Genomic DNA, 114054 nt, shown 5'->3' on the forward strand with positions numbered 1-114054 from the left:
CGCGTTACCTACTGGTCGCGGTCCCGGCAATCCTTTTGGATCAAGGGCGAAACCTCGGGCCACACGCAAGAACTTATTGAAATGCGGGTCGATTGCGACCGTGACTGCCTTTTGTTGATCGTGCGGCAGACGGGTCCGGCATGTCACACAAATCGGCGCAGTTGTTTCTACACGGCCATTCGCGGCGGCGAAGAAGTCGAGCTGATGAAGCCGGAAAGTTAAAGCCCGATCATTTCGCGTATGTCTGTTGGCGTCACGCCTTCTGACCGGTATTTTGAAAGCGCACGCGCATCATCGCGTTTGGCCAGACGTTTGCCGTTCTCGTCGCGGATCAGCGAATGGTGGTGGTAGACGGGCGTCGGCAAACCCATGAGGTGCTGTAGTAATACATGGATTTTTGTGGCCTCGAAGAGGTCGAGGCCACGGGTCACATGAGTGATCCCCTGTGCAGCGTCGTCGATGGTCACAGCAAGGTGGTAGGAGGTCTGCATGTCGCGGCGCGCCACCACGATATCGCCAACTTCGGTCACAAGTTCGGCCCCGGTAAGTTGTATCGTTCCCAAATGCGTTGGGCCGGTCTCTTCGAACTCGAACGTTGTTGGATGCGAGAGAGCCTGCAGGGCCAGCCGCATGTTCAACCGAAGATTTGCATCCTTTGGCCTTGGTCCGGCTGTCGCATGAACCGGACGGCAGGTGCCGGGATAAACGGGACCGTCCGGGCCAATAGATAAAATACCTTCCTGCGGCGCGGATATTGCATCCTGAATGTCACGACGGCTACAGGTGCAGGGATAAAGCAGTCCTCTGTCCCAGAGATCATCGAGGGCTTTGTCATAGGCGGCGAGCCGGTCGGACTGTCGCAAGACGGGCAGGGGCCATTCGAGCCCCAGCCAGTGCAGGTCGTCATAGATTTGTTGTTCCCATTCTGAACGGGCGCGCGACCTGTCAATGTCTTCGATGCGCATAAGGAACGTGCCGGAAAGTTCCTTTGCGAGGTCATAAGCAATAATTGCAGAATAGGCATGACCCAAATGAAGCGGGCCGGTCGGCGAAGGCGCAAAACGGCACCGCATGAACGTCAGTCGCGGCGGGAAAAGTTGCGCAGCTTCCGATCCTGCCGGGCCTGATAGATCAAAATCCACGCGAGAACGATAAACATCGGATGGGTCAAGCCGCCCGAAAAGATAATCGCCGGGATCCAGATGATGAAAACGATTATCGCAACGAACAGGCGTCCGGTCAGAAGGATCGACAGGGGCGGGAGGAAGAGTGCGAGAACATAGTTCATGAAGTTGCCGTCATTTCTGCATTTTCGAATTGGGAGAGCCAGTTCTGCCAGTCGGTCTTGGCCCGGTCCGTGTATGCCTTGTATCGGTCCTTGCGCCCGCGACGCCCGCCCCTGAGTCCATCGACTGGGGGGAACAGGCCAAAGTTGACGTTCATCGGTTGAAAGGTTTTTGCATCCGCACCGCCGGTGATGTGTGTAATCAAGGCGCCCATGGCGGTTGTGGGAGCCGGTGTTTCGACAGGACGTCCAAGGATCTCGCCTGCAGCCATACGGCCTGCAAGCAGACCCATCGCAGCGCTTTCGACGTAACCTTCGACGCCCGTGATCTGACCGGCAAAGCGAAGATTGGGCTTTGACTTCAGGCGCATCTGGGAATCGAGGAGGGTCGGCGAGTTCAGGAAAGTGTTCCGGTGGATGCCGCCAAGTCGCGCGAAGCGTGCATTCTCTAACCCCGGAATCATCCGGAAGACATCGGTTTGCGCGCCATACTTCATCTTAGTCTGGAAACCGACGATATTGTAAAGCGTGCCGAGCGCATTGTCGCGACGAAGCTGCACCACCGCGTAGGCTTTGACGTCCGGCTGATGCGGGTTGGTGAGGCCTACGGGTTTCATCGGCCCGTGGCGCAGCGTTTCGCGGCCGCGTTCGGCCATCACCTCGATTGGCAGGCAACCATCGAAATAGCCGGCTGTTTCGCCTTCGTGGAATTCGGCCTTGTCCGCCGCCAACAAGGCGTCAATGAACGCCTCATACTGCTGGCGGTCCATGGGGCAGTTCAGGTAGGCGGTACGTTCTTCTTCGGTTTCGCCCTTGTCATAGCGCGACTGCATCCATGCGCGGGACATATCGATGCTTTCGAAATAGACGATAGGGGCGATGGCGTCGAAAAATGCCAGCGCCTCGGACCCTGTTTCGGACTGGATCGCTCGGCCAAGCGCCGTGGATGTCAGCGGGCCGGTTGCAAAAATCCAGTTGCCGCTATCGGGCAGGGAAGCGATTTCTTCGTAGCTGACGGAAATGCGCGGATGTGACAGCAGGGTTTGAGTGACTGTCTCGGAAAAGGGTTCGCGGTCAACCGCCAAGGCGCCACCGGCGGGCAGACGGTGTTTGTCAGCGGTTGTCATGATCAGGCCGTTCGCCGCGCGCATTTCCCAATGGAGCAGGCCGACCGCATTTTGTTCGCTGTCATCCGAGCGGAAGGAATTGGAGCATACCATTTCCCCCAGGTTGCCGGTCTTGTGCGCAAAGGTTTCGACTTTGGGTCGCATTTCGTGGATGACGACATCAACGCCCATTTCGGCCGCCTGCCATGCAGCTTCGGACCCGGCCATGCCGCCGCCAACGATATGTAAGATCTTGCTCATGCGATGCCATGTAAGGCAGCAGGTACGTCAGAGCAATGGGGATGGCAAAAAGGTTATCCTTGGGGTCGCCGTGTCAGAACTGTCAACCGGAAGGATCCGGCCTGGAGGGACCGTCTGACGGTGGCGACCCGTAAAGGAATAAACAATTAACTTGTTCTCTTTTGCCACAAACCTTCCGAAATGGAAAGTTTATAGATGGAAACAATTGCCTGAAATGGCAGAAACTATTGGTTCCAAGAGGGGGGGCGCTTTTCCAGAAACGCAGCAATACCTTGTTCCGTGTCGGGATTGAGCATGTTTTCCACCATGACATTGCCTGTGAATTCATAGGCCTGCGATACAGGCATCTGGATTTGCTCGTAGAAAGCTCTTTTCCCGATTTTGACGGCTGTTCCCAGTTTGGACGCAATTATCCGGGCCAGTTCATCTGTTGCATCGGCCAGTCGATCAACAGGCACGGATCTATTGATCAGCCCTGCAGATTCTGCCGCATCAGCATCAAGGAAAGTGCCTGTGCTCAGCATCTCGAAAGCTTTCTTTCGCGATATATTGCGTGACAGCGCAACCATCGGTGTCGAGCAGAAAAGCCCTATATTCACGCCATTTACGCCGAACTTTGTATCTTGTGCTGCAATTGCCATGTCGCAGGTCGCAACAAGCTGGCATCCCGCCGCAGTCGCAATTCCATGAACCTGTGCGATGACTGGCTGGGGTAGGGTCTGTATTGTTTGCATGACCCGAGAGCAGCGTTCAAATAGATCCTGGAAATAGGCCGCACCGCCGTCCTCGGGCTGACGGCCTGCGGTCATTTCCTTGAGGTCGTGACCCGCGCAAAAGGCCTTGCCCGCGCCCGACAGAATGACAGCTCGAATGGAGTTGTCTTCTCTCAACTCGTCGAGCGTATCCTGAAGCGCTGCGAGCATTTCATCCGACAATGCGTTCAGACGCTCGGGCGCGTTCATGCTCAGGTGCGCGACCGCATCGATATCGTTACGTTCAAGAATTGCCATCTTGCCCTCTCCCCTTGTTCTGGCCAACTCTAGCCCGAAGCGAGGGAGAGGAAAAGAATGGCGCTGATCTTGAACAAGACGGAAGTGATGGAATTTCTGGATGAGGTCTTCCCTCAGGTCCGGAACAGTTTTTTTATCGATGAGCTCGAAGAGAAATCGATCAAGATGCGTCTTCTGGTGAATGACTCTCACCTTCGGCCCGGCGGTACAGTTTCGGGGCCGTCCATGTTCAGCCTTGCGGACGTATCGGTCTATGCAATGCTGCTTGGCATGATCGGGCGGCAGGCGCTGACCGTCACAACCAGCTGCTCTATCGATTTCATGCGGAAACCTAAGGCGGTAAAGGATCTGATCGCCACGGGAAAGTTGCTCAAACTCGGCAGGTTGCTGGCGGTAGGCGATGTATTGCTACAATCGGACGGTGAAGAGGAAATCGTTGCGCGGGCTACGCTGACCTACGCTATTCCGTTGAAATAAAAAAGGGCCGGGAGCATGTCCCGGCCAGTTCCGTTTTGAGCCAAAACGGGGAGATCATATCTGGTAGAAGCGCTTTCGCTGTTCTTTCAAGGCTTGGGACTCGGTGATGCCGATATCCTCCAGAAGATGTTTGTCCAAATGTTTGAGTTGCTGTCGGGTTCGGCTGCGGCGGTCCCATTCAGTAACGACACTGGCTGCACGAATGAACATTGCTGCGATCAGCGGAAGGCGGTCCGCCGTGCTGAGCATGTACAGGTTATCTGCCGGTATCGTTCGTGCCATGGGATATTCCTTTCGAATTGTATTGACACAATATAGATTGTAAGTAGTAATATTGGTACAAACGGATCTCATCTCTGTCCAAGGAAGAATTGTATTGAGTACAATTAAAGCCCAAAAGCTGCCGGCTAAGGGTCCGAAATATCTGTCCGTCGCAGATACAATCGCTGAATCGATACGGTCTGGGGATCTGGCCGCTGATAGCAAACTGCCGCCTGTGCGCGATCTCGCCTATCAGCTAGGCATCACGCCCGGGACAGTTGCGAGGGCATACACGGTACTGACGAATAAGGGACTTTTGCGGGCCGAAGTCGGACGCGGTACATTTGTTGCGCGCAACGATCAACGTGAAATGGCTGACGATGACGTTCCATTCGGACAAAACAGTCGTGTCTCGCCTATTGAGATTGATGTCGTGCCTCACGGCAATCATGGTACAATTGCTGAAAGCTGGCCCGTCAGCCTGTTTTCTCCGGGGCTTCCTAATCTGGGGCAGGCCGGGATCATTCGGAAACTTTTGGCCGAAGTGGCGCAGGATCCACCCTCTGGCCTGATGCACTACCCTTCCCACGCGTCTTCCGAGCAGGCCCGGATTGCTGTTTTGAACTGGCTGGATAATGTCAGGCTGGGACGTGTCGATGAGAATGACATCGTCCTGGCAAACGGCGGACAGAACGCAATTCTGATCATCCTGCAGTCGATCCTGCGTGGGCCTCGGCCAAGTGTTCTTGTCGAAGAGCTGTCTTATCCCGGGTTTCGGCGAGCGGCTGATCTCTTGCGAGCACCCGTGGTTCCGGTGGCAATGGACAAGGACGGATTGATCCCCGAGGCTTTGGAGGAAGCGGCCAGAACGCATGGCGCGCAGGTTATTTGCACCTCGCCAGACGTACAGAACCCCACCGGTATATTCACGCCGATTAAACGACGCGAAGCGATTGTTGACGTCGCGCGCAGGTTGGATCTCCAGATTGTGGAGGATGCGTGCTATCAATCGTCGGGCATACCCGTACCAAGCTATCGCATGTTGGCGCCTGAACGCGGGTGGTATTTGTCGTCACTATCAAAAACTATCACGCCTGGGTTGCGAGTGGGTTATGCTGTAGCGCCCGAGGCTCAGTCGGCCAACCTGCGCCGTGCTGCGGACCACAGCTTTTTTGGACTTTCCGCTCCGCTCGTAGATCTGACCGCCAAACTTCTCGTGCATCCCGAAACGATTGCCCTTGAAGGCAAGGTTCGCAATGCTTTCGATCAGTACATTCGCTCAGCAGTCAACCATCTTGGCATTTACGAGCTTACATGGCGAGAGTCGGTCCCTTTCCTGTGGTTGGGGCTGCCAAAAGGATGGCGCGCTGCCGCGTTCTGTCAGGCTGCCGAAGCGCAAGGGGTTCAGATAAGGTCGGCTGAGGAATTCGTTGCACGTGAAGCGCGGGCACCGCATGCAGTTCGAATTGCCGTGAACGCGATGATCCCGCTAGATATCTTTGATGAAGCGATGTTACGGCTGCGTCGGCTGCTGGATAATCCACCGGAGCGGATCAGCGTGTGATTTTTTGGGGTATATTGATACCTATTTTTTAAGCTTCTGATTTTCCTACATTTTATGGTGATAGCTATGCTTGACTGACGTGCAATAGCTTATTAAACCCCGTCCATCGAATTCAGGCGCACGCCCCGGGTGTGCGCCCTTCATGTCAAACGGGACAAAGCTGATGAAAACTTTTTCTGCCACCCCAGCAGAGATCGACAAGAAGTGGATCCTTATCGATGCCGAAGGCGTCGTTCTGGGCCGTCTTGCATCGATCGTCGCCTCGCGTCTGCGCGGCAAGCACAAGGCAACCTTCACGCCGCATATGGACATGGGTGACAATGTCATCGTGATCAACGCGGACAAGATCCAGATGACCGGCAAGAAGCGCGAAGAGCACTTCTATTGGCACACCGGCCACCCCGGTGGGATCAAATCGCGTACCAAGCAGCAGATTCTCGACGGTGCTCACCCCGAGCGTGTCGTGTTCCAGGCTGTAAAGCGCATGCTTCCCGGCAACCGTCTGTCGCGTCAGCAAATGACCAACCTGCGCATCTACGCAGGTGGCGATCACCCTCACGGGGCGCAAAGCCCCGAAGTTCTGGATGTCAAATCCATGAACAAGAAAAACACCCGGAGCTGAATGAATGGCTGACCAGATCAATTCCCTCGAAGACCTCAAGGACGTCGTGACCGAAAATGTCGGTGCCGTTCAGGGGACCGAAACTGACCTTGCGCCGCGCGAACCCGTTCGTGACGAGTTGGGCCGTGCGTATGCCACCGGCAAACGTAAAGACGCCGTTGCGCGCGTCTGGATCAAGCCGGGCTCGGGCAAGGTGACCGTCAACGGTAAAGCGATTAACGAATATTTCGCTCGACCCGTTCTGCAGATGATCCTTCGCCAGCCCTTCACCGTTTCGGGCACCGAAGATCAGTTCGACGTTGTTGCGACGGTAAAAGGCGGTGGTCTTTCGGGTCAGGCGGGCGCGGTCAAGCACGGTGTTTCCAAAGCACTGCAGCTGTACGATCCCTCGCTGCGTGGCGCACTGAAAGCCGCTGGCTTCCTGACCCGCGACAGCCGTGTCGTCGAGCGTAAGAAGTACGGTAAGGCCAAAGCGCGTAAGAGCTTCCAGTTCTCCAAGCGCTAATACGAACCTACAAGAACTGAGAAAGGCCGCTCGTTGGAGCGGCCTTTTTTGCGTTTGTAAGGAGCATCTCTGATAGCGGCGAAATGGTGTTAGCTCCTTATCTGAATTGAGTTTTTTTCTTGTCTGATTGGTGTCGAAATTGCCGAAATCGGGTGGACTGTCACATCGAAAAAGCTATATATTTCGCGTGTATAGAGTGCACAGGGTGCTCAGTGACAACTTAGGGTGTAAACATGTTAAGAATTCTATCGACCGCTGGCGTGATTGCTTTGCTTGCGGTTTCCGCCAGTGCTGCGACGCTGAAATATGAAACCAAACTGAGAGGGGTGAGCGTTGCGCCCGAAGCGGTTTCTACAGATGCACGCGGCAAGGCAAAGCTCAAGCTCAAGACCAAGAAGGAAATGATCAAGTTGAAGGTTCGTGTCCGGAATCTTGACTTGGATGATCTGCTTGACGATCCAGACCTTGGGCCAATTCAATTGTACGCAGGTGAGGCGGGCGAAGTCGGCGAAGTGATTGCACCGTTCTCGCTTGACGACTTCCGTTACAAAGAGACCAAGAAGGGTTTCAAACTTAAGGTCAAAAAGATCGCTTTCGATGATATCAGCGTGGCTAGCGGGATGAGCTTTGACGATTTCGCGACGCTCGCGGCCAGTGGCGGTGTCTATGTTGATGTCGATACAAACGCGCATGAGAGTGGCGAATTGCGCGGGCAGTTCAACGGCAGCTCTAAGCCGATTTCGGCGGACCGGGTTCAGCCTGCGCCTGTGCCGCTGCCGGCGACCGGTTTGATGTTGATTGGGGGCCTCGGACTCTTGGTCGCTCGCCGTCAAACCAAAACAGCCTGAGCTGTCTCTTCTCGAAATCTGACGAAAGTGGCCGTGTTCGCAAGACATGGCCATTTTTTGATGTGTCGTAGCAGCATTGCTTGTGACGTAGAGACCAAGCGTGTAACTCCATAGCAGATCGAAATATTCTGGCAGGTTTTTGGTGAAAACAGTAATTCTAGCCGGGGGGTTCGGGACGCGAATTAGCGAAGAATCCCATTTGCGGCCTAAACCCATGATTGAAGTCGGCGGCCGTCCGATGCTTTGGCATATCATGAAGCTGTACGGGGTTCACGGCATCACGGAATTCGTCGTGTGCTGCGGCTATAAGGGCTATATGATCAAGGAGTATTTTGCCAATTACTTCCTGCACATGTCCGATGTGACCTTCGATCTGTCCAATAACAGCATGGAAGTGCACAATCAGAGCGCCGAGCCGTGGAAGATTACTCTGGTAGATACAGGGGAAGCGACAATGACCGGCGGGCGTATCAAGCGCATTCGCGACTATGTCGATGGCACATTCTGTCTGACGTATGGGGACGGGGTGAGCGATGTCGACATAACCGGGCTTGTTGATTTCCATAAATCCGAAGGCTGCGAAGCGACGTTGACCGCAATTCTTCCCGCCGGGCGCTTTGGCGCACTGGGAATTGAAGGTAATCGCGTGACCCGCTTTCAGGAAAAGCCGAAAGGTGACAACCGCTGGGTGAACGGCGGTTTCATGGTTTGCGAGCCGTCGGTATTTGATCGGATCGAAGGGGATGATACGGTTTTCGAAACGGGGCCGTTGGAGGAGTTGGCGGATGACCGCCAGCTCGGTCTATGGAAACACGATGGGTTTTGGATGGCGATGGACACGATGCGTGACAAGGCCATGCTTGAGGAGATGTGGGCCTCCGGTTCTGCTCCGTGGCACACGTGGAAGTAAAATCGATGGCAGGATTCTGGCAGGGTAAATCGGTGCTGATAACCGGTCATACTGGTTTCAAGGGAAGCTGGTTATCCCTTTGGTTGTCGGAGCTTGGCGCCAAGGTTTCAGGTATCGCTTTAGAACCTGAAACGGATCCGTCACTATTTGAACAATTGCATCTGGCCGACCGCGTGAACCACAAAATAGGCGATATTCGCAGTTATGAAACGGTTCGCCAGTCGGTCATTGAGGCTGAGCCGGACCTTCTCTTTCATCTGGCTGCCCAGCCGCTAGTTCTTGCGTCCTACGAAGACCCCCTGATCAATTGGGACACGAATGTGATGGGGACAGCTCATGTTTTGCAAGCGCTGCGTGAGGTTGCAAAACCCTGCGCCGCAGTAATGATCACCACCGATAAAGTGTATGAAAATCGCGAATGGATCTATCCGTATCGCGAAGAAGATCGGCTTGGTGGCCACGATCCTTACAGTGCCAGTAAAGCGGCTTGTGAGTTGCTGATTGCAAGTTGGCGGAAATCCTTCTTTGGGGATCTAAAAGTACGTGTCGCTACGGCTCGGGCTGGTAATGTGATTGGCGGGGGGGATTGGGCCGCGAACAGAATTCTGCCCGACCTTGCTCGGGCGCTGTCTGAGGGGAAAACCCTAACGGTTCGAAACCCAGGATCATCCAGACCTTGGCAACACGTTCTGGAGCCGCTGTCCGGGTACATGCTGCTTGCCGAAGCGTTGTATGAAGGTGTCAAACTCTCCGACAGCTATAATTTCGGGCCGGAGTCGAGCGATGTACGCCCGGTGAGGGAATTGGTGAATACGGCTCTCGGTTCGTGGCCTGGAAAGTGGGAAGATGCATCCCAATCAGGAGCCCCTCACGAAGCCGGACTGTTGAGCCTTAGAATTGAAAGAGCGCGCAACGAACTTAGTTATGCGCCACGCTGGGATTTCGAGAGAAGTGTTCGGGAAACCATGCTATGGTACAAAGCCGCTTCTGAGGGTCGCGATGTTCTACCGGTAACCTTAGCGCAAATCCGTGACTTCGAGATGTCAGGATGAAGTTCATTCCTCTCTCATTGTCAGGCGCTTATGAGGTGCAGTTAGAACCGCGATTGGACGAGCGAGGGTTTTTTGCCCGCATGTATTGCGAAGACGAGTTTGCTGCAAATGGTCTCAACACGAACTGGGCGCAGATCAACATGTCGCATAGCGTCGAGGTGGGAACTTTGCGGGGGATGCACTTTCAGCGGTCTCCGCATCGAGAAGTGAAGCTGGTACGATGCCTGCGTGGATCTGTTTTGGACATTGTGGTGGATTTGCGTTCAGAATCAGATACTTTCGGCAAGCATTTAACAATCGAGTTGAACGGTGATCTGCGAAATGCAATTTATGTTCCCGAAGGTTTCGCCCACGGTTTCCAAACATTGAAGTCGAATTCAGAGCTCCAGTATTTTCATTCCTCGCCTTACACTCCTTCATCGGAAGGTGGGGTTAACCCTCTAGATCCTGCGCTTGCAATTGACTGGCCGCTAGAGCCGCGCAATCTGTCTGAGCGCGATACCACGCTTCCTCGATTAAAGGACGTTCCTCCGCTGTGACCAATGAATGCCGCCACTGTAAGAGAGAGCTTACGCTCAAGTTTCTTGATCTCGGTCACGCACCGCCGTCGAACGCTTATTTGACCGATGAGGATTTATCCCGACCGGAGGTGACCTTTCCGTTGCGGCTCTGGGTTTGCTCATCGTGCCGCCTTGTACAGACGGAAGATTTTGCTGAAGCAGATCAATTGTTTACTGAGGACTACGCATATTTTTCCTCGACCTCGAAGAGCTGGCTGGCGCATGCGGCGGAATATGTCGACATGATAGTGGAACGTCTGTCCTTGAATTCCGAAAGTCATGTCATCGAGGTTGCGTCAAATGATGGCTACCTCCTGAAGAATTTCCTGGAAAAAGACATTCCCTGTCTCGGTGTTGAGCCGACAAAAAGCACAGCTGAAGCTGCCGAAGCGCTCGGGATTTCTGTGCTTCAAGAATTCTTTGGCGAGGAAATGGCAAAGGCACTGCCGCAAGCGGACTTGATCCTTGGTAATAATGTCTACGCGCATGTGCCTGATATTAATGACTTTACCTTGGGTTTTTCTGCTGCCTTGAAACCGCAAGGCGTGGTCACGCTGGAGTTTCCGCATCTGATGCGATTGGTTGAATTCAACCAGTTCGACACAGTTTATCACGAACACTTTTCCTATCTGTCGCTGCTCAGCGTAACCAAGATCATGGCTTCTGCCGGCCTGAGAGTTTTCGACGTCGAAGAGCTGCCGACCCATGGGGGATCGCTGAGAGTTTACGCTTGCCTCGAGCAAGCCGATCATGCGTCCCGGTCGAGTGTCGCAGAACTACTGGCAGAGGAGCGTCGGCGCGGTATGGAGGAAGATAATTTTTATTCCGCATTTCAGTCGAAGGCCGAAAGCGTCCGAAATGAGTTTCTGCGGTTCTTGCTAGACGCGCGGCGCGATGGGAAATCTGTGGCAGCATATGGCGCGGCGGCAAAAGGCAATACCTTGGCAAATTTCGCGGGGATAAAGCCCGATCTTATCCCCTTTGTGTGTGACGCAGCAGCGTCGAAGCAGGGCAAGTACTTGCCTGGAAGCCACATTCCAATTCGACCGCCTTCCGTGCTTGACTTGGAGTGGCCAGACTATCTTGTCGTCTTTCCTTGGAACATCATGCCCGAAGTCAGAGCCCAGCTTACTGAACTCTCGGGACTTGGCACGAAATTTGTCACTGCTGTACCGAGGCTGAAAATCTCATGAGCCGCATTGCCTATACGCGTCCTTCCATAACCGATCTCGAAGTTGAATATGCGACGGACGCGGCCCGAAATGGGTGGGGGGCAAAGTGCTACGACTATATTCACCGGTTCGAGGCGGGGTTTCGCGAGTATCTGGGAGTAGATTACGCGATTGCCACCTCCAGCTGCACGGGCGCCATGCATATGGGGCTTGCGGCGCTTGGCGTCTCCAGCGGTGACGAAGTCATCCTTGCCGACACGAACTGGATCGCCACTGCTGCGCCTATTGTGCATTTGGGTGCCACTCCGGTCTTTGTGGATGTGGATCCCGTATCCTGGTGCATCGATCCGGATAAAGTGGTCGCCGCCATCACGCCGAAAACGAAGGCAATTGTGGCTACTCATATCTACGGTAACCTTTGCGATATGGCAGCGTTACAGGATATTGCGGAACGCCATGGACTAACGTTGATCGAGGACGCTGCGGAGGCATTGGGATCGCAATATCGGGGTCAGAGAGCAGGCTCCATGGGAAGATTTGGTACGTTTTCCTTCCACGGTACCAAGACGATGACTACGGGCGAAGGCGGGATGTTCGTTACCAGCGACCCAGGTCTATACGAAACAGTCCTTACGCTAAGCAACCACGGGCGGTCGCGGCAGCAGACGCGACAGTTCTGGCCGGACATGGTTGGGTTCAAATACAAGATTTCGAACCTTCAGGCGGCCATTGGCTGTGCTCAGGTGGAACGGGCGGAAGAGCTTACCTCGCGCAAGCGGGAGATTCTTGCCGCCTACAAGCATCGTCTCTTGCCAAGCAATAGTATCGCGATGAACCCCGAACCGGACCACGTGGTTAACGGAGCCTGGATGCCGACAGTTGTCTTCGACAAGAAGACCGGCGTCACCAGAGACAAGGCAATTGCAGCTTTTCAATTGGCGGATATCGACGCACGCGTGTTCTTTAGCCCATTGTCCGAATTGGATTTTTTCGAAAACCGCTTTGCGACCCCAGTAGCCGAAGACATTGCAGAACGTGCGCTCAACCTGCCAAGCTATCATGATATGACCGATGACGACATTGACCGGGTGTGCGCGGTTATCCGAGGTCTTTTGGATGGATGAACGCCGTTTCGTTGTCTGGGGCAGCTCGGGACACGCCCGCGTTCTGCGAGATATGCTTGGACCAAACGACAGAATCGTTGGGTTGATCGATAATGATCGAAATGCTCGGACGATTCAGAACGGCGTTTCTCTTGTAGTTGGCATCAAAGGTTTCAGAGCTTTAATTGAGGAGTTTCGGGCAGAAAATCTTAGCGGTCTGGTCGCGATCGGTGGAGGACGCGGCGCTGATCGGTTGGAAATCCTTGATCTTTTCGTGGCAAGCGGGCTCGAGACGCCCGAACTGATCCATCCCTTGGCATATTGTGCACCGTCTTCGACCGTCGGCAAAGGATCGCATGTAATGGCGCAGTCTGTGCTGGCCGCTAACGCACGGATCGGTCGTGGCGCAATTATCAATCACGGTGCAGTTGTCGACCACGAATGCATCCTTGCTGATGGCGTACATATTGCGCCCGGAGCAACGCTATGTGGTTGCGTGCATGTCGGTGAAAATGCGTTCATCGGGGCGGGAGCAACAGTGCTGCCGCGGCTTCACATCGGGGCTGGCTCTGTGGTAGGCGCAGGGGCGACAGTTACCTGCGACGTTCCAGAAAATACCGTCGTTGCAGGCATCCCGGCACGACCGGTTTCAACGTGAAAAGAGAGAATTGACATGGATCCGATCAAGGAATTCGAGCAGGAACGGCAAGAGATCATCCGCGAGCTTGGTAAGGATCAGGATATCGCCGCCGCTTCCAATGAATGGATGCGGCTGGTTAATGCCAAGAAATATTCTTACACCTTCACCTCGCTTGGTCGTCCGATCATCCAGTACCCACAGGACATGGTCGCGATGCAGGAACTGATCTGGCAGATAAAGCCCGATCTCATCATCGAAACCGGTATTGCCCATGGGGGCTCTCTTATCATGTCTGCGGCCGCTCTTGCGATGCTTGACATGTGTGAAGCAATTGAAGCCGGTAAGAATATCGATCCATCGAAATCCGAACGGAAAGTTTTGGGAGTCGATATCGATATCCGAGCGCATAACAAGGCCGCTATCGAAGCGCATCCGATGGCCAGTCGTATTGAGATGATCCAGGGATCAAGCGTCGACAGCGAGATCATCGAAAAAGTCAAAATGATCGCAGGCAGGTATAGGCGTGTTCTAGTCTGCCTTGATAGCAATCACACGCATGAACATGTCCTTGCGGAGCTTGAGGCTTATGCGCCACTCGTGAGCAAAGACAGCTATTGCGTTGTCTTCGATACGGTCATCGAAGATCTTCCCGCAGATATGTTCGGTGATCGCCCCTGGGGCCCCGGGGATAATCCCAAGACGGCGCTACACGCATATCTCAAATCGCACCCTGAATTCGAAATCGACAAAAGCATCGACCATAAGTTGCTGGTCTCCGTGGCGCCGGATGGTTTTCTGAAACGCATCGGATGAAAGATATGCGCGTAAGCATCATTATCCCTACGCGTGAGCGTGCATTCTACCTCCGCCATTGCCTGCAGACAGTGCTGGACATTGATGATGACGATATCGAGATCATCGTCAGCAATAATGCGAGTACTGACAACACAGAAGAAGTTCTGGCCGAGATAAACGATCCGCGTCTCAAGGTTATCAACACCGGCACGCGTATCTCGATGCGGCAGAATTTCGAATTTTCACTATCACATGCGACGGGCGATTACGTTATCTATATTGGAGACGATGACGCATTTATTCCCCAACAGTTCTCGGTATTCAGGGAAGTTGTTGAACATTTTCAACCGGATTCGCTGAGCTGGTCTATCCCTACATTCGGTTGGGTGACCGACAACTACTCGGGCAAGAACGGCGGCGTTCGGTTTGAAAAGAAGTTCCTTTTCGGTGCGCTCGAGCAGATTGATATGAAGTTGATGAAATCCAAACTGCTGCAGGCGGATTACGAGGGTTTCCGTGCGCCGACGATTTACCACGGAGCGGCGTCCCGTGCTTTCATGGAAAAAAATCGCGCGCCCAACGGCGTTTTCTTCAACGGGACCAGTCCGGATCTTTATTTTACTGATCTTGCAATATTTCAGAATGCCAGGCACTTTGACCTGCGACATCCGATTACGATAAGCGGTAAGAGCGCCGCCAGTACCGGCGCGGCCCACAATTCAAAGTCCATAAAGAAAGATGCCAGCAATCCGGCTGCAAGATTTGCCGCCGAAAATAATGCTGACCAGATGCGCGATGTAGCTGACTTCGGAACCAGCGTACGGGGTGCATTCTTTCAGGTCATGGAAACGGTTCGGCACATTCTGGAAGTCGAGGAGAAGCCCGACTATGCGGCCTGGTTTCGATTTGTACTGGCCGACCATAAAGGTCATGGGGTTGACGAACAGCAGGATGTTATTCGGCGTCTTCGTGAATATGCGGCCTTGAAGGGCGAAAGCGAAACCCTCGAGAAATTGATTTCCGAAGGTGTTTCCGATGTCAGCCGAAAGCGTCTGGCTGCCCGCTGGGAAAAGGCGAAATCAAAGCTGCGAAGCTTTCGGATCAAAACCGAGTTGGAGGGTGAAAACACCGTACTGACTGCGGCGAGAGTCGCCGATATTGTGCTTGGGAATGACTATTCCGCGACGGCTCAGAATGATCGGGATCGCTTGTGGAAAGAGGCCGTGAAACGGTCGAAACCGTTTCCGCGACAATTCTAGGTTCTCAGATACCAATCGTCGAAACGGGACACTTCGGGATAAACGTGGGTGTATCCCTTGGACTTGAGCAACTCCTGAATTTGTTCCCGCTGTGGTTCGAAGTTGTGTTCAACCGTCATGACGCGAAACGACCACCGGTCGAAATCAAGGGCATTCAGAATGTCGAATTCACTGCCTTCGGTGTCGATCGAGATGTAGTCAATTTCTCCCGGTGCGTTGTGGCTTTCCAGAAGGTCGTTCAATGAGACCGTTTCGACCGTATAACTCTGTCCGCGCATCTTGCGGGAGGTTTTAACAAAGGTCGATATGGATGAATTGATTGCGCTGGCGGTCTCGGTAAACTGAACTTCGTGCCCGCTTTCCTTCCAGACACAGCGTGTGTCTATCTCAGCTTTGCGGTTTTGCCTCAGTGCGCTGTGCCAACCCTGCGCAGGTTCTGCAAGAATGCCGGACCAGCCAAACTCCTGCTCCATCAAAAGGGAATTCGAGAGCTCGACACCATTAGTCGCTCCGAATTCGACAAAGAAGCCGTTCTTTTTGAAATCGAGCGCTGAAAGCGCGAATAGGTCCTGGCGCACTTGAGAATGCGATCGGTCCAGCATGTCGAGGCAGGCGCTGCGTGCAGTGTCGGGCAGGCATTTCAGGAATTGCAGGTCGTGATAGGCTCGCTCGCGATCCTTGAGCTCCCTCAGTCTGGAGCGGCGGATTAGGGTCGTGTCAGATAGTATTGGAGACAATGCAGCGGGCCTTCAAAAATACTGGGTGTTTCGTTGGATTTTATGATTTGCGCTGATACGGCGCAAGGCGGTTCAACCGTCTGGGTCGATCAAACCAAGACCTCGGAGGTAAACACCAATACCGGTTTCAAGGAGCTCATCAGCTGGAAACGGGCTTTGAGTACCCGGAGAGTTGCGTGCAAAGAGTTCGACGACGCCGTGGCTCAACGCCCAGATATGGGCCGAAAACATTGCCGGAGGAGGGCGTTTTTCCGGCGGGATCTTTTTGCTGAGATCGGTCGCGGCCCGTTCCAACACTGATCGCGCTTTTTGCGAAATGGCTGCGAGTTCCGGTGTCCGGTTCACCGAGATGCCGCTTTCGAACATCGCGATGTAATGCCCGGGGTATTTTCGAGCAAATGCCAGATAGGCACGCCCAGTGGCTTCGAACGCGGACAATGCCGAAGGCTGGCCCTTGTCATAGGCATATTGCATTAGTTCAGCGAAGATTTCGTATCCCTGTCGCGCCGCTTCTGCGATGAGATCTTCGCGCCCCTCGAAATGGCGATAGACGGCTGCAGGTGTTACGCCAGCCTGTTTGGCCGCTTCGGAAAGGGTGAATCCGGTCGGGCCTTTCTCCCGGATCAACTCAAGTGCGGAGTCAACGAGAGCCTGGCGCAGATTGCCGTGATGGTATCCGCGTTTAGGCATCCCAGATTTCCGGTGAACTGCAGATGTTATCGTCGATCTTTCCGATGGCTTTTTTGTCCTTGCCTGCATAGTCCACGCCATGCAGGACCGTACGAATTGCATTTAACCGGGCACGGCGCTTGTCGTCGGAACGGATGATTGTCCACGGGGTTATTTGGTTATGTGTGCGGTCAAGGGTTTCAGCAATCGCAGCTGAATACTCGTCCCATTTCCGAAGCCCTTCGACATCGATCTTGCTGAGTTTCCATTGCTTTAATGGATCCGATTCACGTTTCAGGAACCGCCGCAATTGCTCGGCTCGACCCACGTTCAGCCAGAATTTGAAAAGGTGAATGCCATCGCCGGCCAAAGCCGCTTCCAAGGGAGTTACCTGACGAAAAAACCGTTCCCGTTCTTCGTCTGTACAAAAGCCAAATACCTTTTCAACGACGCCGCGGTTGTACCAGCTTCTGTCGTAGAAACACATTTCACCGCTGGTTGGCAGATGAGAGATGTATCGCTGAAAATACCATTGGCCTTGTTCCGCTTCACTCGGTTTCGGCAGGGCAATGACACGAGCGGTGCGGGGGTTCAGGTTTTCGCGAAACCTTTTGATCGTACCACCTTTACCAGCCGCATCGCGACCCTCGAAAAGAATGGCGATGCGTTGCCCGCTGCTTTGCATCGAAGCCTGCATCTTAGCGAGTTCGATTTGAAGTTTATCAAGATCTTTCTCGTAAGTCTTTCGGGACATCCGCTCGGAATGGGGATAGGCGGGATTGAGGATCTCATCCTTGTCGGCGCGTTTGATAGCCTTCCGAACCTCGTCGGGGGCTTCGTCGCTCAGGAATGCGCTGATCGCACCGTCAAAAGGCAGATCCATGATGGAGAATCCTTCTCGCTGTGGTCCGTGCAATATGGAATGTTAAAGGGCTTAACGCAAACCCGTGTAAGACTTGCGGCAGCTTTCCGGGCCGGGAGCGAAGTACCTCAGGAATTCCCTATGTCGCTGATGTCGAACGGCGTCGACTGGTAGATCTGGTTGATCCAGTTCCCGTAAAGCAGATGCGCGTGACTGCGCCATCTGTTTTTAGGCGGCTGAGATGGATCATCGTCCGGGTAATAGTTAACGGGAACGTTGATCGCCGTGCCGGTTTCTACATCGCGGTCGTATTCCTGTTTCAAAGTGTCCCGATCATATTCGAAATGATTGAATATATAGATCGCGCGATGGGCAGGATCCTCGACAAGACAGGGTCCGACTTCGTCGCTGCCCAAGAGCGTCCTCAGACCATCGACGGCAGCGATTTCATCCTGTTTCATCTCTGTCCAACGGCTGACAGGAATGACGAAATCGTCCGAGAAACCGCGCAGGTAGGGAGAGGCAGGTGCGAGGTTCCTATGCCGAAAACAGCCAAATGCCTTGTGCTCGAGGATGTGTTTTTTGACGCCGTGCATATAGTTGATCATCGCCATTCCACCCCAGCAGACGCCAAAGGTTGAATGCACGTTCGTCTGCGTCCAGTCAAAAACCTGCGTGATCTCGTCCCAATAGGTGACGTCCCCGAAATCAAGGTGTTCGATCGGCGCGCCTGTGATGATCAAGCCATCGAACTTTTCGTCTCGGACATCGCTGAACGGGCGATAAAAACTCTCCATATGCTCGGCCGCCGTGTTCCTAGTCTGATGTTCGCTCATCCGGATCAGGGACAGTTCGATCTGAAGCGGCGTGGCACCGATCAACCGGGCGAACTGGTTTTCCGTTTGGATCTTTTTGGGCATCAGGTTCAGGAGGCCGATCCGAAGTGGTCGAATGTCCTGACGGGCCGCCTGATCTTCGTCCATCACCATGACGCCCTCGCGGGTAAGTACGTCATAGGCGGGCAGACTGGCCGGGATTTTAATAGGCATATCGAAACTTTCGGATTTGGTGCGGCGACTAGATATGGGAGGGTTTTGCAATTGCCAAGACGCTAGCAAAACAGCTTTGCCCGGATATTAATCCTTCGCCTCTATGGATGCGGCGATCAGGTCCTCAAAATCCTGCTCGGTTTTGACCTGAGACACCTGATCGGCAGTCACAGTTACACCCCATTTTGCCATCGCTTCATAGCGGGGCTGCCGGTGTGCCAAGGCCTTGGAATATGTCCACCTGATGAATGCATCGGGGTCGACCTCGTCAGGTGCGGCACTCTTTTCCCGTAGGTACTCTTCCCAAACCGACGCCAGAAACTCGGGTTGATAAGCCATCGGCTTGGGCGCTTTGTCGAAACGACGTATCAGCTCTTGGGTGTGAGCCTCGTCGCCTTTGATCCAGATCATCAGTGTCTGGCGGTTGAGTTCCTTGAGAATCAGATCGTTCGGGTCTTCGGCATCGACCCACTCGCAGATCGACCCGCCCGTATCGCAGATGAAATGCGGGTAGTTGTAAAGCCGACCGGCGCGTTCGATAAAATATTGGGTATCCATGAGCGCATGGATTTCCGACTGCCTGAACTGTTCCTGCCTTCTGCGATATTCATCCATCTCGAGCCCGCCCTTTGATGGATCGCCTGGCTTGCCAAGATAGGCGGAGACTGGTTTGAGATTTTCAAAGGTCAGGTTCGAACCGATGTAGATCGAATCCGAGAGCAGCATTTCCTTCAGGAAAGGCACCTTCATCGCTTCGGCTTTGGCGTTGTCTGCTATGTATTCGCCCATATAGCGCGTACCGATGCGGTAATCGATGGAGTAGTGAAACCAGTCTCCGGCGCTGCGCAGCATGTTCGACAGGAATGTCTTGCCGAGACCAGACATTCCGAAGAACAAGACACGTTTATGCGCCGCCGCGCGCCATTCGCTGGCTGTTGAGTACAGCATGGGTGACCCGATCCATTGTTTTGCCCTAGCTACTTAGGCGGGCTGGTGGGGTCAATCTTGAGCATGCGGGGAATTTTCAATGTCTTGTTTAGGATAAGAAGGCCAAGCGCCAGAATCGCAAAACCGACATAGGCGCTGGGGCGCAGCTCTTCGCCAAGGACGACCGCACCCAGAACGATTGCGATGGGCGGCACGATCAGGGTGACTAGCATAAGGTTGCCGCTACCCGCCATCCCAAGGATGCGATAGTAGAGGAGGAACGCCCCGGCGGTGCCAAGAAGTGAGTAATAGGCGATGGCACCCCATGTGATGGGCATCAGCGAGAACTGAATCCGGCCATCGAAAATCAAGGCAAGAGGCAGCAGCACCACCGTGGAACCCGTCAACATCCCGGCGGCGGCTATTTGAGGGGGCAGGTGGCTTAGCCTTGCACGCGCCCAGCAGCTTGCCAGACCGTAGCTGAGCGTTGCGCCGAGTACGGCCAACTGTGCGATGGAACGCAGATCAAAGCTTGCCAGAGACTCGATCCCGAGGGCAAAGGCGACCCCGATGAATCCGAGTAGCACGCCGATCACCCGATTTGCCGTAAGCCTTTCGTCCGCGAAGAAGATCGCCGCCAGAATGATGCCAAAGATAGCGGTGGTACCATTAAGGATCGATGCTAGGCCGGTCTCGATATGCAACTGACCCCAGGCCAAAAGCGCGAATGGGATGACGTTATTCACTACGCCCATGACTAGGAAGGCCCACCACGTTCGAAGGTCACGCGGTAATGGCAAGCGCATGAGAAAGACGACGCCCCAAAGCACAAGCATTGCCCAGCCTACGCGGTGAAGCACAAGCGTAAAGACCGGAATTTCGTTGAGGGCGAGGCGTATGGAGAGGAAACTTGCGCCCCAGATCAGCCCGAGAAGGGCCATTTCCGCCCACGCACGTCCGGATATGTTCTTTTGCTCTATCATGCCCGTATCTGGCAGCAGAGCGACATATCAGGCGACCCGATTCCTGCGGGTTTCGTTCAGGATGTTCATGTAATTGGCGCCAAAGATCATTGCTGCACCGACAAGAACCCAGATATCGAGCGCCTCATTGTAGATAACCATTCCGACGATCGCGATCGTCGGCAGTCGCGCAAAGTCGAAAGGAATCACAACCGACGCCGGCGCGATGGAAAGCGCATTTGTCAGGCAGAAATGCGCTGTGAGGCCACCGATTGCGATAACGATGACCATGGGAAGTTCGGCAAGGCCCGGTAGAGCAATGTCGCCATCATAGCCTGCCGCGACCAGTCCCATCACTAATTGCATCGCGGTCAGCCAAAGCATGATGCTTCCGGTTGTTTCGGTTCGGGTCAGACGCTTTGTCACGATGTTTGTTGTCGCGAAGAAAAGTGCGGCGGCGGCGGCGGCCAGAACACCTGGGTTAATCGTTTCTGGGCTGGGCCGCGCGACGACAAGAATTCCGAGAAACCCTACGAGGGCACACAGGCTGCGCATGCGTGTCAGTCTCTCGGCAAGCACCAGCGGCGACAAGACCAAGACCCAGAGCGGTGATGTGAACTCGAGTGCGAAAACCTGTGCAAGCGGAATGGCTGTTACCGCGAATAGCCACAGGTTCTGACCGGAAAAATGAGCGAGGTTCCGGATAAGGTGAGTTCCAAGCTTTTCCCGCTTGACCACGTGCCAGTTGGAAGTTGCTGTTAATACTAGGCAAACGACGATTAGGCCAATTAGGCTGCGATACATCATGATCTCGAATGTATCGAGCGCGTAAGCCACTTCGCGACCGGCCACCGCCATTGAGGAAAAAGATACGATGGCGCCGATCATCCAAAGAGCGGCTTTGGTGGTACTGCTCATCGTATCTTTCCGGTCATTTCCTGTTTTGGTTGATCTAGATGGAGCGGCTCACTCCCACTCGATCGTTCCGGGCGGCTTCGAGGTGATATCGTAGGTGCAGCGGTTTATACCCTTTACCTCGTTGATGATACGAGTGGCCGTTTCACCAAGAAATTCATGACTGAAGGGATAATAATCCGCTGTCATGCCATCGACAGAAGTCACGGCTCGCAGTGCGCAAGCGTAATCATAGGTTCGCCCGTCTCCCATGACGCCGACGGTACGTACAGGCAGAATCGCTACGAACGCCTGCCAAATTTCGTCATACAGACCATGCTTGCGGATCTGGTCGATATAGACAGCGTCCGCCTTGCGCAGAATTTCCAACTTGTCGCGCGTGATTTCTCCGGGGCAACGGATCGCGAGACCGGGACCGGGGAAGGGATGGCGGCCGATAAAGCTGGTGGGGAGCCCCAACTCGCGGCCCAGTTCGCGAACTTCGTCCTTGAAGAGTTCCCGCAGCGGTTCGACCAGTTTGAGCCCCATCTTTTCGGGCAGGCCGCCCACGTTGTGATGGCTTTTGATCGTAACCGAGGGGCCGCCAGAGAATGAAACGGATTCAATGACATCAGGATAAAGGGTACCCTGAGCCAGGTAACCCGCGCCTTCGATCTGGTCCGCGTATTTCTGGAAAACATCGATAAAGAGTTTGCCGATGATCTTGCGCTTGGTTTCCGGGTCAGACACGCCCTCCAGTTCACCTAGGAAAAGATCCTGCTCCTGGGCGTGTATCACCTTGAGGTTCATGTGATCGCGGAACATGCCGACAACCTCGTCGGCTTCGTTCAGACGCAGCAACCCATGGTCGACAAAAACGCAGGTCAACTGCTCGCCAATGGCTTCGTGGATCAGAGCTGCAGCCACAGAGCTGTCTACGCCCCCCGACAAGGCGCAAATAACGTGTGAATCACCGACCTGCGCCCTGATCTTCTTGACCATTTCTTCGCGATAGGCGTCCATCGTCCAGTCACCTGAGAATCCAGCGTCGCGGACGAAGTTTTCGTAGATCGTCTTGCCGTTCGGCGTGTGGTGAACTTCGGGGTGGAATTGCACCGCGTAGAAGCGTCTTTCGAGATCGGCGGTAATTGCAAATGGGGCGCCGGGAGAGGTGCCATAAACCGCGAAGCCAGGAGCGATTTCACTCACATGGTCGCCATGGCTCATCCAGACCTGTTCGCGTTCTTCCAAGAACCACCCAGCAAGAAGATCGATTCTCTCTTCTGTAGGTTTTACGTAGGCGCGTCCGAACTCTGCGGTGTGACTTTCACCGGCTTCGACCCTGCCGCCAAGATCCTGCATCATGACTTGCTGACCGTAACAGATCCCAAGGATCGGCACCCCAAGATCGTAGACCGATTTCGGGGGGCGTGGCGAACCTTCGCGAACCACCGAGTCGGGACCCCCGGAAAAAATCACGGCTTTAGGTGCGAGTTCCTTGAGGAAGGCATCCGTGACGTTCTGATATGGATGAATTTCGCAATAGACATTCAATTCGCGCAGACGTCGCGCGATCAGCTGCGTCACCTGGCTGCCAAAGTCGATGATGAGAAGGCGTTCATGGGAAATCTGGCTCATGTTTGCTGATTAGGCGGCGCGGGGAGGAGAGGCAAGAGGCTTGCATAACCAATCCGGATTTCCTGTGCAGTCAGACCTTCGCAATGAAAGCCCTGCTTTACGATCATTTTGACTTGCTTCCGAATGCGAATGTCGCTTTTTCACTTCAAGCGACGCAATTCTGATCAGTTCTCTTGGTGGGCTACGGTATGGAAGCGTTCAAATTTCTTCATGGCGGAGGCCCGGCAAATGACAGAAGCAAGCGCAAGACGCAGAGGACGCGGCGGTGGCGGCGCGGCGCGCCGGGCAGAAAGAACTGCTGTCGTGATCGAAACCGCGAAGTACATCGAGCGGAATATTCCTAACTTCGAGATACTGTCCGAGGAAGCCCTTGAGGTGATCGAGACCAACGCTGAGACCGTTTTGGCGGAAATCGGCGTAAATTTTGTGAATAACTCGGCGGCTTTGGATCGTTGGCGCGATGCCGGTGCCGAAGTTGAAGGCGAAAGGGTGCGTATCCCGCGTGGTTTGGCGCGCAAACTGATATCGACCGCACCGTCCCAATTCACGCAACATGCGCGCAACAGCGAGAAAAGCGTTGTGATCGGCGGCAAGAATCTGGTGTGCGCGCCGGTCTACGGTCCTCCTTTTGTACGCGATGCCAACGGTGGGCGCCGGTATGCGACGATGGATGATTTCCGGAAATTCGTGAAGCTTGGACACATGTCTAAATGGCTGCACCATTCCGGCGGTACGGTTTGCGAGCCTACCGACGTACCTGTGAACAAACGCCATCTGGATATGATCCATGCGCATATGACCCTGACGGACAAGCCGTTTATGGGCTCTGTGACCGATCCCAGCAGAGCGCAGGATTCCGTGGACATGTGCGGTATTCTGTTCGGTCAGGATTTCGTCCAAAAAAACACTGTGATGACTTCCTTGATCAACGTGAACTCTCCGTTGACCTTCGATGACGTCATGATGGGGGCGATGGAAGTCTACGCGGCCAATAACCAAGCCTGCATCCTGTCGCCATTCATCGTAGGCGGTGCCATGGCGCCAGTTTCGGTCGCCGGGACCCTGACGCAGGTTCTGGCCGAGGTTCTGGCGGGGGTTGCCTATAACCAGTTAGTTCGCCCGGGGGCTCCGGTCATTTTTGGCGCATTCGTGACCTCGATCGATATGAATTCCGGTGCGCCGACCTTTGGAACACCCGAAGCTTCGCAGATTCTGTATGGCGCTGGCCAGCTTGCGCGGCGTCTCAACCTCCCGTTCCGTTCGGGTGGCGGTCTTTGCGCATCCAAGCTGCCAGATGCTCAGGCTGCATATGAAACCGCGCATACGCTTAACGCGGCGTTGCTTGGCGGCGTCAACTTCATGCTCCATGCCTGTGGATGGCTCGAAGGTGGTCTGGTATCCAGCTACGAAAAGTTCGTCATGGATGCCGATCAATTGGGCGTACTTCATAAGCTGGCTCAGGGTGTTAATGTAACTGAGGACGATCAGGCAATGGGGGCCATTGCAGAAGTCGGACCCGGCGGTCATTACCTCGGATGTGCTCATACACAGGCCAACTTCAAGACGGCGTTCTGGCGGACGAACCTGCTGGACTACAGGCCATTCGAAACTTGGCAGGAACAAGGCGCTCCGGATACGCAGGCACTCGCAACCGCTCGAGTTGCGCACCTTTTGGATACCTATCAGCAACCGTCTCTGGACCCTGCGATTGAAGAAGCATTGAACAGTTACATCGCTGAAAAGAAAAGCAGTATGCCCGACGCATTCATGTAACCGTCAGTTTGGTTTGGATTTCGGCCCCGTTAGCAGCCGGGCCGAAATCATTCCTGAGAAGCGTCGCTTCGGCTGCACGACATCAAACGCGCTTCTCCCATTATCGCGATCAGAAAATCGATATGTTTCGGCAGCGAATAACCTGCGTCCTCCGACCGCCGCTGGTCATCGAGGATCCTTTCCGCCTCAATCAACTGTATCAACACTGACGAGGCACGCGGTAAGGTATGATATCTCAATAATCGTTTGAGGTGACGATCGCGATTGTATTCCTGTGCCCCCAGACGAGCGGCACGGACAAGTAGTCGCGGCCGGTGAAGCTGCTTTAGCATGCTTAGAATGTCTTGCATTCAAGTTCCTCTTGAATTGATCGCGTACTTTGCGAGGAACCATTTCTTGCATGAGTTCAGTTGGTGTTGCTGAAAAGGTCAGTTGTGCGCACGGAGGTTTCACCGTTGTTTATGAAACAGTTACTCTAATGAGGTCATCCAACGTATTAACTAACATGTAACCATTTCCACCCAGAGTTGTGGTTAACAATCCGTGAAAATTCGCGAGCAATTACCATGATCTCAGGAACCGGGATATGACTAAGGACTTTCCCGAATTATCGCTCCCGCGATGGGTTCCGGATTATGCGGCACGATATCTCCAACATACAGAGAATGGGAAATCGATCCGGGATATTGCACGAGAGGAAGGCTGCCATGCTTCGACAATTCTCCGCCAGATACGGAGAACGGAGAGTCGCAGAGATGATCCTCTTGTGGATTCAGCCCTGTCAATGCTTGCGAGCACATACTGTTGCTCGGCGCCGGTCGCATCGACCGCTGGTGAATGGTGCGGATCAAGAACGAGGAATACGATCAAAATGCAAGCCAATCCAGTCAGTGCCACGAGTTTGCCAGATACGCGCAAACTACAAACAGAAGCGGTTCGTATCTTGCGTCGCCTATGCGAAAGCGGTGCCGTTCTTGCGGTGGCCGAGAATATGGAAAAAGCGGTTGTCGTCCGAGATGATGACAGCGGCTCAAGTACGCGGACAGCTGTGGTGGATAATGGAATTGCTCAGGCCATGGCACTCAAGGACTGGATTGCGTGCACTGCCCCGGGTCGGATCAGCCGATACTATATCACCGCCACAGGAAGAACAGCATTAAGCCAGATGTTGGCAGAGCAGGAAAACAGGGTACGGAGTGCGAGGGAACTCGGTTTCCAGGACGAGCAACGACCATTTTCATATCGCGGGAGCCAATGGGACGAAACAGACGAAGAGGACGGCACCGGCCAACGACACAAACGGGTTCGATACAATATGACGGAAAGCCCGCTTGTGGCGCTTGCGAGACGGCGGGACAGGAATGGAAAGCCATTCTTGAACGACAGTTTAGTGCGGGCAGGGGAAAGACTTCGTGAAGATTTTGAACTGGCTCAGATGGGACCAAAGCTGGGGCAGAACTGGGATAGTTTTCTTACCGGTGGCGCCAAGTCAGAGCTGATGGATAGTGGCGAGAGCTCAATGAGTACTGCATTGGCGCGCGAGCGCGTGGTTAAGGCGCTTTCCGATCTGGGTCCTGGACTGAGCGACGTCGCACTGCGTTGCTGCTGCTATCTGGAAGGCTTGGAAACAGCGGAGAAACGGCTTGGTTGGTCGGCAAGGTCGGGGAAGATCGTGCTACGGATCGCATTACAGAGACTACGTCGGCATTATGAAACGCAAAGCGGTCCGGATCAGATGATTGGGTAAGGCTATAAGGCAATCTTGCGCTCCTTTCTCATATCGATTAGGTGAGATTATGGCTTTTACCATTCGTCAACTTACCTATTTCAAGGCACTGGCCGAGCAGCGCAACTTTGGTCGGGCTGCCGAGGCGTGCAATATTTCACAACCTGCGCTCTCGGTTCAGATCAAAACGCTCGAAAGCGAAATGGGCGGGGAGCTGGTCGAAAGGCGGGCTCGCGATGTTTTGTTGACACCTCTGGGCCGCGAAGTTCTCGCGTTAAGTCTGGAAGTTCTCGGAGCTACCGAGCAGTTGGAACGTTTGTCCCGGGAGCGGAGCGGAAGCCGCCGATCCTTGTCGCTCGGTCTAATACCGACCATCGCGCCTTATTTGCTGCCAGGCGTGCTCGCCGCCTTGCGGGCAGGAGATCTGTCTTTGGCAGTTCAGGTTCGCGAAGCTCGTACAGAACAACTTCTGGCGTCTTTGGTTGCGGGGGAACTCGACGTTGCCGTTGTCGCTTTGCCGGTTGATACGAGTGGGTTGATCGAAACGCCGCTGTTCCAAGACAGGTTCTTGCTGGCCGGTTCCGAGGCGCGGCTCACACGTTTTGAAACAGACAGCCCTATGCTTAAACCGGAAACACTGGAGCCTTCTCAGCTGATGTTGTTGGAAGACGGTCATTGTCTGACGGATCAAGCGCTCGAAGTTTGTGGTAAGGATCGAAATAGCGCCGGGATCAACATGGGTGCTTCCTCCCTTGGCACCTTGTCCCGACTGGTCGCGGCAGGGTTTGGTTACACGTTAATGCCGGAACTTGCAGCGCGGGATGAATGTATCGCTGCGCCCGGCCTTTGCCTGCGGCGTTTCCCCGAAGATGAACCTTCGCGCACGATAGGACTCGTGCGCAGGGATTCGATGCCGGTAGACAGCTGGTTCGATGAACTCGCGGAACTTATTCGAGCCGAAGGGAACAAAATTGTCAACTCAAGCCGGCAATCGGAAAACCCGAGAATTGCAGTTTAGCCCTTTTCTGCTGCTTTGACTGCGGCAGTCGCCTTTTTCTTTATTTTCTCGACTTCAAGCTTGAAAGCGTTGATCGAATTTATCGTGTCTTCGATGTCTTTTTTATTGGGAGACTTGCCAATTTCCTTAAACTGCTTTTTCTGCGCGCTTTGGAAATCGTCGTTAAGTTTTGACAGGCTCACCAGCATGGCTTCACCTTTGTCCATGTCAGTTCTCGCGAACTCCACGTTAATCTTCGAGTCTTTGATCGCTTCTTCAAATGCGTTCATGGCGCTTTTATGAAGCGCGTTGGCGTTCTTTTCACCTTTTTTTCGGCCCGCATCTTCAAGAATTTTAGGAAGCGCAGCAGGCGCGTTTTTCCCTGCTTCCTTCTTGATGATGACTTCCATGGTCTTTTCCTCTTTCGAGGCATAGAATAGTTCAGGCATCTTTAGGGTGCCGTAAATCGCATTGATCTGCTCGAGCATCTTCATGTGGTCCTGAGCATCCTTCATTGTCGCCTTGATATTCTTTTTGGCGGCTTCGGGTTCTTTGCTCTGTTTGACGCTTTTCGCAACGGCACCATACTGCTTTGTCAGATCGTCATAATGTTTCTTGGCAGCATCGGAATAACTTTTCAGCGTTTTGACCTGGTCTTTGTGCGCCGTCGTTGCTTTGACCCAACTTTTGTAAGCGGATGAGAAATCTGGATCTTTCAACAGACTAGACAGTTTGTCGGCCTTGGCGCCGTTCTGTTGAGCTTTCTTGATGGCCTTGCGAACCAGTGTTTCCTCATCCCAAGCCTTGTTGAGATCCGCGATTAACTGTTTCTTTAGCTTTTGGCCCTCGGAAGGCTTAAGGGATTTCGTGCTTTGCTGGATTTTCTTGAAGCTCTTCTGGAAATCATCCCATTCCTTCACCATAAGTCGCCCTTCCATACAAAAATCGTCGCGCCCCGGCGACCAGATTACAGAAATTCAGCCATGCTCCTAGCATCTTTGTCTTAAAGTGACTGTGAAACAGGTCACTTATCGATTGTTGACCGCCGCGGGCACTGGCACTTCAAGCGATGGGGGACTATGTTGCAGTGAGATATTGGACTGAAACCCGAAGGAATTCGTTCCGTGCGCGATCTCAAGATACCTGCCCAGCGTCACCCGGAAAAAGCGCGTCGTCCCGATAACGCTCAGCCAAAGAAACCCAGCTGGATTCGTGTGAAGGCACCCGGCGGGAAGGGCTATGCCGATACCGCTCGAATCATGCGTGAAAACAAGCTGGTAACGGTTTGCGAAGAAGCGGGTTGCCCGAATGTCGGCGAATGCTGGTCGCAGGGCCATGCCACGATGATGATTATGGGCGAGGTGTGCACAAGGGCTTGTACCTTCTGCAACATTGCCACAGGCAAGCCCCCGGAAGATCTTGATGCGTTCGAGCCGGGTAGGGTAGCTCATGCCGTTGAGAAACTTGGGTTAAACCACGTCGTGATAACCTCGGTTGACCGTGACGACATCGAGGACGGCGGGGCAGAGCATTTTGCCCAAACGATTCGCGCTGTACGTCACCGCAGCCCGTCAACCACGATAGAAATTTTGACGCCTGACTTCATTCGTTGCGATGCGTCCGCGCTTGAAAAGGTCGTCGAAGCCCGACCAGATGTGTTCAATCACAATCTGGAAACTGTGCCGGGCCTGTACCCAGAGGTGCGGCCAGGCGCCCGCTACTTTCATTCACTGCGTTTGTTGCAGCGGGTGAAAGAACTGGACCCATCAATGTTTACCAAATCTGGTATCATGGTCGGCTTGGGAGAAGAAAAACAGGCTGTCATGCAGGTCATGGACGATATGCGCGCCGCGGATATCGATTTCTTGACGATCGGTCAGTACCTTCAACCTACGCCCAAACACCATGGCATTGATCGTTTCGTGACACCTGAAGAGTTCTCCGCGTATGAAAAGGCGGCGATCGGCAAAGGCTTTCTCATGGTGTCTGCGACGCCGCTGACGCGATCCAGCTACCATGCCGGCGAGGACTTTGCGCGACTGCGCGCGGCCCGAGAGGTTAAACTCGGACTAGCCTGAGGCCCGTTCGATGTTTCAGGGGATGGCCTTTATGTAAGCCGCAATCGCGGCGCGGTCCTCTTCTGACAGTTGAGAGGTGTTCGCAATTACAGCCGCCATTTCGCCGCCGGCGCTGTCGTAGTCCGGGGTGAAACCGGTTTCGAGGTAATAGGCGATGTCATCCGCTTCCCAATTTAGCTGGCCGGGCGCGAGACCGGGTATGCGTCCTTCGCCGGATGGATTTTCCGCGCCCTCGAGCCAGCGCGTATCATCCAACGCGCCGAAAACATTCCGTGGGGTGTGACACTCTCCGCAATGGCCAAGCGCCTCGACCAAATAACGGCCTCGCTCCAACTGCGCGCCTTCGACCGAGACAATCCAGTCATCCGTCAAAAACAGGCGTTTCCATAAACCAACAGAGCGACGTATCGTGACTGGAAACGGCAATTCATGCGGCTGGCTCTGGGTTTCAGATGAGGGCAGTGTGTCCAGGAAGGCCTTCAGGTCAACTACATCCTGCAGGGAAATCCTCGTGTAAGTCCCATAAGGAAACGACGGGTAATAATGGCTGCCAACCGGCGACAGTCCCCGTATAAGTGCATTGGCCAGATCCAGATCCGACCAGCCGCCGATGCCATTCGCCGATGGTGAAATGTTCGGAGAGATAAAGGTCCCGAACGGGCTGTTGATACGGTAGCCGCCTGCGAGCACCAGCTTTTCTTCGCCTTCGCTGTTTGGCGCCGCATGGCATGAAGAACACCCTCCGGCCCAGAATACATTCTCTCCTCGTGCCGGATCGCCGGTAAGTCCCGCGACGGCGTCTGCATTCAAGGGTTCAGGTCGGGATAGGAACCATGCGACTGCAGCAGCGATAACTGCAAAAAATACGAAGAAACGAAGCAATTTTCGCATGGTAACCTCTTACAGGAATGCCCGGGCAATCTGATTGCTGCTCGGGCAAAGTTTTTATTGATGCGGGTGTTCAGTCTTTCTGGCGATATAATTCATGGCAGCCGCCGCACGCTTTACCTACAGGTTGCATAGCTCCGCGCAATTCTTCGATTCCCGAGCCAGCGGCCGATTCCATTGCAGCAGTCGCGTCCACCAGTTCCTTGGCATGATCCATGACCTTACTGTCAGCTTCCCAAATTGCGGGCAGGGCATCTGTTTCATCTCCAAGCGCATCGAGTCCGCTGCCCGGAATCCACATAGCCATCTGGTTCATCGAAGCGAGTGTGTGGAGATTCGTTGCTGCAGCTTGCGCAGATTCCGCATCATATTCGACTGCGCCTTTGGCCATCCCGCCAAGCAGACCAAGGTTGAAAGCGTATAGTTCCATAAGAGATTGACGGGCTTCAGCGGCTTTTTCTGCTACTTCGTCAGCGTGAAGGACGCTTGAGGAAGCAATCATCGTTGCACCTGCAATACCGGCAATAAGAAAGTTTTTAAAAGTCATTCGGGGTCTCCTAAGCTTGATCACCTTGCGGGAGTATACACGCTTGTTACGACGTTGAAATTGCACAGTCCTGTTAACGGGGTGCATTAACAACGGCCACTTAGTAAACCGACGTTATATGCGTTTTCTGAAATGTGACGGTAATCTTGAGCTGCTTCCGGTATGGCCAACCAAACAGGCGTTTGATTGCGAAACTTGAGTGGCAAGTCGCTGAATAGTGGGGCTTTCCCGAAAGTTAAGGTCACAAGTTCTCGCGAAAGTGTGAAGGGAGCGCCAAAAGCGAGTTGGTCCTCACGACAATCATATCCTGGCGTAAAGCTACTCGGTGAAGCGGACTTTACCGATATAAGGCAAATTCCTGTTCCGTTGAGCAAAGTCGATACCGTATCCTACGACGAACTCATCCGGTATTTCGAATCCGATCCAGTCGGCACGAAAATCAACCTCCCGACGGCTGGGCTTATCCAAGAGTGCGATAGATCTCAAATGCGCCGGTTTGCGGCTTTTGAGCAGGGCGATCACATGGTTGAGCGTGTGGCCGGTGTCAACGATATCCTCGACCACGAGTACATCGCGTCCTTCGATCGCGGCTCGCAAGTCTTTCAGGATGCGAACTTCCCGACTCGATTCCATCCCATCGCCATATGAAGAGGCTTCGAGAAAGTCGACTTCAATGGGCAGATCGAGTTCCCGAACAAGGTCAGCAATAAAGATGAAGCTGCCGCGTAAGAGGCCGACAACAACAAGCTTATCCGTATTTCGGAACTCCCGGCGGATATCCCGGCAGAGGGATTCGATTCGAGCGGCGATGGCCTTGGCAGAGATCAACTCGTCGATGACATATGTCTTGTCCGGCATCGGTTTTTCCTTCGTGGTTCTGAACAATCTGCCAAAATGGTCCAGACTGTCATGCCAAATGAATTGGTTGCCGGCAACGTCGATTGAAAATTTGCAATTGTTACGGAATTGTGGCGTTGTTGCTGTATAAATGCCGTAATTGAACTAACTTTTTAACGCTATCCTTCAAAAGGTCAGATTCGTGACGCAAATCGCTGCAAACAATCTTGGTATCGATCCTTGGCGAGCCGTCCTAGCCAGCGCTCCGGTACATGGTGCTGTACTTCAGCATGGCTCAGCTGAGATCACTGAACGGGCTTCGCGCGTAGCAGCACCTTCGGAAACTTCGCCAGATCATTCGGCTACCAAAAAGGTGTTAGCGATATCTCGGCCCACTCCCTTGGAGCGCACCGAAAACAACCGGCAAGCGCTTCGGGAAGCAGCCCGTGAAGAAGATGGTTACACGTTCAGCGACAAAGCTCTGGCACGTGACCTTGCGCTTTCCATTGACGGCCATATGCCGCTGCTGATGTTGCTTAGCGGAATGCGCGATTTTGCCGTCAGGCCACTTCTTCCGACGCCCACGGCCAGTCAGTGGCAAACAAAAGACAATGGCACCGAAGGCACTGTTTCGCCTGTTGGTCGTTTGGATCTACTCACCTGATTTACCGCGACTGACTGATGCTTGGGTTGATCTTGGGCCTGTTTCATAGGAGAGACGGGAAAGTTCCGGAATCCAGATCAAAGATAACATGCCCAGCCACGCCGAGACACGATTTCTCCCTTATTCCAGCCAGCAGATGTACGATCTGGTCGCTGATGTGGGCCAATACCCCGAGTTTCTACCTTGGTGCGCGGCTGCGCGTATCCGCGAAACGATACCAAAAGAGGAAGCCACGATTCTTGAGGCCGACCTTGTTATCAGCTTCAAGGTCTTCCGCGAGAAGTTCGGAAGCCGCGTGACCCTGTGGCACGACAAGCGAAAGATCGATACGGAATATTTGGACGGGCCTTTTCGGTATCTCAAATCCGAATGGCGGTTTGAAGACGTCGAGGGCGGTTGCAACGTTCACTTCAACGTGGATTTCGAGTTCAAGAACGCGATCCTGCAACGCGTCATTGGGCTCGTTTTCAACGAAGCCATGCAACGCATCGTGCGCGCTTTCGAAAATCGCGCCGACGCCTTGTATGGGTGATATCGGCAGCTATTGGCGTGTAAACCTTTAGCAATATCTGTGGTTCTAACGCTTCTTCGCTAGAGCGAGTTCTGTAAGTCGAGAAGAGCTTTTTGCAGAAGTTCCAACGCATGATCTCGGGCTGCTTCTCTTACATTCGTTCGCCCCAATGCGCCAAACTCGACCGTTTCTGTGGAAGTCGTGTGGCCATCGACGGCCAGCCCGAAACAGACGCGGCCCTCTGGTTTGTGCTCGGAGCCTCCAGGCCCAGCGATACCTGTGATTGATACGGATAGTTGTGCTTGAGACGCTCTCAAAGCGCCGTCTGCCAATTCCCGTGCGACTTCTTCCGAGACCGCGCCGAATTGTTCGATTGTGTTACCGCTAACTTGGAGCATATCCGCTTTGGCAGCATTCGAATACGTCACATAACCCCGATCGAATACGTCCGAAGATCCGGGAAGATCGGTCAAGGCGGACGCAACCATACCGCCGGTACAGCTTTCCGCAGTAGCGATCATGATGTTTGACCGCCTCGCCAGTTCTAAAACCTCCTCTGCGCTCATACACCGATCACTCCGTGTGCCAGACCAGCCAAAATTACAACACCTATGGCAGCGAGGATCCCGGCGATGACATCATCAAGCATGACGCCAAAAGGGTCGTGGCGACGGTCCGCCCAGCCAACCGGGCCCGGCTTCCAAATGTCGAAGAGACGGAACAACAGAAACGCGGCGATCCAGCCGGGCCAAAAGGCCATGATCGGCATACCAATGGAACTGGCCGAGTAGGACAGCGGCAGCAGCGCGATCGCCTGTCCAACGAGTTCGTCAATCACAACCTCTGAAGGGTCTGAATTGTTCTGCGCCTCTGTGATCTGACGGGTCGCCCATAGTCCAATAACAAAAGATATGAGAATGCAGGCCAAGACGAGCGGAAAGCCACCAATCATGTGAAGAAGCCAGACCAACAAGAGAGTGAAAGCCGAGCCCCAAGTGCCGGGTGCGGGTTTCAGGTATCCAACACCAAAGACGGTGCCTATTGTTTGCGCAAGCTTGTTCATTTTGCCACCAGTGTTGCCGTTGCCATCGCGGCGATGCCTTCACCTCGACCTGTAAAGCCAAGCTGTTCCGACGTTGTCGCCTTGACCGACACGACATCTAGCGAAGTGTCCATGATCCGCGCCAGCGCGTTGCGCATATCTTCTGCATGCGGGCCGATCTTTGGCTGCTCGCAGATAAGCGTGCAGTCAACGTTTCCTATTGCCCAGCCCAATTTGCCAGCAAGCTCAACCGCATGGCGAAGGAAAATGTCGCTGGAGGCACCTTTCCATTGCGGGTCACTTGGCGGGAAATGTTGCCCGATGTCGCCTTTCGCGAGCGCGCCGTAGATCGCATCGGTAATGGCATGCATGCCAACATCAGCGTCCGAATGGCCCTGCAAGGAACGGTCGTGAGGAACACGCACACCACACAAGGTCACATGATCGCCGGGACCGAACCTATGAACGTCAAATCCGTTTCCCAACCTGACCATCCGCTGTGCTCCTAATATTTTTGCCGCTTTTTCAAAGTCCTGCGGCATTGTCACTTTCAGATTTTCATCGTCGCCAGCAACTATCGCCACGTCAATATTTGCTGCCCGCGCCACGGTGACGTCATCCGGTGCCGTGCCATCGCCATGTGACTTATGCGCTTCGAGAATTCGGCAAAAGGAAAATCCCTGCGGCGTTTGCGCGCGATAAAGATCAGTTCGGTCTCGGGTCCCAGACACCAAACCTTCTTGCCCCGTCCAGAGGGCGTCAATGACTGGCAGGGCAGGCGCAGCACCTTCGTGCGTTTCGAGCGCATAGATAACACGCTCTATCAGCGCGGATGACACACAAGGCCGGGCGGCATCATGGATAAGAACCTTGTCAGGTTCAAAGGAGGCCAGTGCCTCAAGCCCGTTCCTGACCGAGATCGAGCGCTCCGAACCACCCATTGCGACGATATATCCGGCATTCCTGTACCGATCTGCCTTTTCGGTCTCCCCAGGGCTCAAGACCAATGCAATTCGGTCAATTTTAGGGTTCGCGTCAAACGCCTTTAATGTGTGATCCAAAACCGATATCCCGGCGATCGTTTGCCACTGCTTTGCGACTGAACCACCAGCTCGCGTTCCGCGACCAGCGGCGACGATAAGAGCGGCAATGCGCATGAGATAACTCCGGATTTCCAAGAATATTGGTCAGACTATATGGTGTTTATGTTGGGATGCGACACGGCGCAATTGCCCGACGTCTTTTGATTAAAAAATAGGCGAACACGGAGCCAATCTCACTAAGATCGAGCGGTTTCGTTGTTCAATTGCAGCGATCTCGATAGAAACGGTTCAAGTGCACAAGGTTTAGGCATGTGACGTTCAAACTCGCAAATAAAACGCTTTCTTCTCCGGTCCTTCTGGCGCCTATGGCTGGAATCACCGACCGACCGTTCCGTGATTTGGTTGCGAAATTCGGGGCCGGGATGGTGGTCAGTGAAATGGTGGCAAGCCAGGAAATGGTTCAATCCAAACCCGGTGTTCGCGAACGCGCCGAGCTGAGCGCGGACATCGAAAACACCGCTGTGCAACTTGCAGGTCGTGAGACCTATTGGATGGCAGAAGCTGCTCGGCAGGTGGCTGGTTTCGGCGCTAAAGTGATCGATATCAATATGGGCTGTCCCGCCAAGAAGGTTACCAGCGGTGAATCCGGTTCGGCATTGATGAAAACCCCGGACCATGCATTGCGATTGATCGAAGCCGTCGTCGAAGCGGTGGATGTACCCGTGACTTTAAAGACCCGACTTGGTTGGGATTCAAGTTCCCTGAACGCGGCGCATATTGCCAAACGGGCGCAGGATGCCGGCGTTGCCATGATCACGATACATGGCAGAACGAGGTGCCAGTTCTACAAGGGTACAGCCGACTGGACCGCTATACGTGACGTTGTGAATGCAGTGGATGTGCCTGTTGTTGCGAATGGAGATATCGTCGATTTCGGTTCAGCCAGAACGGCCTTGGCGAAATCCGGCGCGGATGGTGTGATGATCGGGAGGGGGGCGCAGGGCCGACCTTGGGTTCTGGCCGAAGTTACACATTCGCTTGGTGGGACCGCCGGCCCCGTGATTCCGACGGGAACCGATTTGGTCGATCTCGTTTCGGATCACTACCAATCCATGATTGGTTTCTACGGTCGCACCCTCGGTGTTCGCGTGGCAAGAAAGCATCTCGGCTGGTATATGGACCACGCTGGAACACGCACCGATCTGCGGCGAATGGTTCTGACCGAGCAGGATCCCGAGAGTGTCGTGAACTTGCTAGGCGATGCTCTGACAACACCAGCCAAGGTAGCTGCATGATACCGGAAAATGCGATCTGGGCTTCCTTGCCGGTGCCTGCCTTTGTTATCGATCAGAACAACAATATCCAGGATGTAAACAGCGCCGGAGAGGGGTTTCTTAACGCCTCGTCCAAGACCGTGACGGGGCAGTCGGTTTGGAGCCAGATAAGGGTTGATACCCCGATTGAAGAGGCGTTTGACAAGGCGCGTGACAAGAGCACCGCTCTATTCGTCAATGATGTCGATGTAGGCTGCGGAAGCCGGGCGCCACTTCAATGTGCGCTGCAAATTGCGCCGCTGATCGGGCAAGAAGGGTGTATGATACTAATGATCACCCCGCGGGAACTTGCAGGACGGATGACACAAAGCCATTCGGTCAAGTCCGCCGCGCAATCGGCAATCGGGATGGCTGAGATGCTCGCGCATGAAATAAAGAACCCCTTGGCAGGCATTACCGGAGCGGCGCAGCTGCTCAGCATGAATTTGTCTTCGGAAGATCTTGAACTCACAGATCTTATCGTCGCAGAAAGCCGCAGGATCGTGAAACTGCTCGAGCAAGTGGAGCAGTTCGGCAATCTAAGCGAACCTGACCGAAAGCCGGTCAATATCCACGACGTTCTGGACCGGGCACGACGTTCCGCATTGCTCGGGTTCGGTGCGCATATGAAGATCATAGAAGATTACGATCCGTCCTTGCCGCTGGCCTATGGCGATCCGGATCAATTGCTGCAGGTTGTTCTGAACCTCCTGAAAAACGCGTCGGAAGCCGCCGATCCCAAAGGTGGAACCATCAGGATCCACTCGTATTTCGAGCACTCCTTTCGATTGCGGCGTAGCGATGGAAGCGGACAGTCGCTGCCGCTTCAGGTGGAAATTATCGATGATGGGCCCGGATTGCCGGAAAAGATCAAAGACGACGTCTTCGATCCTTTCGTATCCGGGCGCGAAAACGGCACCGGGCTCGGTCTGGCGCTCGTCAGCAAAATCATATCGGACCACGATGGCTGGATCTCGGTGACGTCAGTCCCGGGACGCACTGTGTTCCGTCTTTCTCTTCCGCGCGTGCCGCGGGGAGCGTCAAACTAGGAGAGTAACCAATGGATGGCACAGTACTGGTAGCCGACGATGACCGCACGATCCGTACGGTTCTTACGCAGGCACTGACGCGGGCGGGATGCAAGGTCCACGCCACCAGTTCACTGACGACGCTTATGCGTTGGGTAGGCGAAGGCAAAGGCGACGTTGTTATTTCCGATGTGGTCATGCCCGATGGCAACGGTTTAGAAATGCTCCCCAAGATCGCGATAGACCGTCCCGGTCTGCCGGTAATTGTCATCTCCGCGCAGAATACGATTATGACAGCGATTCAGGCTGCCGAAGCGGAAGCCTACGATTACCTGCCAAAGCCTTTTGATCTTCCTGACCTGATGAAACGGACGGCGCGCGCGCTTGAGCTCAAGAGGCATTCGGGTAGCAGCGCCATTCAAGCGCCGGAAGATGATCGGCCGGACGACCTGCCGCTGGTGGGACGTACAAAGGTAATGCAAGCCTTGTACCGGCTGGTCGCGCGCGTAATGAATACGGATCTACCGGTTCTCATCTCTGGTGAAAGCGGCACCGGAAAATCGCTGATCGCGCGGGCGATACATGATTTCTCGGATCGTCGCACTCTGCCGTTCATCACGATAACAGGCGCGGACCTGCAGGATATCGAGGGGCCGGCCCGTGTGCTCGCACGGGTCAAGGGCGGGACACTTCTGATCGACGAGATCGCCGATATAGACGATGAAATTCAGGCTCGGATCGTTCGGATGATGGATGCGCCAGGTGATCACCTTCCAAGGTTCATGGCAACCAGTCAGAACAACCTGAATTCCGCGATGGAAGCCGGTCAGGTCCGTCAGGATCTTTACTACCGGTTGAGTGGCGCGACGATTCACGTGCCAAGTCTTCGCGAACGTGTCGATGACGTTCCGTTGCTCGCTCAACATTTTCTCGCGCGCGCCGAACGGGAAGGTTCGCAGAAACGTTGGCTCTCGGCCGAATCCGAAGAATTGTTCCGCGCGTACAGCTGGCCGGGTAACGTGCGACAGCTTGAGAATGCGATTCGCCGACTGGTTCTGACGAGCCGCTCTGATGAGATTGCCCGGCAGGAGGTTGAACAGGTTCTCGGAAGCCAACCGGAAATGGAACCTGTGCTTGGTGGAGGGGATACCGAAAAACTGGCTTCCTCTGTTGCACGGCACCTCCGTCGTTATTTTGACCTGCACGGGAATATGCTCCCACCTCCGGGGCTTTACACGCGGATCTTAAAGGAAGTTGAGACGCCTCTGATCGAGATTGCTCTTGAAGCGACTGGCGGAAATCAGGCGAAATGTGCCGATTTGCTTGGCATCAACCGCAATACCCTGCGCAAGAAAATATCTGACTTAGATATACAGGTGACACGGCGCCGCAAATTGATGTAAAATCGTCACAGAAGCGTGGCATCCCGGTATATGCGCCGGGCGAGACTACGACATTTGGCGGTTCGTTGCGAAAGCGACACATCAGGTGAGGGCAGCGGGTGGTATCCCGGTCACAAAGATCTCCTTTAATGGCGCTCAACAGATGGCGTCGGACCAAGCGTGCCCAGAACATTGCCACGCTGGGCCTTGTTGTTCTTGGCCCGCTTCTTGCATTTGTAACTTCGCTATCATTGGGGTCGATCGATCGCGGGCCGACGAATGATGCGCTGCGCGCGATTCTGCTGGCGGACCTCATCTATATTCTGGTGGTGGCCGCGCTTGTCCTTGGCCAGGTTGGGCGCATCATCGCAGCCCGTCGGGCAAAATCCGCGGGATCGCGCCTTCATCTGAGATTGATCGGGGTGTTTGCGCTTCTCGCTCTTATTCCCACGGTGACTGTTGCTGTCTTTGCCGCGTTGACGATCAACATGGGGCTGGAAGGCTGGTTTTCCGACCGCGTGAGTCGCGTTGTCGGTTCGTCGCTTGCTGCGGCCCAAGCCTACGAGGAAGAGCAACGCGAGGATCTTCAGCAGGACGCGCAGGCCTTGGGGCGCTTCCTGGATAACAGCCGCCGTCTGACAGTTTTCATGAGCGACGCGGAACTGCGGCAGGTCCTAAGTCAGGCGCAGCCGCAGATTCAAAGGGGCCTGAAAGAGGCCTATGTCGTCGACGGAACCGGCGAAATACGTTCCCGGGGCGAAGGTTCGTATCTATTCAATTTCGAACAACCGACGGAAGAAGACATTCAGCAGGCGCGGGATACCGGGCTCAAGATTATTCAGGACTGGGACAACAACGAATTCCGGGCGCTCGTACGGTTGAACGGCTTTGTCGACCGGTTCCTCTATGTGAGCAGAGACGTCGATGGGCAGATTCTTAATCTGCTGGACGAGACCAAGGAAACGATCAGGCTATATCAGCAACTCGAAAGCGAACGCGGCCGTGTGGTCTTCGAGTTCGGCGTCCTTTACCTTGGTTTTGCGGTCATCCTTATCCTTGCGGCCATTTGGCTTGGCCTATGGTTCGCGGAACGGCTTTCTCGCCCGGTCGGTCGTCTTACAATGGCAGCTCAACAGGTCGGGGCAGGGGATCTCGATATTCGTGTGATCGAAGACGAAAGCGATGACGAGATTGGAATGCTTGGCCGCTACTTCAATCAGATGACACGGCAGTTGAAAGGTCAGCGCGATACGCTTCTCGATAACAACCGGCAGATCGAACGGCGCAGAAGGCTGTTCGATTCAGTCCTATCCTCGGTGACTTCCGGTGTCGTTGGCCTCGACCCTGAGGGCCGCGTTACTTTTGTGAACCGATCAGCAGAAAGGCTGCTGGCATGGTCCGGTGAAGAACAGCTTGTCGCTCTCTCGGTCGGTGTGCCCGAATTTGGCGAGCTCTTTGAGACCCTCATCCAAAGCGGCCAGGAGGTCGTTCAGGGCGAGGTCAAAGTTTCGCGCGGCGGCCGCCTTGAAAACCTGCTTGTTCGCATGTCTACGCGGCGCAAGGATGATGGCAGCCTTGAAGGCTACGTGGTCGCGTTTGACGATGTAACGGATCTGGTGAGCGCCCAAAGGATGGCAGCCTGGGGCGACGTTGCACGACGCATTGCACACGAAATCAAAAATCCGCTTACGCCCATCCAACTTTCTGCCGAGCGCATTAAACGCAAGTTCTCGCCGCTGGTAGGGGACGATAGTGATCGGCTCGAAGCGATGACGGACGTTATCGTTCGGCAGACTGGCGATTTGCGCCGCATCGTCGATGAATTCTCAAAATTCGCAAGGATGCCCGAACCGGAACGCAGGGCCGAGGATTTAACCGCCCTCGTCAGAGATGCAGTCTTGCTTCAGCACACAGGGCAACCAGACGTCAAGATTGACGCTGATCTTCCGTCGCAGCCTATGATGGCGGAGATAGATTCTACGATGCTGTCGCAGGCGTTGACTAATCTTATCAAGAACGCGGGCGAAGCTATTGAAACCCGTATCGAAAAAATGGGTTCAGAAGGCATCGAGCCTGAGATACGGGTTGCGTTGTCTCAGGATGACCGCGGGATAGAAATTTCAGTGGCTGACAATGGTATTGGCTTGCCGGAGGACCGGGCCAAGCTCTTCGAACCCTACGTGACGACCCGGGATGCCGGGACCGGCCTTGGGTTGCCAATCGTCAAGAAGATCATCGAGGAACACGGCGGCACACTTGCCTTGCAAGATGCCCCGGTTTTCGCGGGCCAGAACCATTACGGAGCAATGGCCGTTATCAGGCTGCCCAAGGGGGTAGTTGGAAATGAGGCGAATTCACCCGGTGCGCCGGGTGGGGCGGTAAATTAGAAAAAGAAGCAGGAATGACATGACAGATATTCTGATTGTTGACGACGAGCGCGATATTCGCGAACTGGTGTCGGATATTCTAGAAGACGAAGGATACGCAACGCGTCTGGCAGGCAACTCGGACGACTGTATGAACGCGATCAATACAGAACCGCCCGCACTTCTCATCCTCGATATCTGGCTGAAAGACAGCCGCATGGATGGGATCGATATACTCAAGACCGTCAAACGGGACAATCCGGACGTGCCCGTGGTAATCATCTCCGGGCACGGTAATATCGAAATTGCGGTCGCCGCCATCAAGCAGGGCGCTTACGACTTTATCGAAAAGCCTTTCAACATCGATCAGTTGATGGTCGTCATCCGTCGGGCAATGGAAGCCTCGCGTCTCCGGCGTGAAAACAGTTCGCTGAAACGTCGCGAAGTGACCAACGCCGAAATGATCGGTCAAAGCGCGGCTTTCCGGACATTGATCAGCCAGTTGGACAAGGTCACAAAATCGAACGGGCGGGTGATGTTGACCGGTCCTGCCGGGGCGGGCAAGGAAATCGCCGCACGGTACGTTCACGCGCAATCGAACCGCGCGAACGGCCCGTTTGTCACGGTTAACTGTGCAGGCGTTGAACCTGATCGCGTCGAGGAAGTTCTTTTCGGTCGCGAGACGCCCGAGCGCGGCATCGAACCCGGCTTGCTCGAGGAAGCGCACGGCGGGGTGGTTTATTTCGACGAAGTTAGCGACATGCCTGTTGGAACTCAGTCAAAGATCCTTCGGGTTCTGGTAGAACAACAGTTTCAGCGCGTGGGCGGCTCGGACAAGGTGCGCGTAGACCTTCGCGTGATTTCGAGCACGAACAAGGATCTGGAAGCCGAAATTCAGGCGGGCCGGTTCCGGCAGGAATTGTATCACCGTCTGAATGTCGTTCCGATTGCTGTCCCGTCGCTGGCAGAACGTCGCGAAGATATTCCTGTATTGGCAGAGCACTTTATTGCAAATTGCAACGCGACACAGGGCTTGCCGTTACGACCTCTGACTGAAGAGTCGGTTGCGCTAATGCAGACGATGACGTGGCCGGGCAATGTGCGCCAGCTCAAAAACCTGATTGAACGCGTCTTGATCCTCGGCGAAGGCAGTGGTCCGATCGAAGCGCGCGAGTTGCCTAGCGAAGAGGAAAAAGGTGATGACGAAGGGCGCGTCGTGCTTTCAGGCTCTCTCGCCACCCTGCCATTGCGTGAAGCGAGGGAAGCTTTCGAACGTGAATATCTACTGACTCAGATTAACCGGTTCGGTGGAAACATCAGTCGAACCGCGTCGTTCGTTGGCATGGAACGGAGTGCGTTACACAGAAAACTGAAGTCGCTGGGCGTGGTCACGTCGAACAAGTCCGGGGCGCGTTTCGCTCACGTCGATGAAAACAGTGTTGAGGCTGCTGAATAGCAGCCTCACCTATTCCTGCGGAGAGGATATGGGCGTGACGATCTGAAACTGATCGTCATTGTACCGGATCATGCAACTGGCCTCGGTCAAGGCGGGCAGGCTCTTTGTGGCAGCCGGAGGTGTAGCATTCTGAACCGCCTGCGAACAGCGAGGAATGCTGACCTGCTGGTAGCCCTTTCTTTGCATACATTGATCCAGAACTCGTTGCCGAAGTCCCGCGTTCACATCGACTGTATAGATATCACCACGCACCCAATAGCCAGGCCGTGTGTAGCAACTGCCTGCCGAGTTGCAGTAACTTCTGGACGGAATGAATATCGGCGGATCACGCCGGATCTGATTGGCAACCGGGGCATCGCGAAGGGCGGAAACCTCGCAATTCGTGTGATCCGTATCCAACCGTGAAACGGCCACGCCCGGTTGGTAATACATTGAAACAGGACCGCATCCCGATAACACTGCACAGGCAGCTACCACTTTGAGCACTTTCTTCATGTGTCTATAATGCCTCTCAAATTCATGTGTGACAATTGAATTGACCGTGTTTGGACCTTCTGTCATGCAAAGGTTTCTGTGACTGACCGGGCCAAAGGGCGATAGGGTATGAAAGTCATCATATGCGGGGCAGGACAGGTTGGCTGGCAGATTGCGCGCCACCTCTCGGGCGAGCGCAACGATGTTACCGTCGTAGACAATAACCCGGATCTGGTCCGAAGGGCGACCGACACGCTTGATGTTCAGGGCATCGCAGGCTTTGCTAGCTATCCGGATGTCCTTGAACGGGCAGGGGCTCGGGATGCTGACATGATCATTGCGGCAACTCACTCTGACGAAGTCAACATGGTGACCTGCCAAGTTGCTCATTCGGTGTTTTCGATAAACCGAAAAATCGCTCGGCTTCGGGCGCAGTCCTATCTCACAGCCATCTATTCCGATCTATACCGTCGGGACCACCTGCCCATTGATGTCGTGATTTCACCGGAACGAGAAGTCGCGGCCGCCGCGATGCAACGACTTTCAGCACCGGCTGCGTTTGATACCGAAACCTTTATGGACGGAAAGGCGCAGCTTCTCGGGATTTCGATTCAGGAGGATTGCCCGGTCGTCAACACACCGCTGCGTCAATTAACCGACCTTTTCTCAACCCTGCGCGCCATTGTCGTCGGCATTCGCCGTGACAAGCGGCTCTTTGCACCCGAGCCGAATGATCAGCTTTTTGTCGGGGATGAATGCTATGTCTTCGCTCAGGTCGACGATGTCTCTCGTACTCTGGAAGTGTTCGGCAAAAGTCAGAAGAAACAAGATCGTATCGTGATTGTAGGAGGCGGGAACGTCGGGCTTACTGTCGCGCGTGCGATGGAGGACAGACAGGGTCGCGTGCGCGCCAAGATGATTGAGAAGAACCGCGCAAATGCTGAACGCGCGGCCGAATCCTTGGAAAGGACTATCGTTCTGCACGGCGATGGCATGGACCGGGCATTGCTAAGCGAAGCCGGGATTTCGAGGGCCGATGCTATGTTGGCCATTACCGACGACGACCGAACCAACATGCTTGCTGCTGTGCGCGCCAAGGCCGAAGGGTGTCCGTTCGTAATCGCATTGATCAACGACCCAACTCTTGTGCCATTGATGGGACCATTGGGTATTGATGCGTATATCAACCCGCGGGCCACGACGGTTAGCTCAATCCTCAGACATATCCGGCATGGCCGCGTGCGACAGGTTTATTCCATCGGAGATGCCGAAGCCGAGGTCATCGAAGCCGAGGTCATGTCAACCTCTCCCATGGCTGGTCAGGCGATCCGGGACATCGATTTCCCGGAGGGCGTTCTATTGGGGGCCGTTTTGCGTGACGGCGAGTTGCGTCGCCCGACTGGCAATCTCCGCATCGAGGCGGGAGATGTCGTCTCGATTTTCGCCATGACCGCGGACGTGCCCGAAGTCGAGAGACTGCTTCAGGTCTCAATCGACTTCTTCTAGACGATGCGCACCCAGGCCGCCCCGAACTTTCTGTTGCGTCTGCCTCTGTTCCTGCTGATCTGGGGAATCGCAGCCATTGCAATGTTCATCCCTGCCTCGCACGCGGTCGTGCTGGACAATCACCCTGCATCGCGATCCTTCTTTTACGCGGGGTTACTTGGTCTGATTGCAGTCACGTTGATAGGTCTGGCCGTAGGCGGGAAAGAATCCCGTCACAGCCCGATCAGCCAGTTGTTGTCCTTGCTTGCGACTTTTGTACTGCTCCCGATCTATCTGGCCGTTCCGATGCATGACGCGCTCGGAACGGTAAGTTTCCTCGACGCCTACATGGACATGGTCAGTGCGCTGACGACGACGGGTGCGGAAATGTTCAACAGCCCGTTTGACCGGCTACCATCTTCCGTTCATCTCTGGCGTGCCGAAGTCGGCTGGCTCGGGGGGCTACTTATGTGGATCGCGGCATCGGCGATCCTTGCTCCGCTCAGCCTTGGCGGATTCGAAGTGACTGCCCAAGGGGAGCCCGGCCGAGGTATCGGCCAGCGCGAGGTTTTAAGAGCGGAGCCCCGGCAACGTCTCGTAAGGGTGACACTGACCCTCGCACCGATTTACGCTGGTTTGACGGCAGCCATATGGATTTTGTTGCTCACCTTGGGGGAAAGGTCACTGCCAGCCCTGTGTCACGCCATGTCCATCATGGCGACGTCGGGTATTTCGCCGGTCGGTGGCATGGAAGGCGCACAGGCTGGCATCGCGGGCGAAATGATCCTTTTTCTGTTCATGTTCTTTGCTCTATCGCGATTGACCTTTTCGGCTGATACGGTGCTTCGAGGATATGCCCGTCTCGACCGTGACCCGGAATTTCGTGTTGGCATGTTGATCGTGTTGGTCGTGCCGGTTCTGCTGTTTCTGCGTCACTGGTGGGGGGCGCTCGACAGCAACGCGGGGGAAGATACGGTTTCGGCTCTCGCAGCGTTCTGGGGCGCAATGTTCACCGTCATGAGCTACCTCACGACGACAGGGTTTGAATCGGCGAACTGGGAAGGCGCAAGAGCGTGGTCCGGACTTCCGACCCCGGGCTTGATTCTCATGGGGCTAGCCCTAGTCGGTGGCGGTGTCGCCACGACGGCTGGCGGCGTCAAATTGCTTAGAGTTTATGCACTCTATCTCAACGGTCTTCGCGAAATGGAACGTCTCGTTCACCCCCATTCAATCAGTCGCGAAAGGGGAAGTAGCAAGCGCATCCAGAAGGACGGCGCCTTCATCGCGTGGATTTTCTTCATGCTCTTTGCTTTGTCCTTTTCACTGATTCTCGTGATTCTGGCGGGGCTTGGGGTCGAATTTGAACAGGCTTTGGTGCTCAGCATCGCAGCGCTTTCGACCACAGGTCCCTTGATTCAAAGTGCATCAGACGTGCCGATCAGCCTTATCGACTTGAATAACGGTGCAAAAGGCGTGCTTTGTGCGGCGATGGTCCTTGGCCGATTGGAAACGCTGGCAATCGTGGCGCTCCTGACCCCTGATTTGTGGCGCCGCTGAGCGCGACTTCGTAAGCAACTGACTTTTTGGGTGGAAACTCCCTTCGGCACCCTTCATAATTGAGCGAACGACGGGCGGGCCGATACGCAGCGCGCGATAAGAACAAGGGCGAGATTAACTTAATGGCTTCGGACAGACAGAACCTTCAGGATGCATTTCTGAACCACGTTCGCAAAACCAAGGTGCCAGTGACGATTTTTCTGATCAATGGCGTAAAACTTCAGGGAGTTATCACTTGGTTTGACAACTTCTGTGTCCTGCTGCGCCGGGATGGACAGTCGCAACTTGTCTATAAACACGCGATTTCAACCATCATGCCGGCTCAGCCGATCAGTCTTTACGAGGGCGAAGACGCCTCTTGATGGAGCTTGATCGTGTCAGTACCCGTGCGTGGGTATTGCACCCGGATATAAAATCCGATCCCGATCGCAGAGAGGCTCAACCTGCTCTCGACGAAGCCGTAGGTTTGGCCGTTGCATTGCCCGATCTCGAAGTTATCGGCAGCGAAGTTGTGCCTTTGCCAAAGGCGCATGCGGGCCTGTTGTTCGGTTCTGGAAAGATTGAAGAGCTGCGACTGCGGTTCAGTGAAAACGAAATTGAACTGGTTCTAATCGACGGCCCTGTCACGCCAGTCCAACAGCGCAATCTTGAACGCAAGTGGAAGGTAAAGATCCTCGATCGCACAGGATTGATCCTTGAGATTTTTTCCGATCGAGCAAGAACACGTGAAGGCGTTCTGCAAGTTGAAATGGCAGCGCTCAGCTATCAACGAACGCGGCTGGTACGAGCGTGGACGCACTTGGAACGTCAGCGTGGTGGGCTGGGGTTTGTCGGTGGACCAGGGGAAACTCAGATCGAAGCCGACCGTCGTGCCATCGATACTCAGATAGTGCGCCTGAAGAGACAACTGGATAAAGTCGTAAAGACACGCAGTCTACACCGGGCGGCGCGTGCTAAGGTGCCATATCCGATTGTTGCGCTGGTCGGTTACACAAACGCCGGAAAGTCGACGCTGTTCAATCACTTGACCGGCGCCAGTGTCATGGCCAAGGACATGCTTTTCGCAACGCTTGATCCGACGATGCGTAGGGTCGTGCTATCGAATGGCCTTGAAGTCATTTTGTCGGACACGGTTGGGTTTATCTCCGATCTGCCGACGGAACTGGTCGCGGCCTTCCGGGCGACGCTCGAAGAAGTCCTCGGCGCTGACCTCATCGTACATGTACGCGATATTGCGCATCCGGGCAGCGAAGAGCAGGCAAGGGACGTTCTGTCCATCTTGTCCACTCTTGGCGTCAGTTCTGAGCGGCCTTTGCTCGAGGTGTGGAACAAGATCGATCAGTTTGACGGCGATGAAAGAGACGCTCTGAGAGCGCGCGCCGCACGTGATGAAAAAATCTTTGCTGTTTCGGCGCTGACCGGCGAAGGCATCTCCGACCTTCTGGATGAGATCGCCGATCAGTTACAGAACGCCAGAACCGAAACTGTGTTGCATCTCAACTTTGAGGATGGACGTCGCCGGGCGTGGCTGTTTGAGCAAGACGTGGTTCAAGAAGAATCACAGACCGAGAACGGGTTCGAAATTCGGGTTCTGTGGTCGGATGTGCAAAAGGCCAGATACGACGCTCTTTGATCGGCGTTGGTCAAAACGATCTGCCTTACTGGCGCGGCAATGCCGCAATGCCCAGCCATGAGAAACCGAGAGAAATAGCTTTAAAAAGCGGTGCATCATTGGAGCAGAAAACTCTGCGCCGCTGCTGATCTTATCTGTTCATCGCGCCTGACTTAGCGAACGGATTTTGTTATCCAGACATAAGCGGATGGTCAACAATAGCTTCGCCCTTTGCCCTGATCGGAGCCTAGGCGACGCTTTGTCATGGGAATTGAGATCAACGCCGACGTCCGTTTATGAGCGCGTATAGAGGCCATGGAAATGTCTCACTGCTCAATGTCATCCTTGTACGATGAGACGTTATCCAGCTCGGCAGCCCTCAGGTGAATCGACAGGAACGGCGCTTCTGAAATGAAGCGGCAGCCGTCGTCCTTGCTCAGAAAGGCAGCGAAGCCTTTGCAATATTCGACATACGGTTCGCATCCAACGCCGGGAGTAACGAGGATTTCCGCATGCTTGATGCTCAGGGAGGTTCCTCTGTTGTCAAAACGCTGGGTGATCTGGCTTGTCTCTTGGACCTGCCAATCGGAAACCTAGATGAGGCTATAGCTTCTGTTCCAACATCAGGTTAGGACGGGGGCATTCGGGATTTCTCTACCGAATGGCTTAAGCCTCCGTAATATGGAATCCAAATCACAGGCATCCTTCTCCTCACTCAGGGAGGGTTGCGCATCAAAGCTAAAGCCAGGGTTTTCCACAAAAACGGAACGCTCTTCGACTTTCTATTTGCCCGCGGCGGCCTAGCCGTCGGCGTATCCGTAGCTGACACCTCAGGGTATCCTACCGACCAGGGGTTTCCGAACACATTCGTTCTCGGTTACGCCGCAGTAGCAAGTATAGGCGCTTGCACCTTTTTCTCTCTCCTGCCAGTTTTCGCCGGAAGTTTCATTCGTTGGAAAGCAACCTTTCATGTCCAAGCTGATCTATGTCCTGAACGGCCCGAACCTCAACCTGTTGGGTAAACGTCAGCCCGAAATCTATGGGACTGAAGCGCTTTCTGATGTCGAACAGAATTGCAAAAGCCTTTTAGTGGATGATTACGAGATTTTCATGGGGCAATCGAACCACGAAGGCCAGCTGATCGATTGGATACATGAGGCCAGGGACAAGGCGTGCGGTATCGTCATCAACCCGGCTGCGTTTACCCATACTTCCGTGGCAATTCTCGACGCGTTAAACGCGTTCGAAGGCCCGGTGATCGAGGTCCACATTTCCAATGTTCATAAGCGTGAAAGTTTCCGGCATCATTCATACGTTTCGCTTCGCGCCGATGGTGTGATTGCCGGATTGGGGACCGAGGGCTACGAGGCAGCCCTGCGCAGGATCATTAGTTTAACAAGATCATAACTCGGCCGCACTCATCCCGGCGCAAACGGACTTGCCTGGCAAGACAACCCTTGCCGGGCAATTCAACAAGTCGCCGTCTTAGGCACCCCAGCTGCGAACGGTGCCACAGTCCATGTGGACAAAGTTGGACCGCGAATAACGGCCAACCCCGCCAGCCCGACAGGCCAGAGCGGCTTTTGCCATTTGGTTCACCGAACGCGACGCAAGACGCAGATCAGCGGCCTGACCTTTCATGTGGAGAGAATTTTTCGCAACGCCGCGAGAACGCGACCGCAACATTGCGTTCGTTTGGGGGCTGCGATAGCCCGACAGCAACATGTAGGGTTCGTTCACATCGAGAAGATTATGCGCTGCTGCCATGATGTCCACGGTCCGCAGGTCCATTCCGACGGTCTGATCGTTGCGCCAGTCACGCATGAAGTGGTTGATTTCGCGACATGCATCTTTGATGTAGTCGCCGTCGATCCAGTACACCATATCCATACGTTCACCGGTGCGGCCCGAATACATCCGAACCCGGCGAATATCGCCGCCACCACGAAGGAATCCCGCTGCTTTGGAATAGGTTGGCGCTGCTACTAGAGTGGTTGCCGCGAACGCGCCGAGCAAGGCACGTCGGGTCAACCCCGATTGGTTTTCCTCAGTCATTTTACTGCTATGTCCCGTACGTTAGTCTGCCTGTGCACGATGTTACGTGCCTGTTTAAGTCATCCACCCCAGATGATGAGTGATTTATTGCACAGGTGTTCTTATCCGCCAACTCCGGAATGACGCGAAGTTTATACAGGGATGGTTTTCGGCGAATTCTTGCCCATGCCACCTTTTGTTTGGAACCTGTTGGATAAATGATGCACTGCTGCACCGCCGGACCGAGATTTTAATGACCTGTTGAGAATGTGAATAGACAATTACCGGATGCTTTTGTCCTGTCATGTGCGGGAAACGATGCTAATTGAGACCTACAAGATATTGAGGACTATGAGAATGATCACTACTTGCCCTGCTAAATCATGTGGCGGCTTCGCGGTTTTTGCCGGTGCGGTCGCACTGTCGCTGGGTTTGCTGGTATCGCCTGTTTATGCTCAGGTTACAGCGTTCAAACAGGCGGTAGCAGAAGCAGCATATGATCAGTCCACGATTGCGAGTTTCTACCGTGAAGCGAATTATACGCCGCTTTGGACCGGTGCGGGCGATGTATTTGTTGAGCGTCGATCGGCTCTTTTCCAAGCGCTGACCAGCGTAGAAAACCATGGTCTGCCAGCCAGTCGCTACGACGTGGCGGGGCTTGTGCAGCAGATGAAAGATGCCCGAACCACCCGCGACATCGGTCTCGTCGAAGTGGCGTTGACCAACATGTTCCTTAAGTATGCGCGTGATGTTCAGACAGGCATTCTTGTTCCGTCGCGGATCGACAGCGGCATCGTGCGCCAAGTTCAGTACCGGGATCCCAAAACTCTGCTCGCGACCTTCTCCAATACGCAGCCCCGCGCCTTTATGAATTCGCTGCCCCCGTCGACTTCAGAATACCTCAACCTTATGAAAGCGAAGATCCGGCTTGAAGAGGTGATCGCACAAGGGACCTGGGGTGCTAAGGTTGCCAGTGGCAAACTCGAACCCGGCGATGGTGGTCCTCAGGTCGTAGCGCTCCGCAATCGACTGATAGCAATGGGGTACATGGAGCGTACTGCCTCGATGACCTACGATACCAAGCTTCAGCAAGCTGTCATCGCTTTCCAGTCAGCGCATGGCCTCGCCGAAGACGGTGTCGCCGGTGCTGGTACCCTTGATGAAATCAACACCTCGGCCGAGACACGTCTGCAGTCTGTTCTTGTCGCACTGGAGCGTGAACGCTGGACAAACATGGAGCGCGGCGAGCGTCATGTTCTGGTCAACCTCACCGATTTTTCGGCAAAAATCGTGGATCAGGGCGAAGTTGTCTTCAAAACAAAATCCGTGATTGGGCAGAATTCGAGCGACCGTCGTAGCCCCGAGTTTTCGGACGTAATGGAACATATGATCGTCAACCCAAGCTGGCACGTCCCGCGGTCGATCATGACAAAGGAATACCTGCCGCAGCTGCAAAAGAACCCGAACGCTGCCAGGCATCTTATCATTACGGATCGGCGCGGTCAGCGCGTCAATCGTGAAGCGATGGATTTCACTCAGTTCACCGCTCGAAACTTTCCGTTCGACATGAGGCAGCCGCCGAGCAACAGCAACGCGCTGGGGTTGGTAAAGTTCATGTTTCCCAACAAATACAACATCTATCTCCATGATACGCCTCAGAAAAGTCTGTTCAAGCGGGAAACACGCGCGTTCTCTCATGGATGTATTCGCCTGGCCGATCCTTTCGATTTCGCCTATGCTCTTTTGTCGCTTCAGGAAGATGACCCAAGGGGTTATTTCCAAAGCGTTCTTCGCACCGGAACCGAAACGAAGATCAATCTGGAAAAGCCTCTGCCGGTTCATTTGATCTATCGCACGGCTGTCATCTCTGACAAAGGCCGTGTCGAATTTCGCCGGGATGTCTACGGTCGTGATGCTGGGATATGGGATGCGCTGAGCGAGGCAGGGGTGGCCTTGTCTTCCGTTCAGGGATAATGAACGGACCTGATTGCATCTGCAAAAAGGTCCGCCAATGTACACGGTCCAGGAAATCGCAAAATCGCTTGGGGCAGAGGCCGCAGGCGATATTTCCCTCACGATAAAAGGCGCCGCCGAGCCGTCTCTCGCGACCGCCGATGATCTCGCTATGGCGATGTCCCCCGCCTATGCCGAACAGTTGGGCAACGGCACCGCTCTCGCCGCGATGCTCTGGGAAGGTGCGGATTGGCAAGGCCTGGGACTGAAGGCCGCAATTTTTGTAAGTCGACCGCGAATGGCGATGTCGGGAATCACGCGGATGCTGGACCCGGGCCAGGGGTTTTCGCCGGGCATTCATCCGACCGCCGTCATTGATGAAACAACTGAATTGGGCCGCGACGTATCCGTTGGTGCCTTCACGGTTATCGGTCCGCGGGTCGCCATCGGCGATGGCTCGGTTATCGGACCTCAGTGTTTTATCGGAGCCGACGCGAAACTAGGGCCGAACGCCTTTCTTCGCGAGATGGTCAGCATCGGCGCACGGGCCCAGATTGGATCGGATTTCATTGCGCAGCCGGGTGTACGGATTGGCGGGGACGGTTTCTCATTTGTCACCCCCGAAGTCTCCGGAGTGGAAAATGCCCGTAAATCGCTGGGCGATCAGGGGGATGCTCAGCCTCAGGCTTGGCAGCGAATTCACTCGCTCGGGTCTGTAACCATCGGCGACAACGTCGAAGTCGGGTCGAACTCGACTGTCGATAATGGCACCATCCGAAATACGGAAATAGGTTCGGGAACCAAATTGGATAGTCTTGTTCAGGTGGGCCACAATGTCCGCATCGGACGTGACTGTCTTCTCTGTGCGCAGGCAGGCGTCGCTGGATCGGTGGTCGTTGGCGACAACGTCGTTCTTGGGGGCCAGAGCGGCGTCGCGGACAACATAACGGTGGGCGACCGAGTCGTTGCGGCCGGTGGAACCAAGCTCTTGTCGAATGTACCTGCCGGACGTGTGATGATGGGCTACCCAGCCGTAAAAATGGAAAGCTTTACAGAGGTTTACAAGGCGCAACGACGTTTGCCCCGATTTCTTTCGGACCTTGCGGAACTTAAAAAGGCGGTTTTCAAAAGCGAGTCGAGCAAGTAAGTCAGCTAGGGATACATCAAGCCAGGAGCTCTCTTATGAGTATTCAGGATAGAGTCATCGAGATCATTGCGGAACAAGCCGTACTGGAACCCTCCGACGTTACGCCCGACAGTACACTCGAAGATCTTGGTATCGATAGTCTTGGTCTGGTCGAATGCATTTTCGCGATCGAAGAAGAATTCGACATTTCGGTTCCATTCAACGCGAATGAACCCACAAAAAGCGATTTCGACATTTCCAACGTGAAATCCATCGTCAATGGCATCAAAGAATTGATGGTCGAAAAGACGTGACCCAAGGCGAAATGATCCCATGAAACGCGTGGTGATAACTGGCGCGGGTACGATCAATGCGCTTGGTCATTCCGTAGCCGAAACCATGCAGGCCATGAAAGACGGTCATTGCGGGATCGGGCCGTTGGATTTCAGAGACGTTGATCGCCTGTCGATCAAGATCGGCGGGCAGGTTATCGGGTTTGAGACCGAAGGGCTATTCAATCGCCAGCAGATGGCCCTCTATGACCGTTTCACGCAGTTTACGCTGATGGCAGCGAAAGAGGCCATCAATCAGGCTGGCATTGTCTTTTCTGGCGAACTTGCAGCCAGATCCGGGGTCGTTCTTGGTACTGCAGGTGGCGGCGTCAGCACCTGGGACGACAATTACCGTAGCGTTTACGAAGACGGCAAGAACAGGGTTCATCCATTTGTCGTACCGAAACTGATGAACAACGCAGCGGCAAGCCATGTATCGATGGAGTACAACCTGAAGGGTCCAAGCTTTACCGTGTCGACCGCCTGTGCCTCTTCAAACCATGCCATGGCCCAGGCTTTTGCGATGGTGCAGTCAGGCATGGCGCCCGCAATGGTGACGGGCGGTTCGGAATCCATGCTGTGCTTTGGTGGCGTCAAAGCTTGGGAAGGTCTTCGCGTCATGTCCAAAGACGCATGCAGGCCGTTCAGCCTAGGGCGCAATGGCATGGTACAGGGCGAGGGGGCTGGCATCTTCGTCTTCGAGGAGTATGAGCACGCCAAGAAACGTGGTGCGGAAATCCTGTGCGAAGTGATCGGATACGCGATGTCATCCGATGCTTCCGACATCGTCATGCCATCCAAGCAAGGGGCGGAACGGGCGATTGCGGGGGCCCTGCGCAACGCAAAGCTCAACTCCGACGAAGTGGGCTACATCAATGCCCACGGCACTGGTACAGCTGCGAACGACAAGACGGAATGTGCTGCGGTTGCGGGCGTTTTTGGGCCTCACGCTGACCGGCTGATGATCTCGTCGACCAAATCCATGCATGGCCATCTGATCGGCGGCACCGGTGCCGTCGAGCTGCTGGCCTGCATCATGGCTGTCCGGGATGGCGTCATTGCGCCAACTATCGGGTATGAAGAGCCCGATCCCGAATGTGCGCTGGATGTCGTTCCGAATGAAGCGCGAGACGCAGACGTATCCGTGGCTCTCAGCAATGCTTTCGCGTTTGGCGGTCTGAACGCCGTATTGGCAATTCGCAGGATATAAAAAATGGGCGCGCCGCTTGGCGCACCCATTCGTGTCCACGATCCAAGGCGTTTACTGGGAAACTACGTCCACAGCATCATAACCGGCGGTAAAGCCTTTCAGCGACATTTCCAGTTCGACCACCTGATCCGGGGCAGGCGCCGGGCGGAGCGAAATTTTCGCGGTGCTGCCACGGCGGAACGCATCTACATCTGCCTGTGTCAGTCCAATTTGCGCAACGCATCCGATCGGATTGCAGAAGGAATAGTTGTACCGCTTACCCGGGTTGCTATCTACTGCAATGGTCAGCTGCGCAGGCAGCAGGGTTTCCAGCGGTACGATGACTGTCGCACCGGCGACGGCTTGCGACCCATTGCTGATCCGAAAAAGTGAAAACTCGGCCACTGGATTGCCGTTGTCATCTTCGAGGATCTGTAAGAGCGAACAGGGGTCCTTGTCCGCTTCGATTTTGATGCAGGCGAGCTCGAAATCGTCGAAAGTCTCTTTTGAATAGCGCTGGCCCAGCTCGGGTTCGCCGGTCACCGTCTGCCCAAGATCAAGCTGAGCTTCGCCGGATGTGGCGGGGCTTGTTCCGGTTTCGGATTGGGCTGGCTCTTCTTGCGCTTGCTCTGTCGGTGTCGTGGTCGTTTCACTCTGTTGCGCCCAAAGCGGCGTCGCGACGAGCGCCGTCATGGTAACAAGGGTGAGAGAAGAGAGATTTTTGAACATGGTGAACCTGTGTTTAAACTGACTGACTGCCATTAGCATGCCTTCGCGCCACTGTCAGGGCCATAGGTCGCGCAAATGCCGCATTTCGGCTCTAGACTTGCGGGAGGTTCCAGGCTGACCCTCAAAAGAATAAGGAGACCCGAGAGGATCTCCTTACTATTTGTGCTCCCCGTCGGACTGGCCGACTTAGTTATTGTCGGAACGTTACGAGAAGGCTTTGTTCCGGTCAACAGCCCAAGCTAAAAAACTATGTGATGCAGGGCCGTGTCACGATCACATGGCCCGATATGCTAAAAACCGGGCTTATGTCTTCCCAAAGGGGCTTTATGCCTTCTCCTGACAACCGCTCCATGCACGAATTCAAGCGATTTCCGGTATCGCCCTAGGGAGTTAACTCTGTATGTTCGTTTGAAACGCGACGCGCATCAGAGACGGTGACTACCAATGGCAGAACAGATTTTCGTGGGCGGCGGCGGGATCGACTACGCCGAGCATCAGGGTTTGACGCTCAAATACGCCAACCGCCACGGGCTCGTGGCCGGGGCAACAGGAACTGGCAAGACGGTCACTTTGCAAATTCTGGCGGAAGGCTTCAGTGCCAAAGGAGTTCCCGTATTCCTCTCAGATGTAAAGGGGGACCTGTCCGGTCTCTCCAAGCCGGGATCCGCCGAAAGCAAGCTACACGAAGCTTTCATCAAACGAGCCGAAACGATTGGCTTTCAGGAATTCGCCTACAACGCCGTGCCGGTCACGTTCTGGGACCTCTATGGAGAAATGGGACATCCAGTCAGAACGACTGTCGCTGAAATGGGGCCTTTGTTGCTGGCCCGGCTGCTCGATCTGACCGAGGCGCAGGAGGGTATTCTGAACATCGCGTTCCGGGTGGCCGACGAAGACGGCCTGCCGCTGCTCGATCTTAAGGATCTTCAGGCGCTTCTGGTCTGGATCGGAGAAAACCGGGACAAACTTTCGCTGCGTTATGGGAATGTCTCCGTTTCGTCGATTGGCGCCATTCAACGTCGCCTGCTCGTACTCGATAACCAGGGCGGCACGAAACTCTTCGGCGAACCGGCGCTTGAACTGTCCGACCTGATGCGCTGCGACGCGTCAGGCAGGGGGATTGTAAACATCCTCGCTGCTGACAAACTGATGGCCGCCCCTAGCCTCTATGCCACCTTTCTCCTTTGGCTACTAAGCGAATTGTTCGAGGAATTGCCAGAAGTCGGTGACCCTGACAGACCCAAGCTGGTTTTTTTCTTCGACGAAGCGCACCTGCTTTTCGACGGAGCACCCAAGGCGCTCGTCGACAAGGTGGAACAGGTTGCCCGCCTGATCCGCTCCAAAGGCGTCGGAGTTTATTTCGTCACACAAAGTCCTGCCGATATTCCGGAGGATATTCTTGGCCAACTTGGAAACCGTATTCAGCACGCCCTCCGGGCTTTCACGGCGCGCGACCAAAAGAACCTTCGCCTTGCAGCGGAAACCTATCGGTCAAACCCACGGTTCTCGACCGAGCAAGCTATTCGCGAAGTTGGTGTCGGCGAAGCCGTAACATCCATGCTCATGGACAAGGGCGTTCCCGGAATAGTCGAACGCACTTTGATCCGGCCACCGGGGTCTCAACTCGGTCCGATCAGCGACAAGGAACGCCGCGAAATACTTGCCGCTTCGGACATGGCGGGCAAATACGACACAACGCTCGACCGTCGGTCAGCTTTCGAAATGCTGGCTGCTCGCTCGGAAAAAGCGGCACAAGCCGCCGAAGAAGCCGAGCAGAAGGCAGAACAGGCTGAGCCCGCCGTCCGTGAATACAACGCCGGTCGCCGGTATAGCGGTACGCGAGTGACGCGATCCACGTCGCGCCGCAGCGGTGGGGATACATTCGGATCCGCGATGACCGAGGCCGTCATCAAGGAACTCAAAGGGACAACCGGTCGACGGATCGTACGTGGGATACTGGGTGGCTTGTTCAGGGGTCGTTAAGGGACATTAACGTCACGCCAGAAACTGGCCGGATCGTATGGAAGCTGCCCGACATAACCCTGAAACCGCTCGACAAGGTTGACGTTGTAATCTGAAAATATCTCGGCCGGTAGTTGGCCACCGGCGACGTTGCGCATCAGTCTCCCCTCCGGCGGTCCAACCCAGACCGCGGTGACGATTCCTTGGTCGGTGAAGCCGACGAACCACGCGTCGCGATTTTCCTGGCTCGTGCCTGTCTTGCCATAAGCCCGTCCGCCTTCGAACTGTGCGGTATCACCCGTCGCGCCGTCCGCCGTAACACCGCCCAAAAGCTGTTTCATCCGTTCTGCGGTGACCAGTGTCATGACGCGTTCGGGGGCCGTTGAATCGCGGTAAAGCACCTTGCCATACTGCCCCAACACCGCGCGTAGCACATGTGGTTCGTAGTGCTCTCCGCCATTGGACACTGCAAGATAAGCACCTGCGTTTCGGGCAAGGGTCGTTTCGGCAGCGCCCAGAACAATTGCCGATCCCGGCATCCGCGTTTGTGTAATCCCGATCCGCTCTGCCACCTCTGCCACGGCGTCGAACCCGACTTGTTCGGCAAGCCACATGGTGCAGACATTCCGGCTCTGGCTAATGCAATCACGCAATGGGATGTCCCCGACATAGCGCCGGTCCACGTTTCGGGGAACGAAATCGGCCTCGATGTCATCCGGGTTGTCTTTCAGCGTCGCATCGGGCCCCCAGCCAGATTCTATCGCGGCCACGTATGTCGCGATCTTGGCTGTCGACGCGGCCTGACGCTCTGCCTGCATGGCGAGGTTCCAGTTTGAGGCGCGGTAATCAAGCCCGCCGAGCATCGCCAGAACGCGACCTTTGCTGTCGACGGAAATCAGCCCGGCGCGGGCGACTCCCTGATTGCGATAACCCTGTATATTCCGGGCGACCACGCGCCGCGCCTGCTCTTGCGCAATTGGATCGATTGTCGTGATCGCGAAATGGAGCCCGTCGGGCAGAGGCTCTGCAAGGTCGCGCAACTCCCGCATCACTTGATCTTCCAGATACCGGTCGCGACGGGGCAAACGCCCGATGGATCGGGGCAGGGCGGCGGAAAGTTTCACCGCCTCGGCATTATCGACAAAGCCTTCGGTCTCCATGCGCCGCAGGACGAGTGCGGCGCGTTGGGTCGAGGACTTCGGATTGTTGATAGGGTTATACAAGCTCGGCGCATTGATCATGCCGACAAGTATAGCCGCTTGGGCGACGTTCAGCCGTTCGGGCGCTACGTTGAAATAGGCATAGGCCGCGTCTCGCAACCCAAATATCGGCACTCCGTTCAGCCGTCCAAAATTCACCCGGCTCAGGTAAAGGCGCAATATGTCTTTTTTCTTGTAAGAAAGACTGATCCGGGTTGCGAAGAACAATTCGGCGTACTTACGCAGCGCACTGGGGGATGCACCGTTCAGCGTGTTCTTCGCCAATTGCATCTCAAGCGTCGAACCACCCCGATTGCCGCCACTAAGCACGGCTTTGCCGAAGCTTAGGAAATCGATGCCGAAATGTTGATAGAACCTGCGGTCTTCGGTTGCGATCAGGGCGTTGGCGACGCTGTCGGGGACTTCGTCAGGACGCAAGGTCGATCCGCAAATGCAGGAAATGAACTGCAATTGATCATCGGTTTTGCGGAAATTCACTAGCGGTTGCGTCAGCGCGGCTTTGAATACGCGCTTTTCCACAGGGAAGAGAACGAACAACCACCCAAGGATCAGGGCAAAGAGGACCGTCGCAATACCAACCCGAAAAAGCCGCTTCAAGCTTCGCCAGAAACCTGAGCGCCGTTCTTCCGGGGTGATCGACTGGATCGGACTTTCAGGCTCAGAAGACAATAAACAACTCGGACTGGACGGGCGACACCACCCTGATTGACGCGTTTCCCGCGCAAATGTCAAACCGGTGCCGCGTCCGGCGCTGATCCCCTATTTCTCGGGGATCAGACCCCTAGGGCTAAAGCGCAGTACCAGCAACAGAACAAGACCCATTGTAAACAGCCGCATATGCGCCGCGCTCCCCATCAGATGAGACTTGAGCGCAGAGCCTTCCGCCATTCCCGATGTAATGGTCTCCATCAGGTAGACCCCGATCGGTTCGACTTCGACCCACAGGAACCAGATCAGGAACCCTCCCAGAACCGCGCCAAAGTTGTTGCCCGATCCACCGACGATCACCATGACCCAGACCAGAAAGGTAAACCGGAGCGGCTGATAAGTACCCGGCGTCAACTGCCCGTCCAGCGTTGTCAGCATGGCCCCGGCAAGCCCGCAAACGGCACTGCCAAGCACGAAGATTTGCAGATGCCGACGGGTCACGTCCTTGCCCATCGCTTCGGCCGCGACTTCATTGTCCCGGATTGCCCGCATCATGCGGCCCCAAGGGCTCTTCAAAGCCATCTGCGTCATCCACAGGATCACAAGCAAGACGACAAGAAACAGCCCGGCATAGGCCAATTTGACATAAAGCGTCGATGCCTCGACCGGGTCCAGCCCCCAACCGGCTGCGCTCGATACGAAATCAGGATCGTTTTGCAGGTCTATCTCGTAAGGCACGGGCCGGGGAATACCGACCACGTTCTTCACGCCCCGGCTCAGCCAGTCCTCATTCTTGAGCACGGCAATGATGATCTCAGCAATGCCCAGCGTCGCGATCGCAAGATAATCCGACCGCAGGCCCAGCGCCGTCTTGCCAATAAGCCAGGCAACGCCTCCAGCCAGCAAACCGCCGATGGGCCAAGAGAGGATAACAGGAAGCCCCAGCCCACCGAGATACCCGGACAGGGCAGGGTTCACACTCTCGACGGCATCGACACCCGGGTCCAGAACGCCGCGGAAAATGAAAAATCCGCCCACAAGGATCGCAATGATGCCAACCGCCCGCAACGGACCTTTCTTGACGCGGGAATAGACAAGGACGGCGCCAATGATCGTGGCAGCCCCAAGTGCCAGCCCGATGAGCACACGCACCCCGCCGGCCTGCCAGGCATCAGGATCGGGGGGCATGGAAACGAGAACAGCCGCCAGCCCGCCAAGCGCAACGAAACCCATCACGCCGACATTGAACAGACCTGCAAAGCCCCATTGCAGATTGACACCAATTGCCATGATGGCAGACACCAGCCCCATGTTGAGGATCAGCAGAGCCGTGTTCCAGCTTTGCATGAAACCGGCAATAGCGATCAGAACGGCGACCACCAGGAAAAGCAGGGTGTTCTTGACGGGTTCGCTCATACCGATTTCCCCTTGAACAGGCCGGTTGGTTTGAAAAGCAGCACGATCAGCAGGATGACAAAGGATACGGCGAACTTGTAATCGGTACTCAAAAGCTGCACCAACCCGTCCGGTTCCAGCCCTTCGGGCATCAGGTAACCAAGCACTTTTTTCCACGCGTAGGTGATCGTGACTTCTGAAAAGGCGATCACAAAACCGCCGGCGATGGCCCCCACCGGGCTGCCAAGTCCACCCACGATGGCAGCCGCAAAGATCGGCAAAAGAAGCTGGAAATAGGTGAACGGTTTAAAGGACTTGTCCAGCCCATATAGCACCCCTGCCACGGTCGTCAGGGCAGCGATGATCAGCCATGTATAGGTCACCACCCGTTCTGGATTGATCCCAGACAGCAGGGCAAGATCTTCGTTGTCTGAATAGGCCCGCATCGATTTCCCGGTCCGCGTCTTGTTAAGAAACCAGAAAAGCGCGACGACCACCACGACAGCGGTAATGACCGTGATCCCCTGCGACGTGCGCAAGGCCAGCCCTTCGTCCAGCCCTGACCATGCCTTGAAATCCCGGGCCGAAATGATGAACCGCTCACCATCGGCAAAGTTCTGATCGTCAGGACCGATGATGAAACGCACGATCCCGTTCATGATGAACATCACGCCAAGGGAAACGATGACAAGGATCACCGGTTTGGCTTTTTGCTGCCTGTAGAACCGATAGACGACCCGATCAGTCACCACCAGCAACACCATGGTCCCCAGGATCCCGAAAGGCAGCGCCAAAAGCGCTGTTGGCAGGACGCCAAAACTGATCCCCTGCGCCTGCATCCACCATGTCACCAGGATGGTGACCATGGCGCCGAAAGCCATCGTATCCCCATGGGCAAAGTTCGAGAACCGGAGAATACCGTAGATCAGAGTCACCCCCAGCGCGCCAAGCGCCAGCTGACTTCCATAGGCGATACCGGGGATCAACACGTAGTTGGAAAGGGCGACGAACGCGTTCAGAAAATCCATGTCAGCACCCGTTTCCCTTGATCAACCGATCTTTTTCATGCGATGCCAATACGGGCGTCGCCACAGCGTGAACGATCTCGATTTTCATATCCGTATCATCCGCCCAGAAAACTTTTGCGGACTTCCGGATCATTCAGCAGATCGCGGCCCGTACCGCTATAGGCATTGCGCCCCTGCACCAGGACAAATCCCTTGTCCGCGATCTCCAGCGCCTGACGCGCGTTCTGTTCGACCATCAGAATCGGAATACCGGTTCGCGCAACCTCGATGATCCTGTCAAAAAGCTCATCCATCACGATAGGGCTGACACCGGCGGTCGGTTCATCCAGCATCAAAACCTTCGGTTTCGTCATCAAAGCACGCCCGACGGCGACCTGCTGCCGCTGCCCACCCGATAGTTCCCCGGCCGGTTGGCGACGTTTCTCCTTGAGGATCGGGAAAAGGTCATACACCTGAGCCATCGTCTCGCGAAAATCGTCGCGGCGTATGAATGCGCCCATCTCGAGGTTCTCCTCGACCGTCATCGAGGTGAATATGTTGTTGGTCTGCGGCACGAACCCCATGCCCTGAACCACGCGATCCTGCGGGCTGAGATCGCTTATATCCTGCCCGTCCAGCCGGACCGATCCCTTGCGCAGATCAAGCATGCCGAAAACGGCTTTCATCGCCGTCGATTTCCCCGCGCCATTCGGCCCGACAATCACGGCAATCTCGCCTTGATTCACGGCGATAGTACAGTCGTGAAGAATATCGGGGCCCTTGCCATACCCGCCGGTCATCGCATCGCCGATCAGAAAGGCAGCTCCGGTTTCAGACGGGCGGGCCTTACCGCTCTTGCGATGCGCGATTTCACCCCCGCCCTGCGGGTTGGCGATAGAGCGGTCCTTGTTTCCACGATCGTCCTGATAAGGATTACCGGCCACCGGCATACCCCCTTTTCCTTTTGCCGAAAATACTCCGGGGGGAGGTCATCGCCTCGGCGATGGCCCGGGGGGCTGCCCCCCCGTCTGCCGAGGCGAAACCTGCGGACACGCGATAGATGGTTTCCCGCTTCATCACGCGCCAACCTTGTTCTTGTTCTTCAGTCCGGTTCCCAGATAGGCTTCGATGACTTGCTCATTCGCCTTGATCTCATCCAGGGTTCCCTCTGCCAGCACCCGGCCTTCTGCCATGCAGATCACCGGATCGCAAAGACGTCCGATAAAATCCATATCATGTTCGATGACGACAAAGGTGTATCCGCGTTCCTTGTTCAGTCGCAGAATTGCGTCGCCAATGGTATTGAGCAGCGTCCGGTTCACACCTGCGCCAACTTCGTCGAGAAAGACGATCCGCGCGTCGACCATCATCGTGCGTCCCAATTCCAGCAGTTTTTTCTGACCACCGGAAATCTGGCCGGCTTTCTGCTCGGCGAGGTGTTCGATTGTCAGAAACTCCAGTACCTCATCCGCTTTAGCCGCCAGCGCGCGCTCTTCATCTGCAATGCGTTTGCGCCCGAACCAGGTGTTCCAAAGCGACTCTCCCGACTGTCCTCCGGGCACCATCATGAGGTTCTCGCGACAGCTCATCGACGAAAATTCATGCGCAATCTGGAAGGTGCGCAACAGACCCATGTGGAATAAATCGTGAGGCGGCAGGCCGGTGATGTCTTCACCCGCCATCGTCACCTTGCCCGATGTCGGCGTCAGCACGCCTGCAATCACGTTGAAGAGGGTGGTTTTCCCGGCCCCGTTCGGACCGATCAGCCCAGTGATCGAGCCTTCCGCGATGGTCAGCGAGGCACCGTCGACCGCGTGAAAGCCCCCAAAATGCTTGTGCACGTCTTCTACGACGATCATTGCACCCCCTCGAACCGCTTTGGCGCGGTCCTGTTGTTAGCGAACCGCTCTCTGGCGATTCTTTTGTTAATTGGGCAACCCGGCCGAAGCCGGCCGGGCGCCAGTGTCACGTCACTTGATCAGCGGAATTTCACGGTAGTGTTCTCGCCACCCTGAACTTCGATCTCGCGATAGCTGCCCGCGCTCTCGCCCGGTCCAATCAGTTCGACAGCCGATGCACCGACGTAATCGACGTCACCGCCCTCTGCGATTATCTTAAGACCCTTGGCGAGATCGCCGGGATAGATTTTCTCGCCGGGCGCGTTTGCGACTTCCATGATCTTCGGACCATACTCTGCCGGATCGGTCGAACCTGCCGCCTGCATGGCGAACATGAACAGGGCCGCAGCGTCGTAGCTTTCCGGTGTATAGGGCGAAGTCGCGTCGAAATCATCGCCCGCCATGGACTTCAGCTTTTCAATCCCTTCGCCGCCCGAACCGGCAATCTGGCCGAATGAGCCATCAAGGTCAGAACCAACGTTCTTGGGCAGGCTGTCACCGATCATACCGCCGGGCAGTCCAAAAGTATCGAACGCCCCCGAGTCGAGCGACGAGCGGATGATGCCCAGACCGCCCTGATCAAGGTAGCCGGCAACAACGAGGATGTCGCCACCAGCCGAGGCCAGCGCACCGACTTCAGCCGAGTAGTCGGCCTTGCCGTCTTCATGCGCGGTGACGATTGTTACTTCGCCGCCAGCCTTTTTGAACTCGCTCTCGATCGCGTCGGCCAGACCCTTGCCATAGTCGTTGTTGGTATAGGTAAGAGCGATGGAGTCGATGCCGCGATCCATGAGGATTTCGGCCATGACCTGACCTTCACGCGCATCCGAGGGGGCCGTGCGGAAGAACAGATCGTTGTCTTCGACGGTCGACAGGCCCGGAGACGTTGCCGAAGGCGAGATCATGACCATGCCGTTCGGAATAGCCACGTTCTGCAGAACGGCGCCGGTCACACCGGAGCAGTCCGCACCGATCAGGGCGCTGATACCGTCGGCCAGCAGACGTTCGGCGTTGGACGTGGCAAGACCGTTGTCGATACAACCGGAATCAGCCCGCATCGGTGTTACCGTCGAACCGTCCATAAAGGCGCCGCTGTCGGAAACTTCCTTCATCGCAAGTTCGGCACCCTTGGCCATCGGTTCTGCCAGCGATTCAATCGGACCGGTAAAGCCGACCAGAATGCCGATCTTCACGTCTTCAGCGTATACGCCGCTCGCCGTCAGAATCGAGGCAGCGCTCGCCAAAAGCAGCTTTTTCATATTTAACTCCCTTGTTGGAACATGATGTTCACGAAAGACCCTAGGCAAGGCGAAATAAAAAGAAAAGTCTCTTGGCGCAGCGTCATCCGAAACGACTTGTTCCGGGATGCATGAGCTTGCAAATGCGGATCAAAACAGCAATTAGCGCCACGATATTCTCAGATCGACAAGCGGGCCGCGTGGCTGCCACGTTCGCGGTAAGGCGTTGTATCGTAATGCGCACGGTAGCATTTGGAGAAATGCGACGGCGATGCAAAGCCACAGGCAAGCGCCACGTTGATCACACTCATATCCGTCTGCATCAACAAGTTGCGTGCCTTCTGTAGCCGTAACTCCATGTAATAGCGTTTGGGTGAGCGGTTCAGATAGCGTCGGAACAGCCGCTCAAGTTGACGTGTCGACATGCCGACTTCCTTGGCCAGCAAGGATGGGCTGATCGGTTCCTCGATATTGGCTTCCATCATCTGGATGACTTGGCTCAGTTTCGGATGGCGCACGCCGATCCGCGTCGGTACCGAAAGACGCTGGGTATCCTGATCGGTGCGTATCGAGGAATAAATCAACTGATCGGCAACGGCATTGGCGAGATCCTCGCCGTGTTCGTCCGCAATCAGTTTCAGCATCAGGTCGATCGAGGATGTGCCGCCTGCCGTGGTCATCCGGTTGCCGTCGATGACGAATACCGACTTGGTCAGGTTCACCTCGTCGAACTCCTCGGCAAAGCTGTCCGCGTTCTCCCAGTGAATCGTGGCCCGTTTCGAATCCAGCAAACCCGCCTTAGCAAGCGAAAAGGCGGCCGTGCACAGCCCGCCGACCATGCTGCCACGGCGCGACTCGCGCCGAATCCACCCAAGCAGACGTTTGGTTGTGGCGGCTTGAATATCCATACCACCGCAAAGCAGGATCACCGCATCCCGTGTCAGATCGCCAAGATCGCCATCGACGTTGAACTCTGTATTCGACGAACTTTTTACCGGTCCGCCGGTCTCGCTTAGCAGCGTCCAGGTGTAAAGCGGCTTGTCGGCCATCCTGTTGGCAATGCGCAAACTTTCTATCGCCGAGGCAAAGCTCAGCATGGAAAATTTCTCCAGCAGCACGAATACAAACTGGCGGGGTTCGGTGTTCTCTGAGAGCACCTCGACAACTTGACGTTGTTCTTGCATGGCGCGGGTCCTTTGTTCGCTAGCGTCCGCTTGCCCAACAGCGACGAAACATCACAATGGGCAGAGCATAAAGCCAACGTCAAGAGGACGAAATTCATATATGGCCACCGGAGGTGTGGTTTTGTATATAGCCCGCCTAAGGATTGAGATGGGAGACCCGGATCATGGGCGATTGGCATAAAACGAACTGGCGCGCGAAACCGCGGGTACAGATGCCCGATTATACCGACGCGGCCGCGCTGTCCGCAACCGAGACCCAGCTTTCTAAATATCCACCGCTGGTCTTTGCCGGTGAAGCACGCCGTCTCAAGGCGCAGCTTGGCGAAGCTGCCAAAGGCAACGCATTTCTATTGCAGGGCGGCGATTGCGCCGAAAGCTTTGAACAATTCAGCGCGGACGGCATCCGCGACACGTTCAAGGTCATGCTGCAGATGGCAATGGTACTGACATACGGAGCCAAGGTGCCGGTGATCAAGCTCGGCCGCATGGCAGGCCAGTTCGCCAAACCGCGCAGCGCGCCGACTGAACAGGTGGATGGCGTCGAACTTCCAAGCTATCGCGGCGACATCATCAACGATCTCGCATTCACGTCGGAGAGCCGGATTCCCGATCCACGGCGGATGCTGCAGGCCTATACCCAGGCCGCAGCGACCCTGAACCTATTGCGCGCTTTTTCGACCGGTGGCTATGCCGACGTTCACCAGGTCCATTCCTGGACTCTTGGCTTTACCGAAGGTCGCAAGGCTGAGCGCTATCGCGAGATGGCAAACCGCATCACCGACACGCTCGATTTCATGAAAGCCGCTGGCGTCAATCAGGATACGGCGCACACCCTGCAATCGGTGGATTTCTATACCAGCCACGAAGGTCTGCTGCTGGAATACGAAGAGGCGCTGACCCGGCTCGATTCTACCTCTGGCAACTGGCTTGCAGGTTCGGGCCATATGCTCTGGATCGGTGATCGCACCCGTCAGCCTGACGGCGCACACGTGGAATTCCTGCGCGGCGTGTTGAACCCCATCGGTCTCAAATGCGGCCCGAGCATGACCAGCGAAGACCTCAAGCTGCTCCTCGCCAAGCTGAATCCCAACAACGAGGCCGGCCGTCTGACGCTCATTTCCCGCTTTGGTGCCGGGAAGGTTTCCGAACATCTTCCGCGTCTGATCAAGACCGTGAAAGAAGTCGGAGCGAATGTTGTCTGGGTCTGCGACCCGATGCACGGCAACACGGTCAAATCGTCAAGCGGCTACAAGACGCGGCCGTTCGAATCCGTTCTCAGCGAAGTGCGAGAGTTCTTTGCCGTTCATGCCAGCGAAAACACCGTTCCGGGTGGGGTGCATTTTGAAATGACCGGTCAGGACGTGACCGAATGCACCGGCGGGGTCCATGCGGTCACCGACGAAAACCTTCAGGATCGCTATCACACGGCCTGCGATCCACGCCTGAATGCAAGCCAGTCGCTTGAGCTGGCATTCCTTGTTGCGGAAGAGCTGACAAATCTTCGCAACAGCCGGCTCAAGCAAGCCGTAGGCTGATCAGACAAAGGCGCGGAACGCAGGTTTCGCGCCTTTTCTCATTCACTCACCAACTGAAAACGTGACAGTCGTTTCGCTCTGTCGCTTCTTGGAATCACTTACCTTGAAACGCATCGCGTGCTGGCCAACCGGCAATAGCGCGCCTGGCACGCTAACTCTCGAACCTTCAACATCGCCCTGCTTCAGCATCTTACGCGTGACATCTAGCCAGTTGTCACCAAGCCGATAGGCGATCCGGAATGTCGCCATATCCACTGGCGCATCCTCGCGCGGCGTAATGTCGATCTCAAATCTCAAAGGCGAGTTCAGCCGGTATCCAACCGGCGATTTTACATCGATGTAAGGACCTTCTTCGGTGACCATCTCCAGGTCACGCAAATTGTCTTTCTGCACCTCGAGATACAATTTTATCTGGTCATCAGTAAGAAGAGCAAATTCGCTATAGTCGATCTGTGGGTAAAAGATGCCAACCATCACGCTGGTCAAGGCGACCAACGCAAGAATCCACAGCATTGCTATTTGCTTGGACATGCGCCGATGATTCCAAATTCCTCCATCGTTGACAGGTTAACAGCTAGCGCCGCTGTGACGACTCTTTATTGACGCAACGTAAAGCTAGACGTCACTTGTGATGTGTTTTCTTGGTTCAGCTGTCCGTCTTGACCAGACGCAGATAGGGAACCCGGCCTTTCATCGGCTCGGCAGGTTCGTTGAAGCCGGGATTGGGTTTTGGCTCCGACCCGTTCCCATAGGAGTTTGAATTTTTCACTGGCAAATTGTTTTCTGAAACAGACGGGGCGGCTGCCTCGATGTCCGATGGCTCAATATGCGATACCGCGCGGAAATTCGTGCCTGTCACATCAAAGCGGATCGTATCCGAAACGTCGGTGGCATCCGAGACCAGAACGCCAAGCGCGCGGCTGACGTCGCCGTAATCGCTCATCAATGGCAAAAGGATCATCTGCGCGGAAAAAGTCGGCCCGCCAAAGCGATCTTCGCTGTGGAGCGTCAGATCGACGATGGCCGGTGTATCGAAAACCTGCTCAAGCGCGGCGCCGACATTCGGACGGGAACGCGAGGTGAACAGCGCCGACATGGGCATGCCGCGCACTTCCATCCCGATCAATTGTGTCAAATGTTGGCCGGCTAGTCGGAACCGCGCAATGCCCGGCGCGATTCTTTCGATGATAAAAGCGTATTCCAGCAGGTTCTCAAGACCACGAGGATCGATCTGCGTCCGTCTCGGGATGCTGTTTCCGTCGCGAAGTGCCGTCCAATAAGCTTCGGCCTGGCGCAGGGCAGGCGCGCTTTTCACGCTCCGAAACCGTTGGAAGTTAATCACTTTGTCAGAGTTGCTCCGCTTTGCATTCTGGTCGGAAATCACAGGCCTCATCTCCAGGGACGGAGGTGTGGGTGCCACTTGAGAGGTCTGAGAGCACAACACACCGATTAATAATGAAGTAATAGTTACTAGAACCTTAATATGCCACACATATGCTACATTTTGGACATATTCCTTGCTGCTTGGTTAACAGACCGTGCTCCGGACCCCGGGGCTCAAGAGCCGGTCTTCGGGGTTGTGCAAGAGGGCCCTATGGCTTTAGGTCACGGAAACTTTTGACATAGCGCCCGGAGGAACATGGCCAAGTCTTTGCATTCGATGACCGGGTTTTCCTCAGCACGGGGAGAGATGGCGCCATTCAGCTGGGCGTGGGAGCTGCGCAGCGTCAATGCCAAGGGATTAAGCCTTAACCTGAGGATACCGGACTGGCTCGAAGGGCTCGAAGCCAGCCTGCGCGCAGAGCTTGGCAAGGTACTCACGCGAGGTTCGGTGACGCTGAGTCTGCGGATCGGCAGGGACGAGGAAAAAACCGCGCTGGTCCTTAACGAAAGCGCAATGAGCAATGTGCTGGACGCCCTCGCCACTCTCGAAAACGAAGCGTTGGAACGTGGCGTCACGCTGGCTCCTTCCCGCGCCAGTGACCTTCTGGCCCTGCGCGGTGTCTTGGAAACGGGGGCAGGGGATCGTGTTCCGGCTCCGCTGGTGGCAAAGCTCAAGCAGGACTTTCCGTCATTGCTCGACGGTTTCCTAGACATGCGCCGCAACGAAGGGAAGCAGCTTGTTTCGGTTCTTTCGGCTCAGCTCGACGAAATCGAAAACCTCACCGCCAAGGCAGCGCAACTGGCCGGGGAAAGGCGCGAAGCAGTTGCCCGCGCGCTCTCCCAGAACCTCGCGCGGGTCATGGAACATGCCCGTGAAGCCGATCCCGACAGGGTTGCGCAAGAACTGGCCTTGATCGCGGTCAAGGCCGATGTGACGGAAGAAATCGACAGGCTGGGTGCGCACATAAAAGCAAGCCGGAATCTGATTGCCGCGGGCGGCCCCGTTGGGCGAAAACTCGATTTCCTGACGCAGGAATTCAATCGGGAGGTGAACACCATTTGTTCCAAGTCGCAGTCAGTGGAACTGACCACCGTCGGTCTGGATATGAAAGCGGTGATTGACCAGTTGCGCGAGCAAGTCCAGAACGTCGAATAAATCATAAGGAAGATTTGCGTCATGGCGGACCGTCGCGGCCTATTGATCATTCTCAGTTCACCTTCGGGGGCGGGCAAATCCACGCTGGCCCGGCGTATGCGTGACTGGGACCCCGGAATCGCTTTCTCCGTCAGTTCGACCACCCGCGCTCCGCGCCCCGGCGAAGTTGACGGCAAGGACTACCATTTCGTCACCGAGCCCGAGTTCAAGGCGCAGGTGGCCAATGGCGACATGCTGGAACATGCGCATGTCTTCGGAAACTTTTACGGCTCGCCCCGTGGCCCGGTTCAGCACGCCATCGATCAGGGTCGCGATGTGCTCTTTGACATCGACTGGCAGGGAGCCCAGCAAATCCGCAATTCGGCGCTTGGTCAGCATACGCTCTCGATCTTCCTGCTGCCGCCTTCTATCCCCGAACTGCGCAAGCGGCTTGAGGGGCGTGGTCAGGATGATGCCGCGACGATCGCGCGCCGGATGCAGCGCAGTTGGGACGAAATCAGCCATTGGGACGGGTATGACTTCGTTCTGGTCAATGATGACCTGGATGTAACCGAAACGCAGCTCAAGACCATCGTCGCGGCCACCCGCCTGCGGCGGTTGCAACAGCCCGAACTGACGGAACATGTTCGAAAACTTCAATCGGAATTCGAGGAACTGGCATGACAATTTACGCGCTCGGTGATCTCACGCCGCAAATCCATCCGGATACATGGGTAGCCCCAGACGCCAACCTGATCGGGCAGGTCGTGATGGAAGAGGGCTCTTCCGTCTGGTTCGGAACCACGATCCGCGCCGACCACGAGATCATCCTGATCGGCGAAGGCAGCAATGTGCAGGAAAACTGCGTCATGCATATCGACGCCGGTTTCCCGCTCACCATAGGCAAGAACTGCACGATCGGTCACAAGGTGATGCTGCACGGCTGCACTGTCGGTGATAATACGCTGGTCGGAATGAATGCGACGATCCTGAATGGCGCCAGGATCGGCAAGAACTGTCTCATCGGGGCAGGGGCGCTGATCACCGAGAACAAGGAGATCCCCGACAATTCACTGGTGATGGGATCGCCGGGCAAGGTCGTGCGCGAAATCGACGAAAAAGCACGCCAGCGAATGATCGCAGGCACCATGCACTACCAGGACAACATGCGTCGTTTCCGCGACGAACTCAGGGTCATCACCACATGAAGAACTTCAAGGGATCGCTGATCCGCCCAGTCGGCTTGCCGGACAGCGCCAGCCACCCTGTCGTGACCCCGTTGTCGCCCTCCGTCGTCTACGCCAGCGAAACGCCGGATGCGCTGGACGACCAGTACGAAGGGCGTGTGCACGGTTATACCTATTCGCGCGAAGGCCACCCCAATGCGGATGTTGTCGCCAAACGACTCGACGCGATGGAAGGCGCCTCGGGAGGCGTCGTGACAGGCTCGGGCATGGGCGCGGTCAGTGCGGTGCTTTTGGGACTGCTCAACACCGGCGACCATGTCGTCGGCGGCAATCAGCTCTACGGGCGTTCCCTGCGCATGATGAAAGAGGACCTGCCGCGCCTCGGCATTGCGACCTCGCTGGCAGATCCCTGCGATATCGACTCCATGCGTAGGGCGATCAGGCCCGAAACAAGGATGATCCTTGTCGAGGTCGTCTCGAACCCCACGCTGCGTATCGCCGACATCAAGGGCATCGCAGAGCTCTGCCGCGAAAAAGGGCTGCTCTTCGTCGTCGACAATACCTTTACAACGCCACGCGGTTTCCAGCCGTTCGATCATGGCGCCGATATCGTCATCCATTCGATCACCAAGCTGCTGGCCGGTCATTCCGACGTCATGCTCGGCTATGTTGTCGCCCGTGACCCGGCGTTGAACGAAAAACTTCGAGTGTTTTCCATCACCACTGGCATGACTCCCAGCCCCTTTGATTGCTGGCTGGCCGAACGCGGACTTCTGACGTTTGAGCTTCGTTTCGACAGAGCGCAGGAAACTGCAAAACGTCTGGCGGACAAGCTGGCGGAATTGCCCGGCGTCGCGCGTGTTCTCTACCCACTGCAATCCGGTCATCCTGACCTGAGTCGTGCCAAGGATCTGCTCGGCGGGCAGGGCTGCAACATGGTCAGTTTTGAGTTGAAAGGTGGCAGGGCCGCGGCCAATGCCTTTACCCGGGCGGCAGCACAGCTCAATTTCGCGCCGACCCTTGGCGATGTCGGCACCACCCTTTCACATCCCGCGTCGTCGTCGCACCGTGCCCTCACGCCCGAAGAACGGACCGGGCTCGGCCTTTCCGAAGGGTTCTTCCGTGTGTCTGTCGGCCTGGAAGACCCGGAGGCGCTCTTGTCGATCTTTACCGAGGCGGTGGCCCAGGCCGTCCCAGACGCCAACTAGACCGACTGGAAGACGCAGGATCATGCAGGACACGACTATCGCGAACCTGATGTCGGCTATCCCGCTGCCTGCATTGGTCGTTGATCGAAATGAACGCATCGCCACGGCGAACGCCGATGCACTGACGCTGCTTGGCCAGCAGATCATCGGACGACATTTCACGACGATCCTGCGCCAGCCGGACCTTGCGGAAGCCATCGAAAATACGCTGCGCGACCGGCGCCCGCGAACGGTGCGCTACCTCTCCAACGACGGGGCACAGGATACAAGCTTTGACGTGATGTGCCGCAACATCGAACAGACGCCCAATGTGATGCTGACCTTTCAGGACGTCACTCATCTCGAACAGGCCGGACAGATGCGCCGCGATTTTGTCGCCAATGTCAGCCACGAGTTGCGCACACCGTTGACAGCCCTGATGGGGTTCATCGAAACCCTGCGCGGCGCGGCAAGCGATGACCCCGTCGCAAGGGACCGGTTCCTCGCCATCATGGAGGATGAAGCGGGGCGCATGAACCGCCTCGTCGGCGATCTGCTCTCGCTCAGCCGCGTGGAAAGTGAAGAGCGCATGCGCCCGCGCGAACAGGTGGATCTGTCAGCCCAGATTTCCTCGGTCCTGAATTCGCTGCGCCCGCTTGGCGATTCCGCCAATGTCGCTTTCAGTTACACACCGCCCGATACCGCGATCCTCGTGCCGGGCGATCCAGACCAGCTGCGGCAGGTCTTTACCAACCTGATCGAAAACGCCGTGAAATATGGCGGCTCCGGCGGAGAGGTGAAGATTACGCTCGCAACGTCACCGCGCGACCCGGCTCTGCGGGCGCCCGCCGTCCGGATTCAAGTCATCGACAAGGGCCCGGGCATCGATCCGATGCATCTGCCGCGCCTGACCGAACGTTTTTACCGGGCCGACAGCCACCGCAGCCGCATGCTCGGCGGCACCGGTCTCGGGCTGGCCATCGTCAAGCATATCGTGAATCGGCACCGGGGGCGTCTTCGCGTCGAAAGCGAACTGGGCAAGGGGTCGACTTTCACGGTGATTCTGCCGCTCTGAGTCTTCTTCTCGTTACAAATACGGAAATTCTACCCAACCACACCGTGGGCGGTCACTTCTTTTCCGGAACGCCCGCGTGACCTAACCACCTGACCATCCGATAAAATTTCGCGGGTACCGCCCGCCGTTCTCTCACGTTCCGCCCCAATTCTTTCGAAAACTTCGTCATTGTCATATAGCTGTTACATGACTGTCACAAAAGCATCGCGCGCAGCCGATAGCTGCACGGCAAGATCATCATGGGGGTGATCAAACATTCCTAACCAGGAGAAATCCATGTCGTTTGCAAGAATGACCGTATCCGGGCTGGCCATCGTAGCGATGTCGGCGACTGTAGCTGCCGCACGTGATCAGGTTCAGGTTGCCGGTTCCAGCACCGTTCTTCCCTACGCGTCGATAGTAGCCGAAGCCTTTGGCGAAAACTTCGACTTCCCAACACCGGTCGTGGAATCGGGTGGCTCGTCGGCTGGTCTCAAGCGCTTCTGCGAAGGCGTCGGTGAAAACACCATCGATATCGCCAACGCGTCGCGCAAGATCAAGGACTCGGAAATCGAAGCCTGCGCCGCTGCTGGCGTTACCGACATCATCGAAGTCCGCATCGGCTATGACGGCATCGTCTTTGCCTCGGACATCAACGGCGCAGAATTCGCCTTTACCCCGGTTCAGTGGTACAAAGCCCTGTCCGACAAGGTTGTTGTTGACGGCGAACTCGTTGCCAACCCCTACAACACTTGGGCCGAAGTCGACTCGAGCCTGCCCGATCAGCCGATCCAGGCCTTCATCCCGGGCACCAAGCACGGCACCCGCGAAGTCTTCGAAGAAAACGTGATCCTTGCCGGTTGCGAAGAATCCGGTGACTTCGAAGTCATCAAGGCTGCCAATGGCGACGACAAGAAAGCCGCTGAAAAGGCCTGCATCAGCCTGCGCACCGACGGCAAGTCAGTTGATATCGACGGTGACTACACCGAGACTCTGGCCCGTATCGAAAGCAACAAGGACGGCATCGGCGTCTTTGGTCTGGCGTTCTACGAGAACAACACCGACAAGCTTCAGGTCGCGACCATGTCCGGCATCGAGCCCTCGACCGAAACCATCTCGACCGGCGAATACCCTGTGTCGCGCCCGCTGTTCTTCTACGTGAAGAAAGCGCACATCGGCGTGATCCCGGGACTGAAGGAATACGCCGAATTCTTCGTCGCTGACGAAGTTGCAGGCCCCGACGGCCCGCTCGCCGAATACGGCCTCGTTGCAGACCCGGAACTGGCAACCACACAAGAAGCCGTTGCAAACGAAGAAACCATGGGCAGCAATTCCTGATTGCTGACTTCGAACCGGGGCGCTTCGGCGTCCCGGTTTCACCTCCCGGCACTACATTCCTGACGGAGCATCTGCCATGCCTGTCCTCTGGCTTTTCCTAATCATTGTTGCCCTTTCCGCGATCGGCTTTGTCGTCGGCCGGGCCCGGGCCTACCAATCGGCCGGAGGAGATGCGCGCAATCTTCATTCCCTGCCGGGCTATTACGGCTATAACGTCGCCCTGACCGCACTGGTGCCCGCTCTTGCCGTTCTGGCTGTCTGGCTGCTCGCGCAACCGATGCTGATCGAAAACTCAGTCTCCGAAATGATCCCGGATGAGATCATCGCCGAAGGTTCCAACCGCAGCCTCGTGATGAGCGATGTTCGCCGCGTCGCCAACGGCCTTGATCTCGCGGTCAGCAGTGGCGCCATGACGAATGACGAGGTCAACGCGCTTACAACGGACACATCCGACATCCGCGCGACACTTGGCAGCATCGGCGTCGCCCTTGGGTCCGACGTTTCGCCCGAAGTGCTCGCAGCGGCCCAGTCCTACCGGAGCAAAAGCTCCACTGGCACACTGGTGATGACGGTAGTGGTCCTGCTTCTCGCCATTGGCGGCCTCGCGCTTGCCTATACCCGGACCCACAAGGATTTCCGCGCCCGTAACGTGGTCGAACGCGGCGTTTTGGGCCTGCTGATCATTGCCGCCAGCCTCGCCATTCTCACAACGATCGGCATCGTTCTGTCGATGCTGTTCGAGACGATGAACTTCTTCCGGCTCCATCCCTGGACCGATTTCTTCTTTGGCGGCACGTGGTCTCCCAACTTCCGCGGCGACAGCGACCTCTCGATCCTGCCACTTCTTTGGGGCACGCTATATATCTCGTTCATCGCATTGCTTGTCGCGGTACCCATCGGGCTCTTCGCCGCCATCTACCTCTCGGAATATGCCAGCAATGCGGTACGCTCCATCGCCAAGCCGCTGCTTGAAATCCTCGCGGGCATCCCGACTATCGTTTACGGTCTCTTTGCACTGCTTACCGTTGGACCCATGCTGGTCAACGTCTTTGGACGCGGCGATCAGGGCCTGCTGGGCGTCGAATGGATGAGTGGCGCGACATCGGTTCTGACCGCAGGTGTCGTCATGGGCATCATGCTCATTCCATTCGTCTCCTCACTCTCCGATGACATCATCAACTCGGTGCCGCAAGCGATGCGCGATGGCTCGCTCGGTCTTGGCGCAACCAAGTCCGAAACCGTCCGTCAGGTCATCATGCCCGCCGCTCTACCGGGGATCGTCGGTGCCATCCTTCTTGCCGCCTCGCGCGCCATCGGTGAGACCATGATTGTGGTCATGGGGGCAGGGGCGATCGCCAAGTTCTCGCTCAACCCGCTTGAATCGATGACGACCATCACGACCCGGATCGTCAGCCAGTTGACCGGTGACACCGATTTTGCAAGCCCCGAGACGCTGGTCGCTTTCGCCCTTGGCCTGACGCTCTTCGTCCTGACGCTCGGCCTTAATATCTTGGCACTCTACATCGTGCGCAAATACCGGGAGCAGTACGAATGACTGACCTCACCAATTCACCCGCCGCCGGCGTACCCCGCCCGAAACACGGGACTTTGCTCACGCAGGACGCCCGTACCGCCAAGCGCAACGCGGCCGAGAAACGCTTTCAGATGTACGGTATGATTGCCATCGGCATCGGCCTGCTCATGCTGCTGGTTTTGGTGTTCACCATCGTGCGCAACGGCGCTGGCGCGTTTCAGCAAACCTTTATCACGCTCGACGTCCAGCTGCTCGAAGACAAGCTCGACAAGAACGGTAACCGTGATATCGAAGAGATTTCCAAGGTCTCTACCTTCGGATACTCGCCGCTGATCTCGCAGGCACTGGAAGACAAGATCGCTTCGGCGAACGTTCAGACCGAACTCTCTGGCAAGCAACTGGGCGACATCCTGTCCAAGAGCGCCGCGGCAACCCTGCGCGATTTTGTGCTGCGCCATCCCGAAACGATCGGGACCACAGTCAATTTCGAATTTCTCGCCAGCAGCCGGGTAGATGGCTATCTCAAGGGCCGCGTAACGCGCGACTCTATCGCCAATGACAAGAACATCTCGGTCGAACAGCTCGACGTGGTCGATCAGCTTGTCGAAAGCGGGTCCATCGAGAAGACCTTTAACCTCAGCTTCATCACCGGGGCAGATGCCTCGGACCAAAGACCGGAATCTGCCGGGATCGGCGTGGCAATGGTGGGGTCGCTCTTCATGATGCTGGTGGTGCTGGCACTGGCGCTGCCCATCGGTGTCGCGGCCTCGATCTATCTCGAGGAATTTGCGCCGAAGAACTGGATCACCGATATCATCGAAGTGAATATCTCGAACCTCGCCGCTGTTCCTTCCATCGTCTTCGGTATTCTCGGTCTCGCCGTGTTCATCAACTACATGCACCTGCCCATGTCCGCACCGCTTGTCGGCGGACTTGTGTTAACCCTGATGACACTGCCGACCATCATCATCTCAACACGGGCCTCGCTCAAGGCTGTGCCGCCTTCGATCCGCGATGCGGCGCTTGGTGTCGGGGCCTCGAAAATGCAGTCGGTGTTTCACCATGTGCTACCGCTCGCCACGCCGGGTATCCTGACAGGTACCATCATCGGACTGGCGCAGGCGCTCGGCGAAACGGCACCACTACTGCTGATTGGTATGGTAGGATTCATCGCCTCGAACGCCCCCGACAGCGTCGCAAGCGGCCTGCTGTCGCCGAACTCGGCCATGCCTGCGCAGATCTACGAATGGGCGAAACGCGCAGACCCGGCCTTTTATGAACGCGCCTGGGGTGGCATCATCATCCTGCTGCTGTTCCTGATTACAATGAATACAGTGGCCGTGATCCTACGCCGCCGCTTTGAACGCCGCTGGTAAGGGGAGAAGACACCATGAACCAGATGACCTCTGTGGAGAAAAAAGTGAACACCCAGGATATCAAGATCTCGGCCAGCGGGGTTCAGGTCTATTACGGCGACACGCACGCGATCAAGGATGTGGATGTCGAGATCGAAGACAAGACCGTCACGGCGTTTATCGGACCGTCCGGTTGTGGCAAGTCGACATTCCTGCGCTGCCTGAACCGGATGAACGACACCATCGATGTCTGCCGGGTCGAAGGCACGATCCTTCTCGACAACGAAGACATCTATGATCGCAAGGTCGATCCGGTGCAGCTTCGCGCCAAGGTGGGGATGGTATTCCAGAAACCGAACCCGTTCCCGAAATCGATCTATGACAACGTCGCTTATGGCCCGCGGATTCACGGCCTGTTCAAGAACAAGGCGGATCTGGACAACATCGTGGAAAGCGCCCTGCGTCGCGCCGCTATCTGGAACGAGGTCAAAGATCGCCTGAACGCGCCCGGCACCGGTCTGTCCGGCGGCCAGCAGCAACGTCTTTGCATTGCGCGCGCCGTCGCGACCGAACCCGAAGTGCTTCTCATGGACGAACCCTGTTCCGCGCTCGACCCGATCGCCACGGCCCAGGTCGAGGAACTGATCGACGAACTGCGGACCAACTATTCGGTAGTCATCGTGACCCACTCGATGCAGCAGGCCGCCCGCGTCAGCCAGAAAACCGCCTTTTTCCACCTCGGTAATCTCGTCGAATTCGGCGAGACGGGTCAAATCTTTACCAATCCCGAAGATCCGCGCACGGAAAGCTACATTACCGGCCGTATCGGCTGAAAAGGAGTCCTGTATCATGCAAGACCAGCACATCGCCTCCGCCTTCGACCGCGACCTCGAAGCCATTCAGGCGCGGATCATGAAAATGGGCGGCATGGTCGAAGCCGCCATCCGCAACTCGGCGCTCTCTCTCGAAACCCGCGATGAGGAACTGGCCGAGCAGGTGCGCCTTGGCGACAAAGCCATCGACGGCCTCGAAGAACTCATCAACGAAGACACCGCGCGTCTTATCGCGCTGCGCGCGCCGACGGCTGTTGACCTTCGCGTGGTTCTCTCGGTGCTCAAGATCAGCGGCAATCTCGAACGCGTCGGGGATTATGCCAAGAACATCGCCAAGCGCACCGGCATCCTGACCCAGATGCCGTCGGTAACCGGTAGTCCAGCCGCGCTGCGCCGCATGGCGCGCGAAGTCGAGATGATGCTCAAGAACGCGCTGGATGCCTATATCCATCGTGACGCCGAACTGGCCGCCGACGTGATCCAGCAGGACCGCGAAGTTGACCAGATGTATAACGCACTGTTCCGCGAATTCCTGACCTTCATGATGGAAGACCCGCGCAACATCACGCCCTGCATGCACCTGCACTTCATCGCCAAGAACATCGAACGGATGGGCGATCACGCGACATCCATCGCTGAGCAGGTGGTCTATCTGGTGTCCGGCGAACGGCCCGAGGAAGACCGCCCCAAGGCGGACACGACGTCGGAAACCGCAATTTAGGAACCGTAAGCCATGACTGCCAACCAACCCACAGTTCTGGTCGTCGAGGACGAACCCGCACAGCGCGAAGTGCTGGCCTACAATCTCGAAGCCGAAGGGTTCCGCGTGATACGGGCCGCCAGCGGCGATGAGGCGCTGCTGCTCGTAGACGAGGACATGCCCGACATCATCGTGCTGGACTGGATGATGCCAACGCTCAGCGGCATCGAAGTCTGCCGCCGGCTCAAAATCCGTCCAGAAACCCGCGGTATTCCGGTCATTATGCTCTCGGCCCGTTCCGAAGAGGTCGACCGCGTGCGGGGGCTCGAAACCGGTGCCGACGATTACGTGGTGAAACCTTATTCCGTGATCGAGCTGATGGCCCGGGTCCGCTCGCAGCTGCGCCGGGTGCGCCCCGCGACCGTCGGTCTGCGGCTCGAGTTCGACGACATCGTACTCGACGCCGAAACCCACAAGGTCAGCCGCTCGGAAAAACCGCTCAAGCTTGGCCCGACCGAGTTTCGGCTCCTTTCCACCTTCATGGAAAAGCCGGGTCGCGTCTGGAGCCGCGAACAACTGCTGGACCGTGTCTGGGGGCGCGACATTTACGTCGATACCCGCACCGTCGACGTGCACATCGGCCGTCTTCGCAAATCACTGACCCAGCATGGGGGTCCGGACCCGGTCCGCACCGTACGCGGGGCAGGTTACGCCCTCGGCTGAAGAATCAATTGGCAGTGCAATAAAACGAAAGACGTGGCCACAAACGGCCACGTATTTTTGCTTGGATCATTCGGGCGAACTGTGATGAATGCCGTCACACGCGCGGACAATCTCGTAATGCTGGCCGGCAGCAACGCGTAAGGTAAGGTTCCAACGCCCTGCTTGACGGTGAGACGTTCACGGCCCCTCAATTCGTTATGGTGTCTTATCCACCTCGGACAACTGCCCGACAAGATCCGCGATACTGGCTGCCATGTTTTCCTGCTGTCGTGCCGCTGCCGAGATCCTTCCGAGCGCATCGCTTGTCTTATCCACGCCGTCAAGGATCGCTTCGAAAGCGGTCTTTGCGGCTTGCGAATGGTCGGTGCCTGTCTGCACCCGCTCGACGGATCCTGAGATCAACCTCGTGATGTCCTGGGCCGCAGTGGAACTGCGCTCGGCCAGTTTGCGAACTTCGTCGGCGACAACCGAAAATCCGATCCCGTGCTCGCCCGCGCGCGCGGCTTCTATGGCGGCGTTAAAGGCCAGAAGATTGGTCTGGTTGGCGATCTCGGAAATAGTCGACACGATGTCCGAGATCTCGCTTGAGGATCGCTGGATCAGCTCGATCGACGCAATCGCGTTGGTCAAGGCATCAAGTCCCGTATCAGCACTGTTCCGCGCGTCTTTGGTCAGAACAAATGCGTTGGAGGTCGATGTTGCCAGCTGGTCGTTGAACTGACCCAGTTCGCCGAATATCTTGCCCAGTTTTGAGGCCTTCGCCGTAATCTTCTGTTCCAACTCGACCTGGTCGGTCACGTCATAGCCAAACATCACGATGCCGACCGGTTCACCGTCATGATTCAGTATCGGTGCATAGACCGACTGCAGATAAACATCGTGACCGAATTTGCCGGCATAGTGACCCTTCTCGAATTGGAATTTTCCGGCTCGAAGTTCAATCCAGAAATCTCGATATTCCTGTGAACGGACGCGGTCAGCCGAGCACAGGGTCGAATGGTGCTGGCCGAACAACTCTACCTGCGAATATCCCGTCACGCGCTCGAAATTGGTGTTCAAACTCAACAGCTTGCCCGTCAGGTCGAGGCGGGCCATCACCTCGGCCCGGTCAATGGCGGCCAGTTGGCTGGCTTGGTCCGCCGCCAGTGCTGTCTCTGCGGAGATATCGGCTACGATGGCCAAGATCTTCTCGAGCCTTCCTTTCAAGTCCAGCACGGGAATATGCATGGCCCTCGTTAGAATTTCGTCGCCGTCCTTGGCCTGGATCCGAATTTCACCATTTTCCACGGGACCCTGTCTCAGGCAAGACCACGATTCGATATTGTTCCTTTCCCTGGACTCAGCGGATAGATAACTCTTACCGACCGCACTCGCCTGATCCGGGTAGCCTGTAAGTTCCAAATACCGCTCATTGGCGGCCGTCACTATGCCCTCCGGGTCCACTTCAGCGACGGCATGAACCCGCTTCAGTCCTTCGTTGATGCATTCAAAGGCGACAGCCGATCTCTGCAGGCAGGTCTTATCGATCACAATCACTCTGACCGACGAAACGGCGCCAGCCGCGTCCAGTCTAGGAAGGAAGACTGCGTCGACCCAGAACAATGTCCCGCCGTCACCTGTCAGAAAAAAACTGCGCGAAAATACCTTACCCCGCAGAATATCCTCATTTGCGGTTGCCAGATCTTTTTGCGTATTCTCTGCAAACAGATCGTCCAGTGACAGGCACGTCGCACCTGCCTCGATATATCCTGTCAGCGCGAAGAATTGCTCATTCGCGCTCAATACTCGCAATTCTTGATCCAGCTGAACCGAAGGGAACGCGTCGCCAAATGCTGAAATCTCGCCTGTCAGGTCTTCGACAAGGGAACGCGTCGCTGTAACATCGGTCGCACAGCATAGCACGCTCTCGTGTTCTCCATTCGCTCCGACAATCGGCACAAAAGACGCCCGCAGCCAGATCACCTCACCGTCGCGACGGACATGCAGGTATTCACCCGATTTCGACTGACCCGAAGCAAGATCCAACCAGAACTGGCGATACTCCTTCGTCTTTGTTAGCGTCTTGTCGCACAACAGCCTGTGCGATTGGCCAAGGATATCGTCGATATCGTAATCGATCAGATCCAGAAAACGGCTATTGGCGTGGATAACCCGGCCCTTGAGGTCGTATTCAATCTGCGGACAGCAAAGGTCCAAAGCTTTCAACCGGCGAGCCTGTCGCTCCGCTTTGCCGGTGTCATCCATAGCGGAAATGCAGAGCAAGACCCGGTCTGAATGCAATTCTCCGCTATTCAGCCGCCGGTAAAAAGCCTCGGCCTGCCTTGTTTCGCCATCGGGGGATGACATGGCGAGAACGGATTTCGCGGAACCGGTCCGGGACAGCTCCGCCCACGTCTTGCGACACTGCGTACCGGTTTCCGGCTCATCGGCCCAAAGCGCTTCGTGCGAAGCTCCGATCAACTCATCGTGGTCGCGCCCCGCAAGCAGGTAAAGCGGGCCATTGGCCTCGATGATCCTGCCATCCGTGTCCAGTTCGGCAATGGCCCGACCCTTTTCCAGCGCCGCGATCCGCTGCAGCGCAAGCGGCGAGCCAGTCGGTTCCTCCTGCGCGACCAATATCAGATTGCCCAGCGGATCCTTGTGCAGCACGCCCGTAAGAACACGGGTCGGATCATCGACGAGGGGCAGGCGGACCTTGACCAAAGAATCCTGCGTCATCACGGCCAGTGTTTTTTCCCAAGCGCCTTCCGGGCCGATGAGATCCATCACCATCGCCCCTTCCGCACGTCCGGTCGGTGCAAGGGTGTCGGCCATCGCGTTACATTCCAGAATGCAGCCGCTCTTTGGGTCAATACGAAGGAGGTACATCTGGTCTGCAATCGCCCCGGCCAGAGCGATGGTGTCGTCAGGCGATAGGGTTATCGGCATGAACTGGGCAGTCCTTCTGGATGGCACGACTTCGTTTGCGCGCGTCTCTGGCTGGATACCCAAACGTCGTTAACGAATACTTTCCATTAGCCCCCAGGAAGTGGCGATCAGACCCTCGCAAAAAAAAAGAAACGCGCGTCTTTCGACGCGCGTTTCCCAATAACTCTTTCACCCTAGATAATTCAGGCGGTGCTGGCTTTTTCTTTCCGTCTGGAGCCCATCGAAGCGATGCGGCTGACCACCACGAAAAAGACCGGCACGAACAGGATGTTCAGCACGGTACCGGTAATCGTACCGCCAAGAACGCCGGTACCGATCGCGGTCCGCCCGCCTGCACCGGCCCCCGAGCTGAGTACCAGCGGCAGTACGCCAAGCGAGAAAGCCATAGAGGTCATGATGATCGGGCGGAAACGCAGCCTTGCCGCATGGGTCGCTGCATCCCAGAAATTTTCGCCGCTCTCGTAACGATCACGGGCGAATTCCACGATCATGATGGCGTTCTTGCCGGTAAGACCGATCACCGTGAGCAACCCGACCTGAAAGAAAACACCGTTGTCGAAACCGCCAATCCAAGCGCTACCGACCGCACCAAGGACACCAATGGGCATTGCAAGCATGACCGCCACTGGAATGGCCCAGCTTTCGTAAAGCGCGGCGAGGGCGAGAAAAACGGCCGCCAGAGCAAGCGCATAAAGGAACGGAGCCTGCGAACCGGATTCGCGTTCTTCCAGCGACAAGCCGGTCCAGGCGACGGCATAGCCGGGGGGCAGTTGCTGGGCGAGTCGCTCGATCTCGGCCATGGCTTCGCCCGAGCTCACGCCGGGTGCTGGAGACCCCTGAAGTTGCATCGAAGGAACGCCGTTGTAGCGGATTACACCCTGTGGGCCGTAGGTCCAATTGCCGGTCGCAAAGTTTGAAAAGGGCACAAGACTGCCACTTGCGTTGCGTACCCGCCATTTCGCGATGTCCGAGGGCGCGGTCCGTGAATCAGCCTGACCCTGAACATAAACTTTCTTGATCCGTCCACGGTCGAGGAAGTCATTCACATAACTTCCAGCCCAGGCAATATTCAGCAGATTGCCGACACTGGTTGCGGAAACCCCCATTGCACCGGCTTTGCGCCAGTCGATATCAAGATTGTACTGTGCCGCATCCTCAAGGCCGTTCGGCCGCATAGATGCAATCAGCGGGCTTTGCGCCGCCATGCCCAGCATCTGGTTGCGCGCCGTCAACAATTGTTCGTGCGTCTGACCGCCTCGCGCCTGAAGGTAAAAATCAAAGCCCGAAACGTTGCCAAGTTCGATAACCGAAGGGGGCACGATCGGGAACACCATCGCATCCCGGATACCCTGAAACGCACCAAATGCACGACCAGCGACCGACTGGACGCTCAACGACGGATCTTCCCGTTCGCTCCAGTCTTTCAGCCGGACGAATGCGAGTCCCATGTTCTGCCCTTGTCCGGCAAAGCTGAAACCGACCACGCCGAACATGGACTCGACCGCGTCGCCCTCCTGATCGAGGAAATAGTCTTCAGCCTGTTTGACGACGTCCAGCGTGCGTTCTGCGGTCGCGCCGGTCGGACCCTGTACAAGCGTGAACAGGATGCCCTGATCCTCGTCAGGCAGGAACCCGGTCGGCGTGCGCATGAAAAGAAAGACCACCGCAGCGCCCAGCATCAGGTAAATCACGCCCACGCGGAACGGACGCCGGACCAGCCAGCCGACCGATCCGCTGTAGCCTCGTGTCAGCCAGTCAAAGAACCGGTTGAACGGACGGAAAAGACGTCCAGAACCATGCGCCTTGGGCTTGAGGATCGCGGCGCAGAGTGCCGGCGTGAGTGTGAGTGCCACGAAAACCGACAGCGCCATCGCCGAAACGATGGTGATCGCGAATTGCTTGTAGATCACGCCGGTCGAGCCGCCAAAAAAGGCCATCGGCACGAAAACGGCTGAAACCACCACTGCGATGCCGATCAATGCGCCGGTAATCTGGTCCATAGATTTGCGCGTCGCTTCAAGCGGTGACAACCCTTCCTCTTCCATGATCCGTTCGACGTTTTCGACAACGACGATGGCATCATCCACAAGCAGACCAATCGCCAACACCATCGCCAGCATCGTCAGCGTGTTGATGCTGAAGCCCAAGACAGCCATGATACCAAGCGTCCCCAAAAGAACGACAGGAACGGCAAGTGTCGGGATAAGCGTCGCGCGGAAGTTCTGAAGGAACAGGAACATCACAAGGAAGACGAGCACGATCGCTTCGATCAACGTATGCAGCACGGCCTCGATTGAAATTTCGATGAACGGCGTGGTGTCGAAAGGAATGACGTAATCCATGCCTTCCGGGAAGAACTGCGAGAATTCCTCGACCCGTTCCTTGACCATTTCCGCCGTATCAAGCGCGTTTGCGCCGGGGGCGAGGTTGATCGCCATCCCTGAAGCCGGTCCGCGATTGTAGCGCGCGATGGTTGCATAGTTTTCGGCGCCAATCTCAACCTCGGCCACGTCCTGAAGCAGCACGAGTCCGCCGTCAGTTTCGGCCCGCAGGACAATCTGGCGGAAGTCTTCCGGTGTCTGCAGCAGCGACTGCGCGGTGATGGTCGCGTTAAGTTGTTGGCCATCGACTGTCGGCAAGGTGCCGAATGCGCCAGCCGAGATCTGCGCATTCTCTGCCGAAACGGCTGCAACCACGTCAGACGGGGTAAGTTCATAGGCCGCCAGCTTGGAGGGGTCGAGCCAGATCCTCATGGCGTATTGGGCGCCAAAGACCTGTACATTGCCAACGCCTTCGATCCGGCTCAGGTCGTCGACCATGGTCGAGACGAGATAATCCGAAAGGTCTTCCTGCTGGAACGTTCCATCGGGCGAAATAAGCCCGATCACCATCAGGAAGCCAGACGATGACTTACTGACTGAAACCCCCAGTCGCTGCACCTGTTCGGGAAGCGAAGAGGTGGCCTGCGCCATCTTGTTTTGAACCTGAACCTGCGCGATGTCCGCATCGGTGCCGGTTTCAAAGGTCAGCGTAATCGTCGCGGTCCCGGCAGAGGTCGAGCTCGACGAAATATAGCGAAGCCCATCCAATCCGGTCATCTGCTGTTCGATCACCTGCGTGACCGTGTTGGCGACGGTTTCTGCCGAAGCACCGGGATAATTCGCGTTGATCGACACCGAAGGAGGCGCGATTTCGGGATATTGTGCGACCGGGAGCGTCACCATCGACAAGAGACCAATCCCCATGACGATGATCGAAAGGACCCAAGCAAAAATCGGGCGGTCTATGAAAAAGCGAGCCATGGTGGTCTCCGGTCAGTCAGGCAACAGGTGGGATCAGTGTATGTCGGCTAACGCGTGTTCGATTTGTATTATTCTGTTTCCGCAGGGGTTTCGCGCTCTTCGGCATTGACCGTTGCACCCGGTGCCACAATTTGCAGGCCTTCGACGATCACGCGGTCGCCGGTTTCCAGACCCGAAGCGACAACCCAGTCAGAGCCCCGATCTTGCAGGATTTCGAGATTACGTAGCTCGACCACGTTCTCGCTGTTGACCACAAGCGCCGTCGGACGACCGCGGCGATCCCGGCTAACCGCTTCCTGTGGGGTCAATATGACATCCCGGGCAACGGTCGTCGGCATGTTGACCTGAACGTACATGCCTGGAAGCAGCAGCTTGTCAGGATTGGCAAAGCTCATACGCAGCAGAACGACCCCGGTCTGCTCGTCCACGTGCGGCTCGGCAGCGGTGAGGCGTCCGGCGTGCTCGTACTCCGTGCCATCGGCAAGGATCAGGGTGACATCGGCGGCGCCACTGGACTCCGTCACTTCGCTCTTTTGTTGACGGCGCCAGGCCAGCAAATCGGCAGCGGACTGGGTCACGTCGACGAACACCGGGTCGATCACCCGGATGACAGTCAGGGGATCGGCTTGTCCGTTGGTCACCAGCGCACCCCGGCTTGTCATCGACAGCCCGATTTCGCCCGACAGGCGCGCGTGGATCGTCGTCTTGTCAAGTTCGATCTGCGAACTCTGAAGCTGCGCGCGCGCGACTTCCAGTTGGGCACGGGCGGAATCGCGGGCCGTGATGGAGTCGTCAAGCGCCTGCTGGCTGCTGACGTTCCGGGCGGCCAGCGCTTCGATCCGCTGCTCGTCACGCTCGGCCGCATCAAGCTGTGCCTGTGCCGCATTGACCGACGCCTTGGCTTGCGCAACGGCGGCTTCGTATGTGGCCGGGTCGATCTTGTAGAGAGGGTCACCCGCTTCGACGGTTTCGCCTTCCTTGAAGAGTTGCTCGGTGATGATACCCACGACCTGCGGTCTGACTTCGGATTGCTCAGACGCCTTGACGCGACCGGGCAGGGTGGTCGTCAAGGTTACGTCTTCGGCCGCAAGGGTCACTACGGTCACGGTCGGCGCGGCATTCTGGGCCAGCGCATCGCCGGCGGCCAGAACGCTGCCAAGCACGAAAGACGCAGCCAAGGCCCTAAAGGTCGTATTTCTGATCATAAGGAAAAAGCCTCTGAAACGGTGTACAGATCGTGCATACTTTGTGCATCGATGGTGCACTGCGATTTTTGGTATTCTTTCAGCAATACCGCAAAGTCAACACTTGCATCCTGATAGATATTATTGCTCAAATTTGCACAGGGCCTCGATGCCGAAAATTGCGGCAGATGACCCTAAGAATTTCCGGCGAACATGGATGGGTTTGACCGGTTGACATAACGATCCTTTGTGGTCATAAGCGCCGAACCTGGCCGAACCGTTCGTGCCGGGTTTGTTATTCATTCGCCCAATTAAAGGGCGCGCTGTCCGAGGTGATCGCTGATTTCCATCAGGGATCGAAAACACCCTAACGGGGACCACAGGATGCGGCAACGAAAAGGAAAGACGCATGTTTGCGGTCATCAAGACCGGCGGCAAGCAGTACAAGGTTCAGGCGGGTGATATGCTCCGCGTTGAACGTCTGGCTGCAGACGCTGGCGAAAAAGTCCAGTTCAACGAAATCCTGATGCTGGGCGGTGACAGCCCTGTTGTCGGTTCTCCGCTCGTCGCGGATGCCGGTGTACAGGCCGAGATCATCGATCAGATCAAGGGTGACAAGGTCATCCACTTTGTAAAGCGCCGTCGTAAGCATTCGTCCAAGCGCACAAAGGGCCACCGTCAGAAGCTGACCCTCGTCAAGATCACTGACATCCTGGCATCGGGCGCAGAAAAATCGGACGTCAAGGCTGCCATCGGCACCGGTTCCGTAAGCGTTTCGGCTCCTGCCGCTGCACCGGCTCCGAAAAAGGAAAAGGCCAAGCCCGCAAAAGCGGCCACCGCATCCGGCGCAGACGACTTGAAAAAGCTCTCGGGTGTTGGCCCGGCGCTTGAAAAGAAGCTGCTCGAAGCTGGCATCACGACCTTTGCACAGATCGCTGCATGGACGGACGCAGATGTAGCTGATATGGACGAGAAACTGTCGTTCAAAGGCCGTATCGAGCGTGAAGGCTGGATCGAACAGGCCAAAGAACTGGCTAAAGGCTAAGGAGAGAAAGCATGGCACATAAAAAAGCAGGCGGTTCCTCCCGTAACGGTCGCGACTCTGCCGGTCGCCGCCTTGGTGTGAAACTCTACGGTGGCCAGTCGGCTATCGCAGGCAACATCATCGTGCGTCAGCGCGGCACCAAGTTCTGGCCGGGCGAGGGTGTTGCTCTGGGCAAGGATCACACGATCTTTGCGACGACTGACGGCGCTGTGACCTTTCACAAGGGTCTCAAGGGACGCACCTTTATTTCGGTTCTCCCAGTGGCGGAGGCCGCTGAGTAAGCCGTACCCCGAATTGGGAAAATTCAAGGGATCGGCGAAAACGCCGGTCCCTTTTCCCGTTTTAATCCGGCGGGGTAACAGGGGGGAAGATTTGTTACGCGGCCGCGATATGTGACCCGGAGGAGGATCACAAAATGAAATTGGATCAGATAATAAATCAACCGGTTATTGAAACGGAACGGTTCGACCTGCGCCCGCTGCGCCGCTCGGATCAAGGTCTCATTGAACTCTACGCAAGCGACAAGCGTATCGCGACGATGACCACGTCGATCCCGCATCCTCTGCCACCGGGCAGTACCGAGGCTTTCGTAGCGCGTGGCATGGCGGATAACCGGGACGAGGATATCTGGGCCATGGACGCGACCAAATCCGGTGGGGCCGAGGTGATGGGTCTGATCGCGTTGAAACGTATGGACCGCAACCAATCTGAAGTCGGCTACTGGGTCGCGCCGATCTACTGGAATACCGGTCTGGCTTCTGAAGCCGTGCAAGCGCTGATCGAGGCGAATCCGATGCAGAATTCGACCATGTTCGCCAGCGTGTTCCAGGACAACCCGGCCTCGGCTCAGGTCCTGACCCATTGCGGTTTCAAATATCTCGGCGATGCCGAAAGCTATTCTGTATCCCGGGGGGCGACGGTCGCGACCTGGACCTATAGCCGAACCCTGAAAGGATAGACCGGACAGCGAGATCACGTCGCATTCCGGTCCTGTAACATCCGGATAAATGGTCTGCCTGTTTCAGCACAGCTTGAGAACGGCAGGCCGATCCGATAAATCCGCCTCGAACGCGGAAGAAATGGACGATACGCGATGAAATTTCTCGATCTCGCAAAGGTCTATATCCGCTCCGGTGGCGGCGGGGGCGGTTGCGTCAGCTTTCGCCGCGAAAAGTACATCGAATATGGCGGCCCCGATGGCGGCGATGGCGGAAAGGGCGGTTCGGTCTGGGCCGAAGCTGTCGACGGCCTCAATACGCTGATCGATTTCCGCTACCAGCAGCATTTTTTCGCCAAGTCAGGACAACCCGGCATGGGACGGCAGCGCACCGGCAAGGACGGCGACGACATCGTGCTGCGCGTTCCGGTTGGCACGGAAATCCTCGACGAGGACGAAGAAACCGTCATCGCCGACCTGACCGAGGTCGGTCAGCGTGTCGAACTGGCGCGCGGCGGTAACGGTGGCTGGGGCAATCTCCATTTCAAATCTTCGACCAACCAGGCTCCGCGCCGCGCTAATCCCGGTCAGGAAGGCGTCGAGCGTACCCTGTGGCTGCGCCTAAAACTGATCGCCGATGTCGGTTTGCTCGGTCTTCCGAATGCTGGCAAATCGACTTTCCTTGCGGCAACGTCCAACGCCAGGCCCAAGATCGCGGATTACCCCTTTACCACGCTGCACCCCAATCTCGGCGTTGTGGGCGTCGACAATGTTGAATTCGTGGTGGCGGATATCCCGGGGCTCATTGCGGGTGCGCACGAAGGCCGCGGCATCGGTGACCGCTTTCTCGGCCATGTGGAACGCTGTTCGGTGCTGTTGCATCTTGTCGATGGAACATCCGAGGATATCGCGGCCGATTACCAGACGATCATCGACGAGCTCGAAGCCTATGGCGGTGACCTCGCCTACAAGTCGCGCATCACCGCGCTTAACAAGATTGACTCGCTGGACGACGAAGAGCGCATAGCCGCGCGCGACGCCTTGGCCGAAGCCTGCGGTTCAACGCCGATGATGATGTCGGGTGTCAGTCGCGAAGGCGTCACCGAAGTCCTGCGTGCCCTTCGTGCGGAAATTGATGAGGACCGCTTGCGCCAGAACCCCGAACCGGAGGAAACCGAGTGGCGTCCCTGATCCCGGCGACGCGCGTAGTCGTCAAGATAGGCTCCGCCCTTTTGGTTGACCGTGCGAGTGGTGATTTGCGTTCCGACTGGTTACATGCGCTTGCCGATGACGTGGCATGGCTGCGCGGGCAGGGTGTGGATGTCTTGATCGTCTCCTCCGGTTCCATTGCTCTGGGACGCGGCGTGCTGAAACTCGGTCTCAACACGCTGGCACTGGAACAGTCACAGGCCGCTGCCGCCGTCGGACAGATTCGGCTGGCCCGCGCCTACGAAGAGGCGCTCACACCTCATGGAATCACTGCGGCCCAGGTGCTCGTCACGCTCGAGGACAGCGCTGACAGACGCCGCTATCTCAACACCCGCGCCACGCTGGGTACGCTTCTCGGTCTGAATGTCGTTCCAATCGTCAATGAAAACGACACCATTGCGACGGATGAAATCCGCTACGGCGACAATGACAGGCTGGCGGCGCAGGTTGCTGTAACGGTTGGTGCCGATCGGTTGGTTCTGCTGTCCGATGTCGACGGATTCTATTCGGCCAATCCGCTTCAGGATCCCGATGCAAAGCGCTTTGACCGGATCGACCAGATCACCCCCGAAATCGAGGCGATGGCAGGCGACGCAGGCTCGGGCCTCTCCAAGGGCGGCATGAAGACCAAGATCATGGCAGCCAAGGTGGCAACAGCGGGTGGCTGCGATATGGCCATCACGAACGGCTTCGCGCACAATCCGCTGCGCCTGCTGCAGGACGGGGCACCCTCTACCTGGTTCGCAGCGCAGGATGACCCGAGAACGGCGCGCAAGCGCTGGATCGCGGCGATGAAACCGCGCGGCGAAATCGTGATCGACGCGGGCGCAGGCAACGCGCTGGACGAAGGAAAAAGTCTGTTGCCTGCTGGCGTGACCGGCGTATCCGGCAGGTTTGGACGTGGCGACCCGGTTCTTATCCTCGATGCGTCGCGTCAGCCCCTCGGTCAGGGACTGGCGCGCTATACCAATGTCGAAGCCGACCGTATCAAGGGTTGCCGTTCCGCGGATATCGAGGAATTGCTTGGTTACCCCGCCCGCGCGGCGCTGATTCACCGCGATGATATGGCGCTATGACCCTTCTTTGGGTTAAAAATATCCCCGCCGGAGGCATGAAATCCTTCCCAGACAAAACCATGAGGCCCGCACCATGAAAGATCTTGAAAACATCTCAGCCCTCATGCGGGACATCGGGCGTCGCGCCAAGGCCGCGTCACAAGAACTCGCGTTCGCCTCGCCGGAACAAAAATCCACAGCGCTTGAATTGGCCGCCGATGCGATCTGGTCCCGGCGTGCCGAGATCATCGACGCCAATGCCAAGGACATGGCTTTCGGAGAGGAAAGAAACCTCTCTGCAGCCATGATGGATCGGCTCATGTTGGACGAGCCGCGCATCAAGGCCATGGCCGACGGTCTGCGTTCCGTCGCCGCTCAAAAGGATCCGGTCGGGTCGATACTGAGCGAATGGGACATGCCTTCCGGGCTTCATATCCAGCGTGTGAGAACACCTCTGGGGGTAATCGGTGTCATATACGAAAGCCGTCCCAACGTGACGGCGGATGCCGGCGCGCTTTGCCTTAAGTCCGGTAATGCCGCGATCCTGCGCGGAGGGTCGGAGAGTTTTCATTCGGCGCAAGCGATCCACGGCTGTCTTGTCGAGGGGCTGAAACACGCCGAATTACCCGTCGACGCGATCCAACTTGTCCCCACGCGGGACCGGGCGGCCGTATCCGAAATGCTCACTATGACCGATACGATCGACGTCATCGTCCCTCGGGGCGGCAAGGGACTTGTCGGGCTCGTGCAGCGCGAGGCGCGGGTGCCGGTCTTTGCCCATCTCGAAGGGATCGTGCATATCTACATCGACAAGTCAGCGGATCCGTTGAAAGCCGTTGAGATCGTTTTGAATGCCAAGACGCGGCGCACCGGGATCTGCGGCGCAGCTGAGTGTCTACTGGTGCACCGTGATGTCGTCGATACCATTGGCAAGGACGTAATCTCCGCGCTGATCGACAAGGGTGTCGAGGTTCATGCTGAAGGTGAGCTGGGAAAAGCCGCCGGGGCAATCCCTGCAAGCGACGAAGATTGGGGCAAGGAATACCTCGACATGATTATCGCGGCCCGTGCCGTCGATGGCGTGGATGGAGCCATCGCTCATATCCGGAAATACGGCTCGAACCATACGGATTGCATCATCGCCGAAGACGCGGATACGGTCGCGCGCTTTTTCCAACGGCTCGACAGTGCGATCCTGATGCATAACGCATCCACGCAATTCGCGGATGGAGGAGAGTTCGGCATGGGCGCCGAGATCGGAATCGCCACCGGCAAGATGCATGCCCGTGGGCCGGTTGGCGCCGAGCAACTGACCAGCTTCAAATACCTTGTGACCGGAAACGGAACGCTGCGCGCCTGAGGATCAGTACCGGATTTCAACACGCTCCGGATCGTGACCGAATTCGACCTTGCGGCCAAGCTTTGTTGCCATCTCGGCGAGCAGGGGAAACTGAACCGTTGCAGATGATGCGGTTCCGGAAACGGGTGCCTCGCCAAGCGTATTCCACAGGACGGGGTCCAGACTGACCGTGTTACCTGTGCCAGTGATTTTCCAATGGTCGTGTTCCTGATCGACCCGGATAGTCCCGCCCTGCGGTAGGGCGGTTTCGCAGCAGAGCAGGGCAAGAAAGGCAAGACGAACCATCGGGCGAGGATGCGGATCGGATGGTACCCAGGACATTTCGATGCGACCAGTCTTGCTGATATCCTTGAGGACCGACATGATCTCTTTCCGTCCCATCATCTGTTCACCCGCCGCCCCGAAGGCGATGCGAAAGAACCGAATGCGGGCATTAGCATTACGGACGCTGGTGGATATCAGCTCCATTTCGGGACCGGGCGTCGCACCGGTCAATTCGAGCAGCTCAAGCCCGTTCGCTATCGCACCGATTGGACTGATCAGGTCATGACAGATACGCGATCCGACAAGTACCGATATATCCAGGTTGTGATCGGTCATAGAGTCACCTACTTATCAGTCACACCATGTCAGACATGAACGCCATACTCGCGCCAGGCATGCTGGTCCGCCACCCTGACCAGCCCGATTGGGGCATCGGACAGGTGCAATCAAACATCGGCGGGAAAATCACAGTCAATTTCCAGAACCATGGCAAGGTCGTCATCGATGGGTACAACATTGAACTCGTACCGATATTTGATGCGTGAAACTGGTTTAATATTCCTTAACACAACTTGGGCGGGCTGTAGAGAGCATTGTATTCAAATGCCAAAGCAGGCTATTTGCCTGCCGACTTAACCGGTGAGAGAGTCCATGCCTGACAGCGGACCTTCTTTTTCTGTATTTCTCGCAGAGAGCGAACGCGACCTGCTGGAAGCGCAGTCTTTGCGTTACGAGGTTTTCGTACGCGAACTGGGCGCGACGGGCGAAGGCGTGGATCACCAGGCGCGGATCGAGACGGACCGGTTCGATCGATATTCCGACCACCTGCTGCTGCGCGACGATACAAAGGGAATGGTGGTCGGTGTCTATCGCCTTTTGCGCGAGGACCAAGCCGAACAGGCAGGGTGCTTTTACACAGAGAGCGAATTCGATCTGAGCAAGCTCAAGGTGAGCGGTCGACGGCTGCTGGAACTGGGCAGGTCCTGCCTTCATCGCGACTACAGAGGTGGGATTGCGATGTTTCACCTCTGGAACGCGCTGACGGACTATGTCACGTCGCACGGGATCGAGGTGCTTTTTGGAACGGCCTCTTTCCACGGGACGGACGCGGAGAAGTTGGCCGAACCGTTATCGATGCTCTACCACAACCATCTTACGCCCGAAGGGCTGCGCGTGCACGCGCTTTCCGAACACTATCAGACGATGTCCCTGCGCTGTCCGGAAGATATCGACCGGAAATCAGCGATGAAACAGGTCCCGGCGCTGATCAAAGCTTATCTGCGCCTTGGCGGCACCGTCGGCGATGGCGCCTATGTCGATCACGCTTTCAACACGACCGATGTGTGCCTGATCCTAGATACCCGCGCGATTAACGCGCGACAGCAACGCATGTATTCAGGTCTGCGCCAGACATGACCACGTGGAAAAGTGACGCCAATCCCGACCCGGTGCATGTGTCGCCATTTGGGTGGCTGCTTGTCATGCTGCGCGGCTTGCCGCTGGGTCTGCTCGTTTTCGGGGGGCTTCTGGTCCTGCTGACGATCCGGCTGGTCGAGCGTCCTCTCTTTGGGCTCCATCGGCCTGTCACGCCTTACATTACGCAGTTCGTGTGCCGCAATGCGCTCCGCATCATGGGCATTGGATTTTACGTGCATGGCGACCTGATGAAAGGGCAGGGGGCAGTTGTCGCCAATCATGTTTCATGGCTCGACATTTTCTCACTGAACGCGCGAAAACGAGTCTACTTCGTTTCCAAGGCTGAAGTGGCCAGATGGCCGGGAATTGGCTGGCTCGCACAGGCCACTGGCACCGTTTTCATCGAAAGGGACCGTCGCAAGGCGCGCGATCACACGCGGTTGTTCGAAGATCGTCTGTCTGCCGGTCACAAGCTGTTGTTCTTTCCAGAAGGAACATCGACCGACGGGCTAAGGCTCTTGCCGTTCAAGACGACCTTGTTTGAACCCTTCTTTTCCGAACCGCTGCACGATGCGATGCAGGTACAGCCCGTTTCCGTTGTCTATCACGCGCCAGCGGGTATGCCTGATCGGTTTTACGGCTGGTGGGGCGACATGGATTTCGGCAGTCACCTACTCAAGACGCTCTCAAACGCGCGACAGGGGCGGGTCGAACTCTTTTACCACCCCCCGTTGAAAGTGGCGGATTTCGCCAATCGCAAAGCACTTGCTGCGGCTTGTGAAAATGCCGTGCGAAAAGGATTGGAAACCGGGCTGGCTATTGCGCCAGGTGGGCAATAGCGGCCTCAAGCCGATCATCGCCCCAGAACAGTTCATCCCCGGCAATAAAGCTTGGCGCACCAAATATGCCAAGCGCCATGGCTTTTTCGACGTTATCCTTAAGCGCCTGTTTTGCTTTTGGTTCCGAGGCTTTCTCGACCAGATCATCCGGCAGCCCGCTTTGCACCAAAAGCTCGCGCAGGCCGTCAGGGTCCGAAATTCTTTTACCTTCGCCGAATTCCGACCTGTAGATCGCGCGGCAGAATTCGGGACCATTGTCACTCTCAAGAGCAAGGATCGCCGTCCGCGCCGCGAGTACGCTATTTTGCGGAAAGGGATCCGGGCGAGCAAAGGGCAGGCCGCGCGCGGCACAAAGCCGCTCCATGTCGCGCCACATATACTGTCCTTTGACCGGGTAAAGATTGAAAGGCGAACTGTCCCAGCCCTGTGCTTTGAATATCGGTCCGAGCCAGAAGGGATGCCAGGATACCGCCACGCCGGCCTTGTCTGCCATTTCTTCGATCCGCATTGCAGAGAGGTAGGAGTAGGTAGAAGCGAATTCGAACCAGAACTGAAGCACCGGACGTGTCATGACTAATATGCCTTTGCCGATAAAAATCCCGCAAACTTTGCATCGGGCACAGCTTCTGTCAAACAGGACTTGCACCCATTATCCGCATGGCCTATACGCGCGCCATTCAAAACCCGCAGGCGGGGTTTGGGCCGATGGGGGAGACATCCCTAAAGGTCCGCCGGTTGGAGCACACGCTCTCAATACCCCCGCCGAGGCGAAACCGGAAAGGTAAACAAGCATGGCTCTTCCTGAGTTCACCATGCGTCAGCTGCTCGAAGCTGGCGTTCACTTTGGTCACCAGACACAGCGCTGGAACCCCCGCATGGCGCCGTACATCTACGGTGACCGCAACGGCATCCACATCATGGACCTCACGCAGACTGTTCCGATGCTGGACCAGGCGCTGCAAGTCATCCGTGAAACCGTTGCGAAAAACGGCCGGATCCTCTTTGTCGGCACCAAGCGTCAGGCGCAAAAGCCGATCGCAGATGCTGCCGAGAAATCCGCGCAGTATTATATGAACCACCGCTGGCTGGGTGGCACGCTCACCAACTGGAAAACCGTTTCCCAGTCGATCAACCGCCTGAAGCAGATCGACGAGCAGATGGAAACCGGTTTCGAAGGCTTGACCAAGAAAGAACGTCTTGGCATGGAACGCGACCAAGCCAAGCTGACCGCTTCGCTGGGTGGTATCCGCGAAATGGGCGGCACGCCCGACCTGCTTTTCGTCATTGACGTCAAGAAAGAGCAACTTGCGATCGCAGAAGCCAACAAACTGGGCATCCCGGTTGTTGCTGTTGTCGACACTAACTGCTCGCCCGACGGCATCGATTACGTGATCCCCGGCAACGATGACGCGGCCCGCGCCATCGCTCTCTACTGCGATCTGGTTTCCCGCGCAGCTCTCGACGGCATGAGCGCACAGCTCGGCGCAGCCGGTGTTGATATCGGTTCGTTTGAAGAAGCACCTGAGGAAGAAACCCTTTCCGATGGCGGCGTCGAAATCGGCAACGTCTCGTCCGAGACCGTGCATAACGACGCGATGAGCAAGGACGCTCCGCTGGACATCGAATCCAAGCAGGAGACTGTCGAGAAAGCCAACGGCTGATCGCATCTGTCACGACACTGACATACGGGGCAGGCTAGACCTGCCCCGATCCCGGCATGATTTGAGGAGAGCCCGAAATGGCAATCACAGCAGCAATGGTTAAAGAACTGCGCGAAAGCACCGGCGCAGGCATGATGGACGCGAAAAAAGCGCTGACCGAAAATGACGGTGACATGGAAGCCGCCGTAGACTGGCTGCGCACAAAGGGCCTCGCGAAAGCGGCCAAGAAATCCGGTCGTACCGCAGCCGAAGGGCTCGTCGGTGTGGTTGTCGAAGGTGGCAAAGGCGTTGCCGTCGAAGTCAACTCCGAGACCGATTTCGTTGCCAAGAACAGCGAATTCCAGGAAATGGTGAGCGGTATCGCTCAGGCGGCAATGGGTGTTTCGGACGTCGAAGCGCTGAAGAAGGCCGATCTGAACGGCAAGCCGGTCGAAACCGTTTTGACTGACGCCATCGCAAAGATCGGCGAGAACATGAGCCTGCGTCGCATGGCATCCCTCGAAGGCGGCAGCGTCGTTTCCTACGTTCACAACGCGGCAGCGCCCGGCATGGGAAAAATCGGCGTTCTGGTCGCGATGGATGGCGGTGACGAAGCATTCGGCAAGCAGGTCGCAATGCATATCGCAGCCGTGAACCCAGCGTCGCTCAGCGAAGCGGATCTGGATCCGGCCGTTGTCGAAAAAGAGAAAAATGTCCAGATGGACATCGCCCGTGAAAGCGGCAAGCCTGAGCAGGTCATCGAGAAAATGATCGTCGGTCGCATGAAGAAATTCATGGCCGAGGTCACACTGCTCAACCAGCAGTTCGTGGTCAACCCCGACCTGACCGTTGGTGCGGCTGCTGAAGAAGCTGGCGCGACCATCACCGGTTTCATTCGCCTCGAAGTTGGCGAAGGCATCGAGAAAAAAGAAGAAGACTTTGCAGCAGAAGTTGCAAAAACGGCAGCCGGCGGCTGAACCTGTTTTCTTTGAAAGACAGATGAGGCGGGGGAGACTCCGCCTTTTTCTTTGCCTGCTCTTAACGTGGGCACGGGCATGGACAGTCGGCAGATTTCCAAGAAACAACCGAAACCGGGGAAAATTCCCCGGTTTCGGCCTTTCCAGACGGTCCATTTGGGGATGGACGGGACCGTTCAAGAGAGCTCCGGCCCTGGCGTGGAAGAATACACGTTCGGACCGGACAGGTCAGAGAGCCTTGTAATTGCAAGGTTCATTTCCCGATGTTCCCAGGCTAAAGCCACCACTCACGGAACATGGATAGATTGCGTCTTAATCGAACTTAACGAAAGTCATGTATTCCTTACCTTAGGTAAGGACATGACGTTTTCTTGACGCTATCCGCCATTAACTGTTTGGAAAGGGGCGTTTTTCCGGAATAACCTTGCTGTCGGAAGTTTATCAGGCTTCCAGAACGAACATCTGGTTGTGCAATGCCGCCTTCAACACGGCCTGCGCTGTTGTTTCTACGGAAAGCGACTCACGCGCGAGCCGGAGATGTTTTTCGACCGTCGCCGAGGTAAGCCCCATCAAAAGCGCGATGTCCTGCGTCGTCTTGCCATCACCGACCCATTCCAATGCTTCACGCTGCCGCTTTGTCAGTCCGCGATTGGGCGGCGAATAGGGCAAAGTAAGGATTTTGAGATGAGCAAAGTTGTTCATCAGGTGGATATCACGTCCGTGTTCTTCCCACACCGCATCTACATCCTCCTGCGTCATGCCGACCTTGGCCGCCAAGGATATTGCGCCTTTTGAACGTGCCGAAACGGACTTGAAACTGATCGTATAGCCGGCGGTGACCTGCATCTTTAGATTGAACTCGATAACCTTGAGCTCTTCGGGTGTCAGTTCGCCGACATTGAACTTTTCGCCAAGATGGCGCCAGCTTCCCGCGCCTTCGTTCTTGAGCGCCCAATGTAACATCGGGGCATGGAAATAGAGCCCCTGAGTCATAAAACCTTCGACATATTCCGGCGAATGGTTTGTCAGAACGACAAAATCTTCAGGATCGCCAAGAGAGTTTTCCGTACGAAATCGGGTGAATCCGTAAAGCAACCGGTCAAACCCATAAGAGGCCATCTGCGTGGTATGCGCAGACCAAAGATCCTCGAGCGTTTGTACGTTAGACAGGTGGTACAGATACTGTCGTAGTTTCATTGCGGAAAAGCCCTACAAACATTGGCGTATCTTACGGATAGGCCGCCAATATAACTGATAAGGTGTCCGCAGCAAGACCTTGGATACGTCAATAGGTCCGCGCCCCGACAAGCGGGGCACCGAAATTTCCTTAATCACGGTAAACCGCCGGTCAGCTCGCTTCGAATACTGCCAGACCCAACCATTCAGCGACAAGAGCAGGCGTCTCCTGACCATCGATTTCGATGGTCAGGATGGTTGTTCGGAGCAGGTCTGTTTCGGAGCGTTTCTTGACTTCGTGCATGACAAATCGTCCGCGAACACGCGCACCCGCTTTTACAGGGGACAGGAAGCGAAGCTTGTTAAACCCGTAGTTAATTCCCATCACCTGACCATCATACCGACCGAGGCATTCATACCCGAACTTACTGGCGAGCGAGAGGGTCAAAAATCCATGAGCGATCGTCCCACCGAATGGCGTTTCCTTCGCGGCCCTTTCAGGGTCAATGTGGATCCATTGATGATCATATGTGGTTTCGGCAAACGCATCGATTGTCGCCTGATCAATCGTCACCCATTCGGAAACCCCGATTTCCGATCCAACCTGTGAATTTGCTTCGGCGAATGCCGCATCGATAGCTTTCATTTTCAATCCTCGACCTTCTATTGTACGCCTTCCGGATCCGATCCGACACGAACCATCCGTTTGCCCTTGTTTTCGCCGGCCAAGAGACCGATCAGCGCAGAGGGCGCGTTTTCCAGCCCCTCGACGATATCTTCGAATACCTTGATCTGGCCATTTTCGACCCAAGTTTGCAGCGCTCTGAGCGCGGTCGCATCGCGATCTGCAAAATCCATCACGATGAACCCTTCCATGCGTAGCCGTTTGACGACGACCAGACCCGGCAGGTTGCGCGGTCCCGAAGGTGCATCTGTCGTGTCATATTGGCTGACGGCGCCGCAGCAAACGACGCGTCCTTTGGTATTCATAGCAAAAAGGGCAGCTTCAAGAACCTTACCGCCGACATTATCGAAATAGACGTCAACACCGTTAGGGCAGGCCTGACGAAGCGCCTTACCCATGCCGGGCTCGCGGTAATCAATACAGGCATCGAACCCAAGCACATCGGTCACCCATTTGCATTTTTGCGCGCCCCCGGCGATGCCAACGACATGGCATCCTAACGCTTTTGCAATCTGTCCAACGATTGAGCCGACAGAACCGGCAGCAGCGGACACCAGAACCGTTTCGCCAGTGACGGGTTGCCCCACGCCGATCAGGCCGTGAAACGCGGTTTTCCCCGCAATGCCATAAACGGACATCAGGTTGGACAGTGGATGGATGGCGGGCAGTTTGACGCACTTATGCGCCGGGCGAACCACATACTCTGACCAAACCGATTCACAGGCTACCACGTCACCTGTTGCGAGGCGCGGGCTTTTGCTCTCGAGCACTTCGCAGATTGCATAGGTCGGCATCGGGTCACCCGCATGAACCGCATCCCGATAGGTTGCGCCTTGCATCCAGCTTCGATTGGCCGCGTCTATCGACATAAGAACTGTGCGGAGAAGAACGTCACCGTCTCTGGGGCTGGGCACCTCCGTTTCATTCAGTTTGAAATGATCTGGCGTCAGGTTGCCCGTTGGCAATTCTGCAATCGTAATCTGACGGTTTTTCATGTTCATGTCCCTTAATTTCGGTTTCGCTGTCCGCGCGTGTCTGCGATCCGGCGTGTTGTCATCGGTGAGCTGATATGGGTAGGTGGTCGCAATTCATCGCAGCTGACGGCAAGGAAAGCATTTCATGACGAAGGAATATCATCAGAGCGATTACCTGCCGCCCAAAGGCGCTGCCGATCTTCTTCTGATCCGGCACGGTCGGACCGAGGCCTCGCGTCCCGGTGAAAGTTTTCCCATGGTCGATGGTCATGGCGATCCGGCGCTTCATCCAATGGGTGAAGAGCAAGCCGTACTTGTTGGCGAACGACTGAAAGATGACGCAATTTCCGCGATTTACGTGACCACGTTGAGACGAACGCATCAGACCGCCGCGCCTTTGGCGCGCCACTTGAACCTGACACCGCAAGTCGAACCGGACCTGAGAGAAATCAGGCTTGGTGACTGGGACGGCGGCGAATATCGCATCAAGGCCGCCGAAAAGGCGCCGGAGTTCATGCGTGCGATTGAACGCGAGGAATGGGGCGAGATCCCGAACGCGGAAACGACCCAGCAGCTTCATGACCGGGTGCGTGCCGGCCTTTTGCGGATCGCCACTGCGCACCCCGACGAGCGGGTTGCCGTTGTCGTTCATGGCGGCGTTATCGGTGCCGCCATGTCTATCGCCAGCGGTGCCCGTCCGTTCCATTTCAACGGTGCGAACAACGGCTCTATCAGCCGACTTGTCATCCTCGGCGACACCATGTGGGTGAAAGGCTTTAACGACTGTACGCATCTGGGGTGATCCCGGGCGTCAGTCCGTCGTCACCACGACCTTTCCCATGACCTTTCGGTCCTGCATCATCGTCAGCGCGTCGGCTGCTTTTTCCAGCGGGAACGACGCAGAGATTCTGGGCTTGATCTTGCCCTTGGAATACATGTCGAACAATTCGGCGACATTCTCTGCGTGCCCCTTGGGGTCGCGTCGGGTGGAATCGCCCCAGAACACGCCGACGATCTGACACCCTTTGAGCAAGGCAAGGTTCAGTGGGATCTTGGGGATACCGGCAGGGAAACCAACGACAAGAAAACGCCCTTCCCACGCCAGCGCACGAATGGCCGGTTCAGCATAAGCACCGCCAACTGCATCATAGACGATATCGACACCGTGCTTGCCGACGATTTCCTTGATCTGGGCGGAAAACGCTTTCTGGCCTTCTTTTTCAAGCGCGCGATCATAAACGATGGTCTCATCCGCACCAAGTTCCTTGCAGAAATCGGCCTTTTCCTGAGAAGAGACAGCTGCGATCACCTTTGCGCCAGCTGCCTTCCCGAGTTCGATTGCCGCTGCACCAACTCCGCCTGCGGCACCTAGGATCAGCAGGGAATCGCCTGCCTTGATATGCGCGCGATCTTTAAGCGCGTGATGCGAGGTGCCATAAGTGAAAATGAAGCAGGCCGCGTCTTCGAAAGGCATGTCATCGGGGATTTTGATAATGCGGGCAGCTTCGGCGATTGTATGGGTCGCGAAACCACCGTGACCGGTGAGCGCAAGAACGCGATCACCGGGCGCGACATCCGTCACACCTTCTCCGACCGTTTCGACCGTACCGGCAATTTCACCCCCGGGTGCAAATGGACGCTCCGGTTTGAATTGGTAAAGATCACGGATCATCAAGGTATCGGGAAAGTTGACCCCCGAGGCGCGTGTTCGAATCAAAACCTGCCCTTTTCCAGGCGTCGGTGTTTCGATTTCTTTAAGCTCAAGGTTCTCGGGTCCGCCGACGGCGGTGCTCAACAAGGCTTTCATGGTGTTCCTCCCCACGCAAATGCAAGTGTTGTCCTCGCCAACACGTTGGGTGAGAGTCTTGGTGTGAGATCCGGTGTTGTCAATCCGTTTTTGAAATGCAATTCTGCACAGCGAAACAGAAGCGCAATGGGGAGGAGACATGGCGCAGATGGCACAGGACCAGTCCGCGTTCCGTATGGAACTGCGTTCTTGGCTAGAGGCGAATTGCCCAGCCGAGATGCGTGATGGGAATTCAAGCAGAGACCATACCTGCTGGGGCGGCCGCAATTGGGTTTTCGAATCCGAGGCTCAGGAAACATGGCTGAACCGCTGTATCGAAAAGGGATACACAGTTCCGACATGGCCTAAGGCCTATGGTGGCGCAGGCATGAATCGCGCCGAAGAGAAAATTTGGCACGAAGAGCTCGCCCGGATTGAAGCGCGTCGGCCGCTTGACAGCTTTGGCATCTGGATGCTTGGCCCGGCGCTTTTGCATTTCGGCACCGAGGAACAAAAGAAAAAGTACCTGTTGCCGATCGCTCGCGGCGAAATTCGCTGGTGCCAGGGATACTCCGAGCCCGGCGCAGGTTCCGATCTCGCCAGCGTACAGACAAAATGCGAGGATAAAGGCGACCACTGGTTGGTCAATGGGCAGAAGATCTGGACGTCTTACGCTGACAAGGCCGATGCGATTTTCGCGCTGGTCAGATCGGATCGTGAGGCCAAGAAACATCTCGGGATCACGTTCCTTTTGATCGATATGGAAACGCCCGGAGTCTCGACGCGCCCGATCAAGCTGATCTCGGGAATGTCGCCGTTTTGCGAGACCTTCTTCGACAATGTTGAAGTGCCGAAAGAAGATGAAGACGGTATTTCTTCGGTGGTCGGGACCATCAACCGCGGATGGGACGTCGCCAAGTACCTGCTTACCCATGAACGGTCCATGATCTCGGCCATCGGGTCGGGAACTGGCGGCATGCGACCGCTGGCACAGGTTTTGACGGATGACGGCGCCGAGCTTGATCCGATTCTGCGCGCTGCCGCCATCAAGGCTGAAATCGACTCGCTGGCAACAGGGCTTACGCTCGAGCGCTACAAGGATATGGCCGAAGCCGGGCAGGGCGTCGGCGATGCCTCTGCCATGCTCAAATACGTTGGTACCGAGCTGAATAAGGACCGCCACGAATTGATGATGGCCGCAGGTGGCAGCGACGCGCTCGAATGGGACGGGCCATACGGATCGCGCCCGGCGGACTGGCTTCGCACCAAGGCAAATTCCATCGAAGGCGGAACTTCCGAGGTGATGCTGAGCATCGTTTCTCGCCGGGTTCTGGGACTTCCGGGGTAAGACAATGACGACATTGGTAATGACTGAAGAAGAAACCATGCTGGCGGATTCCGCGCGCGGGTTTCTAGATGAGAACGCGCCGGTAAAGCAGCTTCGCAACTTGCGCGATGCGGGAAAAACCTTTGATAAGGCGCTCTGGCAGGAAATGGCCAAGATGGGTTGGGCCGGCATTCTAGTGCCCGAAGATCAGGGCGGATCCGATATGGGCCACGCAGCAGCGGGCATCCTTGCGCGCGAAATGGGAAAGACGCTGGTCGCCAGCCCGTTTCTTTCCAGCGCCGTTATTGCCGCGACAGCACTGCGTCAGGTGTCGGACAGCCGCGCCCAAGAAGCGCTGAGCGCCATTGCGTCCGGTGAAGTGACATATGCATTGGCTGTTGATGAGGGTCCAAAGTTTTCACCGGAAAAAACGGAGATGTCGGCCACGCGTGACGGCAACAGCTTTCGTCTGAACGGCGAAAAGACTTTCGTAGTCGACGGAGCGCTGGCCGACCGGCTGCTGGTTCTTGCAAAGACGGATGCTGGACTGACCCTGTTCGATCTGCCCGCCGATCGGAAAGGCATCACCCGAAATCAAAAAGGAATGATCGACAGTCGTGACGCCGCCAGAATCACGTTCGACAATGTTGAGGCGACCGGCGAAGACGTGCTTGGAAATGTCGATCAGGCGATGAAAGTGCTGCAACCGGCGCTCGAAGCAGGGCAGGCCGCGCTGGCCGCCGAAATGAGCGGCGTGGCAGCCGGGGCCTTTGGCATGACCGTGGGATACCTGAAAGAACGAAAGCAGTTTGGCGTATTGATCGGACAGTTTCAGGCGCTTCAGCACCGTGCCGCCGATCTTTGGTGTCACACCGAAGTTACGGCTTCGGCGGTTGCACATGCGGGGCGGATGCTGGACGAAGATCCGGAAAATGCCAGCCTCGCCGTTTCGCTGGCCAAGGCGCGTGCAACAGACACCGCCAAACGCGCCGTGATCGAAGGCGTCCAGATGCATGGCGGCATCGGCATGACCGACGATTTCGACATGGGTTTTTATATGAAACGGGCCCGCGTCGCCGCCGAATGGCTTGGCGACTACGGATATCATGCTGAAAAGATTGCAAAGATCAGGGGGCTTTGATGAATTTAACAAGCTTGTTTGGGTTGTCCGGCAAGACGGCCCTTGTGACCGGTGGGGCGACCGGTATCGGACGAATGGCGGCAGAAGCACTGGTACAGGCTGGCGCGCGAGTCTTGATCGCCTCGCGCAAAGGCGATGCCTGCGAAGCCGTCGCCGCCCAGTTGAACGACATGGATGCACCCGGCTCCGCCGAAGGTTTTGCCGGTGACGTCAGTACCGAAGAAGGCGTGATGGCCTTGGTGCAGGAGGTCAAGAACCGCACCGACAAACTTGATATCCTGATGAACAATGCCGGGAGAAGCTGGGGCGCGGCGCTTGATGAATTCCCATATGATGCCTGGGACAAGGTGATGACCCTGAACGTGACGGGTTTGTTTCACCTGACGCAACAACTCCTCCCTATGCTTCGGGAATCCGCGTCCGAGGATGATCCGGCCCGCGTGGTAAACGTCGGCTCTGTCATGGGCGAGGTGCCGATGGGCGACGGCGCCTACAGCTATTCCGCATCCAAAGCGGCCGTCATCCACCTGACCAAGATCATGGCCAAGGAACTGGCTGGCGATTTCATTACCGTCAATGCGCTGGCGCCGGGACCGTTCGTGTCCAAGATGACCGCCTTCGCGACCGCTGACGAAGAAATGCGCGAAAAGGTCGGTAAAGACGTGCCGCTCAAACGCGTCGGGCGCGAAGAAGACATCGCCGGCTGCATGCTTTTCCTCTGCGGACGCGGCGGCGCTTACATCACTGGCGGGGTGCTGCCGGTGTCCGGTGGGATCAACGTCGTGACCTCCGGAAATATCTTCGAACAGGCATCGCATTAGACGGGAAAGTTGACCCATGACGATAAGATTTGATGATCGGGTTGCCATCGTGACTGGCGCAGGCGCAGGGCTTGGCCGAAGCCATGCGTTGCAGCTTGCAAATCGCGGCGCAAAGGTGGTGGTAAACGATCTCGGCGCTTCGGTCGATGGTTCCGGCGCATCCGAAAGCGCGGCGCAGAAAGTCGTAGACCAGATCACCGCAGCAGGCGGCGAGGCCATGGCGCATGGCGCAGATGTTTCTAACGAGGAACAGGTTGCAGACCTCGTATCGCGCACGATGGATAAATGGGGCCGTATCGACATTCTCGTTAACAATGCCGGTATCCTGCGGGACAAGACCTTTGCCAAGATGACCATGGCCGATTTCCGCAAGGTAGTCGATGTGCACCTGTTGGGAACCGCCTGCATGACGCACGCGGTCTGGCCAATCATGCGCGAAGCAAAATACGGTCGAATCGTTCTGACCTCTTCCGCATCGGGACTCTACGGCAATTTCGGCCAAGCCAACTACGGCGCGGCCAAGGCTGCGATGATGGGTCTGATGAACGTGCTGCATCTGGAGGGCGCACGCGACGACATTCGCGTCAACACGCTGGCACCCACTGCCGCCACCCGGATGACCGAAGAGCTAATCCCTGAGGATGCTCTTGCGCTTTTGAAACCAGAAACCATCACCCCCGGTCTGTTGTATCTTGTCAGCGAGGATGCCCCAAGCCGGGTTATCCTTGGCGCTGGGGCCGGGTCCTTTGCCGTCACTAAAGTATATGAAACACAAGGCATTACCCTTGTGGATGATGATCTCACGCCCGAGGGCGTGGCATCCGCCTTTGACCGGATCAGCGACATCGAGGGTCAGGAAGAACTGACTCAAGCGTTTCAGCAGACCGGCAAATACGCGGAAAATGCAGCCAAGGCCCGAGGCATCGATCTCGGCCAGTCAAAGAAGTAATCTCGAGAGGAACTACCATGCGCGACGCAGTAATCGTATCCACGGCACGGACGCCGATCGGCAAAGCCTATCGCGGTGCCTTTAACGCTACCACGCCTCAGCATCTATCTGGCCATGCCATTTCCAACGCGGTCAGCCGCGCGGGCATCGATCCGGCCGAGGTCGCCGATGTTGTCTGGGGCGCCGCCCTGCAACAGGGCTTTCAGGCGGGCAACATCGCGCGTCAGGCGGCGATGCGGGCCGGGCTGCCGGTGACAACCGCTGGCATGTCGCTGGATCGTCAATGTGCCAGCGGCATGATGGCGATTGCCACGGCTGCCAAACAGGTTGTTCATGATGGGATGGATGTCGTTGTTGGAGGCGGGGTCGACAGTATCTCGACCGTCCAGACCCAAGAAATGCGTGTGAACCGCGACCCTTGGCTCAAGGAAAATCTGCCAGCGATCTACATGAGCATGCTGGAAACGGCCGAAACCGTGTCCGAGCGCTATGGCATCAGCCGCGAGGCGCAGGATGAGTATTCCGCGCGCAGCCAGGCCCGGACACATGCGGCGCAGCAAGCGGGCAAATTCGATGATGAAATCGTGCCTCTGACAACCATTATGAAGATGCAGGACAAGGAAACCAAGGCTATCTCGGAACACGAGGTCACGCTGGAAAAAGACGAAGGCAACCGGCCCTCGACGACGGCCGAAAGCCTTGCGGGGCTGAAACCTGTCTTCAAAGACGGGTTGGTGATTTCCGAAGGGAAATACATCACTGCCGGTAACGCCAGCCAGCTTTCCGACGGCGCATCGGGTTCGGTTATCATGGAAGCCAAGGTTGCAGAGAAAAAGGGGCTTGAACCGCTCGGCCGTTATGTCGGCGTTATGGCTGCAGGTTGTGAACCGGACGAGATGGGCATTGGTCCCGTTTTCGCGGTTCCGAAACTGCTTGAGGCGCACGGTCTGAAAATGGACGACATCGGCCTTTGGGAATTGAACGAAGCATTCGCCTGCCAAGTGATCTATTCGCGCGACAAGCTTGGAATCCCTGACGAATTGCTGAACGTCAACGGCGGCGCAATCTCGATCGGGCACCCCTATGGCATGTCCGGTGCGCGCATGGTTGGTCACGCGCTGATCGAAGGCAAGCGTCGCGGCGCCAAGTATGTCGTCTGCACCATGTGTGTCGGCGGCGGTATGGGCGCAGCCGGCCTCTTCGAGGTTCTGTAAGCACTTCTATGGCAGAGCTTTTTGTCGTTCGTCATGGTCAGGCGTCTTTCGGGGCGGATGATTATGACATCCTCTCAGAGGTGGGACATGAACAGTCCCGCCTCGCAGGCGAAGCGCTGCGGAACATGGGGTGGACCCCGGATCGTTGCATCTCCGGTACGCTCAGACGACAGAAAGAAACGCTGGATGCGATGGGGTTTGATCGACCCCGCGAAGAGCATCCCGGTTTCAACGAATACGACTTTCACAACCTGCTGCATCACCGGTTTGACGGCGCAGTGCCGGATGCGGTCAGGGGAGAGAGAAAGACGCATTTCCGCACGCTCAAGGATACCATCCTGCAATGGCAGACCGATGGAATCGTTGGCGCCGCTGAAAGCTGGCAGGATTTCGAAAAAAGAACTTCGGACGCGCTGCGCTTTGCGACGGATACCAAGGCTCGCCGCGTTCTTGTCGTGAGTTCCGGCGGCGTGATCGGACAGCTGGTTGCCCGCGCGCTGCAGGCCCCGGACGCGATGATGATGGAGGTCAACCTGCAGGTCAAAAACACGGCGATCAACAAGTTCGTCTTTTCTGGCCCGCGTTTCTTCCTGCATGAATTCAATTCGACGCCACATCTCTCCGGCCCGGACCGGAAAAATCTTCTGACCTACAGCTGAGGACTCGAAATGGCTGATACCCAAACGCTGGATCTTGCGGCTGTGACCGCCTATCTTAAAGAAAACCTGAAAGGTTTCGAAGGACCGATAGAGGCGGAGAAATTCGATATTGGTCAGTCGAATCCGACATTTCTGCTGAAAACGCCAAGCAAGAAATACGTTCTGCGACGTAAACCCCCGGGCGTATTACTGAAATCAGCCCATGCGGTCGACCGTGAATTCCGCGTTCAAAGCGCGCTTGCCGATACAAAGGTTCCCGTAGCCAAGATGCATCTGCTCTGCGAGGATGACTCGGTGATCGGGTCGGCTTTTTACATCATGGACCACGTCGACGGGCGAAATTTTAGACAGCCCACGATGGAAGGTGAGGGCCTGTCCAACGCTGAACGCGGCGCCGTAATCGACGACATGAACCGGGTGCTGGCGGAACTGCACATGGTCGATATAGACGCTGTCGGACTTTCTGACTATGGCCCGCCGGGCAACTATTTCGAACGTCAGGTCGGGCGCTGGTCAAAACAGTACCGGGCATCGGAAACCACCAAGATTCCGGCCATGGACAAGCTCATGGAGGAACTTCAGCGACAGATGCCAGAAGACGATGGGCAGAGAACGCTGGTCCATGGCGATTACCGCATCGACAACATGATGTTCGAGAAAAATGGCACCAATTGCCTTGCCGTGCTGGACTGGGAATTGTCGACCATTGGTCATCCCTATGCCGACCTAGCGTCTGTCATCATGCAGTGGCAGATGCCCGCCGGGTCCGAAGGCCGCGGCCTCGCCGGTGTCGACCGCAAGGCGCTGGGTTTGCCGTCGGATGAGGAATTTATCGCAAGCTATTGCGGGCGACGCGGTTTGCCGGAAATCGAGAACTTTGGCTTCTACCTTTCGTTCTGTTTTTTCCGTATGGCCGGTATCATCCAAGGCGTTTTGAAACGGGCGCTGGATGGCAACGCCTCGAACCCGGAACGCGCCATGAAAGTTGGTGAGCATGTGCCTGCTTTCGCTGAAAAAGGCCTGGAAGCCTTGCAGAACTGATGCAAAACGCTTGAAAGGTCGCTCTTATGGCGGATGCTGAATTCACCCCTCATTCCGAAGATCCCAAAGATCGCAATTTCGTAACCGCTCTTGCCCGTGGACTGGACGTTCTGCGCTGCTTTGGCCCGAATGAAACAGAGCTGACCAACACGGACTTTGCCGAGCGTACCGGGCTGCCGAAACCAACGGTATCGCGGCTCACGTACACGCTGTGCAAGCTTGACTATCTTATCGCAGATCCGCGTAAGGGAACGTATCGGTTGGGGGCAGGGGTCCTGCATCTTGGATTTGGCGTGCTGGCTGGCATGGAGGTGAGCGAACGCGCAACCGAAGTCATGCGCGACCTGCGAGACGGCCCAAATTCCTACATTACGGTTGCGCTTGGCGAAAGGCACCGGCTCGAGGTCGTTTATCTGGCGGTCCAAAGCTCACGCGAAAACGTGTCTTTGACCATGCACGTGGGATCGCGCTTGCCTCTCTTCTTTTCGGCCATCGGGCGCGCCATTCTCGTGGGCATGGGACAGTGGGAACGGGAGACCGTCTTTGACCTCGTCCGGCAGGAAACCCCTGACCAGTTGGAAGCCTGTATGGAAAGCCTCAACCGGGCTCTGGAAGAATACCGGGACTGTGGTTATTGCCGCGGGTACGGTGAATGGCGCGGTGATGTGAATGGTATCGCCGTTCCCGTCACATCTCTGAACGGCGCAAGGGTTTATGGCCTGAACACCGGCGGGCCCTCCTTTCACGTCCAGAAGGAAGAACTCGAAGGCCAGTATGCTGATCGTCTGAAGAATGCTGCCCAAGTACTAGGGTTTCACTCGAAAAGCACTTAGCGCAACTTTATTGCGCGAAAGAATCACATTTCGCTGTGGAAGGGTTTTTTGCTCTGCGGAATGGCCGATGACGGGAAATCCGGACTGTGACCGCGAACATCCAGTATCTGAACGATTAAAATATACCGTCAAAATACCTCGCTCAACAAACGATTTTGAAGCGGACCTATTCAGATTTCTCGTGGGTAACATTTGTAATCGGGCCGCTACCATTTCTCACATTCACGCGAGGTATCATTGTTTTAATATATTATTTTCAGTGCCTTACAAATCAAACCTCAATCGAAGAAGCAATACTGTACGATCGCAAAAGTTGCACGCATCCCGTCGGCCGGATTTTTTATTTGCCGTCGAAGTATCACGTGGCCAGAGCCCCCAGTTTCTCCGGTAACATTTGGTAAGGTTCGGATGCTTGACTTTGAACGGCGATATGCAAGGCTCTTTATGCGGGACCGAATAATCGCCTCGAAAGCGACCGGTCTCATGTTAGGGAGGAAAACTAATGCGCATACCTACTAAGTTCGGCGTCACCGCCGCGCTTGCACTGTCTGTCAGTGCAACAGCCGCTTTCGCGGAGAATATCAAGATTGCATTCATCGATCCGCTGTCGGGGCCGTTTGCCACGACAGGGACCAACGGTCTGGCCGAATTCCAGTTCGCAGCGGAGGAGCTCGTGAACAAGAAGGGTGGCGTGCTGGACGGTGACATGTTCGAAGTCATCGGTCTCGACAACAAGATGGACGGGAAGGAATCGCTCATCAACCTTCAGGTCGCGATCGACCAGGGTGCTCATTACGTGGTGCAGGGGAACTCTTCGGGGATTGCGCATGCACTCACCGAAGCTGTCAACAAGCACAACCGCCGCAACCCCGATAGCCAGGTCCTGTTCCTGAACTATTCGGCCGTTGATCCGGCGCTGACCAATGAAAAATGCAACTTCTGGCATTTCCGCTTCGATGCGAACGCCGACATCAAGATGGATGCGTTGACAGATGCCATCGTTCAAAACGATGAGATCAGTAAGGTTTACCTGATCGGTCAGGACTACTCCTTCGGCAAGGCCGTGGCCGAAGCGGCTCAGCGCGATCTGGGTGCCAAGAAGGACAGCATCGAAATCGTCGGGAACGAGCTTCACCCGATCGGCAAGGTCAAGGACTTTACGCCCTATGCACGCAAAATCGTGTCTTCGGGCGCGGATGCCGTCATCACCGGTAACTGGGGCTCCGATATGGTTGGACTTGGTAAGGCAATCATCGAAGCAGGGTTTACCGGACCGATTTATACCTACTATGCGGCATCCAATGGTATCACCCGTACCTTTGGCGAAGCTGGGGTGGGCAAGATCAACCTTGTTGGCGAAGGTGCACTGAACCCGGCAGGCTCGCCCGAAGTCGATGAATATGTCGATGCTTTCGAAGCAAAGTATCCGGACCATGACATCTCCCAGCCGCGTATCGCTAACGTTGTCCGCATGCTGGCCATGGCCATTGAAGAAGCTGGAACCGCCACCGACGTGGTCGAGGTCGCCAAGGCCTTGGAAGGCATGGAAACCGATAATTTCTGGGGCGGCAAAATCAAGATGCGCGCCGAAGATCACCAAGCGATCCAAGACGTCTACGTGATGGAACAGGCCAGCGGCCTCAAGCATTTGCTGGACAACTCTGACTATGGTCTCGAGACAGCGGTCAAGGTCGAAATGGCCTCGGCTGATATTCCCACCACCTGCGAAATGGAACGCCCCGAGTAATCGGCGACTTTTCCGCGAGGCTGCCCCGCGCCACGGCGTAGGGGGCAGCCCCTTCGCAAAAACTGCAATAAGACCTGAATTTCGACCAAGGAGTGGTGGCCGATGGATTTGGTTATTATCAACCTTATCGACGGGCTGTTTTATGGATTGCTGTTGTTCATGCTTTCCAGCGGACTGACCCTGATCTTTTCGATGATGGGCGTTCTGAACTTTGCGCATGCCAGCTTTTACATGCTTGGCGCGTATTTCGCCTATCAGATCAGTATGTACCTCGGATTCTGGATGGGGCTGCTGATCGCACCTCTTCTCGTGGGTGTTGTCGGCGCGCTCGTCGAACGCTACGGGTTGCGTCGCGTACACCAATACGGCCATGTACCCGAACTGATCTTTACCTTTGGGCTGGCGCTTCTGATCGAGGAAGTCGTCAAGTTCTTCTGGGGCAACAATCTGATGGCCTATCAGGAGCCCGAGATTTTGAAGTTCGCGCTTTTCTCCATCGGAAACAACGCGGTACCTGCATACAAGGTCTTCATGATCTTTACCTCGGTGGCGATCTTTATCGGCCTTCTTTACATCCTCACACGGACCCGCATCGGCATGATAATCCAGGCCGCGCTGTCCTATCCGCGTACGGTCGAAGCGCTGGGGCATAACGTGCCGCTGATCTTCATGGGCGTATTTGGCGTGGGCACCGCCCTGGCGGGCGTTGCAGGTGTGCTGGCAGGACCGGTCCTTGGCACATTCCCGGGTATGGCCTTCGTGCTCGGTTCGATCGTCTTCGTGACCATCGTCATCGGCGGACTCGGGTCACTTTGGGGCGCACTGGTAGCGTCGCTGCTTCTGGGTTGGCTTACGACCTTCGCCGCATCGTCGAGTTTTCCCTTTGCGTCGATCCTTGAATCCTTTGGCATGCAACGGCCGGAAACGCTGAGCGACAGCTACCTGCGGGATCTCTGGACACTTACCCTGCCGCAGATCGGACCGATCCTGCCTTACATCCTGATGGTCCTGATCCTTGTCTTCCGTCCGCACGGACTCTTTGGAAAGCGTGACGTATGACCGATGCATCTCAAAAAACCGCAACGATAACCCGCGCCCCGACGCTCAGCCTTGGGCAGGTCCTCCCTTGGGTGATCAGCGTGATATTTCTTGTCGCGATGCCGACGATCTTTCAGTCGAACAGCGCGATCACCATCATGAACCAGATGATGATCACCATCGTCTTTGCCCTGAGCTACAACATGCTTTTGGGGCAGGGCGGTATGCTGAGCTTTGGTCACGCCGTTTACATGGGTGTTGGTGGATTTTTCTGCATGCACCTGATGAACATCGTGGAGACGAACGAGTTGCCGATTCCGCTGCCGATCCTGCCGATCTTTGGCGGTCTCTTCGGATTGGGTCTGGCCACGATCGTCGGTTCTTTCTCAACACGAAAAGCAGGCACCGTTTTTGCCATGATTTCGCTGGGTATTGGCGAACTCATTGCGGCCTGTTCCGTCATCATCACCGCTTTCTTCGGCGGTGAAGAAGGCATGCCGGGTGATCGCACATATTTCATGCCGTTCTTTGGTATCGAATTCCTTCAACAGATCGAGGTCTACTATCTCATCGCTTTCTGGACAGTCCTGTCGACGCTGTTGATGTACCTGTTTTCTCGCACGCCTGTAGGCCGGATGGCTAATGCCGTCAGAGACAATCCCGAAAGAGCAGAATTCCTCG

The 114054-nt window shown here is 56.1% G+C and carries 111 protein-coding genes (2 of these 111 only partly in view); 70 read left to right on the forward strand and 41 right to left on the reverse strand.

The features are described 5' to 3' along the window. A protein-coding gene (hisI, locus tag ACU0FH_RS23700; protein ID WP_446197153.1) for a phosphoribosyl-AMP cyclohydrolase crosses the window boundary here: on the forward strand, nt 1-222 show its 3' portion. 135 nt of this gene lie to the left of the window's left edge; only the last 222 of its 357 coding nucleotides appear in the window; its start codon lies off the left edge, out of view; its stop codon occupies nt 220-222. Here hisI and gluQRS read toward each other — a convergent pair. From gluQRS to ACU0FH_RS23720, 4 genes are all read right to left on the reverse strand, one after another. Then, nucleotides 219-1073: a tRNA glutamyl-Q(34) synthetase GluQRS gene (gene gluQRS / locus ACU0FH_RS23705; protein ID WP_446197154.1), complete on the reverse strand. Its 855-nt coding sequence runs from the start codon at nt 1071-1073 to the stop codon at nt 219-221. The genes hisI and gluQRS overlap by 4 nt on opposite strands. A gap of 5 nt (nt 1074-1078) precedes the next feature. Beyond that, nucleotides 1079-1288: a hypothetical protein gene (locus ACU0FH_RS23710; RefSeq protein ID WP_238371422.1), complete on the reverse strand. Its 210-nt coding sequence runs from the start codon at nt 1286-1288 to the stop codon at nt 1079-1081. Then, nucleotides 1285-2652, reverse strand: a complete 1368-nt coding sequence (trmFO, locus tag ACU0FH_RS23715; protein WP_446197155.1) for a methylenetetrahydrofolate--tRNA-(uracil(54)-C(5))-methyltransferase (FADH(2)-oxidizing) TrmFO — start codon at nt 2650-2652, stop codon at nt 1285-1287. Before trmFO ends, ACU0FH_RS23710 begins: the two co-directional genes overlap by 4 nt. A 224-nt stretch (nt 2653-2876) precedes the next feature. Beyond that, nucleotides 2877-3662: an enoyl-CoA hydratase gene (locus ACU0FH_RS23720; protein WP_446197156.1), complete on the reverse strand. Its 786-nt coding sequence runs from the start codon at nt 3660-3662 to the stop codon at nt 2877-2879. Between the two features lie 57 nt (nt 3663-3719). Here ACU0FH_RS23720 and ACU0FH_RS23725 point away from each other — a divergent pair, with 57 nt between their 5' ends. Further along, nucleotides 3720-4139: a PaaI family thioesterase gene (locus ACU0FH_RS23725; RefSeq protein ID WP_446197157.1), complete on the forward strand. Its 420-nt coding sequence runs from the start codon at nt 3720-3722 to the stop codon at nt 4137-4139. Between the two features lie 54 nt (nt 4140-4193). On the opposite strand, the gene ACU0FH_RS23730 is transcribed toward ACU0FH_RS23725, so the two are convergent. Then, nucleotides 4194-4421: a DUF1127 domain-containing protein gene (locus ACU0FH_RS23730; RefSeq protein WP_446197158.1), complete on the reverse strand. Its 228-nt coding sequence runs from the start codon at nt 4419-4421 to the stop codon at nt 4194-4196. Between the two features lie 94 nt (nt 4422-4515). Between ACU0FH_RS23730 and ACU0FH_RS23735 the strand changes: the two genes are divergently transcribed. The 12 genes from ACU0FH_RS23735 (at nt 4516) to ACU0FH_RS23790 (ending at nt 15430) form a co-directional block, all read left to right on the forward strand. After that, on the forward strand, nt 4516-5964 hold the full coding sequence (locus tag ACU0FH_RS23735; protein ID WP_446197159.1) for an aminotransferase-like domain-containing protein: 1449 nt from the start codon (nt 4516-4518) through the stop codon (nt 5962-5964). A gap of 163 nt (nt 5965-6127) precedes the next feature. Then, nucleotides 6128-6586 carry a 50S ribosomal protein L13 gene (gene rplM, locus ACU0FH_RS23740; protein WP_446197160.1) on the forward strand — a complete coding sequence of 153 codons (459 nt, stop codon included), beginning with the start codon at nt 6128-6130 and terminating at the stop codon, nt 6584-6586. A 4-nt stretch (nt 6587-6590) separates the two neighbouring features. Further along, the gene (gene rpsI, locus ACU0FH_RS23745) at nt 6591-7091 is read left to right on the forward strand and encodes a 30S ribosomal protein S9 (RefSeq protein ID WP_088634567.1); all 501 of its coding nucleotides are present in this window, start codon (nt 6591-6593) and stop codon (nt 7089-7091) included. Between the two features lie 269 nt (nt 7092-7360). Continuing rightward, nucleotides 7361-7939 carry a CHRD domain-containing protein gene (locus ACU0FH_RS23750; protein WP_446197161.1) on the forward strand — a complete coding sequence of 193 codons (579 nt, stop codon included), beginning with the start codon at nt 7361-7363 and terminating at the stop codon, nt 7937-7939. 142 nt (nt 7940-8081) lie between these two features. After that, on the forward strand, nt 8082-8849 hold the full coding sequence (rfbF, locus tag ACU0FH_RS23755) for a glucose-1-phosphate cytidylyltransferase (RefSeq protein WP_088634683.1): 768 nt from the start codon (nt 8082-8084) through the stop codon (nt 8847-8849). Between the two features lie 5 nt (nt 8850-8854). Continuing rightward, entirely contained in the window at nt 8855-9901 is a 1047-nt protein-coding gene (gene rfbG, locus ACU0FH_RS23760) for a CDP-glucose 4,6-dehydratase (protein ID WP_446197162.1), read from the forward strand. Beyond that, the gene (locus tag ACU0FH_RS23765) at nt 9898-10440 is read left to right on the forward strand and encodes a dTDP-4-dehydrorhamnose 3,5-epimerase family protein (protein WP_446197163.1); all 543 of its coding nucleotides are present in this window, start codon (nt 9898-9900) and stop codon (nt 10438-10440) included. Before rfbG ends, ACU0FH_RS23765 begins: the two co-directional genes overlap by 4 nt. Next, nucleotides 10437-11654 carry a class I SAM-dependent methyltransferase gene (locus ACU0FH_RS23770; RefSeq protein ID WP_446197164.1) on the forward strand — a complete coding sequence of 406 codons (1218 nt, stop codon included), beginning with the start codon at nt 10437-10439 and terminating at the stop codon, nt 11652-11654. Before ACU0FH_RS23765 ends, ACU0FH_RS23770 begins: the two co-directional genes overlap by 4 nt. Continuing rightward, a complete protein-coding gene (locus tag ACU0FH_RS23775) occupies nt 11651-12757 on the forward strand; it encodes a DegT/DnrJ/EryC1/StrS family aminotransferase (protein WP_446197165.1) in 1107 nt (368 codons plus the stop codon). Before ACU0FH_RS23770 ends, ACU0FH_RS23775 begins: the two co-directional genes overlap by 4 nt. Then, nucleotides 12750-13394 carry an acetyltransferase gene (locus tag ACU0FH_RS23780; RefSeq protein ID WP_446197166.1) on the forward strand — a complete coding sequence of 215 codons (645 nt, stop codon included), beginning with the start codon at nt 12750-12752 and terminating at the stop codon, nt 13392-13394. The genes ACU0FH_RS23775 and ACU0FH_RS23780 overlap by 8 nt, the downstream gene beginning before the upstream one ends. Nucleotides 13395-13409: 15 nt before the next feature. Beyond that, nucleotides 13410-14189 carry a cephalosporin hydroxylase family protein gene (locus tag ACU0FH_RS23785; RefSeq protein WP_446197167.1) on the forward strand — a complete coding sequence of 260 codons (780 nt, stop codon included), beginning with the start codon at nt 13410-13412 and terminating at the stop codon, nt 14187-14189. Nucleotides 14190-14194: 5 nt separating this feature from the next. Then, nucleotides 14195-15430, forward strand: coding sequence for a glycosyltransferase family 2 protein (locus ACU0FH_RS23790; protein ID WP_446197168.1), 1236 nt, complete (start codon nt 14195-14197; stop codon nt 15428-15430). Here the strand turns inward: ACU0FH_RS23790 and ACU0FH_RS23795 are convergent. From ACU0FH_RS23795 to guaA, 8 genes are all read right to left on the reverse strand, one after another. Continuing rightward, a complete protein-coding gene (locus ACU0FH_RS23795) occupies nt 15427-16167 on the reverse strand; it encodes an FkbM family methyltransferase (protein ID WP_446197169.1) in 741 nt (246 codons plus the stop codon). The two genes, ACU0FH_RS23790 and ACU0FH_RS23795, sit on opposite strands and share 4 nt — an antisense overlap. Nucleotides 16168-16239: 72 nt before the next feature. Continuing rightward, nucleotides 16240-16857 (reverse strand): TetR/AcrR family transcriptional regulator, encoded by a 618-nt coding sequence (locus ACU0FH_RS23800; protein ID WP_446197170.1) that lies wholly within the window; start codon nt 16855-16857, stop codon nt 16240-16242. Next, entirely contained in the window at nt 16850-17719 is an 870-nt protein-coding gene (gene ppk2 / locus ACU0FH_RS23805; RefSeq protein WP_446197171.1) for a polyphosphate kinase 2, read from the reverse strand. The genes ACU0FH_RS23800 and ppk2 overlap by 8 nt, the downstream gene beginning before the upstream one ends. Before the next feature lie 107 nt (nt 17720-17826). After that, nucleotides 17827-18747 (reverse strand): homoserine O-acetyltransferase MetA, encoded by a 921-nt coding sequence (gene metA, locus ACU0FH_RS23810; protein ID WP_446197172.1) that lies wholly within the window; start codon nt 18745-18747, stop codon nt 17827-17829. A gap of 87 nt (nt 18748-18834) precedes the next feature. Further along, entirely contained in the window at nt 18835-19695 is an 861-nt protein-coding gene (locus ACU0FH_RS23815; protein WP_446197173.1) for an ATPase, read from the reverse strand. A 29-nt stretch (nt 19696-19724) separates the two neighbouring features. After that, nucleotides 19725-20657, reverse strand: a complete 933-nt coding sequence (locus tag ACU0FH_RS23820) for a DMT family transporter (RefSeq protein ID WP_446197174.1) — start codon at nt 20655-20657, stop codon at nt 19725-19727. A gap of 27 nt (nt 20658-20684) precedes the next feature. Then, nucleotides 20685-21554 carry a DMT family transporter gene (locus tag ACU0FH_RS23825; RefSeq protein ID WP_446197175.1) on the reverse strand — a complete coding sequence of 290 codons (870 nt, stop codon included), beginning with the start codon at nt 21552-21554 and terminating at the stop codon, nt 20685-20687. 48 nt (nt 21555-21602) lie between these two features. Further along, a complete protein-coding gene (gene guaA, locus ACU0FH_RS23830) occupies nt 21603-23168 on the reverse strand; it encodes a glutamine-hydrolyzing GMP synthase (RefSeq protein WP_446197176.1) in 1566 nt (521 codons plus the stop codon). A gap of 228 nt (nt 23169-23396) precedes the next feature. On the opposite strand from guaA, the gene ACU0FH_RS23835 reads away from it, so the two are divergent. Then, nucleotides 23397-24941, forward strand: a complete 1545-nt coding sequence (locus ACU0FH_RS23835; protein ID WP_446197279.1) for a trimethylamine methyltransferase family protein — start codon at nt 23397-23399, stop codon at nt 24939-24941. Between the two features lie 47 nt (nt 24942-24988). On the opposite strand, the gene ACU0FH_RS23840 is transcribed toward ACU0FH_RS23835, so the two are convergent. After that, nucleotides 24989-25291 carry a DUF6477 family protein gene (locus ACU0FH_RS23840; protein WP_446197177.1) on the reverse strand — a complete coding sequence of 101 codons (303 nt, stop codon included), beginning with the start codon at nt 25289-25291 and terminating at the stop codon, nt 24989-24991. Nucleotides 25292-25527: 236 nt separating this feature from the next. Here ACU0FH_RS23840 and ACU0FH_RS23845 point away from each other — a divergent pair, with 236 nt between their 5' ends. Then, nucleotides 25528-26688, forward strand: coding sequence for a DUF6456 domain-containing protein (locus tag ACU0FH_RS23845; protein WP_446197178.1), 1161 nt, complete (start codon nt 25528-25530; stop codon nt 26686-26688). Between the two features lie 49 nt (nt 26689-26737). Next, complete coding sequence (locus ACU0FH_RS23850; RefSeq protein WP_446197179.1) at nt 26738-27685, forward strand: LysR substrate-binding domain-containing protein; 948 nt, start codon at nt 26738-26740, stop codon at nt 27683-27685. Here the strand turns inward: ACU0FH_RS23850 and ACU0FH_RS23855 are convergent. After that, nucleotides 27682-28587, reverse strand: coding sequence for a hypothetical protein (locus tag ACU0FH_RS23855; protein WP_446197180.1), 906 nt, complete (start codon nt 28585-28587; stop codon nt 27682-27684). The two genes, ACU0FH_RS23850 and ACU0FH_RS23855, sit on opposite strands and share 4 nt — an antisense overlap. Nucleotides 28588-28788: 201 nt before the next feature. Between ACU0FH_RS23855 and lipA the strand changes: the two genes are divergently transcribed. After that, the gene (lipA, locus tag ACU0FH_RS23860) at nt 28789-29742 is read left to right on the forward strand and encodes a lipoyl synthase (RefSeq protein ID WP_238371394.1); all 954 of its coding nucleotides are present in this window, start codon (nt 28789-28791) and stop codon (nt 29740-29742) included. A gap of 15 nt (nt 29743-29757) precedes the next feature. On the opposite strand, the gene ACU0FH_RS23865 is transcribed toward lipA, so the two are convergent. From ACU0FH_RS23865 to hpt, 3 genes are all read right to left on the reverse strand, one after another. Further along, nucleotides 29758-30633, reverse strand: a complete 876-nt coding sequence (locus tag ACU0FH_RS23865) for a c-type cytochrome (protein ID WP_446197181.1) — start codon at nt 30631-30633, stop codon at nt 29758-29760. Between the two features lie 70 nt (nt 30634-30703). Further along, nucleotides 30704-31177: a c-type cytochrome gene (locus tag ACU0FH_RS23870; RefSeq protein WP_446197182.1), complete on the reverse strand. Its 474-nt coding sequence runs from the start codon at nt 31175-31177 to the stop codon at nt 30704-30706. 318 nt (nt 31178-31495) lie between these two features. Further along, nucleotides 31496-32035, reverse strand: a complete 540-nt coding sequence (gene hpt / locus ACU0FH_RS23875; RefSeq protein ID WP_238371391.1) for a hypoxanthine phosphoribosyltransferase — start codon at nt 32033-32035, stop codon at nt 31496-31498. A 379-nt stretch (nt 32036-32414) separates the two neighbouring features. Here hpt and ACU0FH_RS23880 point away from each other — a divergent pair, with 379 nt between their 5' ends. Together ACU0FH_RS23880 and ACU0FH_RS23885 are read left to right on the forward strand one after the other, a co-directional pair. After that, nucleotides 32415-32678, forward strand: a complete 264-nt coding sequence (locus ACU0FH_RS23880; protein ID WP_446197183.1) for a hypothetical protein — start codon at nt 32415-32417, stop codon at nt 32676-32678. Between the two features lie 88 nt (nt 32679-32766). Then, nucleotides 32767-33210: a type II toxin-antitoxin system RatA family toxin gene (locus tag ACU0FH_RS23885; protein ID WP_446197184.1), complete on the forward strand. Its 444-nt coding sequence runs from the start codon at nt 32767-32769 to the stop codon at nt 33208-33210. Between the two features lie 59 nt (nt 33211-33269). Here ACU0FH_RS23885 and ACU0FH_RS23890 read toward each other — a convergent pair whose 3' ends face one another. The 3 genes from ACU0FH_RS23890 to ACU0FH_RS23900 are packed head-to-tail and all read right to left on the reverse strand — an operon-like array spanning nt 33270 to nt 35388. Continuing rightward, nucleotides 33270-33755: a CinA family protein gene (locus ACU0FH_RS23890; protein WP_446197185.1), complete on the reverse strand. Its 486-nt coding sequence runs from the start codon at nt 33753-33755 to the stop codon at nt 33270-33272. Further along, the gene (locus ACU0FH_RS23895) at nt 33752-34252 is read right to left on the reverse strand and encodes a phosphatidylglycerophosphatase A family protein (protein ID WP_446197186.1); all 501 of its coding nucleotides are present in this window, start codon (nt 34250-34252) and stop codon (nt 33752-33754) included. The genes ACU0FH_RS23890 and ACU0FH_RS23895 overlap by 4 nt, the downstream gene beginning before the upstream one ends. Next, nucleotides 34249-35388: a bifunctional 2-C-methyl-D-erythritol 4-phosphate cytidylyltransferase/2-C-methyl-D-erythritol 2,4-cyclodiphosphate synthase gene (locus ACU0FH_RS23900; RefSeq protein ID WP_446197187.1), complete on the reverse strand. Its 1140-nt coding sequence runs from the start codon at nt 35386-35388 to the stop codon at nt 34249-34251. The genes ACU0FH_RS23895 and ACU0FH_RS23900 overlap by 4 nt, the downstream gene beginning before the upstream one ends. Before the next feature lie 251 nt (nt 35389-35639). On the opposite strand from ACU0FH_RS23900, the gene dusB reads away from it, so the two are divergent. The 10 genes from dusB (at nt 35640) to aroQ (ending at nt 49354) form a co-directional block, all read left to right on the forward strand. After that, nucleotides 35640-36569, forward strand: coding sequence for a tRNA dihydrouridine synthase DusB (gene dusB / locus ACU0FH_RS23905; RefSeq protein WP_446197280.1), 930 nt, complete (start codon nt 35640-35642; stop codon nt 36567-36569). Next, complete coding sequence (locus ACU0FH_RS23910; RefSeq protein WP_446197188.1) at nt 36566-37636, forward strand: two-component system sensor histidine kinase NtrB; 1071 nt, start codon at nt 36566-36568, stop codon at nt 37634-37636. Before dusB ends, ACU0FH_RS23910 begins: the two co-directional genes overlap by 4 nt. Before the next feature lie 11 nt (nt 37637-37647). Beyond that, nucleotides 37648-39018, forward strand: coding sequence for a response regulator (locus ACU0FH_RS23915; RefSeq protein ID WP_446197189.1), 1371 nt, complete (start codon nt 37648-37650; stop codon nt 39016-39018). A 128-nt stretch (nt 39019-39146) separates the two neighbouring features. Further along, nucleotides 39147-41384, forward strand: a complete 2238-nt coding sequence (locus ACU0FH_RS23920) for an ATP-binding protein (RefSeq protein ID WP_446197190.1) — start codon at nt 39147-39149, stop codon at nt 41382-41384. Between the two features lie 19 nt (nt 41385-41403). Continuing rightward, on the forward strand, nt 41404-42819 hold the full coding sequence (ntrX, locus tag ACU0FH_RS23925) for a nitrogen assimilation response regulator NtrX (RefSeq protein WP_446197191.1): 1416 nt from the start codon (nt 41404-41406) through the stop codon (nt 42817-42819). Between the two features lie 603 nt (nt 42820-43422). Next, nucleotides 43423-44799: a Trk system potassium transporter TrkA gene (gene trkA / locus ACU0FH_RS23930; RefSeq protein WP_238371380.1), complete on the forward strand. Its 1377-nt coding sequence runs from the start codon at nt 43423-43425 to the stop codon at nt 44797-44799. A 3-nt stretch (nt 44800-44802) separates the two neighbouring features. Then, nucleotides 44803-46335 carry a TrkH family potassium uptake protein gene (locus tag ACU0FH_RS23935; RefSeq protein WP_446197192.1) on the forward strand — a complete coding sequence of 511 codons (1533 nt, stop codon included), beginning with the start codon at nt 44803-44805 and terminating at the stop codon, nt 46333-46335. Between the two features lie 122 nt (nt 46336-46457). Further along, nucleotides 46458-46697 carry an RNA chaperone Hfq gene (gene hfq / locus ACU0FH_RS23940; RefSeq protein WP_008204623.1) on the forward strand — a complete coding sequence of 80 codons (240 nt, stop codon included), beginning with the start codon at nt 46458-46460 and terminating at the stop codon, nt 46695-46697. After that, the gene (hflX, locus tag ACU0FH_RS23945) at nt 46697-47968 is read left to right on the forward strand and encodes a GTPase HflX (protein ID WP_446197281.1); all 1272 of its coding nucleotides are present in this window, start codon (nt 46697-46699) and stop codon (nt 47966-47968) included. Before hfq ends, hflX begins: the two co-directional genes overlap by 1 nt. Nucleotides 47969-48916: 948 nt before the next feature. Then, the gene (gene aroQ, locus ACU0FH_RS23950) at nt 48917-49354 is read left to right on the forward strand and encodes a type II 3-dehydroquinate dehydratase (protein ID WP_446197193.1); all 438 of its coding nucleotides are present in this window, start codon (nt 48917-48919) and stop codon (nt 49352-49354) included. A gap of 78 nt (nt 49355-49432) precedes the next feature. On the opposite strand, the gene ACU0FH_RS23955 is transcribed toward aroQ, so the two are convergent. Next, nucleotides 49433-50002, reverse strand: a complete 570-nt coding sequence (locus ACU0FH_RS23955; RefSeq protein ID WP_088634528.1) for a YcbK family protein — start codon at nt 50000-50002, stop codon at nt 49433-49435. Nucleotides 50003-50332: 330 nt separating this feature from the next. Here ACU0FH_RS23955 and ACU0FH_RS23960 point away from each other — a divergent pair, with 330 nt between their 5' ends. The 4 genes from ACU0FH_RS23960 to ACU0FH_RS23975 are packed head-to-tail and all read left to right on the forward strand — an operon-like array spanning nt 50333 to nt 54602. Further along, nucleotides 50333-51955: a L,D-transpeptidase family protein gene (locus ACU0FH_RS23960; RefSeq protein ID WP_446197194.1), complete on the forward strand. Its 1623-nt coding sequence runs from the start codon at nt 50333-50335 to the stop codon at nt 51953-51955. 37 nt (nt 51956-51992) lie between these two features. Further along, on the forward strand, nt 51993-53081 hold the full coding sequence (gene lpxD, locus ACU0FH_RS23965; RefSeq protein ID WP_446197195.1) for a UDP-3-O-(3-hydroxymyristoyl)glucosamine N-acyltransferase: 1089 nt from the start codon (nt 51993-51995) through the stop codon (nt 53079-53081). Nucleotides 53082-53116: 35 nt separating this feature from the next. Then, complete coding sequence (locus ACU0FH_RS23970; RefSeq protein ID WP_238371374.1) at nt 53117-53374, forward strand: acyl carrier protein; 258 nt, start codon at nt 53117-53119, stop codon at nt 53372-53374. Between the two features lie 19 nt (nt 53375-53393). Beyond that, on the forward strand, nt 53394-54602 hold the full coding sequence (locus ACU0FH_RS23975; RefSeq protein WP_446197196.1) for a beta-ketoacyl-[acyl-carrier-protein] synthase family protein: 1209 nt from the start codon (nt 53394-53396) through the stop codon (nt 54600-54602). Nucleotides 54603-54653: 51 nt separating this feature from the next. On the opposite strand, the gene ACU0FH_RS23980 is transcribed toward ACU0FH_RS23975, so the two are convergent. Then, nucleotides 54654-55310 carry an invasion associated locus B family protein gene (locus tag ACU0FH_RS23980; protein ID WP_238371372.1) on the reverse strand — a complete coding sequence of 219 codons (657 nt, stop codon included), beginning with the start codon at nt 55308-55310 and terminating at the stop codon, nt 54654-54656. 444 nt (nt 55311-55754) lie between these two features. Between ACU0FH_RS23980 and ACU0FH_RS23985 the strand changes: the two genes are divergently transcribed. After that, a complete protein-coding gene (locus tag ACU0FH_RS23985) occupies nt 55755-57293 on the forward strand; it encodes a helicase HerA-like domain-containing protein (protein WP_446197197.1) in 1539 nt (512 codons plus the stop codon). On the opposite strand, the gene ACU0FH_RS23990 is transcribed toward ACU0FH_RS23985, so the two are convergent. From ACU0FH_RS23990 to ACU0FH_RS24020, 7 genes are all read right to left on the reverse strand, one after another. Next, nucleotides 57290-59089, reverse strand: a complete 1800-nt coding sequence (locus ACU0FH_RS23990; RefSeq protein ID WP_446197198.1) for a transglycosylase domain-containing protein — start codon at nt 59087-59089, stop codon at nt 57290-57292. The genes ACU0FH_RS23985 and ACU0FH_RS23990 overlap by 4 nt on opposite strands. A gap of 162 nt (nt 59090-59251) precedes the next feature. Then, on the reverse strand, nt 59252-60556 hold the full coding sequence (locus ACU0FH_RS23995; protein WP_446197199.1) for a branched-chain amino acid ABC transporter permease: 1305 nt from the start codon (nt 60554-60556) through the stop codon (nt 59252-59254). After that, the gene (locus ACU0FH_RS24000) at nt 60553-61563 is read right to left on the reverse strand and encodes a branched-chain amino acid ABC transporter permease (protein WP_238371368.1); all 1011 of its coding nucleotides are present in this window, start codon (nt 61561-61563) and stop codon (nt 60553-60555) included. Before ACU0FH_RS24000 ends, ACU0FH_RS23995 begins: the two co-directional genes overlap by 4 nt. Nucleotides 61564-61658: 95 nt before the next feature. Continuing rightward, a complete protein-coding gene (locus tag ACU0FH_RS24005) occupies nt 61659-62486 on the reverse strand; it encodes an ABC transporter ATP-binding protein (RefSeq protein ID WP_446197282.1) in 828 nt (275 codons plus the stop codon). Between the two features lie 132 nt (nt 62487-62618). Beyond that, nucleotides 62619-63401, reverse strand: a complete 783-nt coding sequence (locus tag ACU0FH_RS24010; protein WP_446197200.1) for an ABC transporter ATP-binding protein — start codon at nt 63399-63401, stop codon at nt 62619-62621. A 119-nt stretch (nt 63402-63520) separates the two neighbouring features. Continuing rightward, nucleotides 63521-64699: an ABC transporter substrate-binding protein gene (locus ACU0FH_RS24015; protein ID WP_446197201.1), complete on the reverse strand. Its 1179-nt coding sequence runs from the start codon at nt 64697-64699 to the stop codon at nt 63521-63523. Nucleotides 64700-64857: 158 nt separating this feature from the next. Next, nucleotides 64858-65862: a GlxA family transcriptional regulator gene (locus ACU0FH_RS24020; protein ID WP_238371365.1), complete on the reverse strand. Its 1005-nt coding sequence runs from the start codon at nt 65860-65862 to the stop codon at nt 64858-64860. Between the two features lie 164 nt (nt 65863-66026). Between ACU0FH_RS24020 and ACU0FH_RS24025 the strand changes: the two genes are divergently transcribed. Next, nucleotides 66027-67397 carry a class II 3-deoxy-7-phosphoheptulonate synthase gene (locus tag ACU0FH_RS24025; protein ID WP_446197202.1) on the forward strand — a complete coding sequence of 457 codons (1371 nt, stop codon included), beginning with the start codon at nt 66027-66029 and terminating at the stop codon, nt 67395-67397. Between the two features lie 42 nt (nt 67398-67439). Here the strand turns inward: ACU0FH_RS24025 and ACU0FH_RS24030 are convergent, their stop codons facing one another. Together ACU0FH_RS24030 and ACU0FH_RS24035 are read right to left on the reverse strand one after the other, a co-directional pair. Beyond that, the gene (locus ACU0FH_RS24030; protein WP_446197203.1) at nt 67440-67910 is read right to left on the reverse strand and encodes a hypothetical protein; all 471 of its coding nucleotides are present in this window, start codon (nt 67908-67910) and stop codon (nt 67440-67442) included. A gap of 133 nt (nt 67911-68043) precedes the next feature. Then, on the reverse strand, nt 68044-68712 hold the full coding sequence (locus ACU0FH_RS24035) for a PAS domain-containing protein (protein WP_446197204.1): 669 nt from the start codon (nt 68710-68712) through the stop codon (nt 68044-68046). A 324-nt stretch (nt 68713-69036) separates the two neighbouring features. On the opposite strand from ACU0FH_RS24035, the gene ACU0FH_RS24040 reads away from it, so the two are divergent. The 11 genes from ACU0FH_RS24040 (at nt 69037) to phoB (ending at nt 79826) form a co-directional block, all read left to right on the forward strand. After that, nucleotides 69037-69936, forward strand: a complete 900-nt coding sequence (locus ACU0FH_RS24040; RefSeq protein WP_446197205.1) for a YicC/YloC family endoribonuclease — start codon at nt 69037-69039, stop codon at nt 69934-69936. A 21-nt stretch (nt 69937-69957) separates the two neighbouring features. Then, on the forward strand, nt 69958-70599 hold the full coding sequence (gmk, locus tag ACU0FH_RS24045; protein ID WP_446197206.1) for a guanylate kinase: 642 nt from the start codon (nt 69958-69960) through the stop codon (nt 70597-70599). Beyond that, the gene (locus ACU0FH_RS24050; protein ID WP_446197207.1) at nt 70596-71123 is read left to right on the forward strand and encodes a gamma carbonic anhydrase family protein; all 528 of its coding nucleotides are present in this window, start codon (nt 70596-70598) and stop codon (nt 71121-71123) included. Before gmk ends, ACU0FH_RS24050 begins: the two co-directional genes overlap by 4 nt. Next, nucleotides 71120-72310 carry a trans-sulfuration enzyme family protein gene (locus ACU0FH_RS24055; protein WP_446197208.1) on the forward strand — a complete coding sequence of 397 codons (1191 nt, stop codon included), beginning with the start codon at nt 71120-71122 and terminating at the stop codon, nt 72308-72310. Before ACU0FH_RS24050 ends, ACU0FH_RS24055 begins: the two co-directional genes overlap by 4 nt. Nucleotides 72311-72332: 22 nt before the next feature. Continuing rightward, the gene (locus tag ACU0FH_RS24060) at nt 72333-73364 is read left to right on the forward strand and encodes an ATP-binding protein (RefSeq protein ID WP_446197209.1); all 1032 of its coding nucleotides are present in this window, start codon (nt 72333-72335) and stop codon (nt 73362-73364) included. Between the two features lie 276 nt (nt 73365-73640). After that, complete coding sequence (locus ACU0FH_RS24065) at nt 73641-74681, forward strand: substrate-binding domain-containing protein (protein WP_446197210.1); 1041 nt, start codon at nt 73641-73643, stop codon at nt 74679-74681. A 76-nt stretch (nt 74682-74757) separates the two neighbouring features. Continuing rightward, complete coding sequence (gene pstC / locus ACU0FH_RS24070) at nt 74758-76236, forward strand: phosphate ABC transporter permease subunit PstC (RefSeq protein ID WP_446197211.1); 1479 nt, start codon at nt 74758-74760, stop codon at nt 76234-76236. Then, nucleotides 76233-77591, forward strand: coding sequence for a phosphate ABC transporter permease PstA (pstA, locus tag ACU0FH_RS24075; RefSeq protein WP_446197212.1), 1359 nt, complete (start codon nt 76233-76235; stop codon nt 77589-77591). Before pstC ends, pstA begins: the two co-directional genes overlap by 4 nt. Nucleotides 77592-77605: 14 nt before the next feature. After that, a complete protein-coding gene (pstB, locus tag ACU0FH_RS24080; protein WP_446197213.1) occupies nt 77606-78403 on the forward strand; it encodes a phosphate ABC transporter ATP-binding protein PstB in 798 nt (265 codons plus the stop codon). A 16-nt stretch (nt 78404-78419) separates the two neighbouring features. Beyond that, nucleotides 78420-79124, forward strand: a complete 705-nt coding sequence (phoU, locus tag ACU0FH_RS24085) for a phosphate signaling complex protein PhoU (protein ID WP_088634505.1) — start codon at nt 78420-78422, stop codon at nt 79122-79124. Nucleotides 79125-79136: 12 nt separating this feature from the next. Further along, nucleotides 79137-79826, forward strand: coding sequence for a phosphate regulon transcriptional regulator PhoB (gene phoB, locus ACU0FH_RS24090; protein WP_238371352.1), 690 nt, complete (start codon nt 79137-79139; stop codon nt 79824-79826). 195 nt (nt 79827-80021) lie between these two features. On the opposite strand, the gene ACU0FH_RS24095 is transcribed toward phoB, so the two are convergent. The 3 genes from ACU0FH_RS24095 to ACU0FH_RS24105 form a co-directional block, all read right to left on the reverse strand. Next, on the reverse strand, nt 80022-82754 hold the full coding sequence (locus ACU0FH_RS24095; protein WP_446197214.1) for a PAS domain-containing protein: 2733 nt from the start codon (nt 82752-82754) through the stop codon (nt 80022-80024). Nucleotides 82755-82936: 182 nt separating this feature from the next. Further along, nucleotides 82937-86056: an efflux RND transporter permease subunit gene (locus ACU0FH_RS24100; protein WP_446197215.1), complete on the reverse strand. Its 3120-nt coding sequence runs from the start codon at nt 86054-86056 to the stop codon at nt 82937-82939. Between the two features lie 68 nt (nt 86057-86124). After that, the gene (locus ACU0FH_RS24105; protein ID WP_446197216.1) at nt 86125-87261 is read right to left on the reverse strand and encodes an efflux RND transporter periplasmic adaptor subunit; all 1137 of its coding nucleotides are present in this window, start codon (nt 87259-87261) and stop codon (nt 86125-86127) included. 388 nt (nt 87262-87649) lie between these two features. On the opposite strand from ACU0FH_RS24105, the gene ACU0FH_RS24110 reads away from it, so the two are divergent. The 6 genes from ACU0FH_RS24110 (at nt 87650) to ACU0FH_RS24135 (ending at nt 92846) form a co-directional block, all read left to right on the forward strand. Then, complete coding sequence (locus ACU0FH_RS24110; protein WP_446197217.1) at nt 87650-88285, forward strand: 50S ribosomal protein L21; 636 nt, start codon at nt 87650-87652, stop codon at nt 88283-88285. Between the two features lie 11 nt (nt 88286-88296). Beyond that, nucleotides 88297-88566 (forward strand): 50S ribosomal protein L27, encoded by a 270-nt coding sequence (gene rpmA / locus ACU0FH_RS24115; protein WP_446197218.1) that lies wholly within the window; start codon nt 88297-88299, stop codon nt 88564-88566. Between the two features lie 134 nt (nt 88567-88700). After that, on the forward strand, nt 88701-89243 hold the full coding sequence (locus tag ACU0FH_RS24120; RefSeq protein ID WP_238371348.1) for a GNAT family N-acetyltransferase: 543 nt from the start codon (nt 88701-88703) through the stop codon (nt 89241-89243). A gap of 135 nt (nt 89244-89378) precedes the next feature. Beyond that, the gene (gene obgE / locus ACU0FH_RS24125) at nt 89379-90413 is read left to right on the forward strand and encodes a GTPase ObgE (RefSeq protein WP_446197219.1); all 1035 of its coding nucleotides are present in this window, start codon (nt 89379-89381) and stop codon (nt 90411-90413) included. Further along, entirely contained in the window at nt 90401-91507 is a 1107-nt protein-coding gene (proB, locus tag ACU0FH_RS24130; RefSeq protein WP_446197220.1) for a glutamate 5-kinase, read from the forward strand. Before obgE ends, proB begins: the two co-directional genes overlap by 13 nt. A 73-nt stretch (nt 91508-91580) precedes the next feature. Then, nucleotides 91581-92846 (forward strand): glutamate-5-semialdehyde dehydrogenase, encoded by a 1266-nt coding sequence (locus tag ACU0FH_RS24135; protein WP_446197221.1) that lies wholly within the window; start codon nt 91581-91583, stop codon nt 92844-92846. Between the two features lie 3 nt (nt 92847-92849). On the opposite strand, the gene ACU0FH_RS24140 is transcribed toward ACU0FH_RS24135, so the two are convergent. Continuing rightward, nucleotides 92850-93446: a histidine phosphotransferase family protein gene (locus ACU0FH_RS24140; RefSeq protein WP_446197222.1), complete on the reverse strand. Its 597-nt coding sequence runs from the start codon at nt 93444-93446 to the stop codon at nt 92850-92852. 26 nt (nt 93447-93472) lie between these two features. Between ACU0FH_RS24140 and ACU0FH_RS24145 the strand changes: the two genes are divergently transcribed. The 3 genes from ACU0FH_RS24145 to ACU0FH_RS24155 all read left to right on the forward strand — a co-directional run bounded on the left by ACU0FH_RS24145 (nt 93473) and on the right by ACU0FH_RS24155 (nt 95365). Next, a complete protein-coding gene (locus tag ACU0FH_RS24145; RefSeq protein WP_088634493.1) occupies nt 93473-93655 on the forward strand; it encodes a DUF3553 domain-containing protein in 183 nt (60 codons plus the stop codon). Between the two features lie 106 nt (nt 93656-93761). Continuing rightward, the gene (locus tag ACU0FH_RS24150; RefSeq protein ID WP_446197223.1) at nt 93762-94526 is read left to right on the forward strand and encodes a GNAT family N-acetyltransferase; all 765 of its coding nucleotides are present in this window, start codon (nt 93762-93764) and stop codon (nt 94524-94526) included. Then, nucleotides 94523-95365, forward strand: coding sequence for a lysophospholipid acyltransferase family protein (locus tag ACU0FH_RS24155; RefSeq protein WP_446197224.1), 843 nt, complete (start codon nt 94523-94525; stop codon nt 95363-95365). The genes ACU0FH_RS24150 and ACU0FH_RS24155 overlap by 4 nt, the downstream gene beginning before the upstream one ends. On the opposite strand, the gene ACU0FH_RS24160 is transcribed toward ACU0FH_RS24155, so the two are convergent. After that, on the reverse strand, nt 95343-95936 hold the full coding sequence (locus ACU0FH_RS24160) for a DsbA family protein (protein WP_446197225.1): 594 nt from the start codon (nt 95934-95936) through the stop codon (nt 95343-95345). The genes ACU0FH_RS24155 and ACU0FH_RS24160 overlap by 23 nt on opposite strands. Nucleotides 95937-96156: 220 nt before the next feature. Between ACU0FH_RS24160 and rpsB the strand changes: the two genes are divergently transcribed. Both rpsB and tsf read left to right on the forward strand, forming a co-directional pair. Further along, complete coding sequence (gene rpsB, locus ACU0FH_RS24165) at nt 96157-97026, forward strand: 30S ribosomal protein S2 (protein ID WP_446197226.1); 870 nt, start codon at nt 96157-96159, stop codon at nt 97024-97026. A 77-nt stretch (nt 97027-97103) separates the two neighbouring features. Beyond that, a complete protein-coding gene (gene tsf / locus ACU0FH_RS24170) occupies nt 97104-97982 on the forward strand; it encodes a translation elongation factor Ts (protein WP_446197227.1) in 879 nt (292 codons plus the stop codon). Between the two features lie 441 nt (nt 97983-98423). On the opposite strand, the gene ACU0FH_RS24175 is transcribed toward tsf, so the two are convergent. The 3 genes from ACU0FH_RS24175 to ACU0FH_RS24185 all read right to left on the reverse strand — a co-directional run bounded on the left by ACU0FH_RS24175 (nt 98424) and on the right by ACU0FH_RS24185 (nt 100838). Further along, a complete protein-coding gene (locus ACU0FH_RS24175) occupies nt 98424-99179 on the reverse strand; it encodes a LuxR family transcriptional regulator (protein WP_238371338.1) in 756 nt (251 codons plus the stop codon). A 151-nt stretch (nt 99180-99330) separates the two neighbouring features. Then, entirely contained in the window at nt 99331-99804 is a 474-nt protein-coding gene (locus ACU0FH_RS24180; protein WP_446197228.1) for a MaoC family dehydratase, read from the reverse strand. A gap of 17 nt (nt 99805-99821) precedes the next feature. Further along, on the reverse strand, nt 99822-100838 hold the full coding sequence (locus ACU0FH_RS24185; RefSeq protein WP_446197229.1) for an NADP-dependent oxidoreductase: 1017 nt from the start codon (nt 100836-100838) through the stop codon (nt 99822-99824). Between the two features lie 124 nt (nt 100839-100962). Here ACU0FH_RS24185 and ACU0FH_RS24190 point away from each other — a divergent pair, with 124 nt between their 5' ends. Then, nucleotides 100963-101619 (forward strand): histidine phosphatase family protein, encoded by a 657-nt coding sequence (locus ACU0FH_RS24190; RefSeq protein WP_446197230.1) that lies wholly within the window; start codon nt 100963-100965, stop codon nt 101617-101619. Nucleotides 101620-101628: 9 nt separating this feature from the next. Here the strand turns inward: ACU0FH_RS24190 and ACU0FH_RS24195 are convergent, their stop codons facing one another. Beyond that, nucleotides 101629-102624, reverse strand: a complete 996-nt coding sequence (locus ACU0FH_RS24195) for an NADPH:quinone oxidoreductase family protein (protein ID WP_446197231.1) — start codon at nt 102622-102624, stop codon at nt 101629-101631. Between the two features lie 139 nt (nt 102625-102763). Between ACU0FH_RS24195 and ACU0FH_RS24200 the strand changes: the two genes are divergently transcribed. The 11 genes from ACU0FH_RS24200 to ACU0FH_RS24250 all read left to right on the forward strand — a co-directional run. Then, a complete protein-coding gene (locus ACU0FH_RS24200) occupies nt 102764-103951 on the forward strand; it encodes an acyl-CoA dehydrogenase family protein (RefSeq protein ID WP_446197232.1) in 1188 nt (395 codons plus the stop codon). Between the two features lie 4 nt (nt 103952-103955). Beyond that, nucleotides 103956-105071 carry an acyl-CoA dehydrogenase family protein gene (locus ACU0FH_RS24205; protein ID WP_446197233.1) on the forward strand — a complete coding sequence of 372 codons (1116 nt, stop codon included), beginning with the start codon at nt 103956-103958 and terminating at the stop codon, nt 105069-105071. Next, nucleotides 105071-105892, forward strand: coding sequence for an SDR family oxidoreductase (locus ACU0FH_RS24210; protein WP_446197234.1), 822 nt, complete (start codon nt 105071-105073; stop codon nt 105890-105892). Before ACU0FH_RS24205 ends, ACU0FH_RS24210 begins: the two co-directional genes overlap by 1 nt. A gap of 16 nt (nt 105893-105908) precedes the next feature. Next, on the forward strand, nt 105909-106841 hold the full coding sequence (locus ACU0FH_RS24215; protein WP_446197235.1) for an SDR family NAD(P)-dependent oxidoreductase: 933 nt from the start codon (nt 105909-105911) through the stop codon (nt 106839-106841). Nucleotides 106842-106858: 17 nt separating this feature from the next. Next, nucleotides 106859-108055 carry an acetyl-CoA C-acyltransferase gene (locus ACU0FH_RS24220; protein ID WP_238371329.1) on the forward strand — a complete coding sequence of 399 codons (1197 nt, stop codon included), beginning with the start codon at nt 106859-106861 and terminating at the stop codon, nt 108053-108055. Between the two features lie 8 nt (nt 108056-108063). Next, nucleotides 108064-108714: a histidine phosphatase family protein gene (locus ACU0FH_RS24225; RefSeq protein WP_446197236.1), complete on the forward strand. Its 651-nt coding sequence runs from the start codon at nt 108064-108066 to the stop codon at nt 108712-108714. A 9-nt stretch (nt 108715-108723) separates the two neighbouring features. Continuing rightward, nucleotides 108724-109755: a phosphotransferase family protein gene (locus ACU0FH_RS24230; protein ID WP_446197237.1), complete on the forward strand. Its 1032-nt coding sequence runs from the start codon at nt 108724-108726 to the stop codon at nt 109753-109755. A gap of 26 nt (nt 109756-109781) precedes the next feature. Beyond that, nucleotides 109782-110588 carry an IclR family transcriptional regulator gene (locus ACU0FH_RS24235; RefSeq protein WP_446197238.1) on the forward strand — a complete coding sequence of 269 codons (807 nt, stop codon included), beginning with the start codon at nt 109782-109784 and terminating at the stop codon, nt 110586-110588. A 502-nt stretch (nt 110589-111090) separates the two neighbouring features. After that, nucleotides 111091-112335: a branched-chain amino acid ABC transporter substrate-binding protein gene (locus ACU0FH_RS24240; protein WP_238371325.1), complete on the forward strand. Its 1245-nt coding sequence runs from the start codon at nt 111091-111093 to the stop codon at nt 112333-112335. A 102-nt stretch (nt 112336-112437) separates the two neighbouring features. Then, complete coding sequence (locus tag ACU0FH_RS24245; RefSeq protein WP_446197239.1) at nt 112438-113394, forward strand: branched-chain amino acid ABC transporter permease; 957 nt, start codon at nt 112438-112440, stop codon at nt 113392-113394. Next, nucleotides 113391-114054, forward strand: the 5' portion of a protein-coding gene (locus ACU0FH_RS24250) for a branched-chain amino acid ABC transporter permease (RefSeq protein WP_446197240.1). The gene runs 629 nt beyond the window's last position; 664 of the gene's 1293 nt are visible here — the first part of the coding sequence; the start codon lies at nt 113391-113393; its stop codon lies beyond the right edge, outside the window. The genes ACU0FH_RS24245 and ACU0FH_RS24250 overlap by 4 nt, the downstream gene beginning before the upstream one ends.

The sequence above is a fragment of the Heliomarina sp. genome, from assembly GCF_052826185.1.

Excerpts from the sequence above, each read along its gene's own strand:
- ACU0FH_RS24060 (WP_446197209.1), top strand. The coding sequence starts at position 72,333 with ATGCAGGACACGACTATCGCGAACCTGATGTCGGCTATCCCGCTGCCT.
- ACU0FH_RS24185 (WP_446197229.1), bottom strand. The coding sequence starts at position 100,838 with ATGAAAAACCGTCAGATTACGATTGCAGAATTGCCAACGGGCAACCTG.
- ACU0FH_RS24050 (WP_446197207.1), top strand. The coding sequence starts at position 70,596 with ATGACAATTTACGCGCTCGGTGATCTCACGCCGCAAATCCATCCGGAT.
- ACU0FH_RS24225 (WP_446197236.1), top strand. The coding sequence starts at position 108,064 with ATGGCAGAGCTTTTTGTCGTTCGTCATGGTCAGGCGTCTTTCGGGGCG.
- dusB (WP_446197280.1), top strand. The coding sequence starts at position 35,640 with ATGGCTGGAATCACCGACCGACCGTTCCGTGATTTGGTTGCGAAATTC.
- ACU0FH_RS24030 (WP_446197203.1), bottom strand. The coding sequence starts at position 67,910 with ATGCTGTGGATTCTTGCGTTGGTCGCCTTGACCAGCGTGATGGTTGGC.
- tsf (WP_446197227.1), top strand. The coding sequence starts at position 97,104 with ATGGCAATCACAGCAGCAATGGTTAAAGAACTGCGCGAAAGCACCGGC.
- ACU0FH_RS23815 (WP_446197173.1), bottom strand. The coding sequence starts at position 19,695 with ATGCTGTACTCAACAGCCAGCGAATGGCGCGCGGCGGCGCATAAACGT.
- ACU0FH_RS23720 (WP_446197156.1), bottom strand. The coding sequence starts at position 3,662 with ATGGCAATTCTTGAACGTAACGATATCGATGCGGTCGCGCACCTGAGC.
- ACU0FH_RS24200 (WP_446197232.1), top strand. The coding sequence starts at position 102,764 with ATGGCGCAGATGGCACAGGACCAGTCCGCGTTCCGTATGGAACTGCGT.
- rpsB (WP_446197226.1), top strand. The coding sequence starts at position 96,157 with ATGGCTCTTCCTGAGTTCACCATGCGTCAGCTGCTCGAAGCTGGCGTT.
- ACU0FH_RS24025 (WP_446197202.1), top strand. The coding sequence starts at position 66,027 with ATGGGCGATTGGCATAAAACGAACTGGCGCGCGAAACCGCGGGTACAG.
- ntrX (WP_446197191.1), top strand. The coding sequence starts at position 41,404 with ATGACAGATATTCTGATTGTTGACGACGAGCGCGATATTCGCGAACTG.
- ACU0FH_RS23975 (WP_446197196.1), top strand. The coding sequence starts at position 53,394 with ATGAAACGCGTGGTGATAACTGGCGCGGGTACGATCAATGCGCTTGGT.
- ACU0FH_RS24020 (WP_238371365.1), bottom strand. The coding sequence starts at position 65,862 with ATGCAAGAACAACGTCAAGTTGTCGAGGTGCTCTCAGAGAACACCGAA.
- rpmA (WP_446197218.1), top strand. The coding sequence starts at position 88,297 with ATGGCACATAAAAAAGCAGGCGGTTCCTCCCGTAACGGTCGCGACTCT.
- ACU0FH_RS24240 (WP_238371325.1), top strand. The coding sequence starts at position 111,091 with ATGCGCATACCTACTAAGTTCGGCGTCACCGCCGCGCTTGCACTGTCT.
- ACU0FH_RS24015 (WP_446197201.1), bottom strand. The coding sequence starts at position 64,699 with ATGAAAAAGCTGCTTTTGGCGAGCGCTGCCTCGATTCTGACGGCGAGC.
- ACU0FH_RS23725 (WP_446197157.1), top strand. The coding sequence starts at position 3,720 with ATGGCGCTGATCTTGAACAAGACGGAAGTGATGGAATTTCTGGATGAG.
- ACU0FH_RS23870 (WP_446197182.1), bottom strand. The coding sequence starts at position 31,177 with ATGACTTTTAAAAACTTTCTTATTGCCGGTATTGCAGGTGCAACGATG.
- ACU0FH_RS24140 (WP_446197222.1), bottom strand. The coding sequence starts at position 93,446 with ATGACCGATCACAACCTGGATATATCGGTACTTGTCGGATCGCGTATC.
- ACU0FH_RS24065 (WP_446197210.1), top strand. The coding sequence starts at position 73,641 with ATGTCGTTTGCAAGAATGACCGTATCCGGGCTGGCCATCGTAGCGATG.
- ACU0FH_RS24210 (WP_446197234.1), top strand. The coding sequence starts at position 105,071 with ATGAATTTAACAAGCTTGTTTGGGTTGTCCGGCAAGACGGCCCTTGTG.
- ACU0FH_RS23955 (WP_088634528.1), bottom strand. The coding sequence starts at position 50,002 with ATGACTGAGGAAAACCAATCGGGGTTGACCCGACGTGCCTTGCTCGGC.
- ACU0FH_RS24145 (WP_088634493.1), top strand. The coding sequence starts at position 93,473 with ATGTCAGACATGAACGCCATACTCGCGCCAGGCATGCTGGTCCGCCAC.
- ACU0FH_RS24105 (WP_446197216.1), bottom strand. The coding sequence starts at position 87,261 with ATGATCAGAAATACGACCTTTAGGGCCTTGGCTGCGTCTTTCGTGCTT.
- gmk (WP_446197206.1), top strand. The coding sequence starts at position 69,958 with ATGGCGGACCGTCGCGGCCTATTGATCATTCTCAGTTCACCTTCGGGG.
- pstB (WP_446197213.1), top strand. The coding sequence starts at position 77,606 with ATGAACCAGATGACCTCTGTGGAGAAAAAAGTGAACACCCAGGATATC.
- ACU0FH_RS23850 (WP_446197179.1), top strand. The coding sequence starts at position 26,738 with ATGGCTTTTACCATTCGTCAACTTACCTATTTCAAGGCACTGGCCGAG.
- gluQRS (WP_446197154.1), bottom strand. The coding sequence starts at position 1,073 with ATGCGGTGCCGTTTTGCGCCTTCGCCGACCGGCCCGCTTCATTTGGGT.
- ACU0FH_RS24205 (WP_446197233.1), top strand. The coding sequence starts at position 103,956 with ATGACGACATTGGTAATGACTGAAGAAGAAACCATGCTGGCGGATTCC.
- ACU0FH_RS23820 (WP_446197174.1), bottom strand. The coding sequence starts at position 20,657 with ATGATAGAGCAAAAGAACATATCCGGACGTGCGTGGGCGGAAATGGCC.
- hpt (WP_238371391.1), bottom strand. The coding sequence starts at position 32,035 with ATGCCGGACAAGACATATGTCATCGACGAGTTGATCTCTGCCAAGGCC.
- ACU0FH_RS23710 (WP_238371422.1), bottom strand. The coding sequence starts at position 1,288 with ATGAACTATGTTCTCGCACTCTTCCTCCCGCCCCTGTCGATCCTTCTG.
- pstA (WP_446197212.1), top strand. The coding sequence starts at position 76,233 with ATGACTGACCTCACCAATTCACCCGCCGCCGGCGTACCCCGCCCGAAA.
- ACU0FH_RS23970 (WP_238371374.1), top strand. The coding sequence starts at position 53,117 with ATGAGTATTCAGGATAGAGTCATCGAGATCATTGCGGAACAAGCCGTA.
- ACU0FH_RS23915 (WP_446197189.1), top strand. The coding sequence starts at position 37,648 with ATGGATGGCACAGTACTGGTAGCCGACGATGACCGCACGATCCGTACG.
- ACU0FH_RS24220 (WP_238371329.1), top strand. The coding sequence starts at position 106,859 with ATGCGCGACGCAGTAATCGTATCCACGGCACGGACGCCGATCGGCAAA.
- ACU0FH_RS23800 (WP_446197170.1), bottom strand. The coding sequence starts at position 16,857 with ATGCCTAAACGCGGATACCATCACGGCAATCTGCGCCAGGCTCTCGTT.
- ACU0FH_RS24150 (WP_446197223.1), top strand. The coding sequence starts at position 93,762 with ATGCCTGACAGCGGACCTTCTTTTTCTGTATTTCTCGCAGAGAGCGAA.
- ACU0FH_RS24040 (WP_446197205.1), top strand. The coding sequence starts at position 69,037 with ATGGCCAAGTCTTTGCATTCGATGACCGGGTTTTCCTCAGCACGGGGA.
- phoU (WP_088634505.1), top strand. The coding sequence starts at position 78,420 with ATGCAAGACCAGCACATCGCCTCCGCCTTCGACCGCGACCTCGAAGCC.
- ACU0FH_RS23785 (WP_446197167.1), top strand. The coding sequence starts at position 13,410 with ATGGATCCGATCAAGGAATTCGAGCAGGAACGGCAAGAGATCATCCGC.
- ACU0FH_RS24180 (WP_446197228.1), bottom strand. The coding sequence starts at position 99,804 with ATGAAAGCTATCGATGCGGCATTCGCCGAAGCAAATTCACAGGTTGGA.
- ACU0FH_RS24175 (WP_238371338.1), bottom strand. The coding sequence starts at position 99,179 with ATGAAACTACGACAGTATCTGTACCACCTGTCTAACGTACAAACGCTC.
- ACU0FH_RS23835 (WP_446197279.1), top strand. The coding sequence starts at position 23,397 with ATGACAGAAGCAAGCGCAAGACGCAGAGGACGCGGCGGTGGCGGCGCG.
- ACU0FH_RS24135 (WP_446197221.1), top strand. The coding sequence starts at position 91,581 with ATGAAAGATCTTGAAAACATCTCAGCCCTCATGCGGGACATCGGGCGT.
- ACU0FH_RS23995 (WP_446197199.1), bottom strand. The coding sequence starts at position 60,556 with ATGAGCGAACCCGTCAAGAACACCCTGCTTTTCCTGGTGGTCGCCGTT.
- ACU0FH_RS24195 (WP_446197231.1), bottom strand. The coding sequence starts at position 102,624 with ATGAAAGCCTTGTTGAGCACCGCCGTCGGCGGACCCGAGAACCTTGAG.
- ACU0FH_RS23935 (WP_446197192.1), top strand. The coding sequence starts at position 44,803 with ATGCGCACCCAGGCCGCCCCGAACTTTCTGTTGCGTCTGCCTCTGTTC.
- lpxD (WP_446197195.1), top strand. The coding sequence starts at position 51,993 with ATGTACACGGTCCAGGAAATCGCAAAATCGCTTGGGGCAGAGGCCGCA.
- trkA (WP_238371380.1), top strand. The coding sequence starts at position 43,423 with ATGAAAGTCATCATATGCGGGGCAGGACAGGTTGGCTGGCAGATTGCG.
- ACU0FH_RS23730 (WP_446197158.1), bottom strand. The coding sequence starts at position 4,421 with ATGGCACGAACGATACCGGCAGATAACCTGTACATGCTCAGCACGGCG.
- ACU0FH_RS23790 (WP_446197168.1), top strand. The coding sequence starts at position 14,195 with ATGCGCGTAAGCATCATTATCCCTACGCGTGAGCGTGCATTCTACCTC.
- trmFO (WP_446197155.1), bottom strand. The coding sequence starts at position 2,652 with ATGAGCAAGATCTTACATATCGTTGGCGGCGGCATGGCCGGGTCCGAA.
- aroQ (WP_446197193.1), top strand. The coding sequence starts at position 48,917 with ATGTCCAAGCTGATCTATGTCCTGAACGGCCCGAACCTCAACCTGTTG.
- ACU0FH_RS23895 (WP_446197186.1), bottom strand. The coding sequence starts at position 34,252 with ATGAACAAGCTTGCGCAAACAATAGGCACCGTCTTTGGTGTTGGATAC.
- rplM (WP_446197160.1), top strand. The coding sequence starts at position 6,128 with ATGAAAACTTTTTCTGCCACCCCAGCAGAGATCGACAAGAAGTGGATC.
- ACU0FH_RS24095 (WP_446197214.1), bottom strand. The coding sequence starts at position 82,754 with ATGCCGATAACCCTATCGCCTGACGACACCATCGCTCTGGCCGGGGCG.
- ACU0FH_RS24055 (WP_446197208.1), top strand. The coding sequence starts at position 71,120 with ATGAAGAACTTCAAGGGATCGCTGATCCGCCCAGTCGGCTTGCCGGAC.
- pstC (WP_446197211.1), top strand. The coding sequence starts at position 74,758 with ATGCCTGTCCTCTGGCTTTTCCTAATCATTGTTGCCCTTTCCGCGATC.
- rfbG (WP_446197162.1), top strand. The coding sequence starts at position 8,855 with ATGGCAGGATTCTGGCAGGGTAAATCGGTGCTGATAACCGGTCATACT.
- ACU0FH_RS24215 (WP_446197235.1), top strand. The coding sequence starts at position 105,909 with ATGACGATAAGATTTGATGATCGGGTTGCCATCGTGACTGGCGCAGGC.
- ACU0FH_RS23855 (WP_446197180.1), bottom strand. The coding sequence starts at position 28,587 with ATGGTGAAGGAATGGGATGATTTCCAGAAGAGCTTCAAGAAAATCCAG.
- ACU0FH_RS24110 (WP_446197217.1), top strand. The coding sequence starts at position 87,650 with ATGTTTGCGGTCATCAAGACCGGCGGCAAGCAGTACAAGGTTCAGGCG.
- ACU0FH_RS23845 (WP_446197178.1), top strand. The coding sequence starts at position 25,528 with ATGACTAAGGACTTTCCCGAATTATCGCTCCCGCGATGGGTTCCGGAT.
- ACU0FH_RS23765 (WP_446197163.1), top strand. The coding sequence starts at position 9,898 with ATGAAGTTCATTCCTCTCTCATTGTCAGGCGCTTATGAGGTGCAGTTA.
- hfq (WP_008204623.1), top strand. The coding sequence starts at position 46,458 with ATGGCTTCGGACAGACAGAACCTTCAGGATGCATTTCTGAACCACGTT.
- ppk2 (WP_446197171.1), bottom strand. The coding sequence starts at position 17,719 with ATGGATCTGCCTTTTGACGGTGCGATCAGCGCATTCCTGAGCGACGAA.
- ACU0FH_RS23900 (WP_446197187.1), bottom strand. The coding sequence starts at position 35,388 with ATGCGCATTGCCGCTCTTATCGTCGCCGCTGGTCGCGGAACGCGAGCT.
- obgE (WP_446197219.1), top strand. The coding sequence starts at position 89,379 with ATGAAATTTCTCGATCTCGCAAAGGTCTATATCCGCTCCGGTGGCGGC.
- ACU0FH_RS24235 (WP_446197238.1), top strand. The coding sequence starts at position 109,782 with ATGGCGGATGCTGAATTCACCCCTCATTCCGAAGATCCCAAAGATCGC.
- ACU0FH_RS23825 (WP_446197175.1), bottom strand. The coding sequence starts at position 21,554 with ATGAGCAGTACCACCAAAGCCGCTCTTTGGATGATCGGCGCCATCGTA.
- ACU0FH_RS24155 (WP_446197224.1), top strand. The coding sequence starts at position 94,523 with ATGACCACGTGGAAAAGTGACGCCAATCCCGACCCGGTGCATGTGTCG.
- ACU0FH_RS24245 (WP_446197239.1), top strand. The coding sequence starts at position 112,438 with ATGGATTTGGTTATTATCAACCTTATCGACGGGCTGTTTTATGGATTG.
- ACU0FH_RS24190 (WP_446197230.1), top strand. The coding sequence starts at position 100,963 with ATGACGAAGGAATATCATCAGAGCGATTACCTGCCGCCCAAAGGCGCT.
- rpsI (WP_088634567.1), top strand. The coding sequence starts at position 6,591 with ATGGCTGACCAGATCAATTCCCTCGAAGACCTCAAGGACGTCGTGACC.
- ACU0FH_RS23960 (WP_446197194.1), top strand. The coding sequence starts at position 50,333 with ATGAGAATGATCACTACTTGCCCTGCTAAATCATGTGGCGGCTTCGCG.
- ACU0FH_RS24230 (WP_446197237.1), top strand. The coding sequence starts at position 108,724 with ATGGCTGATACCCAAACGCTGGATCTTGCGGCTGTGACCGCCTATCTT.
- ACU0FH_RS23910 (WP_446197188.1), top strand. The coding sequence starts at position 36,566 with ATGATACCGGAAAATGCGATCTGGGCTTCCTTGCCGGTGCCTGCCTTT.
- ACU0FH_RS24120 (WP_238371348.1), top strand. The coding sequence starts at position 88,701 with ATGAAATTGGATCAGATAATAAATCAACCGGTTATTGAAACGGAACGG.
- ACU0FH_RS24010 (WP_446197200.1), bottom strand. The coding sequence starts at position 63,401 with ATGATCGTCGTAGAAGACGTGCACAAGCATTTTGGGGGCTTTCACGCG.
- ACU0FH_RS24000 (WP_238371368.1), bottom strand. The coding sequence starts at position 61,563 with ATGGATTTTCTGAACGCGTTCGTCGCCCTTTCCAACTACGTGTTGATC.
- phoB (WP_238371352.1), top strand. The coding sequence starts at position 79,137 with ATGACTGCCAACCAACCCACAGTTCTGGTCGTCGAGGACGAACCCGCA.
- ACU0FH_RS23920 (WP_446197190.1), top strand. The coding sequence starts at position 39,147 with ATGGCGCTCAACAGATGGCGTCGGACCAAGCGTGCCCAGAACATTGCC.
- metA (WP_446197172.1), bottom strand. The coding sequence starts at position 18,747 with ATGCCTATTAAAATCCCGGCCAGTCTGCCCGCCTATGACGTACTTACC.
- ACU0FH_RS23840 (WP_446197177.1), bottom strand. The coding sequence starts at position 25,291 with ATGCAAGACATTCTAAGCATGCTAAAGCAGCTTCACCGGCCGCGACTA.
- ACU0FH_RS23865 (WP_446197181.1), bottom strand. The coding sequence starts at position 30,633 with ATGCGAAAATTGCTTCGTTTCTTCGTATTTTTTGCAGTTATCGCTGCT.
- guaA (WP_446197176.1), bottom strand. The coding sequence starts at position 23,168 with ATGAGCCAGATTTCCCATGAACGCCTTCTCATCATCGACTTTGGCAGC.
- ACU0FH_RS23890 (WP_446197185.1), bottom strand. The coding sequence starts at position 33,755 with ATGAGCGCAGAGGAGGTTTTAGAACTGGCGAGGCGGTCAAACATCATG.
- ACU0FH_RS23780 (WP_446197166.1), top strand. The coding sequence starts at position 12,750 with ATGGATGAACGCCGTTTCGTTGTCTGGGGCAGCTCGGGACACGCCCGC.
- ACU0FH_RS23980 (WP_238371372.1), bottom strand. The coding sequence starts at position 55,310 with ATGTTCAAAAATCTCTCTTCTCTCACCCTTGTTACCATGACGGCGCTC.
- ACU0FH_RS23775 (WP_446197165.1), top strand. The coding sequence starts at position 11,651 with ATGAGCCGCATTGCCTATACGCGTCCTTCCATAACCGATCTCGAAGTT.
- hflX (WP_446197281.1), top strand. The coding sequence starts at position 46,697 with ATGGAGCTTGATCGTGTCAGTACCCGTGCGTGGGTATTGCACCCGGAT.
- ACU0FH_RS23885 (WP_446197184.1), top strand. The coding sequence starts at position 32,767 with ATGCCCAGCCACGCCGAGACACGATTTCTCCCTTATTCCAGCCAGCAG.
- ACU0FH_RS24100 (WP_446197215.1), bottom strand. The coding sequence starts at position 86,056 with ATGGCTCGCTTTTTCATAGACCGCCCGATTTTTGCTTGGGTCCTTTCG.
- ACU0FH_RS23985 (WP_446197197.1), top strand. The coding sequence starts at position 55,755 with ATGGCAGAACAGATTTTCGTGGGCGGCGGCGGGATCGACTACGCCGAG.
- ACU0FH_RS24160 (WP_446197225.1), bottom strand. The coding sequence starts at position 95,936 with ATGACACGTCCGGTGCTTCAGTTCTGGTTCGAATTCGCTTCTACCTAC.